This window comes from Paenibacillus polymyxa M1 (assembly GCF_000237325.1).
Lineage (GTDB): Bacteria > Bacillota > Bacilli > Paenibacillales > Paenibacillaceae > Paenibacillus > Paenibacillus polymyxa_C.
Window position 1 is genome coordinate 2,971,543 of the sequence record NC_017542.1, and the last position, 115,343, is coordinate 3,086,885.

The 115,343-nt window shown below is 44.0% G+C and carries 107 protein-coding genes, 1 pseudogene and 2 riboswitches (2 of these 110 only partly in view); of the genes and pseudogenes, 22 read left to right on the forward strand and 86 right to left on the reverse strand.

All coding sequences use genetic code 11. From position 1 onward, the window contains the following. A protein-coding gene (gene glsA / locus PPM_RS13070; protein WP_013371363.1) for a glutaminase A crosses the window boundary here: on the forward strand, nucleotides 1-286 show its final stretch. The gene continues 653 nt to the left of window position 1, outside the view; the window shows 286 of its 939 coding nt (coding positions 654-939); the start codon falls outside the window, past its left edge; the stop codon is at nucleotides 284-286. 69 nt (nucleotides 287-355) lie between these two features. Here glsA and PPM_RS13075 read toward each other — a convergent pair whose 3' ends face one another. Continuing rightward, a complete protein-coding gene (locus PPM_RS13075) occupies nucleotides 356-1,222 on the reverse strand; it encodes a VOC family protein (protein ID WP_013371364.1) in 867 nt (288 codons plus the stop codon). Nucleotides 1,223-1,271: 49 nt separating this feature from the next. Continuing rightward, nucleotides 1,272-1,685 (reverse strand): DoxX family protein, encoded by a 414-nt coding sequence (locus tag PPM_RS13080; protein ID WP_013371365.1) that lies wholly within the window; start codon nucleotides 1,683-1,685, stop codon nucleotides 1,272-1,274. A gap of 268 nt (nucleotides 1,686-1,953) precedes the next feature. On the opposite strand from PPM_RS13080, the gene PPM_RS13085 reads away from it, so the two are divergent. Further along, nucleotides 1,954-2,493 carry a helix-turn-helix domain-containing protein gene (locus PPM_RS13085; RefSeq protein ID WP_013371366.1) on the forward strand — a complete coding sequence of 180 codons (540 nt, stop codon included), beginning with the start codon at nucleotides 1,954-1,956 and terminating at the stop codon, nucleotides 2,491-2,493. A 111-nt stretch (nucleotides 2,494-2,604) separates the two neighbouring features. On the opposite strand, the gene PPM_RS30090 is transcribed toward PPM_RS13085, so the two are convergent. The 10 genes from PPM_RS30090 to PPM_RS13135 all read right to left on the reverse strand — a co-directional run bounded on the left by PPM_RS30090 (nucleotide 2,605) and on the right by PPM_RS13135 (nucleotide 13,107). Continuing rightward, on the reverse strand, nucleotides 2,605-3,018 hold the full coding sequence (locus tag PPM_RS30090; protein WP_013371367.1) for a hypothetical protein: 414 nt from the start codon (nucleotides 3,016-3,018) through the stop codon (nucleotides 2,605-2,607). A 95-nt stretch (nucleotides 3,019-3,113) separates the two neighbouring features. Then, complete coding sequence (locus PPM_RS30095) at nucleotides 3,114-3,608, reverse strand: copper amine oxidase N-terminal domain-containing protein (protein WP_013371368.1); 495 nt, start codon at nucleotides 3,606-3,608, stop codon at nucleotides 3,114-3,116. 41 nt (nucleotides 3,609-3,649) lie between these two features. Further along, complete coding sequence (locus tag PPM_RS13100; protein WP_013371369.1) at nucleotides 3,650-4,771, reverse strand: phosphodiester glycosidase family protein; 1,122 nt, start codon at nucleotides 4,769-4,771, stop codon at nucleotides 3,650-3,652. A 221-nt stretch (nucleotides 4,772-4,992) separates the two neighbouring features. After that, a complete protein-coding gene (locus tag PPM_RS13105; RefSeq protein WP_013371370.1) occupies nucleotides 4,993-6,459 on the reverse strand; it encodes a potassium/proton antiporter in 1,467 nt (488 codons plus the stop codon). Nucleotides 6,460-6,660: 201 nt separating this feature from the next. Continuing rightward, on the reverse strand, nucleotides 6,661-8,049 hold the full coding sequence (fumC, locus tag PPM_RS13110) for a class II fumarate hydratase (protein ID WP_013371371.1): 1,389 nt from the start codon (nucleotides 8,047-8,049) through the stop codon (nucleotides 6,661-6,663). Between the two features lie 167 nt (nucleotides 8,050-8,216). Next, nucleotides 8,217-9,761, reverse strand: a complete 1,545-nt coding sequence (locus tag PPM_RS13115) for a 2-isopropylmalate synthase (protein WP_013371372.1) — start codon at nucleotides 9,759-9,761, stop codon at nucleotides 8,217-8,219. Between the two features lie 99 nt (nucleotides 9,762-9,860). Next, nucleotides 9,861-10,571, reverse strand: a complete 711-nt coding sequence (locus PPM_RS13120) for a FadR/GntR family transcriptional regulator (protein ID WP_013371373.1) — start codon at nucleotides 10,569-10,571, stop codon at nucleotides 9,861-9,863. Nucleotides 10,572-10,724: 153 nt separating this feature from the next. Further along, nucleotides 10,725-11,744, reverse strand: coding sequence for an aldose 1-epimerase (locus tag PPM_RS13125; RefSeq protein WP_013371374.1), 1,020 nt, complete (start codon nucleotides 11,742-11,744; stop codon nucleotides 10,725-10,727). Between the two features lie 136 nt (nucleotides 11,745-11,880). Continuing rightward, a complete protein-coding gene (locus PPM_RS13130; protein ID WP_013371375.1) occupies nucleotides 11,881-12,684 on the reverse strand; it encodes an MBL fold metallo-hydrolase in 804 nt (267 codons plus the stop codon). 126 nt (nucleotides 12,685-12,810) lie between these two features. Then, nucleotides 12,811-13,107 (reverse strand): hypothetical protein, encoded by a 297-nt coding sequence (locus PPM_RS13135; RefSeq protein ID WP_013371376.1) that lies wholly within the window; start codon nucleotides 13,105-13,107, stop codon nucleotides 12,811-12,813. A gap of 163 nt (nucleotides 13,108-13,270) precedes the next feature. On the opposite strand from PPM_RS13135, the gene PPM_RS13140 reads away from it, so the two are divergent. Beyond that, nucleotides 13,271-14,503, forward strand: coding sequence for an aminopeptidase (locus PPM_RS13140; protein ID WP_013371377.1), 1,233 nt, complete (start codon nucleotides 13,271-13,273; stop codon nucleotides 14,501-14,503). Nucleotides 14,504-14,578: 75 nt separating this feature from the next. Here PPM_RS13140 and PPM_RS13145 read toward each other — a convergent pair whose 3' ends face one another. The 11 genes from PPM_RS13145 to PPM_RS13195 form a co-directional block, all read right to left on the reverse strand. Then, nucleotides 14,579-15,070, reverse strand: coding sequence for a hypothetical protein (locus PPM_RS13145; RefSeq protein WP_013371378.1), 492 nt, complete (start codon nucleotides 15,068-15,070; stop codon nucleotides 14,579-14,581). A 158-nt stretch (nucleotides 15,071-15,228) separates the two neighbouring features. Then, the gene (locus PPM_RS13150; protein ID WP_043885975.1) at nucleotides 15,229-16,341 is read right to left on the reverse strand and encodes a glycerol dehydrogenase; all 1,113 of its coding nucleotides are present in this window, start codon (nucleotides 16,339-16,341) and stop codon (nucleotides 15,229-15,231) included. Nucleotides 16,342-16,377: 36 nt separating this feature from the next. Continuing rightward, nucleotides 16,378-17,385: a biotin synthase BioB gene (gene bioB, locus PPM_RS13155; RefSeq protein ID WP_013371380.1), complete on the reverse strand. Its 1,008-nt coding sequence runs from the start codon at nucleotides 17,383-17,385 to the stop codon at nucleotides 16,378-16,380. 200 nt (nucleotides 17,386-17,585) lie between these two features. Continuing rightward, nucleotides 17,586-18,887, reverse strand: coding sequence for a hemolysin family protein (locus tag PPM_RS13160; protein WP_013371381.1), 1,302 nt, complete (start codon nucleotides 18,885-18,887; stop codon nucleotides 17,586-17,588). Between the two features lie 389 nt (nucleotides 18,888-19,276). After that, the gene (gene gerQ / locus PPM_RS13165; RefSeq protein WP_013371383.1) at nucleotides 19,277-19,759 is read right to left on the reverse strand and encodes a spore coat protein GerQ; all 483 of its coding nucleotides are present in this window, start codon (nucleotides 19,757-19,759) and stop codon (nucleotides 19,277-19,279) included. A gap of 62 nt (nucleotides 19,760-19,821) precedes the next feature. Beyond that, the gene (locus PPM_RS13170; RefSeq protein WP_013371384.1) at nucleotides 19,822-20,244 is read right to left on the reverse strand and encodes a cell wall hydrolase; all 423 of its coding nucleotides are present in this window, start codon (nucleotides 20,242-20,244) and stop codon (nucleotides 19,822-19,824) included. A gap of 119 nt (nucleotides 20,245-20,363) precedes the next feature. Beyond that, nucleotides 20,364-21,113 (reverse strand): SDR family NAD(P)-dependent oxidoreductase, encoded by a 750-nt coding sequence (locus PPM_RS13175; RefSeq protein WP_013371385.1) that lies wholly within the window; start codon nucleotides 21,111-21,113, stop codon nucleotides 20,364-20,366. Nucleotides 21,114-21,247: 134 nt separating this feature from the next. Continuing rightward, nucleotides 21,248-21,643: a DUF2500 domain-containing protein gene (locus PPM_RS13180; RefSeq protein WP_013371386.1), complete on the reverse strand. Its 396-nt coding sequence runs from the start codon at nucleotides 21,641-21,643 to the stop codon at nucleotides 21,248-21,250. 188 nt (nucleotides 21,644-21,831) lie between these two features. Further along, entirely contained in the window at nucleotides 21,832-22,014 is a 183-nt protein-coding gene (locus PPM_RS13185) for a hypothetical protein (RefSeq protein ID WP_013371387.1), read from the reverse strand. A 152-nt stretch (nucleotides 22,015-22,166) separates the two neighbouring features. Then, entirely contained in the window at nucleotides 22,167-23,417 is a 1,251-nt protein-coding gene (locus PPM_RS13190; RefSeq protein WP_013371388.1) for a WD40/YVTN/BNR-like repeat-containing protein, read from the reverse strand. Nucleotides 23,418-23,581: 164 nt separating this feature from the next. Further along, nucleotides 23,582-24,973, reverse strand: a complete 1,392-nt coding sequence (locus PPM_RS13195; protein ID WP_013371389.1) for an amino acid permease — start codon at nucleotides 24,971-24,973, stop codon at nucleotides 23,582-23,584. 232 nt (nucleotides 24,974-25,205) lie between these two features. On the opposite strand from PPM_RS13195, the gene PPM_RS13200 reads away from it, so the two are divergent. Next, entirely contained in the window at nucleotides 25,206-26,135 is a 930-nt protein-coding gene (locus PPM_RS13200) for an L-lactate dehydrogenase (protein ID WP_013371390.1), read from the forward strand. Nucleotides 26,136-26,258: 123 nt separating this feature from the next. On the opposite strand, the gene PPM_RS13205 is transcribed toward PPM_RS13200, so the two are convergent. Then, complete coding sequence (locus PPM_RS13205) at nucleotides 26,259-27,362, reverse strand: DUF3900 domain-containing protein (RefSeq protein ID WP_013371391.1); 1,104 nt, start codon at nucleotides 27,360-27,362, stop codon at nucleotides 26,259-26,261. Nucleotides 27,363-27,756: 394 nt separating this feature from the next. Between PPM_RS13205 and PPM_RS13210 the strand changes: the two genes are divergently transcribed. Together PPM_RS13210 and PPM_RS13215 are read left to right on the forward strand one after the other, a co-directional pair. Then, on the forward strand, nucleotides 27,757-28,971 hold the full coding sequence (locus tag PPM_RS13210) for an MFS transporter (RefSeq protein WP_043885978.1): 1,215 nt from the start codon (nucleotides 27,757-27,759) through the stop codon (nucleotides 28,969-28,971). Between the two features lie 719 nt (nucleotides 28,972-29,690). Further along, the gene (locus PPM_RS13215) at nucleotides 29,691-31,652 is read left to right on the forward strand and encodes an endonuclease MutS2 (protein WP_013371393.1); all 1,962 of its coding nucleotides are present in this window, start codon (nucleotides 29,691-29,693) and stop codon (nucleotides 31,650-31,652) included. A gap of 146 nt (nucleotides 31,653-31,798) precedes the next feature. Here the strand turns inward: PPM_RS13215 and PPM_RS13220 are convergent, their stop codons facing one another. From PPM_RS13220 to PPM_RS13240, 5 genes are all read right to left on the reverse strand, one after another. Further along, complete coding sequence (locus tag PPM_RS13220; protein WP_013371394.1) at nucleotides 31,799-32,704, reverse strand: ROK family protein; 906 nt, start codon at nucleotides 32,702-32,704, stop codon at nucleotides 31,799-31,801. A gap of 68 nt (nucleotides 32,705-32,772) precedes the next feature. After that, nucleotides 32,773-33,579 carry an HAD-IIB family hydrolase gene (locus PPM_RS13225; RefSeq protein ID WP_013371395.1) on the reverse strand — a complete coding sequence of 269 codons (807 nt, stop codon included), beginning with the start codon at nucleotides 33,577-33,579 and terminating at the stop codon, nucleotides 32,773-32,775. 565 nt (nucleotides 33,580-34,144) lie between these two features. After that, nucleotides 34,145-35,365, reverse strand: a complete 1,221-nt coding sequence (locus PPM_RS13230) for an MFS transporter (RefSeq protein WP_013371397.1) — start codon at nucleotides 35,363-35,365, stop codon at nucleotides 34,145-34,147. A gap of 33 nt (nucleotides 35,366-35,398) precedes the next feature. Then, on the reverse strand, nucleotides 35,399-36,400 hold the full coding sequence (locus PPM_RS13235) for an ROK family protein (protein ID WP_013371398.1): 1,002 nt from the start codon (nucleotides 36,398-36,400) through the stop codon (nucleotides 35,399-35,401). Nucleotides 36,401-36,705: 305 nt separating this feature from the next. Next, nucleotides 36,706-37,662: a tyrosine-type recombinase/integrase gene (locus tag PPM_RS13240; protein ID WP_013371399.1), complete on the reverse strand. Its 957-nt coding sequence runs from the start codon at nucleotides 37,660-37,662 to the stop codon at nucleotides 36,706-36,708. Nucleotides 37,663-38,128: 466 nt separating this feature from the next. On the opposite strand from PPM_RS13240, the gene aiiA reads away from it, so the two are divergent. Next, entirely contained in the window at nucleotides 38,129-38,884 is a 756-nt protein-coding gene (aiiA, locus tag PPM_RS13245) for a quorum-quenching N-acyl homoserine lactonase AiiA (protein WP_013371400.1), read from the forward strand. A gap of 435 nt (nucleotides 38,885-39,319) precedes the next feature. After that, a complete protein-coding gene (locus PPM_RS29635) occupies nucleotides 39,320-39,487 on the forward strand; it encodes a hypothetical protein (protein ID WP_007432475.1) in 168 nt (55 codons plus the stop codon). 77 nt (nucleotides 39,488-39,564) lie between these two features. Here the strand turns inward: PPM_RS29635 and PPM_RS13250 are convergent, their stop codons facing one another. From PPM_RS13250 to PPM_RS13300, 11 genes and pseudogenes are all read right to left on the reverse strand, one after another. Beyond that, nucleotides 39,565-40,611 (reverse strand): FecCD family ABC transporter permease, encoded by a 1,047-nt coding sequence (locus PPM_RS13250; protein WP_013371402.1) that lies wholly within the window; start codon nucleotides 40,609-40,611, stop codon nucleotides 39,565-39,567. A 1-nt stretch (nucleotide 40,612) separates the two neighbouring features. Continuing rightward, nucleotides 40,613-41,677 carry a FecCD family ABC transporter permease gene (locus PPM_RS13255; RefSeq protein ID WP_013371403.1) on the reverse strand — a complete coding sequence of 355 codons (1,065 nt, stop codon included), beginning with the start codon at nucleotides 41,675-41,677 and terminating at the stop codon, nucleotides 40,613-40,615. 283 nt (nucleotides 41,678-41,960) lie between these two features. Then, nucleotides 41,961-42,886, reverse strand: a pseudogene (locus PPM_RS30640) (ABC transporter substrate-binding protein). 37 nt (nucleotides 42,887-42,923) lie between these two features. After that, nucleotides 42,924-44,639, reverse strand: a complete 1,716-nt coding sequence (locus PPM_RS13265) for an ABC transporter ATP-binding protein (protein ID WP_013371404.1) — start codon at nucleotides 44,637-44,639, stop codon at nucleotides 42,924-42,926. 32 nt (nucleotides 44,640-44,671) lie between these two features. Then, a complete protein-coding gene (locus tag PPM_RS13270) occupies nucleotides 44,672-45,679 on the reverse strand; it encodes an ABC transporter substrate-binding protein (protein ID WP_013371405.1) in 1,008 nt (335 codons plus the stop codon). 219 nt (nucleotides 45,680-45,898) lie between these two features. Continuing rightward, nucleotides 45,899-46,819: a ribose ABC transporter substrate-binding protein RbsB gene (gene rbsB, locus PPM_RS13275; RefSeq protein WP_013371406.1), complete on the reverse strand. Its 921-nt coding sequence runs from the start codon at nucleotides 46,817-46,819 to the stop codon at nucleotides 45,899-45,901. Between the two features lie 34 nt (nucleotides 46,820-46,853). Beyond that, on the reverse strand, nucleotides 46,854-47,822 hold the full coding sequence (locus tag PPM_RS13280; protein ID WP_013371407.1) for an ABC transporter permease subunit: 969 nt from the start codon (nucleotides 47,820-47,822) through the stop codon (nucleotides 46,854-46,856). 1 nt (nucleotide 47,823) lies between these two features. Continuing rightward, nucleotides 47,824-49,305, reverse strand: a complete 1,482-nt coding sequence (locus tag PPM_RS13285; RefSeq protein WP_013371408.1) for a sugar ABC transporter ATP-binding protein — start codon at nucleotides 49,303-49,305, stop codon at nucleotides 47,824-47,826. 30 nt (nucleotides 49,306-49,335) lie between these two features. Continuing rightward, nucleotides 49,336-49,770, reverse strand: a complete 435-nt coding sequence (gene rbsD, locus PPM_RS13290) for a D-ribose pyranase (RefSeq protein WP_013371409.1) — start codon at nucleotides 49,768-49,770, stop codon at nucleotides 49,336-49,338. Further along, nucleotides 49,770-50,648: a ribokinase gene (rbsK, locus tag PPM_RS13295; protein ID WP_013371410.1), complete on the reverse strand. Its 879-nt coding sequence runs from the start codon at nucleotides 50,646-50,648 to the stop codon at nucleotides 49,770-49,772. Before rbsK ends, rbsD begins: the two co-directional genes overlap by 1 nt. Next, complete coding sequence (locus tag PPM_RS13300; protein WP_013371411.1) at nucleotides 50,641-51,669, reverse strand: LacI family DNA-binding transcriptional regulator; 1,029 nt, start codon at nucleotides 51,667-51,669, stop codon at nucleotides 50,641-50,643. Before PPM_RS13300 ends, rbsK begins: the two co-directional genes overlap by 8 nt. A 213-nt stretch (nucleotides 51,670-51,882) precedes the next feature. Here PPM_RS13300 and PPM_RS13305 point away from each other — a divergent pair, with 213 nt between their 5' ends. Next, nucleotides 51,883-52,611 carry a DsbA family oxidoreductase gene (locus tag PPM_RS13305; RefSeq protein ID WP_013371412.1) on the forward strand — a complete coding sequence of 243 codons (729 nt, stop codon included), beginning with the start codon at nucleotides 51,883-51,885 and terminating at the stop codon, nucleotides 52,609-52,611. Between the two features lie 90 nt (nucleotides 52,612-52,701). Here PPM_RS13305 and PPM_RS13310 read toward each other — a convergent pair whose 3' ends face one another. Together PPM_RS13310 and PPM_RS13315 are read right to left on the reverse strand one after the other, a co-directional pair. Next, nucleotides 52,702-53,490, reverse strand: a complete 789-nt coding sequence (locus tag PPM_RS13310; RefSeq protein ID WP_013371413.1) for an SDR family oxidoreductase — start codon at nucleotides 53,488-53,490, stop codon at nucleotides 52,702-52,704. A gap of 155 nt (nucleotides 53,491-53,645) precedes the next feature. Continuing rightward, entirely contained in the window at nucleotides 53,646-54,557 is a 912-nt protein-coding gene (locus PPM_RS13315; RefSeq protein ID WP_013371414.1) for a copper amine oxidase N-terminal domain-containing protein, read from the reverse strand. A gap of 240 nt (nucleotides 54,558-54,797) precedes the next feature. On the opposite strand from PPM_RS13315, the gene PPM_RS13320 reads away from it, so the two are divergent. After that, nucleotides 54,798-55,715: an AEC family transporter gene (locus PPM_RS13320; RefSeq protein WP_013371415.1), complete on the forward strand. Its 918-nt coding sequence runs from the start codon at nucleotides 54,798-54,800 to the stop codon at nucleotides 55,713-55,715. 341 nt (nucleotides 55,716-56,056) lie between these two features. Here PPM_RS13320 and PPM_RS13325 read toward each other — a convergent pair whose 3' ends face one another. The 3 genes from PPM_RS13325 to PPM_RS13335 form a co-directional block, all read right to left on the reverse strand. Then, on the reverse strand, nucleotides 56,057-59,128 hold the full coding sequence (locus PPM_RS13325; RefSeq protein ID WP_013371416.1) for a X2-like carbohydrate binding domain-containing protein: 3,072 nt from the start codon (nucleotides 59,126-59,128) through the stop codon (nucleotides 56,057-56,059). Between the two features lie 467 nt (nucleotides 59,129-59,595). Further along, entirely contained in the window at nucleotides 59,596-60,768 is a 1,173-nt protein-coding gene (locus PPM_RS13330; RefSeq protein ID WP_013371417.1) for a M20 metallopeptidase family protein, read from the reverse strand. Nucleotides 60,769-60,996: 228 nt separating this feature from the next. Beyond that, entirely contained in the window at nucleotides 60,997-61,506 is a 510-nt protein-coding gene (locus PPM_RS13335) for a GNAT family N-acetyltransferase (RefSeq protein WP_014599807.1), read from the reverse strand. A 109-nt stretch (nucleotides 61,507-61,615) separates the two neighbouring features. Here PPM_RS13335 and xerS point away from each other — a divergent pair, with 109 nt between their 5' ends. Continuing rightward, entirely contained in the window at nucleotides 61,616-62,716 is a 1,101-nt protein-coding gene (xerS, locus tag PPM_RS13340) for a tyrosine recombinase XerS (protein ID WP_013371419.1), read from the forward strand. 8 nt (nucleotides 62,717-62,724) lie between these two features. Here xerS and mobB read toward each other — a convergent pair whose 3' ends face one another. The 3 genes from mobB to PPM_RS13355 form a co-directional block, all read right to left on the reverse strand. After that, nucleotides 62,725-63,276: a molybdopterin-guanine dinucleotide biosynthesis protein B gene (mobB, locus tag PPM_RS13345; RefSeq protein WP_013371420.1), complete on the reverse strand. Its 552-nt coding sequence runs from the start codon at nucleotides 63,274-63,276 to the stop codon at nucleotides 62,725-62,727. After that, the gene (glp, locus tag PPM_RS13350; RefSeq protein WP_013371421.1) at nucleotides 63,273-64,550 is read right to left on the reverse strand and encodes a gephyrin-like molybdotransferase Glp; all 1,278 of its coding nucleotides are present in this window, start codon (nucleotides 64,548-64,550) and stop codon (nucleotides 63,273-63,275) included. Before glp ends, mobB begins: the two co-directional genes overlap by 4 nt. A gap of 203 nt (nucleotides 64,551-64,753) precedes the next feature. Then, nucleotides 64,754-64,993: a helix-turn-helix domain-containing protein gene (locus PPM_RS13355; RefSeq protein ID WP_016820734.1), complete on the reverse strand. Its 240-nt coding sequence runs from the start codon at nucleotides 64,991-64,993 to the stop codon at nucleotides 64,754-64,756. Between the two features lie 88 nt (nucleotides 64,994-65,081). On the opposite strand from PPM_RS13355, the gene PPM_RS13360 reads away from it, so the two are divergent. Then, on the forward strand, nucleotides 65,082-65,297 hold the full coding sequence (locus PPM_RS13360) for a helix-turn-helix transcriptional regulator (protein WP_016820733.1): 216 nt from the start codon (nucleotides 65,082-65,084) through the stop codon (nucleotides 65,295-65,297). Nucleotides 65,298-65,566: 269 nt separating this feature from the next. On the opposite strand, the gene PPM_RS13365 is transcribed toward PPM_RS13360, so the two are convergent. The 4 genes from PPM_RS13365 to PPM_RS13375 are packed head-to-tail and all read right to left on the reverse strand — an operon-like array spanning nucleotide 65,567 to nucleotide 67,623. Continuing rightward, the gene (locus PPM_RS13365) at nucleotides 65,567-66,301 is read right to left on the reverse strand and encodes a hypothetical protein (RefSeq protein WP_013371423.1); all 735 of its coding nucleotides are present in this window, start codon (nucleotides 66,299-66,301) and stop codon (nucleotides 65,567-65,569) included. Nucleotides 66,302-66,306: 5 nt separating this feature from the next. Next, nucleotides 66,307-66,438: a hypothetical protein gene (locus tag PPM_RS30405; RefSeq protein ID WP_013371424.1), complete on the reverse strand. Its 132-nt coding sequence runs from the start codon at nucleotides 66,436-66,438 to the stop codon at nucleotides 66,307-66,309. Next, nucleotides 66,411-66,959, reverse strand: coding sequence for an accessory gene regulator ArgB-like protein (locus PPM_RS13370; protein WP_043885981.1), 549 nt, complete (start codon nucleotides 66,957-66,959; stop codon nucleotides 66,411-66,413). The genes PPM_RS30405 and PPM_RS13370 overlap by 28 nt, the downstream gene beginning before the upstream one ends. Then, nucleotides 66,910-67,623: a hypothetical protein gene (locus PPM_RS13375; RefSeq protein WP_013371425.1), complete on the reverse strand. Its 714-nt coding sequence runs from the start codon at nucleotides 67,621-67,623 to the stop codon at nucleotides 66,910-66,912. The genes PPM_RS13370 and PPM_RS13375 overlap by 50 nt, the downstream gene beginning before the upstream one ends. A gap of 262 nt (nucleotides 67,624-67,885) precedes the next feature. Between PPM_RS13375 and PPM_RS13380 the strand changes: the two genes are divergently transcribed. Then, nucleotides 67,886-68,113: a helix-turn-helix transcriptional regulator gene (locus PPM_RS13380; protein ID WP_013371426.1), complete on the forward strand. Its 228-nt coding sequence runs from the start codon at nucleotides 67,886-67,888 to the stop codon at nucleotides 68,111-68,113. A gap of 138 nt (nucleotides 68,114-68,251) precedes the next feature. Here the strand turns inward: PPM_RS13380 and PPM_RS13385 are convergent, their stop codons facing one another. From PPM_RS13385 to PPM_RS13405, 5 genes are all read right to left on the reverse strand, one after another. Next, a complete protein-coding gene (locus tag PPM_RS13385; protein WP_013371427.1) occupies nucleotides 68,252-69,007 on the reverse strand; it encodes a DUF4247 domain-containing protein in 756 nt (251 codons plus the stop codon). Between the two features lie 13 nt (nucleotides 69,008-69,020). Continuing rightward, nucleotides 69,021-69,527: a DUF4178 domain-containing protein gene (locus PPM_RS13390; RefSeq protein ID WP_043885983.1), complete on the reverse strand. Its 507-nt coding sequence runs from the start codon at nucleotides 69,525-69,527 to the stop codon at nucleotides 69,021-69,023. A 24-nt stretch (nucleotides 69,528-69,551) separates the two neighbouring features. Continuing rightward, nucleotides 69,552-69,959, reverse strand: coding sequence for a DUF350 domain-containing protein (locus PPM_RS13395; RefSeq protein ID WP_013371429.1), 408 nt, complete (start codon nucleotides 69,957-69,959; stop codon nucleotides 69,552-69,554). A gap of 129 nt (nucleotides 69,960-70,088) precedes the next feature. Then, nucleotides 70,089-70,757 (reverse strand): PspA/IM30 family protein, encoded by a 669-nt coding sequence (locus PPM_RS13400; protein ID WP_013371430.1) that lies wholly within the window; start codon nucleotides 70,755-70,757, stop codon nucleotides 70,089-70,091. Nucleotides 70,758-70,843: 86 nt separating this feature from the next. Beyond that, the gene (locus PPM_RS13405) at nucleotides 70,844-71,866 is read right to left on the reverse strand and encodes an NADH:flavin oxidoreductase/NADH oxidase (RefSeq protein ID WP_013371431.1); all 1,023 of its coding nucleotides are present in this window, start codon (nucleotides 71,864-71,866) and stop codon (nucleotides 70,844-70,846) included. Between the two features lie 303 nt (nucleotides 71,867-72,169). Between PPM_RS13405 and PPM_RS13410 the strand changes: the two genes are divergently transcribed. After that, nucleotides 72,170-72,976: a polysaccharide deacetylase family protein gene (locus tag PPM_RS13410; protein ID WP_013371433.1), complete on the forward strand. Its 807-nt coding sequence runs from the start codon at nucleotides 72,170-72,172 to the stop codon at nucleotides 72,974-72,976. Nucleotides 72,977-73,173: 197 nt separating this feature from the next. Here PPM_RS13410 and PPM_RS13415 read toward each other — a convergent pair whose 3' ends face one another. From PPM_RS13415 to PPM_RS13425, 3 genes are all read right to left on the reverse strand, one after another. After that, complete coding sequence (locus PPM_RS13415; protein ID WP_013371434.1) at nucleotides 73,174-73,842, reverse strand: 3D domain-containing protein; 669 nt, start codon at nucleotides 73,840-73,842, stop codon at nucleotides 73,174-73,176. Nucleotides 73,843-73,848: 6 nt separating this feature from the next. Beyond that, nucleotides 73,849-74,016, reverse strand: a riboswitch (cyclic di-AMP (ydaO/yuaA leader). A 243-nt stretch (nucleotides 74,017-74,259) separates the two neighbouring features. After that, a complete protein-coding gene (locus PPM_RS13420; protein ID WP_013371435.1) occupies nucleotides 74,260-74,982 on the reverse strand; it encodes an amino acid ABC transporter ATP-binding protein in 723 nt (240 codons plus the stop codon). Continuing rightward, a complete protein-coding gene (locus PPM_RS13425; RefSeq protein WP_013371436.1) occupies nucleotides 74,969-76,432 on the reverse strand; it encodes an ABC transporter substrate-binding protein/permease in 1,464 nt (487 codons plus the stop codon). The genes PPM_RS13420 and PPM_RS13425 overlap by 14 nt, the downstream gene beginning before the upstream one ends. Before the next feature lie 148 nt (nucleotides 76,433-76,580). Between PPM_RS13425 and PPM_RS13430 the strand changes: the two genes are divergently transcribed. Continuing rightward, a complete protein-coding gene (locus PPM_RS13430) occupies nucleotides 76,581-77,759 on the forward strand; it encodes a M20 family metallopeptidase (protein WP_013371437.1) in 1,179 nt (392 codons plus the stop codon). A gap of 39 nt (nucleotides 77,760-77,798) precedes the next feature. Further along, nucleotides 77,799-78,869, forward strand: coding sequence for a hypothetical protein (locus tag PPM_RS13435; RefSeq protein WP_013371438.1), 1,071 nt, complete (start codon nucleotides 77,799-77,801; stop codon nucleotides 78,867-78,869). An 88-nt stretch (nucleotides 78,870-78,957) separates the two neighbouring features. Here the strand turns inward: PPM_RS13435 and glgA are convergent, their stop codons facing one another. Beyond that, on the reverse strand, nucleotides 78,958-80,400 hold the full coding sequence (glgA, locus tag PPM_RS13440; RefSeq protein WP_013371439.1) for a glycogen synthase GlgA: 1,443 nt from the start codon (nucleotides 80,398-80,400) through the stop codon (nucleotides 78,958-78,960). Between the two features lie 21 nt (nucleotides 80,401-80,421). Continuing rightward, nucleotides 80,422-82,347, reverse strand: coding sequence for a 1,4-alpha-glucan branching protein GlgB (gene glgB / locus PPM_RS13445; protein WP_013371440.1), 1,926 nt, complete (start codon nucleotides 82,345-82,347; stop codon nucleotides 80,422-80,424). Between the two features lie 236 nt (nucleotides 82,348-82,583). Here glgB and PPM_RS13450 point away from each other — a divergent pair, with 236 nt between their 5' ends. Next, complete coding sequence (locus tag PPM_RS13450) at nucleotides 82,584-83,810, forward strand: glucose-1-phosphate adenylyltransferase (RefSeq protein ID WP_013371441.1); 1,227 nt, start codon at nucleotides 82,584-82,586, stop codon at nucleotides 83,808-83,810. An 80-nt stretch (nucleotides 83,811-83,890) separates the two neighbouring features. Here the strand turns inward: PPM_RS13450 and PPM_RS13455 are convergent, their stop codons facing one another. The 5 genes from PPM_RS13455 to PPM_RS13475 all read right to left on the reverse strand — a co-directional run bounded on the left by PPM_RS13455 (nucleotide 83,891) and on the right by PPM_RS13475 (nucleotide 89,313). After that, nucleotides 83,891-85,321 carry a sensor histidine kinase gene (locus PPM_RS13455; RefSeq protein ID WP_013371442.1) on the reverse strand — a complete coding sequence of 477 codons (1,431 nt, stop codon included), beginning with the start codon at nucleotides 85,319-85,321 and terminating at the stop codon, nucleotides 83,891-83,893. Further along, nucleotides 85,318-86,016, reverse strand: coding sequence for a response regulator transcription factor (locus PPM_RS13460; protein WP_007432526.1), 699 nt, complete (start codon nucleotides 86,014-86,016; stop codon nucleotides 85,318-85,320). Before PPM_RS13460 ends, PPM_RS13455 begins: the two co-directional genes overlap by 4 nt. 1 nt (nucleotide 86,017) lies before the next feature. Beyond that, on the reverse strand, nucleotides 86,018-87,352 hold the full coding sequence (locus tag PPM_RS13465; RefSeq protein ID WP_013371444.1) for a hypothetical protein: 1,335 nt from the start codon (nucleotides 87,350-87,352) through the stop codon (nucleotides 86,018-86,020). Beyond that, complete coding sequence (locus PPM_RS13470) at nucleotides 87,349-88,074, reverse strand: phosphonate ABC transporter ATP-binding protein (protein WP_013371445.1); 726 nt, start codon at nucleotides 88,072-88,074, stop codon at nucleotides 87,349-87,351. Before PPM_RS13470 ends, PPM_RS13465 begins: the two co-directional genes overlap by 4 nt. Nucleotides 88,075-88,155: 81 nt before the next feature. Beyond that, on the reverse strand, nucleotides 88,156-89,313 hold the full coding sequence (locus PPM_RS13475; RefSeq protein ID WP_013371446.1) for an MFS transporter: 1,158 nt from the start codon (nucleotides 89,311-89,313) through the stop codon (nucleotides 88,156-88,158). Nucleotides 89,314-89,765: 452 nt separating this feature from the next. Between PPM_RS13475 and PPM_RS13480 the strand changes: the two genes are divergently transcribed. Both PPM_RS13480 and PPM_RS13485 read left to right on the forward strand, forming a co-directional pair. After that, complete coding sequence (locus PPM_RS13480) at nucleotides 89,766-90,683, forward strand: hypothetical protein (protein ID WP_013371448.1); 918 nt, start codon at nucleotides 89,766-89,768, stop codon at nucleotides 90,681-90,683. Between the two features lie 66 nt (nucleotides 90,684-90,749). Continuing rightward, complete coding sequence (locus PPM_RS13485) at nucleotides 90,750-91,514, forward strand: HAD family hydrolase (RefSeq protein WP_013371449.1); 765 nt, start codon at nucleotides 90,750-90,752, stop codon at nucleotides 91,512-91,514. 65 nt (nucleotides 91,515-91,579) lie between these two features. Here the strand turns inward: PPM_RS13485 and PPM_RS13490 are convergent, their stop codons facing one another. The 8 genes from PPM_RS13490 to pdhA all read right to left on the reverse strand — a co-directional run bounded on the left by PPM_RS13490 (nucleotide 91,580) and on the right by pdhA (nucleotide 102,972). Next, complete coding sequence (locus PPM_RS13490; protein ID WP_043886117.1) at nucleotides 91,580-93,931, reverse strand: type IA DNA topoisomerase; 2,352 nt, start codon at nucleotides 93,929-93,931, stop codon at nucleotides 91,580-91,582. Between the two features lie 544 nt (nucleotides 93,932-94,475). Next, nucleotides 94,476-95,963: a glutamate synthase subunit beta gene (locus PPM_RS13495; RefSeq protein WP_013371451.1), complete on the reverse strand. Its 1,488-nt coding sequence runs from the start codon at nucleotides 95,961-95,963 to the stop codon at nucleotides 94,476-94,478. Nucleotides 95,964-96,200: 237 nt separating this feature from the next. After that, entirely contained in the window at nucleotides 96,201-96,689 is a 489-nt protein-coding gene (locus PPM_RS13500; protein ID WP_013371452.1) for a dihydrofolate reductase, read from the reverse strand. 17 nt (nucleotides 96,690-96,706) lie between these two features. Continuing rightward, on the reverse strand, nucleotides 96,707-97,501 hold the full coding sequence (gene thyA, locus PPM_RS13505) for a thymidylate synthase (RefSeq protein WP_013371453.1): 795 nt from the start codon (nucleotides 97,499-97,501) through the stop codon (nucleotides 96,707-96,709). A gap of 249 nt (nucleotides 97,502-97,750) precedes the next feature. Further along, the gene (gene lpdA, locus PPM_RS13510; RefSeq protein WP_013371454.1) at nucleotides 97,751-99,172 is read right to left on the reverse strand and encodes a dihydrolipoyl dehydrogenase; all 1,422 of its coding nucleotides are present in this window, start codon (nucleotides 99,170-99,172) and stop codon (nucleotides 97,751-97,753) included. A 3-nt stretch (nucleotides 99,173-99,175) separates the two neighbouring features. After that, on the reverse strand, nucleotides 99,176-100,789 hold the full coding sequence (locus tag PPM_RS13515; protein WP_014599812.1) for a 2-oxo acid dehydrogenase subunit E2: 1,614 nt from the start codon (nucleotides 100,787-100,789) through the stop codon (nucleotides 99,176-99,178). 34 nt (nucleotides 100,790-100,823) lie between these two features. Next, complete coding sequence (locus PPM_RS13520; RefSeq protein ID WP_013371456.1) at nucleotides 100,824-101,804, reverse strand: alpha-ketoacid dehydrogenase subunit beta; 981 nt, start codon at nucleotides 101,802-101,804, stop codon at nucleotides 100,824-100,826. A gap of 100 nt (nucleotides 101,805-101,904) precedes the next feature. Beyond that, complete coding sequence (pdhA, locus tag PPM_RS13525; RefSeq protein WP_013371457.1) at nucleotides 101,905-102,972, reverse strand: pyruvate dehydrogenase (acetyl-transferring) E1 component subunit alpha; 1,068 nt, start codon at nucleotides 102,970-102,972, stop codon at nucleotides 101,905-101,907. 255 nt (nucleotides 102,973-103,227) lie between these two features. On the opposite strand from pdhA, the gene PPM_RS13530 reads away from it, so the two are divergent. Beyond that, nucleotides 103,228-103,962 carry an alpha/beta hydrolase gene (locus tag PPM_RS13530; protein ID WP_013371458.1) on the forward strand — a complete coding sequence of 245 codons (735 nt, stop codon included), beginning with the start codon at nucleotides 103,228-103,230 and terminating at the stop codon, nucleotides 103,960-103,962. A 145-nt stretch (nucleotides 103,963-104,107) separates the two neighbouring features. On the opposite strand, the gene PPM_RS13535 is transcribed toward PPM_RS13530, so the two are convergent. Continuing rightward, nucleotides 104,108-104,572 (reverse strand): low molecular weight protein-tyrosine-phosphatase, encoded by a 465-nt coding sequence (locus PPM_RS13535; RefSeq protein WP_013371459.1) that lies wholly within the window; start codon nucleotides 104,570-104,572, stop codon nucleotides 104,108-104,110. A 144-nt stretch (nucleotides 104,573-104,716) separates the two neighbouring features. Here PPM_RS13535 and PPM_RS13540 point away from each other — a divergent pair, with 144 nt between their 5' ends. Together PPM_RS13540 and PPM_RS13545 are read left to right on the forward strand one after the other, a co-directional pair. Continuing rightward, complete coding sequence (locus PPM_RS13540; RefSeq protein WP_013371460.1) at nucleotides 104,717-105,358, forward strand: thiamine diphosphokinase; 642 nt, start codon at nucleotides 104,717-104,719, stop codon at nucleotides 105,356-105,358. 281 nt (nucleotides 105,359-105,639) lie between these two features. Continuing rightward, on the forward strand, nucleotides 105,640-106,140 hold the full coding sequence (locus tag PPM_RS13545) for a C40 family peptidase (RefSeq protein WP_013371461.1): 501 nt from the start codon (nucleotides 105,640-105,642) through the stop codon (nucleotides 106,138-106,140). Between the two features lie 66 nt (nucleotides 106,141-106,206). Here PPM_RS13545 and PPM_RS13550 read toward each other — a convergent pair whose 3' ends face one another. From PPM_RS13550 to PPM_RS13595, 10 genes are all read right to left on the reverse strand, one after another. Next, nucleotides 106,207-106,899 (reverse strand): response regulator transcription factor, encoded by a 693-nt coding sequence (locus PPM_RS13550; RefSeq protein ID WP_013371462.1) that lies wholly within the window; start codon nucleotides 106,897-106,899, stop codon nucleotides 106,207-106,209. Nucleotides 106,900-107,039: 140 nt separating this feature from the next. After that, a complete protein-coding gene (locus PPM_RS13555; protein WP_013371463.1) occupies nucleotides 107,040-108,098 on the reverse strand; it encodes a ThiF family adenylyltransferase in 1,059 nt (352 codons plus the stop codon). Next, nucleotides 108,095-108,862, reverse strand: a complete 768-nt coding sequence (locus PPM_RS13560) for a thiazole synthase (RefSeq protein ID WP_013371464.1) — start codon at nucleotides 108,860-108,862, stop codon at nucleotides 108,095-108,097. Before PPM_RS13560 ends, PPM_RS13555 begins: the two co-directional genes overlap by 4 nt. A 2-nt stretch (nucleotides 108,863-108,864) precedes the next feature. Next, nucleotides 108,865-109,068 (reverse strand): sulfur carrier protein ThiS, encoded by a 204-nt coding sequence (thiS, locus tag PPM_RS13565; protein ID WP_013371465.1) that lies wholly within the window; start codon nucleotides 109,066-109,068, stop codon nucleotides 108,865-108,867. After that, nucleotides 109,065-110,213: a glycine oxidase ThiO gene (thiO, locus tag PPM_RS13570; protein WP_013371466.1), complete on the reverse strand. Its 1,149-nt coding sequence runs from the start codon at nucleotides 110,211-110,213 to the stop codon at nucleotides 109,065-109,067. Before thiO ends, thiS begins: the two co-directional genes overlap by 4 nt. A gap of 57 nt (nucleotides 110,214-110,270) precedes the next feature. Then, complete coding sequence (locus PPM_RS13575; protein ID WP_014599813.1) at nucleotides 110,271-110,864, reverse strand: thiamine phosphate synthase; 594 nt, start codon at nucleotides 110,862-110,864, stop codon at nucleotides 110,271-110,273. A gap of 330 nt (nucleotides 110,865-111,194) precedes the next feature. Next, a riboswitch (TPP riboswitch) is annotated at nucleotides 111,195-111,303 on the reverse strand. A gap of 85 nt (nucleotides 111,304-111,388) precedes the next feature. Then, nucleotides 111,389-112,942 carry an ABC-F family ATP-binding cassette domain-containing protein gene (locus tag PPM_RS13580; protein WP_013371468.1) on the reverse strand — a complete coding sequence of 518 codons (1,554 nt, stop codon included), beginning with the start codon at nucleotides 112,940-112,942 and terminating at the stop codon, nucleotides 111,389-111,391. A gap of 437 nt (nucleotides 112,943-113,379) precedes the next feature. Continuing rightward, nucleotides 113,380-113,919, reverse strand: a complete 540-nt coding sequence (locus PPM_RS13585) for a cupin domain-containing protein (RefSeq protein ID WP_013371469.1) — start codon at nucleotides 113,917-113,919, stop codon at nucleotides 113,380-113,382. Between the two features lie 353 nt (nucleotides 113,920-114,272). Next, the gene (locus PPM_RS13590) at nucleotides 114,273-115,262 is read right to left on the reverse strand and encodes a hypothetical protein (RefSeq protein WP_013371470.1); all 990 of its coding nucleotides are present in this window, start codon (nucleotides 115,260-115,262) and stop codon (nucleotides 114,273-114,275) included. Then, nucleotides 115,249-115,343 carry the 3' portion of a hypothetical protein gene (locus tag PPM_RS13595; RefSeq protein ID WP_013371471.1) on the reverse strand. Its footprint extends 460 nt past the window's final position, so 95 of the gene's 555 nt are visible here — the last part of the coding sequence; its start codon lies beyond the right edge, outside the window — the gene reads right to left on this strand; its stop codon occupies nucleotides 115,249-115,251. Before PPM_RS13595 ends, PPM_RS13590 begins: the two co-directional genes overlap by 14 nt.

A 115,343-nucleotide genomic window follows, 5' to 3' on the forward strand; every position in this document is an offset into this window, starting at 1 on the left:
CAACGGCCGTGATCCGGTCACAGGTATACCTCTGATTCCCCGTCGCTATGTACAGATCGCCAAAACATTTATGACAACATGCGGTATGTATGACGCCTCTGGTGAATTCGCCATTCAAGTCGGGCTCCCTGCCAAAAGCGGCGTATCTGGTAGTATAATGACGATGGTACCCGGACGATACGGCATCGGGCTAGTGGGTCCTTCATTGAATCGTATGGGCAACAGTACAGCGGGGGTACACTTGCTGGAGACAATGTCACGGGATTTGGATTGGAGCTTGTTTTAGTATAAAAAAAGGGTATTCCCAGCCAGTACGGCTTGTAGGAATACCCTTTTTTGTTACGTTCCTGCTATGTTAAATGGTTTGACCTTGAACCAATTTAATTTGAATGCGGAACGGGTCAGCCACATACAGGGCCCCATCACGTTTTTGTAATCCATAACCTGCCGCAGTCAAACGAGCAGTAATGGCATCCAATTCTTGTTGGTCTGGAACAATCAGTTCAAAATAATCCAATCCAGCAGCCTGCTCGGGAGCTGGTGGTGCTCCTTCACCTGCCCATATATTCAAGCCCATATGGTGGTGGTAGCCACCCGCGGAAACGAACAGGGCTGAAGATCCGTATCGGCACGTAATGTCAAAGCCAAGCACATCGCAATAAAATTGCTGTGCTGTGCGCAGATTAGATACATGGAAGTGAACGTGCCCAATTACTGTTCCCTGTGGCAGCCCCTGCCAAGGTAAATTTTCAGAAATGGCAATCAGGTCTTCTGCATCCACGGGACCTGTTCCCATCATGTAAAATCCATGTGCATCTCTTTTCCATTGATCACGAGGACGATCCGCATAGATTTCAATCCCGTTATTATCGGGATCATGGATGTATAGTGCTTCACTTACATCATGATCTCCCTGTCCGATTTCAATCTCATGAGCTAGCAGATTACGCAAAGACAGGCCAAGAGCTACACGGTTCGGTAGAAGAATAGCAAAGTGATATAATCCGGCTACGGACTGGCGCGGCAGAATAACTGCATTTTCAATATAATTAAGGATCAGTAGCGCATGCTTTCCGTCGACAGTCAATTCAGCCGTATCCGCCGTTTGACGCAGAAGCTGTAAACCAACGACCTCAGTGTAAAATTGAATAGAACGCTCCAAGTTACTAACTTTTAATGAAACCTGCCCGATTTTAGTGTTGTCATGAATATGTGCTGTCATCAGATTTCCCTCTTTCTACATGGATTGGAGGACTAAGGATGAAACGAAATTATTGTTCTGTTGACCCACGACGACTGAACAAAGAATCCAGAGAGAAACGAGTTGTCGGTGCAAATACGAGATGAAGAGCTACCAGAATAAAAGCAATATCCAGCTCATAGCCAGCTCCTTGACCATTCCCCATCAACCCACCGGACAATTTGGCCGTGAAAATGGCACCGATCAATACAATAACTAAAAGTCCGGATACATAGCGAGTAAGCAATCCAAGAATTAATGCAATCCCGCCGACCAACTCAATCACCGCAACGACATAACCTAAAAATCCTGGGACGCCAATGCTGGAAAACCAGCCTGCTACATTACCCAACCCCATTTGGAATTTAGCAATTCCGTGTACCAAAAACAAAATTCCGAGCGCCACCCGCATAATTGTAGAAACGTTTCTGCTTGCCGAACTCATGTTATCTCTCCATTCTGTTTGTTTTATTACACTCATACAAGCGTATATGAATAATTAATTTATATTACTAATAATTTAGTTAAAAAAATAATAACGTTCGAATCTATACGGCAACATATATGTGTGAATCAAACTCAATTATTAGTAATAGTAATAATTATTTTGTAATGTGAATTTAGCATAAGAAACTATAGTCTGTCAACAAATTATTTGGTATGATAAATAATAAATTAGTATACATTATATTTCCCAGAAGGAGGAACGCTCAATGGGTATAGGATGCAACATTCGTGCCGCTCGTAAACGTAAAAATTTATCCATCCAGCAAATATGCGAACGAACCGGACTATCTCAAGGGTTTATGAGTCAAGTAGAAAATAATAAAACCTCCCCTTCCATCGCTACATTGGACAGCATCGCTAATGCGCTTAATGTACCTCTCGCTTTTCTGCTTCTTAAAGAAGAGGAACGAATGCAAGTGATTCGCAAGGACGAGCGCCGTAAAACGTTGTATGGTAAAAACAAGCTCCAGGTTGATCATTTGGGAGGGCAGGGTAACGTCAAAATGATGCTCGTTGAAATGCCGCCAGGCTCATCTACAGAAGAAGAGCATGCTCATGCAGGAGATGAGATTCATTTTATTTTGGAGGGCACAGTATACGTGGAGCAGGGCGAGGATTCAGCTACGCTGGAAGCAGGAGATTCCTTTAGCTGGAGAGCGGCCATCCCCCACTATGCCAAAAATGTAGGAGAAAACAACGCTCGTATTCTGATCTCCGTATTCCTCGAAGCAGAAAATGATGCCTAATCAAGATTTGAGCACATCACAATATCAATTCCCCATATCATTGCAAAAAGCGTGTACCTGGAAGTTAAATTAACTTCAACGATACACGCTTTTTTGTAGTAGCTGTTTAACTTATTCCATCGCTTGCTGAGTATCTGTACGCGATTCCCACGGAAGCTTGAAGGTTTTCATGATCTTTTTGGCATTGGCTGAGAGTACGGTTACCGGATCACCAGTCATTCCCAGCAGTTCTTCTTTTTTATCTATAGTAACACGCCCATAAAAAGTAGTGCTGCTGTCTCCCCATCCTGTAGTATACTCATAGATCAGCGGTTTATTAAATTTCGGATAGGTTCCCCACTGATTTTTGGCCTTGTTTTCCAAGAAAAGGTCCAGCGGATCGTATTCCATCGTAAATGTTTTATCAAAGGGAGCTCCCACATACCCTTGATAGGTGACCATCGGAAAATCGTCCTTCACTTCAACCAGACTCAGCACATCCCCGTCCACTGTAAAATACCGTAATGCTTCACCTTGAGGAAACATGTAGACACTAGACAAAAGCTCAGTGTTGGGACGGTGAACTTCTATATAAGGATGAACAGAACGTGTTTCTAAGTGGATTAACGCTTCGCGTGCTGCTACGAGATCCCCTCATACAATTGTTCTTTTAGTTTACCGTGAATCGGTGGCTCGATCTGAATCTGTGTGTTTGTCTTCTCCAACGTATAACCTAATTCAAGCGACACATCTCTAAGAGGTACATATACATCTTTACCTACAACCTTAAAGGTCAGCTGCTGCTGGTTCTTACGTAATTGCTCTTTAAGAATTAAGGGTTCTGCCCACTTTTGCAGCGTAATCTGCTTTTGTTTAGCGTCCCAATGGTAGCTTGCACCCACAGCTTCAGCGTATGGTTTGAGAGGTACCATCAGCTTACCGTCGATCAATAGCGGTTTGATTTTGTTGTTTAAGGGCTGACCGGCTATAACAATATCGGTTAGCTGTGTTGCTTGAGGTGCTGTGCTTTCCTGTTTAGCCGCTTCAGCGTCTCCTTGGTGTATTGTTGTCAAGAGTAATGGTAGCATCAGCAAGGCGACAAACAATCGCTGAAATCCTGTTCGATCTAGCTTCATTATTAGTCTCCGTTCACTGAATAGACTTGTTCATTCCCGCTCTATCTCTTTTTGGCTGCATCAATGTCTCCAGGTCTCATCCCTGCCCATATGTTCGGGATACTGACGGTCTCTGGATGCTCAAATACGAGAAACGCAGTCGGCAAATACCGTTCACCGTATTCAGAGGAAGGCTTGTTGACAATGGTGTTGTCCTTGACGAGCACGGTTGACGAACCTCCATCCAGATTAGCACCGATAACCGCTCCATGTTTAAGTAAAATATTTTGCATATCATACAAGTTGGCACCGATGCTGTACCCAGGCTGGCGACCGTCGACGGTTACAAAAATAATTGCCCCGTCTGCTCTCTGCCCCATTGCAGTTCGGGGAGCAATTCCCCATCCCTCGCTTGCATTGCGAATCAGACCTTTTCCATTCACGATTAGGCGTGGCTGAAAGGTAACCGCTTCTTGCACATTCATTTTGGACAACTCGGACAACGAATAGTGGCCGGCTATCATTTTTCCCTGTTTATCAATACCTACGATTTGAACAGAGGCATTTTTACCCATATCGTTGTAGTATATCTGACCCTGAGAAATGACAACACCAATCGGTTTAAAGCCATTCCCGTTCCAGTTGGGATCAGCGAATCCACCGCCATTCACCCCAGCAACAGCCCCCAAACGCTCGACCATGCTAGATACATGTTCTCCCCGGCCGACTTTAGCAGGAACCCCGAGCCTAATTTTAGTGGGGTCATGCACCGTCATAACATAGCCATGATAGTTACGACCTGACACCTCTTCCACTTCAACCAATGGCGTTTGTTGTACTTTAGTAGGTATCAGATCAGGCAAGTTGATTGTATGTCTATCCTTCTCTTCACCCATCTCTTCGAACCGGGCCGAATATTCAGCCACTCGTTGCTTCGCCTCTGCTTCGCCGATAAAATATTTCGCCCAGTGACGATGCTGAGTCGTAATCAGCGTGTCTGCAGCCAAATAGCGCATGTCCTTGCCAGAAGGGGTTAAAAACAACCATGCACCACCTCCAATTCCCGCTAACAGGAATACAATAAAAAGTCGCAGCATAAAGCGACCAAATTTTCCTTTCCGTTTCTTTTTCTTATTTTTCTGCCTGCGAGCTGCTGCACGCTGTGGCAAGACTTCCGGTTTCATTCATCATCTCTCCTGTTTGGTGACTTCTATCGTATTTCATCACTATTGCCCATCAAATGATCAGTAACGATAGGCTGCGACATCTAACGACAATATCATAAACTAATTTTGTAGAATGATAGTGTCAATTTTTTAACAGATTCATCCACTCTGAAAAAGAATACAGCAAAAAGCCCTTCACATAAATGTGAAGGGTTGTAACTATAGGGGGGATATCCGATTTACGGAGCAGCCTCCGGTTCGAGCAGCATGAACAGCTCTTTCATCTGCTGTCGCTTGAGTTTGGGACTAAGCACATACAAAGTATCGCCCGGTTCAATCACGGTCGTGCCTCTCGGGGCAATAATTTGCTCGTCCCGAATAATGGCTGTAAATAAGATATCTTCAGGCAGCTGTATATCCTGAATCGCCTTGCCCGCTATCGACATCCCCTTTTGTACCTGAATGTGGTTGATTTCCGAAGTGGTTTTTCCCAGAGAAACTAATTCCAGCAGTGAAGGAGACGATGTCTCGTTAGGGTCCATCAAGCCAAGCTTCACCGCTAGCCACGAGATTGTAGTACCTTGGATAATCGCAGAAGTGAGCACGACGAAAAATACAACATTAAAAAATAAAGGTCCTACATCCATTTCATCCAGTAATGGATAAGTTGCTAGTACAATGGGTACCGCCCCCCGCAATCCTGCCCAGGATAACAGTGTCTTCTCGCGTACAGAGTACCTGGAAAAAAGCAAGCTTAGGAACACGCCTATTGGACGAGCCACGAGCATGAGGATGAAGGAAAGCGCCAAGCTTTGCCACGCGATACCCAGCAATTGATCGGGAAAGACCAACAAGCCGAGCAGGACAAACATCATAATCTGCACCATCCAGGCGAAGCCATTGTTAAAATGAATAATGGATCGCTTGTAGGTTAAGTCGGAATTTCCCAATACAATGGCCATGACATAAACCGCCAGCAATCCGCTCGCCTCCAGTAACGATGCCGCCGCATACGTCAATACCGCAAATGCCAATGCCATCACAGGATACAAACCGGATGAATCAAAATTCATTTTATTAATCGCATATACACCTAAGCGTCCGAGTACAAAACCAACGGCTAAACCAAAACCCATTTCCCATAAAAACAACAAGATATGTATCCAAATGGATTGTTCAGGGTGATGTATCAGCTCAATCAATGTTACTGTGAGAAATACAGCCATCGGGTCATTGCTGCCGGATTCCGCTTCAAGCGTCGAGGTAATTCGCTTTTTGATGTTTTTACCTCCTAAAACGGAAAACACTGCTGCCGCATCCGTCGAACCAACAATAGCGCCAAACAGCATGGATTCCATCCAGCTCACGCCTAAAATAAACTTGGCGCAGACGCCAATGACTACAGTCGTAATGATGACTCCTAACGTTGATAATGACAACGCAGGTCGAATTACTGGCTTAACATCTGCAAACTTTGTCTGCATCCCGCCTTCAAACAAGATTACAATGAGCGCAAGAATGCCCACCAGCTGTGTGATAAAGGCATTATCAAAATAAATAAACTGACTGAGCACCATGCCTACGGCAATAAACAAAACAAGCGCAGGCATACCGAAACGGCTGGAAAATTTGGTAGTCAGCACACCGACCAGCAGCAAGCCGGACAGCAAAAGCACAATCAAATTAATCACGGTTGTCTGTTCCATACGGCTTCTCCTATCTTGAAAATAAATGTTCATTTTTTCGCCTTCTAACTATATACCCTCAAATCACATAGAATACTAATCTTAAGTAAAAAAAATTATAGGAGAAAATTAAAAAATCCAGCTCATGGTCTGTGCTAAATCGGCACTCCATAAGCTGGTCTGTAATTTTTATAGGTGTTAAGCTGCGACAAATGTTGTGCTTTAGGCTTTAGGATGAATCATATGCGCTGGTACAACATATTGGTCAAACTGCTCTTCAGTCAGCAGTCCGCTACGGAGTGCCGCTTCCTTTAGAGACAGTCCTTCCGCATGTGCAAGTTTGGCGATTTTAGCGGCATTTTCATAGCCGATATGTGGATTCAATGCTGTCACCAACATCAGTGAATTATTCAAATTGTGCTCAATCTTAGCGAGATCAGGCTCGATGCCGACGGCACAGTTGTCATTAAAAGCAATGATGGAATCAGCCAGCAGATGAACTGATTGCAAAAAATTGTATATGATTACTGGCTTAAACACATTCAGTTCGAAATTTCCTTGACTTGCTGCAAAGCCGATGGCTGCATCATTACCCATGACTTGCGTAACGACCATCGTTAGTGCTTCACTCTGGGTCGGATTTACCTTACCAGGCATAATGGAGCTACCTGGCTCGTTAGCAGGAATCGTGATTTCGCCCAAGCCGCTCCGTGGACCACTAGCCAACCAGCGAACATCATTGGCGATTTTCATCAAATCTGCAGCTAACGCTTTGATTGCTCCATGTACAGCCACCACTTCATCGTGACTGGTCAGTGCATGAAATTTATTAGGTGCAGAAGTGAACGTTTTACCAGTGAAGCCGGATATTTCCGCAGAGGTTCGGGAACCAAACTCTGGATGAGCATTAATTCCTGTACCCACTGCTGTTCCGCCAATCGCCAGCTCCTTCATATATTGAACCGTATCGACGATCATTCGTTTGCTTTTATCCAGCATGGCATACCAGCCGCTGATTTCCTGACCCAGTGTTAGTGGTGTCGCATCCTGTAAATGGGTTCGGCCAATTTTGATGATATCCTTGAATTGTTCTGACTTCTGTTGAAAAGTCTCTTTCAGCTTATCAATGGCAGGCAACAAACGGTCCTCGACGGCAATAACACCTGCTACATGAAGGGCTGTAGGAAACGTATCATTTGAGCTTTGTGACATATTCACATCGTCATTCGGATGCAGCTTCGCATCTTTTCCCTGTTCTTGAAGCCATTGGCTTCCCAGATGAGCAATCACTTCATTGACATTCATATTGGACTGCGTTCCGCTCCCTGTCTGCCATACAACCAACGGGAAATGGTCATCGACTCGTCCAGCTAAAATTTCGTCCGCTGCATAAATAATGGCGTCCTGCTTTTCCTGAGATAGCTTACCCAACTTATAATTGCTGATCGCCGCACTCTTTTTGAGCACCGCGAACGCCTGAATGACCTCTAATGGCATTTTCTCCGAACCAATCGGGAAATTTTCCTTACTGCGCTGTGTTTGCGCTCCCCACAAACGGTCTGCCGGTACTTTGATTTCGCCCAACGTATCCTTTTCAATGCGGTATTTCAACTCATTTCCTCCTCTTGGCCTATGTAATTCAGACAAAATATGGTGATCTTCTTTGCCTATTATACATTAAATTTCAGATGTTATCATATATTTTGCAAGCGCTTTTTTTACAATAGGGTCAGAGGAGAGACAGAAGAAAAATTCAGCTATGAGCTTGATTACCAGCCTCAGCTAATCGTGATGTTGCTTTTGGCATGAACTTCTTTTCTGCCCAGTAGCTTGTTTAACGCGTCAATATAAGCTTTAGCGCTAGCTTCCAAAATATCTGTACTTGTACCTCTTCCCAGTGCTGTGTATTCACCTTGCCTCAAAATAGCGTGGACTTCCCCCAACGCATCTTTGCCGTACGTTACAGACTGGATGGAGTAATCCTCCAATTCCACCACTTCCCCACTGGCCTTGTCTATCGCATTGAAAATCGCATCTACAGAACCATTACCCATCGCTACTTCATCAATCGATGTACCATCTTGCTTATTCAGCCGTATGGAGGCGACTGGGACCGACTGATTACCATAGGAAACCTGAATGGAACTTAGCGTGTAAATTTGAGGCGAGGCATTGCGGCTTTCATCCATCAAGACGAGTAAATCTTCATCCAGCACCTGTTTTTTCTTATCCGCCAAGGCTTTGAATTTGCGGAACGCATCCTGAAGCTGTTCCTCTGTCAAAACATCAAAGCCCATGTCCGCCAGCTTTTCCTTAAACGCATGACGTCCCGAATGCTTGCCTAATACAAGTTTACTCGTCTTCAGACCAATGCGCTCAGGGGACACGATCTCATACGTTGTACGCTCCTTCAGCATTCCGTCCTGGTGGATACCGGACTCATGTGCAAATGCATTGGCCCCCACAATAGCCTTGTTTCCTGGTACCGACATCCCCGTACGTTTGCTTACCAGTCGACTGGTGGCATACAGCTCCTTCAAAATCAGACTCGTTTGTGCACCATAGAGATCGGTTCTCGTATCAAGGGCCAGTGCGACCTCCTCGATAGGTGTATTTCCGGCTCGCTCACCGATGCCATTAATGGTACCTTCAAATTGATCTACACCGTTACGGATAGCTGCCAGCGTATTGGCTGTTGCCATGCCAAGATCATCATGACAGTGTGTGCTAAGCTGTATTTTTTCGATACCTGGTACTTGTTGTTTTACGATTCTAAACATTTCTCCAAATTGATCTGGCGAGGCATATCCCACCGTATCCGGCAAATTGACGACGGTCGCCCCAGCGCGAATTGCCATATCTACAACTTCACAAATAAAGTCCAACTCGGTACGACTGGCATCCTCTGCCGAAAATTCTATCTTGCTAAAATACTTGCGTCCATAACGAATGGCAGCGGCAGCGGTCTCTAATACCTTCGCTTTATCCATTCGCAGCTTATGCTGGCGATGAATAGGTGAGGTAGCTAGGAACAAGTGAAGACAAGCGTCCTCCGCGCCCCGTAGAGCTTCTCTGACCGCATCTATATCCTGCTCTTTCGAGCGTGCAAAACCAACCAGTGTTGCTTGGGTGACCTGTTTGGCAATTTTCTGCATGCTGACGATCTCACCAGGTGAGGTTGCCGGAAAGCCAGTCTCAATCCGATCTACGCCTAATTTTTGAAGCTGAAGAGCTATTTCCACCTTTTCTGTGCTGGTTAAGCTAACTCCTGGTGATTGTTCTCCATCTCTTAACGTTGTGTCCAACACCCATATTTTTCGCATACAGATACCACCTTTGGTTTGATTTTAGGAGATGCTCAAAGTAGAAGGTTTAAACATCATTTTATTCATCTGATCATCTGATGTTTAAGATTAAAAAAATTAAGAACTTCCCATATGCTTTTGCAGCTCCAGCTTGGTGCCGTCCAAATGCTGAATACTATACAGTTCTGCAGCTTTGCCATCCTGCTCCAAGATCGCTTCATAAATTTTTTCATGTTGAAGTGTAAAATGATTTTGCATTGCTGGATCGGTAATCAGATTGCTCAGCGCCTTGCGAATAGCCTCTACAAAGCTGCGGTAGACGTCCGTAAGCACCTTATTGCCTGTAGCTGCTGCAACAGCCAAGTGAAAAGTGATATCCGCATCCAAGTACCCATTCATATCTCCAGCGGCCAATGTCGCAGCTCGACGGTCCAGCGCCTCCCGCATCAAGCGTAAATCTTGGTCATTACGACGTAACGCAGCTAATCTGGCAATCTCCAGTTCCAGCACGCTCCGCACTTCATAAACTTCAATAATTTCAGCGCGACTTAGTCGGTAATCCAATGGTTCTTGAGAAGTCGTTGGTTGGCAGACAAAGGTTCCGTGTCCTTGCTTTTTCTCTAATAGACCGGCATGCACCAGTACGCTAACCGCCTCACGAACTGTAGATCGCCCGACTCCAAATAGCTTCATAAGCTCGGGTTCCGTTGGAATCCTAGTGCCCACATTCCATTCACCAGCAGCAATTTTTCGTTGTAGCTGCTCAGCCACTTCATCGGCAATTTGCTTGCGTTTGACGGCTTGAAAAGGCACCATTTCATAATTCATCTGATCATCTCCTGTTTCGTATCATACTATGACACATTGCTTTTCTGCAACCTATTTCACCTTCCTTCCCCATTATCTTTTATATAAGACCTTACCAACCGAAAAAGCTTGCACCGTTCATCACGATGCAAGCTTATGAGGATAGAGAACATATTAAGATTTCGTTTTATTCGGAGTAACACAATACAGACGGCTGGTTGTTTCAAAAATATGCCCCGGAGCCAGTGCAATTAACCCGATGTCTTCCGCAGGCAAGTCTGGTCGATTCGGCGCATTGATCATGTTCATTTGCGGTTCAGGACAGATAAATTCCTTGTTCGCTTTGTTGTTCCAGATCATCCAATGCTTATAAGCAGTGCCTACATCGTATACAAGGGTAGCACCTGTCTTACTGTGTGTGAGTTCCATGTAGTTACGTCCATTTTGCGGAGCCGCCGTATAATGATTATCCATAGAGGCAAAATAAGGGCTAACTCCTGTTGTCTTCATCAATTCCTCTTCCGGGGATAACGGTTGGAACTGCCCAGTGGCCAACAATCGATCTGTCAGCTCACGCCGCTCACCGATCGTAACCTTAATCTTGTAATCCTCAGGCGAGCTATCAGGTACAAACGGTACCCGAATGGCTGTGTGAAAGGCAAACAAGTTGGGAATCGGCTGATCCCCCTCGTTATGAATCACATAACGCTGATGCAGGCCAAATTCGTCCAGGCTGTACGTCAGCTTCATTGTAAAGGTGAAGGGTAAATAACGGAACATAGGATGCCCTTCCCTTACATGCTGATTCATTACTACATAACTACCTTGCTCCCCGGAACCGTAGTCCTCAACCTCCCACCGAACGGTGTGTAAAAAGCCGTGCAAATGGTTATGGGTAGCCTCTTCATTAATTGGCAGCTCATATGTAACACCATTCCACAGGAATTTTCCATCCTCATACCGATTCGGAGGGAACAAAAAAGGAATTCCGTAAACGGATGGGCTTTGCTTAAAAGCCTCTATGCTCTCAGCATCCGGCTCACGTAGAAAAGAATATCCCGTCTCATTGTCACGAAAAGTAATCAGATTTGCGCCGTTTCCTGGCAGGGCAACCGCTTCATATCGTCCAAATTTAAGACGAATCGCCGGTATTCCATAATAAAGATCACCAATTGCAGTATGCTGTTGTGTCATCAAAAATCCTCCTTGATGAAATGACGATGTTTAATGAAAGCGTTTAGCTTTTGGCTTGACTATACCATGTCCAGCAAAAAAATTCCACGTCAACACAAAAAAACGATGCCCCGCAAGGCATCGTCCTTCACACATATTACACATAGCGTCCCTGTTTGGGTACTGCCATGTGTTCAAAATTCCCAGCCAGCCGTTCCAACTGATCGGTCAGCTCGGTACCTTGCATGAAATGTCCATGCCCTGTAACTGCAATTGCGGGCTTTAAACCAGCTAACATTTTCACTGACCGCTGTGCAGCTTGCCAATCTGTTGTAAAATATGCAGGCGGTCCGTGGATTTCTTTTTCCTGTAAAAGCACAGCCAATGCCGATTCCTGCTTTACCGTGATAAAAGCGTCACCAGCCACCATTAAGCGTCTCTGCTCATGAAAAAGCGATACATGACCAGGTGTATGTCCTGGTGTATGCAGCCACTTCCAACCAGGGGCGCCGGGGATACTGCCATCTTTGGGCAAGGAGGTGATGCGATCATCGAGATCTATAGCATCATTGGGGTACAAAAAGGAAATTCCCGACATCAAACCTCCCCCCACACTAGGGTCAGGTTTTTGATAATCTTTCATTCCCGTCAAATAAGGTAGTTCCAAAGGGTGTGCATAGACAGGCGTACCCCAATGCTGTACCAACTCAATAACCGAACCTACGTGGTCAAAATGACCGTGAGTAAGCACAATAGCAACCGGAGGACCCGTAAACCGTTCCTCAGCCAGGCGTATAATCGAGTCTGTGAATCCTGTCATCCCCGTATCCACCAGCACCCAGGATCGGCTTCCCGGCTCTCCGATAAAACACACATTTACAAACAGCGTCCGTAAGCTCAGGAGATCGGGAGCAGCCTCTTCATTTGCCGTCATTCCTTCGGTGAACAGATGATTTGCCAAAGCTTCACCCTCCTATTCACATGGAATTTCTTGTTATACTCGACCTATAGGCTTCCCCCATGTCAGCAGATTATGCGGACACTGCTAAATATAATCCGCTTGTCACGAAAATAGACCATGTTTACATTACTCGGGTAATTTACTCCATGCCGCATCCAGCAAATAGTCGAAAAGATCATCATTCTCTTCAATCCAGCTATCCATCTGTAGCATTTCTTCCTCCAAGCGCGGCTCTCCAGCAAAATGGAGACTATAATCCCACTCCTTTCCCTTTTTACTGTGGAAGGTAATTTCATATATAGAACTCTGTCCGTCTACTCCAAATACCACTTGACCTAAATATGCCCCGTTCTCATCTCTTGTCATTTGTGCCTGTTGAATATGTACTTCTTTCAATTCCTGAGAAGAATTTTGCTCTGTCATTTATTTAACCGCCCTTTCATTTTCACTAAAAAGTACCAAAACTGATTTGTGAACCTTTTCGTTACATTGTACAATATATAAGCTATGTGTGGAATTTGCAAAAAAACTGTGCGAATTACCCTATTCCTATTTGAGGCTTTTTCGTGAAATGGAGGAAAGTTACATGTCAGATTTTCAACAAAAATTGCAGAAATATGCGGAATTAGCCGTTCGAGTGGGCGCGAATGTCCAACCTGGGCAGACACTTATCGTTCATGCGCCAATCTTGTCCGCCGAACTCGTACGACTTATCGTTAAATCAGCGTATACTGTCGGAGCCAAGCTGGTAAAAGTAAAATGGAGTGATGAGACGGTTACCCGATTACAGTATGAACTAGCTCCTGATGAAACTTTTAATATTGCTCCCAAATGGTACGCAGCCGAAATGACTGAAGAAGTCGAAAATGGCGCTGCAGTACTCCATGTCATTGCCGAGAATCCTGATTTGCTTCAAGGAATTCCGTCCAGCAGAATTACCGCTGCCCAGCGTGTGCGATCACATGAATTACGGCAATACCGTGAATACCAAATGGCTGACAAGTTCAGCTGGTCTCTGATTGCTTATCCTTCAGCAGAATGGGCAGCCAAAGTGTTCCCTGATCTGCCAGCTTCCGAGCAAATGGATAAACTGTGGGAAGCCATTTTCAGCACTGTACGTGTGGATCTGGACAACCCTGTGGAGGCGTGGAATGAGCATTTGAAAACTCTTTCCAGCAAAGCTGATATTTTAAACTCCAAACGCTATAAAAAGCTGCATTATCTGGCTCCAGGTACAGACCTCACCATCGAACTTGCAAAAGACCATCTGTGGGTAGCAGCCGAAAGCATCAACCAACAGGGACATAGTTTTGTAGCCAACATGCCTACTGAAGAGGTATTTACTGCTCCACTTAAAACGGGAGTAAACGGTAAAGTCAGCAGCACCAAGCCACTCAGCTACAGTGGCAACATTATCGACAACTTCTCACTGACCTTTGAAAATGGACGTATTGTCGATGTACAGGCCGAAACCGGCTTGGAGACTCTCCAGCATCTCGTAGAAATGGACGAAGGTTCACACTACCTGGGCGAGGTTGCGCTCGTGCCTCACAAGTCACCGATCTCTGACAAAAATATTTTATTCTACAATACATTGTTTGATGAAAATGCCTCGAACCATCTGGCTATCGGTAATGCCTATGCATTCAACCTTAAAGGTGGTAAAGATATGACTCAAGAGCAGTTGGCTGCCAACGGTCTGAACTCCAGTCTGACTCACGTCGACTTTATGATTGGTTCAGGTGAAATGGACATTAACGGCGTTACCGAAGACGGTACTGAGGAACCGATCTTCCGTAAAGGAAATTGGGCGATCTAACACGGCAAAAAAGGCTCTCACCGCTTTATGCGGGAGAGCCTTCTTGCTTCGTCCGTTAGGATATGTTACCTATATTCACAGTGTATTAATCCAATAGTTCGCTGCAAGTCCAAAAACGATTTGTACTATGCTGATGATGAAAAAGACAATAAAGCAGCTTACGACTCTTCGATTAATGGTTTGATGTAAGGATAAAGATGATTTCACATAGAACATACTACCTAATATCCCTAAACATAGACCAAAGACGCCTGCAAATAACCACCCTATAACCAAGCTGACCACGACAAAAGCCCAACTCCAGCCAGGAGCCTTACTTACTGGAACATAAGGTTGATTGGACCCAAGATATATACCGTTCACAGCTAAATCTGCTTTGTTGCCAATGACTACAACATTCAGAGCTTTCTCCTTTAATCTTATTGGAAAATCAATCAAGTTTAAAAATGCGTTCTGGCTTTTCACCTTCTGCTCGCTACCATTCACAATGACTTTTCCACCGTTAAAGCCACGCTTATACTCAATAGTATATTGAGTATCTTGATCTTCTACATTCCACTTTGCCATCGCTAAACTCCTTTCAAAATTTAGGGGAGCCGTAAATATACTCCCGGGATTTCCTAATTATGTACCATGAAAATCATACCATAAGCTGCAAGTTAAATAATGGAAAAAGGTCGCTTATTAGCGACCTCTGAACCTACTTTATTAGTATGGGATTAGTTTCAATGTCCAATTTTAGCCTTGTAGGCAACTGAATACTGGTCAGCTGCTAAGATTGCATCAAGCACATCATCCGCTGTAACAGCAAATGGTAAATTGTGAGCTGTTTCGCCTTCTTTGGTAGCAGCCTGAGCTACCCGGTACAAATCCTCTCGTGAGGCTTCTTGCAGCTTAATGTCTTTCAGCGTAACCGGCAAATCCAGTTTTAGGTAAAAATCAATATACCGCTCCACCTCAGTTAAAGGTCTTTTTTCCAAGGCAAGCTGTACTAAGGTGCCAAAGGCTACTTTTTGACCATGCGTCAGGTGATGAATGTCTCCTTCGAGTACGGTAAAACCGTTGTGAATGGCATGTGCGCCTGCCAAGCCACCGCTTTCAAAACCCAAACCACTTAGCAACGTATTGGCTTCCACCACCGCTTCAAGCGCCGGTGTAACAACTTTGCGTTTCACAGATTCATAAGCTTGCAGTCCGTAATCGAAAAGAACTTCCTCGCACTTGGACGCAATGGCTTCTGCCGCCAACGTTGGCAAACCACCAGCCATAGTGGTAGCACGAGCTTCAATGACTGCGCGGGTTTCAATCCACGTTGCCATAGCATCCGCAATGCCTGAGGAGAGGAACAAAGGCGGTGCTTGAGATATGACTTTCGTGTCAACCAGGATTAAGCTTGGATTTTTACTGAAAAAGGAATACGTATCAAATGCACCCTCATCGGTGTACAAAACAGATAGTGCACTGGTGGGTGCGTCTGTAGAGGCGGTCGTTGGAACAATCACAACTGAGGAATCGAGTAGCTCATTAACGGCTTTGGCGGTATCCAACGTTTTACCGCCACCTACACCAATGACAATATCGACCTGGCCGCTTCGTCCCTCATCAGCAATACGGTTTACTTCATTTTTGGATGCTTCTCCTTGAAACTCAACCTTTACCACCGTAATCTCGGCCTGTTCTAGACTTTTGACCACCCGATCGGCTGCAATCTCCCAAACCAGCTTGTCCGCAATAACCAAGGCCGTATGACCTAAAGGCTTAACATATTCACCTGTTTTATCAATCACATTTTTCCCTTGCACATATTTACCTGGACTAATAAATACTTTTTCGCTCATCATTCAACTCTCCCTTCCATGTTTGTACAATCTCTATTATACGGCTGAAAGAGCACACATCTCAATTTCAAAGCCAAGATCTTCTATCATTTGATGATCAGCGGTAACTTCTTGGCCTTCTGTCGTTAAATAATCTCCTACAAAAATCGAATTTGCTGCATAAAGGGATAGCGGTTGTAATGAACGCAGATTTAACTCCCTTCCGCCTGCAACGCGTATTTCCTTGGATGGACAGATGAACCGGAACAGTGCCAATACCTTCAAAGCTTGGATCGGCGAGATCCGCTGTGCTTCTCCTAAAGGGGTTCCGGGGACTGGGTTCAGGAAATTAATCGGAATAGAGTCGGCATCCAACTCTCGTAAGGCATAAGCCATTTGAACGATTTCCTCATTCGTCTCCCCCATACCGATAATAACGCCAGAGCATGGAGACATTCCGTGTGATTGAGCCATTTTCACAGTTTCGACGCGTTGATCATATGTATGTGTGGTTGTAATCGAGGGATAGTTGGCCTTGCTTGTATTTAAATTATGATTGTAACGGTGTACCCCCGCATCTGCCAATCGCCGTGCTTGATCTCCCTTGAGAATCCCCAAGCAAGCGCAAATCTTGAGCGGCATGGTACGAGTAATTTCCTGTACAGCATCAATTACCTGATCCAGCTCCCGATCTGTCGGACCTTTGCCGGAAGCTACAATGCAATATGTCCCTGCTTTTCGTGCTACGGCTTCCCTTGCCCCAGCCAACAGTGATTCCTTGTCCAGCATACTATACTTGCTGACAGGTGCCGTGGAAACGATGGATTGTGAGCAATAACTACAATCCTCCGGGCACAGACCACTTTTGGCGTTCATGATCATATTGAGCTTTACTTTTTTTCCGTAAAAATGATGCCGCACCTGAAATGCAGCTTGCATAATCGGTAATATTTCTGCATCGTCCGCTTCCAGTACCCCCGTACCTTCTTCCAGCGTCAGATTGCTGAAATGGATCGCTTTTTCAGCTAATCGGCCCCAATCTACATCCTTATTGAATAAATTCATATTTCTTCCTCCCTCATTTAAATGAACATGTAACCAGATGAGATTTTTAGCGTAAGGAAATTCGCTCTATTGTCAACCTATTGATATGCAATTAGGTTGACAATAACACGAATATCATATCAATTCATATCCTTTATGTAAAGAAGGCAAATTAAAAAGCGACCCCACATCATTGAAGGTCGCTTTCCATATTTATTCCATTATGAGACTCCTGCTTCCTCCACGACGATAGGCTGTTTAATTAGCCGAATACGTGAAATCCGCTTGTTTTCAACTTCTTCCACAATGAACATACATCCTTCAAACACTACAGACTGGCCTGGCTGTGGAGGAATAACCTCTACATGTGAGTACAGCCAGCCTCCTACTGTATCATAATCCTCATGATCAAGATCCAGTCCAAAACGATCGTTCACTTCATCAATTAATAACATACCGTCAATGGAAAATTCCTCGTCATTAATCTGCTCACAACTCGGACGTTCTTGGTCGAACTCATCCTGAATTTCACCGACGATTTCTTCCATAATATCTTCCAGCGTTACCATACCCGATGTGCCACCGTATTCATCAATCAAAATTGCAATTTGCGTCTTGCTACGCTGCATGCGTTTGAGCAGATCACTAATTTGCGTTGATTCAGGAACAGCAAGAATCGGCCGAATCATCGTACGGGTATCCAGCGTGTTCGCACGTAGAAGATCTTTAATATGGATAAAGCCGATAATATGGTCCTTATCTTCGGCGCAGATTGGATAACGGGTTCTCATGCTTTCCGTCGCAATCGCGAGATTTTCTTCTGTAGACTCATTACTGTATAAACAGATCATCTCCGTGCGTGGAATCATGATTTCCCTGGCGGTTGTGTCGGCAAAATCAAATATATTATCAACAAGCGCCAATTCCGTATTATCAATTAGTCCGCTCTTATTGCTTTCTTTCATCAGAATGCGTATTTCATCCCCCGTATGCGCGGAATCATCGTATTCGGATACCGGCTCCAGACGAAATAAACGCAGCAGGCTGTTCGCCATTCCATTCAACGCCCATATAAATGGATACATCAACTTGTAAAACCAAGTCATCAGCATGGCCGAATACAGCGTAATAGTCTCAGATTTACGAATAGCTATCGTTTTGGGTGCCAATTCACCCAATACAATATGCAGAATCGTAATGACAATAAATGCAATGACCACGGCAGTACCGTGCACGTATACCGCCCCCAAGCCAGCGGCAGTAAATATAGGTTCAATCAAATGTGCGATGGCCGGCTCTCCGATCCATCCCAGTCCCAACGATGCTAGGGTAATACCCAATTGGCAAGCAGACAAATAAGCGTCCAAATTGTGTATCATATTGGCGGCGTATACGGCCTTTTTATTGCCCGCCTCCACCAAGGTTTCTATACGGCTGCCCCTAACCTTCACCATGGCAAATTCCGCAGATACAAAAAATCCATTCAATAATACTAATGCAAAAACAATAAATAAGTTAAACATACTCGGTAAAGGGTCACTCAATATGCTCCCCATCAGCCGTCATTACGGCAGACAGGCGCACCTCCTTCGGATAGTTTCATCATAGACAGAACGATAACACATCATAAGCAGCGTCAACTTCCCAACACATTCACCCCTTCCGGCTTCCCTAAGCCATATTCCGCAAAAATGATTAAATCATTTATCAGCTTATATTTAATTATATAACTATACTCTATACAGTCAAACCACAAGCAATGTCAGAAAAATCAATCCCTCTATCATTTAGGTCGGAAAGCTCTCATTTTCGCCTCTTACCACCAAGAAAGCAACTATATTTGAGAAAGAATATAAACAAAATACATCCCCTGCCGTCTGGCAGAGGATGTAAACTCATATATATGAAGGCATCAGCGAACCGGAGATCCGCCCGGGTTCCCGATGACGCCGGGATATTGGTACAACAATGGCTCATCAAAAGTTGCATAATCCAGGTTTAACATCAGCAGAATGGTCCGTTTGCCTGTCGCCGGATCACTAATAATAATGTGGTCCCGACCTGCTGCTTCTAGAATGCCTTTGAATATTTTAGCATTCCATTCCCGGTTATTTTCATAGGTCATATAAAAGGTTCCCGTTTTGCCCAAGTTCAAGCGTAAAATATTCTCGATGTATGATTGCTCGTATTGCGGAGTCTGAACCTGCACCACTGTACCCGTTGGTGTCATAGGGCTGCCACTACTTACTTGAGGTGGAAAGCCAGTCATAGGTTGCATAGGTTGCATAGGTTGCATAGGTTGCATGGTTCCGGTTGGAGCCATCCCTCTTGGCCATTCGGGATATCCATTACCGGAAGCATAAGATACGGGACGGTAAGCTTGCTGTGAAATCATGTAAATTCCTCCTAAGATGGTTTTAATTTAACTTTAATTCTTCAAGCCATTCTGAAAGGTGTCTAATATACATTAGGACAGTCCTGTGCAGTCGGGCTAAAAAAGCAGTGGGCTTTAAAGCGTCCGGTATTGGTCTGGTTATACCAGGTACCCGGGCATTCACCAGCCGGTCTGAAAAACCATAATGCATTGGATGCCGGACGTATTTTTTCTCCATTAATTACACGCTGGGCAAGTCGAATGTCCCGATCACGGGCTTTCTGATAAAAATACCCCTTCTGAGTAGCTTCAAAACCACCGGGGCTTTGAAACACCATGTCATTCATGAGGCGTATCCCTTGGAAATCCAGGCAATTGGATAAAATTCGGTTCACACCGACATTACCAACCATGAGCATTCCCATCTCACCTTCACCTTCGGCCTCAGCCCGCATCAGCCGGGCGAGGGTCCTCACATCCCCTGAGTTGGTCTTGATTACAGCCATCGCGTCCCCTCCTTGCTTCTCAATCACATACCCTATCCTATGGTACAAATGCCCAATAAGTGACAGTCCAGAAAATAAAAAAATAGCCCCAAGAATGGGACTACTTATTTAGGCTTTTATCATGGCTCGTAAACCATCTTACGCGTCATACCACCATCGACCACCAAATTCGTGCCTGTTACAAAATCATTGCCCGGTTGTGTCAAATACAGACAGGCTCGTGCGATATCTTTAGGGGTCCCTACTCGTCCAGCCGGGTGCTGTTGATGGTCTTCAGCACGCAATTGCTCGTAATCCCCGGTTTCAATCCATCCTGGACTAATACAATTGACCTGAATCCTATCCTTTCCTAGCGATATGGCCATCGCGTGTGTAAGGGCGGCTATGGCTCCTTTGGATGCCGCGTAGGCTTCTGTATCCGGCTCTGACATGAAAGCTCGTGTAGAGGTCATATTAACCACTGATCCCCCTTCTGCGTTCCGCTTCATTACCTTAGCTGCTTCTCTTGTTGCAATAAAACAGCTGCGTACGTTTGTGTTCAAAATGTCATCCCATTCTGCTACGGTTAACTCATATGGAGATTTCCATCTGGACACGCCTGCATTGTTAATCAATGTATGAATTGTACCGTATTCTTCTTCCGTGGCACGGATCAGCGCTACAATATCTTCTTCCTTACGCACATCACAAGGGATAAAAATAGCCTGATGACCCTCGTTCCGGACTGCTGCAGCAGCTGCGGCGCCCTCTTCCTCATTGCAGTCAGCAAACACGACTCTGGCACCCTGAGCAGCGTAGGCAAAAGCGACCTCTTTCCCGATACCATGCGCTGCTCCTGTTACAATAACAACTTGTCCTTCAAATGACACGACTTATTCCTCCTCTGAACTACTCTGTTTTAGTATATATGTACCAAAATGTGCCGTACAAGAAACATTCACAGCCCCCTACCCTGGCTCCTAGCAGAAGGCTGTAAATGAGCATGAATATTTTTGACTGAATCTTACATTTTAACCTGCTCCAAACTATAGCGATTAAGACGCTGAAATCCAATATACCTTGTACCTTGAAAAGTAAGCCGTCCCTCATCCCCTTCAGCACATTGACCATATTCTTCCCCAGATACTTTGAACTCCATCCGGTCGCCACTCTCCACCTCAAAGGTTACATAATAGAAGGTATAGGTACGAGTGCCTTGTTCCTCCTGGCGCCTCTGTTGGAGATGTGTCCTTCTGGCCGTAATGCGGGAACCCACCGTCAACACAGGCTGCCGCTTGTTCCGGCTCCATTCCATGACTTCCCTGCCCGCAGACAACACGACAATACCCAACACAACTACGAAAAATACGGGCAATACCGTACCCAGCCAATCGAACATCCATAATGACTCAAATCCCATGCACCGCACTCCTCTCCGCCAGGCATTCCACAGGGAAACCACCGGGCATCCTGACCTGCCTCAAGCCTTCTATAACAGTATATGTATGTTGCTGCCCAAATTTGATAGTAACCCTCAAGAACGCCAAGAGCCTCCACGGATTAATCCGGGAGGCTCAAGATATGGCGATATCAGAATAGCTCATCGATTTACACATGTACAAGCTGGAGATAACGTTGTGTTTCATCCAGAACTTCATGATCTTCTTCCTCGGCGTAACGCTCTGCGCATTGCTTGCAGTCCTCTTCAGTCGTGCAACCGTAGGCATCCTGACAAGTGTAGCAAAATTGAAGGTAGTATTGGGTTAACATATGATCCTGATTCGCTCTCATGATTATCACTCCTATCGTTGTTTACAGGTTTAGTATAACAGTGGCTTATTTGTTAGTTTGTGATTTTTTTCACATGTTGTCGTATAAAATTTAAATTTTTTAAAAATAAAACGCCCTGGGAAGACATCCCAGGGCAATCACCTTTATCGTGATTATAAAATCCTCCAGTTTGCACCACCGTCCGTTGTTTTTAACAGCAGTGATTTCTTGTCGTCTAGTCGTTCCAAAAGCAGCCAACCTACCGATGAAGAAGCAAAACGTAGCTTGACTGATCGTGGATAGTCTTTTAGCTTCGAAGGCAGCACCTTGTTGCCTCTGAGACTTGTCCACGTCTTTCCTCCATCCATTGTACGGCTCATTCCGTTTACGGTTATAACCCACCCTTCTTTATCGCTTAGAAAGGTACGCCCAGGAGTTATAGAAGTATTATTGCTACTCAGACCCAATGGCACATCATTCCATTGTGTTCCTGTATTATTCGTAAATAGCCCGTTATATTTTGTACCGTTATCCCCGTAGCAGAGAACCGGAATCCAATATGAAGAACTGTTACCTTCAAGAGACTGCTGAGCTTCTGCCTTAGCCTGAGGGCAACCCTGCATGCTGTTAGCGACCGGAGTCCACGTTTTCCCTAGATTCGAAGTTTTATACAACTTCACCCTGCTGTCCACATTAATCGCCACAAAACCCTGATTGTTGGAAGAAAAGCTCATTCCCGCCACACTGCCCTGATCGGGTAAACCTGAGCCTGACTTGTTGGATGTCGTACCAGAACTTTGGGCGACTTTATTCCACGTGGCTCCTCCGTCGGTGGTGTGATACAACATTTTTTGTTGATCCTGCTCATTCAGTTTTATATAAGCCATGATCCAGCCTGTAGTTGGATTTACATATTGAATCGAGCTTACATGGTCTCCGCTTGGTAGCGCTGATACATCCCAGCTCTGTCCTCCATCTGACGTTCTTAGAATGACCGTTGCTGTTTGGTCCAGATTTTGACGGACAACCCAACCGTGACGGGAATCTGTGAAACTGATATCCTTGCCATATTCAAGCTTGTCTTGAAATTGAACATTTTCGGAGGGAGAAATATTATTCCATGTTTTCCCACCATCATGGGTATCATAAAGGCGCAGCTCATTATGGGTAACTCCCCAAACCAACCCTTTATTGTTATCGATTAAATGAAAATCCGCGATTCGTGTTTGTACAACATATTTGGCGTTTGGATCACCCGCCTTCGGGGTCACCGGCGGATTAATAGTTATCGTCTGTCCCTGGTCATCTGGTTCCTCAATCGAAGGTTTAGTTACAGTTTTTGGGGTTTCAGCAGAACAGGCAGTTAGCAAAATACCCGTTAACAGCATTACTCCTCCCAAGAGCGCACGCCAGCGCAGTTTCATATCAAAATCCTCCCTCGATGGCATGCGGTAATCACGTGCCAAAAGCTTATCTGAAACAGAATTATACCATAAACACCCCTATGTGACACTTTTCGCGTAATGACAAAAATAACCGGCTCCTTCACAAAAGTGAAGGATACCGGCTTTTTTTATACTAATATTGTTCAGGATTTATGGTTCAACAAACTTTTGTGATATCCATAGAAGAAATAAATCAGTAATCCAAGGAGTAGCCACACGATAAATCCGATCCAGGTGCTGATATGAAGCTGAAGCATCAGACCGATGCAAACCAAAGCACTCAGTAGCGGAAGCAACGGAACCCATGGTACGGTAAACCCTCTTTTCAAATCCGGGCGTGTCTTGCGCAGAACGATGACCCCGACCGAGACTACAGCAAAAGCGAACAGAGTTCCAATACTCGTCAGATTGGTCAGTGCATGCAACGGGAACAAGCCGCTAGCCAATGCGATAATGCTACCCACCAGCCATGTACTTCGAATTGGTGTTTGGGTTTTGGTATTTATTTTAGATAAAAAAACGGGTAAAAGGCCATCACGTGACATGGAAAAGATTAATCGTGTCTGGCCATACAACAGAACCAGTAAAACGGTCGTCATCCCTGCAATCGCACCGACTGAAATTAATCCAGCTACGAAATCCTGATGAATAAAGCGGAGAGCAAACGCAACCGGATCACTAACGCCCAACTGCGTATAAGGTACCATTCCTGTTAGCACAACTGAAACGGCAATATACAGTATCGTACAGATGGCTAGAGAGGAGATAATGCCAATAGGCATGTTCCGCTGCGGATTGCGCACTTCTTCGGCTGCGGTTGAGATAGCATCGAAACCCAGATAAGCGAAAAATACGATTGCCGCAGCACTCAATACACCAGAAAATCCATAAGGCAAAAATGGTGTCCAGTTGGCAGGCTTAACATAAAAGATTCCAATCGCAATGAATAACAGTACAACCCCAACTTTGACACAAACCATAATGAAATTGAATCGGACCGTTTCCTTGGCTCCGAGACTTAGCAACAGTGTGATGAGCATGATGATGCACACCGCTGGCAGATCAATAATGGTCCCCTTGGTCGAATCAAAGGCTGCGGTTATAGCTAACGGTAGATGTATATCAAATCCGGCCAGCAAGCCTTGAAAGTAAGCAGACCAGCCACTACTCACAGAGGCGGCCGCTACTCCATATTCCAGAATCAAGTCCCAACCCAGTACCCAGGCCAGAACTTCTCCAAAAACAATATAACTATATGCATAAGCGCTCCCAGCCGCGGGAACTGTAGATGAAAGCTCTGCATAGCACAAGGCTGCCAATACGCAGGCAATCCCTGCAATAACAAAAGAAAGCATCAAGCCGGGACCTGCATTTTCTGCTGCTGCCTTGCCAGTAATAACAAAAATCCCTGTCCCGATGATGCATCCTACTCCTAGCATGGTGAGATCAAAAGGCCCCATTGTTCTCTTTAAGTGACCTGTAGATCCGCTTTCCTCGTGCGAGAGCAGTCCTGTTTTTTTTCGAAATAAGTCCATATTCTTAATCCTCTTTCCATAATTTCATGCGTCAATATCGGTGCTGCAACGCTTTAGTGCGTGTTCTTATCATTCGATTAATTATTAGCGAGCTCGTCTTTGAAGTCAAGGAAAAATGTCATATTTCTTTGCGGTGGGTTAGTATATAGGGTACACTAAATTGGAAAGATAAATTTTTAAGTAATATCCCAAAATGAAAAGGTATACAACCCGAGAAGGAGATGAGGATTTTATGAGCTTAAAACCTTACAAACGAAGTAGAGTGGCTATTGTCGGCATGGGAGCGGTTGGCACAACAACCGGCTACACCCTGCTGCTGCGCCAACGCATGCAAGAACTTGTCTTTATTGATGTCAACGTCAAAAAGGCGAAGGGGGAAATGCTCGATATGAATCATGGGCTTCCTTTTCTCGGCGGTGTCAAAGTATGGGCGGGTGATTATGAAGACTGCCGTAATGCAGATATCATCATTGTTGCAGCGGGAGCTTCACAAAAGCCGGGAGAAACACGTATTGATCTTCTCAAGCGTAATGCCGAAATTTTTGAAAGTATTATTGATAATATCGTCAAGGTCAATACCCATGGCATTTTGCTGATCGCAACCAATCCAGTGGACATTCTCTCCTACATCTCTTGGAAACGCAGTGGTTGGCCTTCAAGCAGAGTCATTGGATCAGGAACGTTGCTGGACAGCGCACGCTTCCGCTATCTGATCGGGAAGCAAAAGGGCATCGATCCACGAAGCATCCACGCCCATATTATTGGAGAACATGGTGACTCTGAGTTACCTGTATGGAGCACAGCCAACGTGGCTGGAACTCCACTGGAGTTGGACGAAGGAACGAAAAATGAAATTTTTGAGAATACGAAGAATGCTGCCTATGAAATTATAGATGCCAAAGGCGCTACATCCTACGCCATCGGGCTGGCTCTTGACCGTATCGTAGCCGCTATTCTCGGAGACGAGGGGTCGGTACTTAATGTGTCCACCCTGCTGGAAGATTATAACGGTGTATCTGACGTTTATTTAGGTGTTCCAAGTATCGTGGATCACAATGGAGTACGTGAAATTTTGGATCTTCCGCTCAATGACGAGGAACGTGCAAGGTTCGTTCAATCTGCGGACAAGCTGAAAGATCAAATTAGTAAAGTGCATATGTAATTCAGTAAGTCAAGAATATAAATGCTAAACAAAAACGGACCTCCACAGCGGATACATCCGTTGTGAGGTCCGTTTTTTTATAATATAATTTCGTTCGTTTGTCGCCCTGCTATGCGTTCCAAATTACCAAGGTGGTGTATCGCCATCCACACCCTCATTTTCATGCTGCCTTTTCTCTTTCAGCCGCTCAGCCACTGTTTCAAAGGATTCTGGTTGCAGCAGTTCAATCGGTGAAAATCCCTTTTCAAACGTAAATGCATCACCTTCAATAATAAGTGCATATCTATCATGAAGTTTTGTGATATGCAGCTTGGCACCAAAGTCGGATAGCAACCCACGTACAGCCGTATCATCCAGTTTGAAGCGAACTTCAATTTCCGGTTTTAGCTCGACAATATGCTGCGCAGCCTCTACGACCTGAAGGGGTTCCCACTTCCCTTGCAAATCCCGTTTTTCGCTGGCTGCCCATAGTTCCAGATCGCGCTCTTCCTGCTGTCTTTCCTCATTTGATGCATCCGGCCATTTGGTTTCTACATAGTTCTGAACAAAGCCCATGACATGCTCATTAACGATTTCCGGCATGGATTGCTCATAAGTGACGAATTTCAAAAAGTCTTCAAAATACCGTGCATGCGAAGACTGATGTATTTTAAGCTCCCATTCATCGTTCATACCCTCCTCCAGCATGTAAGGATACATGATGGATTTCATATTACGGGCTGAAATCGCCATTTCGACCTCACTTACCAGACTACTCTCAGTAATCCGTGCAATTTTAGGTTCAAAATCACATTTGAGTACAAAAATAAACGGGTCGTCAGAGTGGGTATTTAATGTAGCCTGTACAATGATCAGTGCTCCACCTCGTACCGCGCTTGTATCCAAATACATCCGCACCAGATCATCACATGCATTTTTAAAATCTTCCTTATCCTCTGCTGCACGTAGTCGGGCGAACATATTGAAATTCGGATTACTGCTCAGTTCATGTTCCGGTTCGACGATAAAGCGGCCGATTTTGGTCGGTGCCTGCTCTGTGCTGGGATTTTTTTCAACCTTTCGCTTGCTAATACGAGCAAATTCCCCGTCCAGAAATTTTTTGACATCACTCTCGTCGTAATCATAGTCGTCCATTGTAGCATAATGCTTGTAGGACTTACCGCCTTGTCCTTCTTTCCCGTCTACCTGAATCACAAAAAAAGATAAAAAGTCCACTTGAAAGTTCATTTACGTTCTATACGCTCCTTTTCAGGCATGTACGCGTAATTATATCACTATGATTTTAAAAGGTACATCGGATTCAGATTCTGATAGATAAACATACGCTTATTAGTTAACATAATATTAATTATGTTTATCTATTTTGTTTGAGTATAATTTACAATTTATAAATATGTAGTGACTCATTCCCTTCTATTCTAATCCGTATTCTTTAGCATGATTGATCACTTCCTTTTTCCTGCTCTACTTCATTCATAATCACAAAAAAACATTTGACTAAATAGTAGTATATTTATTATATTATCTATTTTTATATAGACAAATATTAATTTTGTTTATAAAAACAAAAAATAGACTCTAAGGGTTTTACCCCCTGAAAACTGGAAAGGAGAGTTTGTTGTTGTTTAAAAATCCATATATAAGGACTATTATCGCCTCCAATGCGTTGCTAAATTTGGGCATCTGGGTGCGGAACTTTGCCATACTGTTGTATGTAACAGATCTGACCCATAATGATCCCGTATACGTATCGCTCATTTCGGTTGCTGAATTTGCGCCTATCTTTCTGTTTGCCATCATTGGAGGTACGTTTGCGGATCGTTGGCGGCCTAAACGGACAATGGTTAGTTGCGATCTGCTGTCGGCTGCATCCATTTTTATCGTGTTGCTCGCATTGTGGTACGGGTCATGGCAAGTGCTCTTGCTATCCACTTTCTTCTCGGCCATTCTATCTCAATTTTCTCAGCCATCTGCGATGAAGATATTAAAGCAGCATGTAGCACCAGAACAGCTTCAGGGAGTGATGGCTCTTTTTCAGTCTCTCATGGCATTATTTATGGTTATCGGTCCTGTCGTCGGTACATTTATTTATCAACACTTTGGAATTTTCTCTTCATTGTCTATAACAGGAATGTTGTTTCTCATCTCTGCGCTTGTTCTGACTCGTATCCCACAAGATGAACAAGCAATTGAGATAGATCGATCAACTCATTTTATTGAAGAGCTTAAAGAAGGAATACGTTATGTATGGAATAACCGTACACTTCGCACGCTTGGAGGAACATTTACCATAATTGGGCTGGCAGTCGGACTTATTCAACCATTAATGGTTTTTGTCGCTATCGAGAACCTCGGACAAGATAAGGAATTTTTACAATGGCCGTTAATGGCGAACGGAGCGGCTATGCTGTTGGGCGGCGGTCTGATTATGGGGATTGCTAAAAAAGTTCAGCCGCAATTGCTGCTGGCGACTGGACTTCTGGTCAGCACACTGACAACCTTTGGAGTCGGATGGTCGCACAATATTATGCTGACAATGGCATTACAAGTACTTAGCGGTCTATTTTATCCTTGCATTCATATCGGTATCAACACGATGATGATGAAAAATGCCGAAGCTGCTTTTATCGGCCGAGTCGGTGGTGCCCTCTCTCCCCTGTTCTCGGGGATGATGGTCGTCGGTATGAGCATCGGCGGTACACTCAAACGCGAATCCTCCCTGTACACCGTATATATCGTGAGCGCCGGCTTATTTTTAGTCGGATCGATGTTGTTGTTACCGCTGCTTCGTGACAGACAGCCTGTACAAGCTGTCACATCCGTTGATTCTAAATAAGAGCACAAGAAACCGCCCTGGGAGATATGATATGCCAGCTACTAGGGTGGTTTCTTAATGTTAGTACTCTGTTTCATATGGATGCTGTATTCCTGCTGGAGTGGGATCATTTTCATAAATCGTTTAATCAAAATTAGTTAACATAATATATATTGTGTTAACTCCTTGTTCTCATGATCACTTTTTCATCAAATTGATGAAGTCAGCCTTGACTTCAACACCTGTCTGATTGTATATTATGGATATATCTTCAATTAAGGGAGAGATTTTAATGTCGGTGAACGTTCTTAACTAAGCAATTGCATATTCAGGGAAAACCATCAGGCGCTTGTACCCTTCAGGGACAAGTTTGTTTGTTGCTGATCTTTTACCCTGGTATTAGTTAAGAACATGCGGATATCATAAATCGCCTTAGGGATTATTTTCATTTAGGCCTTATTCCGTGCTGTGTTCAGCACGGTTTTTTTGTTCCAGCTTTGTGAACTCTTTTTACACGTTTTTCTATTCATAAGCCAATTAACTGATATGTTGGTTGGCCTGTGGTTTAAAACGCAGAATTGGTGAGTTCACATGCTGGATTATAGGCTTATTTGATGATACATTTCCTCTTCCTTAAAGGGCGGAGAATGAACGTTTTGTTCATTCTCCGCCCTTTTTTTGTTTTCCAGAAAAGTTTTGAAAAAATCCTGTCAATACACATCTAAAGGAGAGATTTATTCATGAACGAAACTACAATGCTGCGTTTGGAATATGATCAGATTAAAACAAGAGTATCTGAATGTGCTTTTTCATACCTGGGTAAGCATCATGCCGCTTCCATGCAACCAATTACAGATATCCGTACAATCAAAATTCGTCTTAACGAAACGAGCGAAGCTTTACAGCTCATTCGCCACGGAGCTAGCGTACCCGTTCCTTCATTGGAAGGAATGGAGCACATTCTGCACCTCTTGGGAACCGGCTATATGTTCAGCGAGCGTGATTTTTCTCATTTGGCCCAATTCATCAGAAGCTGCATGCAGCTGATGAAATATATGCATGCCAAGGCGGATGCAGCTCCAACCGTCAGTGCTTATGCCTCTTCCATGTATGGTATGGAGTCACTCCTATCCGAAATCGAGAGATGCATTTATTCGGGTCGAGTGACGGATAACGCCAGTAAAGAGCTAGCTAAAATTCGCAAAAAAATTGCAGTTACTGAAGAACGTATCAAGAGGAAATTAGACTCTCTCACCAGCCGTCATCGATCCATCATGCAAGAAAATATGATCAGTCAGCGCAATGGCCGTTATGTACTTCCGATCAAAAAGGAATTCCGCAAACAGGTGAAAGGCAATGTACTGGATGAATCGGGAAGCGGTCAAACGGTCTATGTTGAACCTGCAGAGATCGTAAATCTACAATTCGAACAAAGCGCAAACATGGCAGAGGAATCAAAAGAGGAAATGAAAGTGCTGGGAGATCTGACCGCAATGGCTGAGTCATACAACCGGGAACTAAGCATTAATACAGAGACGGTAGGCATACTGGATTTTTTATTGGCTAAAGCTAAATACGCCATGACCCTGGATGCTGTTTCTGTCGAGCTTAACGATGAGGGGATTATAGATATCCATGGTGCACGTCACCCATTGATGGCGAATACTATGGTGCCGCTTGATTTCTCAATTGGTGAGGGTTATTCCTCGCTTATTATTACCGGACCGAATACAGGCGGAAAAACGATGGCTCTCAAAAGCGTCGGTCTGTTAACACTCATGGTGCAATCCGGCCTGCTGGTACCTGTTTTGCAAGGCAGCCGCATGGCTGTATTCGAGGACATTGTGGTAGACATCGGGGATGGCCAAAGTATTGAACATGCTTTGAGCACCTTTTCTGCACATATTCGCAACATGATTGGCATTTTGGAAACGGCAGGCAGCTCTACTCTGATCCTGATCGATGAAATGGCTTCTGGTACTGATCCGGGAGAAGGCGTAGGCCTATCTATCGCACTGCTGGAAGAATTTCATCGTCGACGGACGACAGTAGTGGCTACCACCCACTTTAGCGAAATCAAGCATTTTGCTGAAAACACACCGGGATTTCAAAATGCTCGTATGGAGTTTGATACCGAAACGTTGCAACCCTTGTACCGACTTCGCATCGGTGAGGCTGGGGAAAGCTATGCATATGCAATTGCTTTGAAGCTAGGCATGTGGACTCGCATTATCGAACGTTCGGAGGCCATTTCTGCTGGAAGAACGTCTCAGAATACACAGAAGTCTTTGGTTATTCCCCCTTCTTTTGACGATAAAAGGCCTGATGATGTATGTAAACCTGCCTCTAAAAAAGCATCTACAGACCATACAGTCGCAAAACAGGAAAAACAAGAGAACCCACTCATAACCAGGTCGTTTGCTCTTGGAGATAGTGTTTATGTCGGCTACCTAGATCGAACTGGTATTGTTTGCAAAACGGAGGATGAACGAGGCAATGTTGGAGTTTTGATTCAAGGACAAAAGCTGATCATAAACAAAAAGAGGCTCGTTCTTCACATCGCAGCAACAGAATTGTACCCAGACGATTATGATTTGGATATTGTTTTAGAAACAAAGGAAAATCGAAAAAAACGAAAGCTTCTAGCGCGCAAGCATGTTCAGGGGCTAATCATTGAATCTCCTCCGGAAAATGAAAAGTAAGCGTACGTGCATATTCTTCATTGAAAAATAAGTTGCTTCGGAATGTTATACGCAACAAATAAACATAATATTTATTATGTAAACTAGATGAATACAAAAGAGCATGTCTTAAGCTTAAAGACACGCTCTTTTGCTTTTATTTTATCTCATACTTCAAGATGGTGTGATTGCATGTAGTTGTATATAGCACCTATCAAATTCGCTTCATTGCCTAATTTACTTTGCTCAATATCTGCACGCACAAAATTTAAGATTGAATGCAAATAAAGCTTCTCTAGCTCTTCCTTAATAGTAACAACCAGCAAAGGATTGGCAGATATGCCTCCCCCAATCACAAACTTTTCAGGGTCAAGAATTGCTTGTAGGTTAATAATTTGTGTTGCGATGTTCCTACAGTATTCTCGAAAAATCTTTTGTACCGTGTGATCACCTTCTTCAATGAGCTTGAATACTTTTTCACCTGTAATAGAATCTGCTGGAAGTCCTTTAGCCTTGGCAACCGTTTTAGCTAAAACAGAACTACTACCCTGCATACCAAGCAGATAATCCACATTGTCTGCATGCTCGTTGTTAGTTCTGATGAAGGAGAATTCCCCAGCCGATAAATGATGGCCTTTCAGCAATTTACCTTGAGAGATGATTCCACCGCCCATCCCTGTTCCAACAACCAAAACAACACCATCAGCGATCCCCTGTAGTGAGCCGCGCCATACTTCTCCAAGAGCAGCACACTTTCCATCATTTTCAATGGCTACGGGTAAATGGAACGCTTTCTTAAAAACTTCAATCATATTGATATCGTTTATATACCTTAATGAACCCCCATGCACCATATGACCAGTGATCGAGTCCACAATACCTGGCATGCTGACGGCTATACCTTCACATTCATCTATAAACTGACTGTGAATTTGCTTCAAAGCTATAAGCAGATTCTCTAGTGAATCTAACGGTGTAGCAACTTTGCCCTTTGTCATAAATTCACCTTGAGAATATAAACTGAATTTAATAAAAGAGCCGCCAATATCAAAAACCAGTATTTTATTTTTCATGCTGCGTATAGTCCCTTCATTCGGTAGTGTGGAATCTGGAGGTCTATCTTCATAAACGATAATTAATATTAGTGCTTTTGTAAATCCATCATTTTCTTTATCGTTAACAATACACCGTTTTCTTCATTGGATTTGGTAATAAAACTTGCTGCATTTTTAGTATTCTCACAAGCATTTTTTACAGCAAAACTGTATTTGGCAATACTCATAAGCTCCACATCATTTTCACCATCTCCAAAAGACATGGTTTCATCCATAGTAACGCCCAATATCTCTTGAAGTTTTCTTACCGTCTCCCCTTTATGAGTATGAAGGGCTGTAATATCCAGCCAATTTGCTTCAGAATCGACAATATAAATTTGATCTAGCAGCGTTTTTTCAACATGTTTTCTTAATAAGGAACTTCTCCCGGATGGATCGTAAACCGTTATTTTAAGAAAGTTGCTGTTTATTTGATCAAATGAATCAATCTTTAGCACTTCCTTGTAGGAGCCCTTCACAATTTTGTAATATTCTTCTTGAATATGAGAGTGAACATAAGCTCCTTCTGTTGTACATGCTATGATAATAAAATCCTTAGCAAAAGCTTCAATTTGATTGATCGCTTGTAATGCTAAATTACGTTCAATTGTAAACTCTTTTACAACGACTCCATCCTTTTTAATGCGAGTCGCGCTGTCCCCTAAAATCCAGATCCCTTTTCCATGTTCACCAAACAATTCTTCTACTCTTTCACATTGCTTACCTGTACAAGCAACAAAGGAGATATTATTTTCTTGCATTTCTTCATACACTTGATTGAATAATTCAATATCAAACGTGCCACTATTGTTCAGAAAAGTACCATCCAAATCACTTACTACCAGTTTAAACATAAATAAGCCTCCCTTAGTTGTTTGATACACTTATTGTCAGTTCATACTTACGGTTTTTTATGTTCATTCCAGGGATCAACATCAAAGTCTCTATTAAAATTCTCAAACTTACGTGCTGCAAGCTTTTGAACAAAAGAAGAATGAGCCAAACTACTGATTATGAAATACGTAATGCATAAAACGGTAACGCATAAGACTCCTTCAATCCCCACATTGTCGCACTCCCTTCTGTCGTATCTGCAACTTTTATACAACATCTAATCCATTTAAACAGCTCGATACAGTTCCAGTCCACTTCATAAAAGATTTAATTAAAGATGTTAATAAAGAGAGTAAAAAAAGCACCTTTATTAAGTGATTATAAAACTACTCAAAAAAATCATCGATGGAGCGGTAAGGTTTTACATCCATAGGCTGTCTTGATAATGCTAAGCACCAGTAAGTACCACACCATATAACTAAACATAAAAAAATAAGTGAGATCATAGAGTGCTCTCCTTTCTCTTTTAGGGTATACATTTACTTTAGCTGATGAAACGCGTTTCAAGTCAAGTTGTAATTTGTCTTAACCCTTCAAAATTCTCTTTCTCAGTATACGATTCACTTGTTCTGAACTGAGTAGCATAAAAAGAAGGAAAACAAGGACTGCAACCGGAAAAAAATGAATACTTACCTGAGATGCTATCAGCCCAACAATGGGCGGGAGTAATGTTGTGCCTGTATAAGCAACTGCCATCTGATAACCCATGAGTTTGGCGGAGTTTTCCTTACCGAACCGTGTTGGCGTTTCATGAAGAAGTCCAGGATAAATCGGTGCAAGCCCTAATCCAATAAGGATAAAACCGGGCAATAAAAAGGCAACAGGCAACGGAAATAGCAAAATGAGTCCACCTGCAACAGCAGTAAGTTGGCCAATCCGGATTAGGATACGATTATTTATTTTTAAAGTTACAAACCCCGTAATCAGCCTGCCTACCGTGATTCCACCGTAGTACAAAGATACCCAACCAGCAGCAGTTTCAGCTGGGATGTTTCTAGCCCCTACCAAAAAGCTGGCTCCCCATAAACCTACCGTTGCCTCTACACCACAATAAAACAAAAAAGCAACGAGCGTGTTCTTAACTCCTTTCATTCGAATTAGATTTTGTTTGGGTGTGTTCTCAACTTGTGCTATATTGTGATCCATCTGTGAGTAGTCTGATTGAGCTTCAGAAATAATCGAATCTTGTATCGCGTTTACACGTTTCCATAATGGCAGTGTAATAAGCAAAATAATAACAAGTCCCCACTGAATCATGGATACGGCTGTATAGCCACTTCTCCATGAATTGTAGTTCGAAATGTAGAAAGACATAATGATTGGTCCCATCGTAGCTCCAACACCCCAAAAACAATGCAGCCAGCTCATATGATGTGCCTTATAATGAGTAGCCACATATTGATTGAGTGCTGCATCTACAGCTCCCCCGCCGAGGCCAAGAGGAATTGCTAAGAGTACGAGCCAGAACAATGAAGGTGCAAAAGAAAACCCGAGTAAAGCTCCTGCAGTCAAAAAGCAGCTCATTAGAGTAATCTTGCCTGTACCTATTTTTTCAATGATAGTTCCACTGGCTAGACTTGATACAATGGTTCCGCCTGCAACGACCATGGATACTATTCCGGCTGACCCAAAATCAGCCCCGAGTTCCGGCCACATCACAGGCCATGCTGCCCCAAACAGGGAATCCGGGATTCCCAAGCTAATAAACGCTAGATAAATAATAATCAGAAACCAGGTTGCCATCATGTTTCTCCTCCTCTGCTCAAACGATAGATGTCATTATCTAAAAACAATAATAGGACGTTCTAATTCTTTTAGGGTTAACTCTCTCAACCCTGTTTTAAAATCCTCATAAAATAAATCGGAGAGAACAATGTCAGGATACAAAGGCATCTCATGCTTAGCTTTGTAGGTTTCCAAAAAACGAAAGAAAGAGTCTTCTTCTATATTCTCTCTATAGACTACAATTTGATCAGGATCAAATATAGATTGTAATGTTTGAATTATTTCACATATACTATTGAAAAAAACTTCTCTTCCCTTGCTTTCATCCCACACTATAGACGGGAGGAATTTGATTTCACCAGCCAATCCATGTTTGCCCTTTAAAACTCCATTGCGTAAATAAATCCCCATCCCTGGTGGAGAATTTTCAGGAAAATAGATAGCTAGCACACATTGATCTTCATCTAACTGTTCTCTGTAAACGTATCCACACACAGCGGCATTTACATCATTCTCCACCATAACGGGCAAACCAAATTTGCTCTGCACATCCTCTGCTAACCGGATTCCATTCAACCTTTCATGACTGCTGACTGTAATCTCTCCATCAACCGATTGTCCCGGGATTCCAATACCAATAACCTTAATAGAAGGATAAAGTGAAATGATGCCTTGAATCGTGGAATAAAATTGTGCATCATCAAAAATTTGAAAGGGGTGTTCTTCTTTCATGAGAGCGTCCTCGTTTAAATTAACGACCGTGGTTGATACTACATCCGTTCCTTGTTTTTCATTAATATGTATAATCAGTGCCAGACTATACTCATAATTAAAACGATAGGTTAAGGCATGTCTACCACCGTTGGAAGGCACAATCTCATCTTCAAAAATCTCTCCATTATTAAGCAATTCCTGCATAAGCGTATTGATAGTCACCACACTTAAATCAGTCAATGCGGCCAGTTGGGGCTTTGTGGCCTTGCTGATCTGCTTTAATACTTTGCGAACCAGATTCAAATTTATTTCTTTAATTAAATTTGTATTAGCTTTTTCCATATCGGTGCTCCTTCTTTTACAAAATTAGTGGGATCACTTTATAAAGATGCTTTACGAAGTAGTCCCACTAATTTTGTAGCAAAATATTACCTTTGTCAAGACCAGAGTATGCTGGGCATTAAATAAACAAAGCTGTAAAAATCAAGACAAAGCTTATGATAAAGATTACAAGTTCATAATATTAAGAACATAGTATCATGGATTTAATTTACAAGTCAGGTTCAATTATTTTCTATCCGGTTTACGTAATAATAATTATGTAAACTAACTCTAGATAAACTATATAATATAATCGTGGAATATAATTACAATCCCGTTATGGGTATCTGAATATCCAGCTTATCCATCGCTTTTTCCTTTTCCCGATCAGTGACATGTGTATATACAGTGGTGGTCTGGATGGATGAATGCCCCAGCAGCTCCTGTACTGTACGCAGATCTGCTCCCTTGCGCAATAGCATCGTGGCAAATGTATGTCTTAGCTTATGGCTGGAATAAGCCTCCCGACGCTCTAAGCCCTTATCTTGCTGGAATCGTTCGAACGTTTCTGTAGCAATCTGTTGGATAGAGCGCACGGCCAGACGGCGACCTTTTTGGGATATGAACATCGCGTCTTCCTTACCTCTCCACGGCGTCAATCTTTCCTCCAATGCATGCTCTACAAAATCACATACAGCCGCTGGCACTGGCAGGGTGCGCCACTTACGTCCTTTACCGAACACATCTAAGGTGCGTCTTTCTCGGCTGTAATCTGAGACATTCAAAGAATGAATCTCCCCCACCCGTAATCCCATGTAAACCATAAGTAGAAAGATAGCCATATTACGATTTGCATACTTACCTTCCACCGCAAGCAAAAACGGCTGAATATCCTTCTCATCCAGATAGACAGGCATACGATTCTTTTCAGTCTTTGCTTTTTTGATTCCCGCAGCCGGATTCGTGCTGCATAACTCAAATTCTTGTAATGCTCTAAAAAAACTGTTCACCGCTGCATGCTTCCGGTTCCGCGTACTATCTCCGGCGCCTCCTTCCCGCGCTTTAGACAAATACGACATCACATGAATCTTTTTCACCTGGTCAAGTGGTTTATCACGCAATGTACGTAAAAACTGTTTTACATCCCCTGTGTAATTTTTTTGCGTATGTATCGTATACCCCGCATCCTTCATCCAAATCAAAAAAGCTTCCAGCTCTTCAGTATACACTTCATCAATTTCTTCTGTCGTATCTAGCTCCATATGTCGCAAATCTTTTTTCATCCCGCTTGCCTCCATTCAGTTCAAATTCCAAAATATGCTGTAAAACGATCATCTTCGTCTGATTTTTATCGACAATCCAATCGACATCTTATGCAGGAGAGCATATAAAAGTCGTTTTAAATCTAAACTGCGTATAATTTATATTATACGCAGTTTTTTTGAGCACTTTTTAAGTATAAATAAAGCGTGTCCCTCTTGTCCAGCCTATGTACTTACCCTTTTTTGCTCATCCGATTATACATCAGCACGTACTGGCCTTTGTGACGGCAGATTCCTGCTGGACGCCTACATGCCCTATCATTTAAACTATTAGAAATTAATTTTTGAAAGTACGGGATTACAGCGAAAGCATGAGGCTCCATCACCCCATCTTACAATGTAATACAAGCATCACTTTCTGCCAGCTGTAATCCCGTTTATTATTACATAATAATTATTATGTAAACTAAGAGCGGAGGATGAATGTATGATTAACAAATTGTACTGGTTACCGGTCGGTCAGCTTGATATTGATCGCTCCTCACTCAACCATCATGCACAGCCTGGTGAACTGGTGCGCCTGCAAATCTGGTCGTATCTGTTGGAGACAGATCACGGTCCGATTCTCATTGACACCGGTATGCCGGATTCGTTTATCAACAATCCAGATTATTTTAAAAATACACCGTTTGAAGGGCGCTTCATTCCCCATATGTCAGCCGATGATAGTATCGTAGCTGTACTGGATCGGATTGGCTATCAACCAGACGATATCCATGCCATCGTAATCTCTCATATGCATATGGATCATGCCGGAGGCAATCCGCATTTTCCGAAGACACCGATTTATGTGCAGCAGACCGAAGCAGACGCTGCGATCGGTAATCTGGAGTATGCGCCGCCGGAATGCGTGCAGACGAACTTGAATTACCGACTGCTCCAAGGGGACCATGAGCTGGTTCCGGGCTTGCAACTGCTCTATACTCCGGGTCATTCGCCGGGTCATCAGTCCGCGCTGGTCACAACAAAGGAATCGGGTCCGGTCATGCTGACGATTGATGTTGCCTACACGCAGGAGAATTACGCAAACGACGTGCCGTTTGACGGCTTTGACCGTGAACAGGCACGCCAGTCAATCGCCCGCGTTCAGCAGATTGTGCAGGAGGTTAAGCCGAACCTATTGTTCTTCGGTCATAATCCTGAGCAGGTAGCCGTTCAGCCGGTATATCCACAGTACAAATAATGATAAATGTTATAGCCTCTTATTTTTTTCTTTTCATTAGGTAGTTGTAACGACTTCGACATTTAGGGCTGCAAAATTTGGTCACCTGAGATCGCTGATATGGAATAAACAAAGATTGCATTGAATAACCTTTGCTGTTCTCGTTGCTCCTCTCCATAGCTTCCAGCAAACTGATAAGTGATTGCATAAACATGAAGCTAATGTCCCTAATCTCCTGTTATCGCCAGCATAAGGAAGTATATCTAAGAACTCAGGGGGTGAGCAGCTGTCGACGCGGTATGGATGATGAGGATAAGTATTTTGCTATCTCATTCTGTTTTCCCTTGATCATCCAGCACGATATACTTAAAGAAGTCGAAAGGCAACCTTATATTCAGTCTATGCTTATTTCTAAAATGTAGATTTATTCATGACAAAGGGAGTGTTCATTTACTTATGAGTACCGAAATGCTGGAACGTCGAAGTGAGATTTTAAAACGAAACATCCATCAGTTGCTGGTTCAGGAAAATCAACACGGCGTGACACGGCAGGAAAATTACACGTTGCATAAAATGATCAGAGAGCTGCATCAAACCTCTCATGCCTTGAATACTTCCCGTTGAGATGAAAGGCTGCTACATCAAACAAAAAATAACCTTCAGCTCCACTTCTTTAGTGGTGTTGAAGGTTATTTTTTATGTTATCCTTTTGAGCGACTCAAAAGATATAAGAAGTATGGCGCACCTATGATGGCAACAATTAATCCTGTCGGAATTTCTTTCTGTAAAGGTAAGGCTCGTGTGATCGTATCCGCTACAAGTACCAGGAGTGCTCCGACTAAAGCACAGGTTACCAGCAGCATTTTATGCTTCGGACCCACTAGCTTTCTTGCCAAATGTGGAGCTACCAAACCGACAAAACCGATCCCGCCACTAACCGACACACTTGAACTGGCTAGTCCAACTGCAGCCGCGAGGAGAAGAATGCGTTCCTTTTCGATAGGTGTACCTAACCCGGATGCCGTCTGATCCCCCAAATTAAGCACATTCATTACGTTTGCTTTATAGTATGCGAAGGGAAGCAATACAATTATCCAAGGCAGCAGAGCCATTACGAATTTCCAGTTTGAACCCCATATGCTTCCTGCTAACCAATTAGCTACAAACGTGTAGCTTTCAGGTGTCAACTTAAGAGTCATAATGATCATGGCAGCACTGATGCCCGCCGCTACCCCAATTCCGCTCAGCAATAGCCTTGTCGGAGAAATGCCTTCGCCTTTTTTGTAAGAAAGAGCATAGATCAGAATAGCAGTCGCTCCCGATCCAATTAGTGCAAGAGCGGGTAGTAAAAATAATGAATTCATAGTTTGCATAGATGGGAAAAGTAGTACAAACAACATCACCATCAGCCCGGCGCCTGCATTAATCCCCAGAATACCAGGGTCTGCTAGACTGTTGCGTGATACCCCCTGCATAATACAACCGGAAACAGCCAAACCTGCACCGATCAGAATGGCAATAATCATTCGCGGTAACCGAAATTCAAAGAGAATTAATTCCTGCTGTGGAGTCCCTTGTCCGAACAAGGTTCTAAAAAGCTCCATTGGCGAAAGTCGGATCGTTCCCGTGTTCGCGCTCACAGTGAATGCAGCAATGAGCAATACAAGCAAAATGATAACAACCATCCAATCATGGATTTTTTTACGGTGACTTGCTTTGGCAATAGCCCCATTCGTAACGTTACTCATCTTACAGTGCCCTCCTTTCTTTACGTGCTAGGTAAAGGAAGAATGGAACACCAATTAAGGCAATAAGTACACCCACTGGTGTTTCCTCAGGTGCATTAATCATACGGGCCGCCAGATCGGCAAACACGATCAGTAAAGCTCCCATAATAGCCGAACAAGGAATAATCCAGCGATAATCGACCCCAACCAGTTTGCGCGTGATATGGGGAATAATCAACCCTACGAACCCTATAGAACCAACCAACGATACCGCAACACCCGCCAGGATTAATACGAGAATCATACCGGCGACCTTTACCATCCCAGTTCGCTGACCAAGGCTCAACGCAATTTCGTCTCCTAGACTAAGTAACGTAATGGAGCGTGATAACATGAGGGCACCGATAAAAGCTGCCACAACCCATGGAACGACAATGCCTAGCTGAACCCACTTGGTCCCACTAAGTCCTCCAGCATACCAAAAGGCCAAATCCTGTCCAACATTAAAGTATAAACTGATCGTATCTCCTAAGGCAGACAGCAATGCCGTGACAGCTGCACCCGCCAATACAAGGCGAACTGGCGTAATACCTGATTTGGATATAGCGCTTGTACCATAGACCAACATAACCGCCAAGGCTGCACCCACAAAAGAATACAACATTAACTGCAAAAAGGAAGTACCCGGAAAAAGAGCAAAGCAAATCGCCATCGTCAAGCTGGCGCCCGAATTCAGCCCAAGCAAGCCAGAGTCCGCAAGCGGATTGCGGGTCATCCCCTGCATAATGGCCCCTGCTACGGCGAAACAAACTCCGATTAACACACCACCCAGAATCCGAGGTAGACGGATTTCCCATATAATTTGATGGTTTTGCAGCTCAGGATTAAAATGAAAGACGGCGTTCCAGACCTCCTCCAGTTTGATTGAGGCTGCACCAAATGATAAAGACAGAGCGATACCGAATGCTAACAGTGCTAATCCGGCTGTCAGGATAAGCGAAGCCGCCCATGGCCGCGAGTGAAATTGAGTCGGCGGCTGATTACGATTGCTTTGAGCAGAGCTATCCGAAGATTCTGATAATTTCATAACTATGGTTCACCCTTACTGTTAAATAGTATGTAGGCTATCACGAAAACCTGTAGTGAAGATAATATTTGATAATGAGAATTATTATCATGCAATCTTTACTATTGTAAATTAATGCGGCAACAGCTTCAATAGCAAAATTTCGACGATTTTCTTATGTTCAGCTGTTTGTGAAAAATAAAGCCCTCTGGCAAAAATACCAAAGGGCTGCCAACATTACCGAAACAACTACTTCTGTGAGACGTTCTCTTTATTCCGCTGGACGATCATATCTGCCAATTCTTCAGCTTGCCCCGCAATAGCGAGGATCGAAGTACCAGTATCGATCCTCCTGAAGCTCAAAAACCTTCCCATTCCGGACCGCACTCAGTGATTTCCATATGCTGTCTCCTTCATAACCGCTCAAATCCTTATTAACCGTCAGGAAAATATAAGAGCCAGCATATTGATTAATAACTTCCTTGGAAATTGACTTCCATTGCGTCTCGCCTAATAGTTCTTTTTGGACTTGTGGTGGAGGTGTCAAATTCAATCCTCTATAAACCGCCTGTCCGCCTCTGCCGAAATTATCACCGTATACATAGTATTCTTTTTCCGTGGCTTCCATTACCGTGAAAGTATCCCCGGCTTGAACAATTCGTTTTAATTTGTCACGTGCAGCTTGCAATCGCTGATCATATTGGGCAAGCCACGTTTTGCTTCCTGCTCTTTTCCCAGTAGCTCACCAAAAGCTGTCAGTTCTTCATGTACATTCTTGTACGTTCCATAAGGAATGACTATAGACGGAGCAATTTTATTATATTTTTCATATTCAGAAGTATCTTTAGAACCAATCAGAATCATATCCGGCTGTAAAGCCAATACTTTTTCAATAGATACACTGCCACGGTCTCCAATGCTTTCAATGCCTTGTACAAGATCCTTCGAAAACGGATTATCCAGATAATACTTAACACTTCCCACAGGTTTAATTCCTAGTGCTAATAAATCATTCTGGTACATATCTACTACAATCCGCTGAGGGTGAACCGGAATCTTAATATCTCCATGAATTGTCTTGACTGTTTTCGTTGCAGCTGACTTTGATTCACCAGAAGCTTGATTCTGCTTTTCGTCTGGCTGATTTCCCCTTCCACCACAGGCGCTAAGAAAAACAATGACTGACAAAAAAAGCATCGTCACCATCCACATTTTCTTTGTCAAAATCATTCATTCCTCTCTCTATTTACGATGTTGCAGTTGACTCTTACGTTCCATATTGAGCTTGGTGCAGGCGGCTATATGCACCTTTTACGGCCATTAATTCTTCATGTTTTCCTTGCTCGGCAATCCCTTGATCTGCAACTACAATAATACGATCAGCATTTTTGATCGTTGCCAGACGATGTGCAATCACGAGTGTCGTGCGACCCTGTGATAGCTCTGTCAAGGCCTGCTGAATTGCAGCTTCTGTCTCTGTATCCAATGCTGATGTAGCTTCATCCAAAATAAGAATTGGCGGATTTTTCAGAAACATCCGGGCAATTGATAAACGTTGCTTTTGACCACCGGACAGCTTTACGCCTCGCTCACCGATCATCGTATCCAGACCCTCTGGGTAGGATCGAACAAGTTCTTCAATCTGAGCTCGACGAGCAGCATCCCAAATTTCATTTTCTGAAGCATCAAGTTTGCCGTAAGCGATATTCTCACGAATCGATCCATCAAAGAGGAATACATCCTGCTGTACGATACCAATCATGGATCGCAGCGAATCCAGCTTCATTTCGCGGATATCCATACCATCAATCGTAATACTGCCTTCCTCGACATCATAGAAGCGAGGCAGCAAGCTGCAAAGTGTCGTTTTGCCTGCACCTGAAGGGCCTACAAGAGCTACGGTTTCTCCCGCATGTATGGATAGGTCCACTCTATGCAAGACCTTGTCTTTATTTTCATAGCCAAACGTTACACCTTCAAATTGAATATCTCCCTTGAGATGCTTAACGGTCTTCGCGCCTGGCAGATCCTCTACGTCGGATTCACTTTCCAACAAGTCCAGGTAACGTCGGAAACCGGCAATTCCTTTGGGATACGTTTCAATGACAGAATTAATTTGTTTGATGGGTGCGAGGAATACATTGGACAGCATTACAAATGCGATAAATTCCCCATATGACATCTGTCCCTCAATAACAAACCATGTTCCGCATACAAGCACAAACAATGAGACCAGTTTCATCAGAATAAAGCTAATTGAAGAATTCCACGCCATAATGCGATAAGCAATCAGCTTTGTTTTACGAAACCGTCCATTATTTTCAGCAAAACGCTCCATTTCATGGGCTTCGTTGGAGAACGCTTGAACAACGCGAATACCGCTAACGTTATTTTCAATCCGGGCGTTGTAATCTGCAATATCAGAAAACATACGATGGAAAGCAGCATTCATTTTGCGACTAAAATACAATGACAGGTAAATCATTAGTGGAACGATAATAAATGTCAGCACAGCCAGCTTCCAGTTAATACTGAGCATAATACCGAAAGCCCCGCCCAGAGTCATCAGCGCGATGAACAAATCCTCAGGTCCATGGTGGGCAATTTCTCCGATATCCATCAGATCGTTGGTCATACGGGAGACCAGATGGCCTGTTTTGTTATTATCAAAAAAGCGAAAGGATTGCTTTTGTACGCGATCAAACAGCTTTTTGCGCATGTCCGATTCAATGTTAATTCCCAGCTTGTGTCCCCAATACGTAACGACGTAATTCAATCCGGCACTTACAACATAAATCGCAAGTAGAGCCAGACAGGCAAATAAAATCCATTTCCAGTTTCCGCTGGGTAGCAAATCATCAACCACCCGATTAACAGCAAGCGGAAAAGCCAACTCCAGCAGTGCAGCTAGTATAGCGCAAGTAAAATCAATGATAAATAACGTCCGATAAGGACGGTAATACTCAAAAAATCGTTTAAGCATATGACTTCTCCCTTCCTATTCAAATGAACTGGTTATGTAGGATCGACGGAAAGCATCTTAATAGCCTCATCCAGTGATTGATCGATAGCCAGTGGTGAGTAGGTAAACCAAGGATCGGCCTTGATGAAATACATTTTGTGGTTTTTGACAGCCGGGAGATTTTTCCACAGTGCACTTTGCTCAATTTGCTTAAGCATTCCGTCCTTGCTCGCTTCATCATAAACCAGCATAATAATTCGGTCTCCTGACAGTTCAGGTAGCTTTTCCATTGAAATAACATCATAAACATAATTAAATCTCGGGTCCTTTGCGAGCTTCTGACGTATGTACTCTGGAGGATTCAATTCCAGTGAACGGTAGATGACATGTCCTACATTTCGCGCCCCGTACACTCTTAGCACGTCCTTACCGTAGGTCATATAAATGGTAATCGTTTCATCCTTTTTGAATTTTCCAGCCAGCTTCTTTCGACCTTCTTCAGCCTTTTTGTCGAAACTAGCGATCCATTGCTCGGCTTCCTTGTCCTTACCCAGCACGGCTGCGACATCTCGAAGTTGCTTAAATACATCCCCATCTCCAAACGAAACGGCTACAGTTGGAGCAATTTTCTCCAGCTGCTCTTTTACTTCTGGCGGGGTATCTTCTGTTGCTATGATCAGGTCAGGTTGTAGCTCCAGTACCTTTTCCACATTCGTCGGGTTTCCGATATCAGCAATCCCGTCAATCTTTCCTTTCAAATAGTCGCCTTCTAACACATGAGAAGCAACCCCTACTGGCTTAACACCTAAAGCCAGCATTGCATCCAAATATTGTGTCGTGACGACTCGCTGTGGATTTGCAGGGATACTGACCTTTTTGCCAGTGGCATCAACATATTCACGCATAGCAACCGATTGGGATTGCCCGTTAAGAGCATCCGTTCCGCTCTTTTCATTGGTCTGGTTGTTACTAGCTGCGTTTCCGCATGCAGCCAATACAACCATCAAAAAAACGCCAAGACCAAGCATGATTCCCCATTTTAAGCTGTACTTTTGTTGCACAATATACGTCCTCCCTAGATATATGTCTTTATAAAATGATAGTGATTCTCATTATCATACAATTGTTATTCTATCTTTTACCATCCTTTCTTACAATACAAAAATTAAAAACTTCCATTTATGTGTATAAATCGTCTGGGTAGAATAGCCAAAAAAAGGACTGATGCGCATTACAGCATCAGCCCGAAAAGCTTAATATGTTGGGTTCAAACGCCCGTTTTATTTCGATTGATCCACTAACTCCAGCTTAGCGGGAATGGATGTTTTCACGGTTTTACCTTGAAGTACATCCTTGGCTGCCTGTACCGCCAATTGACCAATCAGCTCGGGTTGCTGAGCCACGGTGGCGGTCAGCTTCCCTTCCTTAATTGATTTGAGCGCATCCTCGTTACCATCAAAGCCAATGACTGGAATATTCTTACCAGAGCTTTGAATGGCTTCAATGGCTCCCAACGCCATTTCATCATTGTGGGCAAATACAGCCTGAACATCCGGGTTGCCTTGCAGCAGATTTTCCATCACATTCAAACCTTTGGTCCGATCAAAATCGGCCGATTGTTTGGCTATGACTTTCAGATCCTTATCTGCTACTTCATGGAAGCCTTTCCCACGTTCGCGGGTAGCCGATGCGCCTGGGACGCCTTCCAGCTCAATGACCTTGGCACCTTTTCCGACTTGATCAATCACGTATCTGGCAGCCATCCGTCCTCCCTCGACATTGTCCGAAGCGACAAGTGCTTTTACATCTCCTTTGTCAGCAGATCGGTCCAGTGTAATAACCGGGATGTTCAAAGCATTCGCTGACTGCACGACAGTTGAGATAGCTGACGAATCTGTCGGGTTAATGAGTAATGCGTTCACTCCCTGCTGGATCAGATCATCCACGTCATTACTTTGTTTTGCAGAATCATTTTGTGCATCGACCACAATAACCTGCAATCCTTGTTTTTTGGCCTCTGCAACAACTCCGTCTTTAAGAGAAACAAAGAATGGATTATTCAATGTTGAGATCGACAAGCCGATTTTAATATCCTTCAGGTCTGCAGTCGCTTTAGGCTTCGCCCATTCGGGCGGCTCCAGGGAACACCCTGTCATGAGCAGGAGCAGTAAGGCAGTCATGATTAATGTAAGCTTTTTCATATTTGTGTGTCTCCTTCTATGCAGATTAGGTGTATTATGCGGATTTTTTACGGTCAATCAATACAGCAATAGCAATAACGATCCCTTTTACAACCATTTGGTAAAAAGAGTTAACCCCCAGCAAATTCAAGCCGTTGTTTAGAGTACCGATGATAAGTACACCAATTAATGTACCTACGATTCGTCCGCGTCCTCCCGAAAGGCTTGTTCCACCTAATACGACAGCCGCAATGGCATCCAATTCATAAGAAGTACCCGCTGTCGGCTGCGCCGAGTTCAAACGTGAAGTCAAGATAGCTCCCGCCAATGCGGAAAGCATTCCAGCAAGAGAATAAATCCAAATTTTTACACGTGGTACTTTAATACCAGATACAATCGAAGCCTTCTCGTTACCGCCGATGGCATACGTTTTGCGTCCGAATGGTGTTTTATGCAAAATGATCCACAGGACAGCAAAGGTAATGAGCATCGTAATCGCTGGAACCGGAATACCAAACTGATAGCCACGACCGAATAATTGAAATACCAGACTGTCTCCGAGCCCCGTAATAGGGTTACCGTTGGTATAAACTAAGGTTAATCCTCTAAAAATAGTCATGGTTGCGAGTGTCGCGATAAACGGAGCCATTTTACCTTTCGTAATCATCAAGCCGTTGACCATCCCCATCACGCCACCCAATGCACAACCAATAATAATTGCCAAAATCGGATCAAAGCCGACCAGCATCATATTTGCTACAAACGCACTGGAGAGTGCTAATATGGAACCGACGGACAAGTCAATTCCACCTGTGAGAATAACGAAGGTCATACCGAACGCAATCAATGCATTAATAGATACCTGGCGCAACAAATTCAAAATATTAAGCGGTTCCAAAAAGCTGGGATTTAAGGCCGATACAATGATCACCAAAATAATGAGTCCCAACAATGGGCCAAGCTTCTGTGTGATTTGTGATATTTGAATGCCTTTGCTACCTTTTGCTTCATTCTTAGTTGTCATATTACTGTCCTCCTGTAGCTAGCGTCATAATATTTTCTTGTGTGGCTTCTTCCCTGTTCAGCTCTCCGCTGATCTTTCCCTCGTGAACCACGACAATACGATCACTCATGCCAAGTACCTCGGGAAGTTCTGAGGATACCATGATAATTGCGACTCCACGTTCGGTCAGCTCGTTCATCAACTGGTAGATTTCCCGTTTGGCTCCCACATCCACGCCTCTTGTCGGTTCATCAAGAATGAGCACATTGGGACCAATACCCACCCATTTGGCAATGACCACCTTTTGCTGATTGCCGCCTGACAAACTGCCAACCGTTGCTTCGGCTGATTGGGTTTTAATTTGTAAGCGCTTAATTAATGTATTAACAAAATCCATCTCTTTTTTGCCTGAAATAAATCCTTTTGATGTAAAACTGAACAGATTCGTCAGCACCATGTTTTCCCGAATGGAAAAATCCAGCACTAAGCCCTCATCTTTTCGGTCTTCTGTAATGAAGCCAATCCCTAGTTTCACTGCATCATCTGGCTTGCGAATAGACACCTTTTTCCCACGTACGTGTATCTCACCACTATCCAAAGCATCCAGTCCAAATAACGACCGCATGATCTCGGTCCGTCCCGAACCCATCAAGCCCGAAAAACCTACGATTTCCCCAGAGCGCACAGTAAAATTCACATTTTCAAATAGACCTTTATGCGATGCGTTTTTGACCTCTAGCACCACTTCTCCCAAAGCAGGCGTTCTTACCGGGTAGCGTTCAGTCAGCTCTCTGCCAACCATTTTCCGTACAACCTCGTCAAAATTCGTATCAGGGATTGCTTGAGTATCTACGGTTTTCCCATCACGCATAATGGTAATCCGATCACAGATTGCGAATATCTCCTCCATCCGATGGGAAATATACACGATTGAAACACCATCTTTTTTCAAGGAAGTAATAACCTCAAACAGCTTTTGTATTTCCCGTTCGGTTAAGGCTGCTGTCGGCTCATCCATTACGATCACTTTAGCATCCGTCATGAGTGCTTTGGCTATTTCAATCATTTGTTGTTGACCCACTGAACACTCGCCTGCTTCACCGTTCAAAGGAAGATTTACTGAAAGCTTGCTAAATCGCTCATTTGCTAGCGCTTTCATTTTAGAGCTATCTAGTAATCCCCACTTGGAAGTCATCTCCTTGCCGATAAACAGATTTTCCAGTACCGTCATCTCCGGCCACACATTCAGTTCCTGGTGAATAAAAGCAATCCCTTTTTGCTCCGCTTCCTTGGGGTTGGCAAAATAGGTTTCCTGACCGTCAATGATGATCGTTCCCTCATCGCGTCGATGCAGTCCGATTAAAATATTCATCAGCGTTGATTTGCCTGCACCATTTTCACCCATGAGGGCATGTACTTCTCCTTCACGGAGATCAAAGTCAACACCACTTAGGACCTGATTGGTTCCAAAGGCTTTGTGAATTCCTTTCATTTGAATCTGCATGCTGTCCCCCCCTTTTCATTTCACACTGATTTATCCAAAATGAACTCCTGCCTGTAAAATACAATTGGCAAACGGCGTAGCTTCTCCTGTACGAATGACAGCTTTGGCTTGTCGGGTTAATGCCTTAAATTGTTCATGTGAGCAAAACTCAATGACGGTAGTCGGCTCAATAATCTGTGAATGCTCTAGTTGCTCCCCTGCAAAGGTGCGCATAATATACTGCAATGCTTGTTCATTTTCTTGTTTGATTTCTTCGGCTAATGTTACTTTTTCAATCACCATGTCTGCCGCAATGACATCAACAACATCCTGAAAGGAGGGAACCCCCAGTTTCAACGCCAAATCAATTTTGGTAACGCCTTCAGGAACTGGTAAGCCGGCATCAGCCACGACAATAAAGTCCGTGTGGCCAAGATCCGCTAGTATTTTAGATATATGACTGTTCAGAATTCCATGTTTCTTCATTATAATTGCTCCTCCACTTCACAACGGGTTGGCATTCCGCCTTGCGCTCCAAATTTGGTAACGGACAATGACGCAGCCCGATTAGCAAATTTCACACTGTCTGCTAGCGATTTTCCTTCAGCCAGTGCCACCGCAAATGCAGCGTTGAAAGTATCTCCTGCACCTGTTGTATCAACGGCTTCTACCTTGTAAGTAGGAACCACAACTTCCTGTTCTCCGTCGAAAAACCGTACACCATTGCTGCCTTCAGTTACAAACAGCTTATTCGGATATTTGCGCAACGCTTCTTGAAGACTCATGTCCTTAAACATGATGGCAGCTTCATGCTCGTTTGGCGTAATGTAGGTTGCATTGGCAATTACGCTTTCTTCCACCTCACGAGCTGGGGCTGGATTCAGCAATAATGGTACCTGATACTTCGCACAAATTTCGCTTACATAGACAATCGTCTCTGGCGGTATTTCCTGTTGAATTAACACAATATCCGAATTTCGAATGACATCAAGCGCTTCTTCCACGTAAGCGGGTGTAACTTCATTATTTGCTGCTTTTACCACGACGATACTGTTATCACCCTCGGCCAGTACAATGTGCGCTGTACCACTTTCCATATGTGTAACCGGTTTCACATAATCAATATGAACATGATTTTCTTCAAAATTGCGTAAAATCTGTTGTCCAAAATGGTCATCCCCTACACGTCCAATCATCTTAACGTCCGCGCCGAGTCGTGCTGCGGCTACTGCCTGATTGGCTCCTTTACCTCCAGGCACGGTTGTAAAGCTTTCTCCTAATACGGTTTCACCAGCACCGGGACGCTTGGATGAAGTCACTACGAGGTCCATCGAACTGCTTCCGATAACCGAAATTTTAGCCATGATGATCCACCTTTCTCGTCGTTTCCCGTTCGATAAATTTGACGGGTAATTGTATGCTTGAATAGGTAAGTACTTTCGAATGAAGATTAGGTACACTTGATTTCGTTGCTTGCGCCTGCTCGATCAACTGAATGAGCAGACCTGCCGCCTCCCAGCCCATTTCATAAGCAGGCTGTCGGATCGTTGATAATGGCGGAAATAACAAGCTGCTTAATGGTATATCATCAAACCCGATTATTTGAACATCTTCCGGGATTTTCTTTCCTAATCTATGTGCCTCATGCATCACCGCTGTAGCTACAATATCGTTACTAGCAATCACTCCGTCCGTATCCGGATACTTGCTGAACAGCTCTTTGGCCCACGATTCAGCCTCCTTGAACGAAAAAGACGTTGTCTCGACGACATGGTAAGCAATACCGGAATGCTGAAGCTCTTCCACCGCCCCGCGAAAACGATCTTGTGCTGGACGAATATGAGCAGGCCCCTGCATAACTGTAATTTGTCTGCTGCCACGGGCAACCATGGCCTGAGCAGCCAAGCGGCCGCCATGAGCTCCATCCGCATAAACGGAGAGACTATCACTGGAAGTCCGGTCGAGAAAAACGACTGGTATTTTCAGTTTGGCGTAACAGTCGGCAGCAGGGTCATTGGTAGATGAAATAACCCCAACAACATTATTCTGAACAAAAGTATCCATGTAATCTAATTCTTTTTGGCGATCTTCATCACTATTACCAAAAATAATCCGAAAATCATTTTCCTGCATTCGATCCTCCACCCCACGAGCCAACAAGGGAAAGTAAGGGTTCGTAATATCCGGCAGCAGCAGGCCGATTAATCTGGATTTCTTTTTATACAGAGAACGTGCAACTTCATTAGGCTTGTAATTTAGCTGCTTCACTGCAGCTTCAACCTTCCGCCGTGTATCCTCGTGGACATATCCGGTTTCATTAATAACTCTGGATACGGTCGCTACGGAAACACCTGCAAAACTTGCTACCTGCTTTATTGTTGTCATAATGTAGGTTCAACTCCAATTGTGTAACCGGTTACACATATAAAATATCATAGCATTTATTTTTTGACAAGCATTAATTATTTGCACGTCGAAAGCATTAGCCGTATAATTCTTTTTGTAACTGATGAAGTTTCACCTTTTTTACTTACACTAAAGTAGGCAGATTCACTCCCAGTTGCTCAATAAAATATGTATACATGGAGGCATTTCCTGATGAATATCGAAGTTTGGTCTGATTATATGTGTCCGTTCTGTTATATCGGCAAACGCCGTTTGGAGCAAGTTTTACAGCAGTTCCCACACCATGATGAGGTTCAATTGACATTTAAGAGTTTTGAATTGAACCCTAATGCTGTGAAAGATAGTGGTAAAACGATTAATGAAGAACTATCAGCAAAATATGGTGTCAGTCTGCAAGAGGCTCATGCCATGAATGATCGCATGACCGAAAATGCTCGTTCTGCGGGTCTGGACTACAATATTCATGCCATGGTGCCGACAAACTCTCTCGATGCTCACCGCCTAACGCATTGGGCTCACACACAAGGCAAAATGTTGGAATTGAGCGAGCGTTTATTTCAGGCTGTCTTCATGGAAGGCAAGCATACCGGGGAACATGAAGTGCTGGCAGCGTTGGCAGCCGAGGTGGGTTTGGATCATAACGAAGCCGCTGCTATTTTAGCCAGTGACCGCTTTACCAACGAAGTTAGAGCTGATGAAGCTGAAGGCGCTAAGTTAGGCGTTCAGGGTGTGCCATTCTTTGTATTTGATCGAAAATTTGCTGTTTCTGGTGCTCAGCCGGAAGAGGTATTTCACGATGCGCTTCAAAAAGCATGGGATGAACGTTCACCTTTTACTATGATTAGCGGCAGCTCGTCCAAACAGGATGCAGCTGGTGTATGTACCGATGACGGTTGCGAGCTTCCAAGCCGTGAGAGCTGATCAGTCAATAAATTAAACCTCTCTCTAAATAACTTATGAAAAAGCGTGCCAGCACCAATTACACCTGATGCGGCACGCTTCTTTATTTTTTTATAATGATTTAATCATTCCGCCGTCCACAAGAATGGTGCTGCCAGTCAAATAGGATGAAGCCGATGATGCCAGAAAAGCAACGACTTTACCGAACTCTTCTGGCTCTCCGTACCGTCCCAACGGAATGCCCTCTTCTGCTTGTTTGCGAACTTGATCCGTCGTTTGGTGGGATTTTTCGGCTCGATGCTCGTCCAAGCTGCGTACGCGATCGGTTGCAATTCTCCCTGGTGCTACAGTATGTACCAGAATATTGTAAGGGGCTAATTCCATTGACAATGTTTTCGCTAATCCAGCGACCCCAGTACGTAGTGTGTTGGAAATAATCAGGCCCGGAATCGGTTGTTTAACTGATGAGGAGGCGATATTTAAAATTCTACCGCTTTGTTGTTTTTTCATATAGGGTAACACCTCACGGATCAACCGGATATGACTAAGTAAATTTTGCTCAAAGGCCTGCATCCATACTTCATCTGTAAAATCATCAAAGGTGCCCGCAGGAGGGCCACCCGCATTGTTAACCAAAATATCGACGGTGCCAAACCAATCAACTGTACGGCGGATGGCCTGGGAGATATGTTCAGGTTTGGTTACATCACAAACTACATATTCAACGCGACCACTCGCTGTTTCCCGTAATTCGGCTTGCGTCCGCTGAAGCTCTGCTTCATTTCGTCCCGAAATAACTACATTTGCACCTTCACGTGCCAATTCGCGTGCACTTGCTTTGCCAAGTCCTTTACTGGAACCTGCAACAAAGGCTGCTTTTCCCGTTACTCCTAAATCCATTTATGATGACACTCCCTTTTCTGAGACTTCTCTATTTAATTGTACACATGACCAGAACATAATGCGAATAGCTCGGTACAAAATAGCAAAACAAAAAGGGACCTGACATTCAGCCAGGCGCCCTTTCTGTATACACCATTTTTGTTGACAGCACGTTATAATGCTTCAGATGTTGTTGCCTGCTCATATACAACAACAGACTGGCTCTCAGGCTCCCATTTAACATTTGCTCCCAAAGCCTCTCCGATTACCCTTACAGGTACAATTGTTGTTCCATCCACTATGGATGCTGGCTGCTCGATAGAATATGGCTGGCCGTTAATGTAGGCTTTGGCGCTATTCACGAATAATTTGACGGACACACCGTTACGCGTGACAGTAACAGCCTTTTCTTTCGGATCCCAGGAAACCTTGGCATTCAGAGCTTCGGAAGCTGTTCTAAACGGAACAAGTGTGGTGCCATTGCGGTTAATCGGTTCGGCATCGTATTTTTCACCATTCACGAACAGCTTCATACCTGATGACCGTCCAGCCTTCCTCGAGAATAAATCCAGCTTTTTGTAGCTTTCCAGATTGGACACATCAGCCAATACTGCCTCTTCCTGCATGTAAACGGCATCTGTTACATTTCCGTTTTCAGCTAGTAGCTCTGCAGCCTTAGTTAGTGCTGTGTCAGAATTTCGGATCAATTCAAGTTCAGTTACCTGCTCCGGGGTCAAACGTTCCGGGTATTTTGTAAGCAACAGATTCGCAATAACCGCTCCTGCCGGCTTATCTTTTGTATTTTCTACCGCTTGAAGCAGACCATTGTACCCGTTGTGTCCCTTGCGACCTTTTTGGTCTTTGGACTCCCCGTATGTATCATCCGTTACTGCAACAGGGGTATTCTTTTTGATTTCGTCGTGTTTATCTTTTTTGCTGCTCTTTTCATTCCGGTCTTTATCAGACGCCTTTGCTTCCTGTTTGTTCTCCTGACCATTTCCGCGCCCCTGCTTGGCTTCGGCGGTTCCCGCTGCCAGTCCCAAGACCAGTATACACGCTAATAATGCTGTCCATGTGTTTCTCATGATGCGATTCCTCCTTATAGTAAAAGACCAGGTTTAAATGTAACCTACATATATTAACGGCTACTATAAGCTAAATATGAAGCTCTTTTTTTCTAGTGTTGCATTTTTAGGGGCTGATGGCTAATCCAATATAATAAATTTTATTATGCGCGAATCTGTTTCCACAGTATAATGGAAAATGCAAATGCATTTTAAAGATTAACCTTTCCATTCGCATAATAGAAAGAAGAGGAGACAGACATGTTCGGCACCATTCTTTTAGACGTTGTTTTACCTATTTTTGTCCTTATCGGTTTTGGCTGTATCATGCAATATTATTTCCGACTGGATTTGTATACCTTAGCTAAAATTAATTTTTACTATATCACCCCTGCAGTTGTGTTTACCGGTCTTTATAACTCTGAAATTTCTTTAATCCTCATGGGTGAAGTCTCACTTTTTTATGCCTTGTACATAGCTATTTTGTACGTAATCAGCACTACCGTTGCCAGATCTCTGAAATACAGCCCCGGCATGCGTGGAGCTTTTACAAATAGTGTAATGCTTGATAATTCAGGAAATTATGGTCTACCAATTAATCAGTTGGTGTTTAAAGGTGATCCGTTGGCTATTTCCGTCCAAGCTCTGATTATGACTTTTCAAAGCTTTGTTACATTTACATACGGTACTTTTGTTGTACAAAATGGTAAGGCCAATACACGAAAAATTTTAATTAATTTTTTGAAAATGCCTGTGCCCTACGCGCTTGTGCTGGGCTTGCTCCTGAATCTACTGCACAGTCCATTGCCTAATTTGCTGGCTGAGCCTCTAAACTATATTAGCCATTCGATGGTCGCAGTGGCTCTACTTACTTTGGGAGCACAAATTGTGCAGTACCCTTTTCATTTGCGCCGGACAGCCGTGTATATCAGTATGGTATTACGCCTGATTGCAGGTCCAATAGTTGGTTTTATGCTCGTGTTCTTCCTAGGTCTTAAGGGGATTCCCGCTCAAGCATTGCTCATTGCGTCAGGTATGCCTACCGGCGTTAATACAAGTATTTTGGCGGAAGAATATAAAAATGAACCTGATTTTGCAGCACAGACAGTATTACTTTCTACGATTGTGAATGTCATTACGATGACCCTGTTAATTTCAATATCCCGTCATCTTACTTGAGGTGTATGATAAATATAAACTTGATTTATGACGCTTTTTGTCTGAGGACAGGAGCGTTTCTTTTTCAATTAAAAAAAGGAACAAACGTTCGTGTTTTGCCCTTTTTCTGTTTAATGTGGTGTGTTTGTTTGACGGAGATGGTATGCAAGAAGGAATCTTCTTCTATTATGAATTTTTCATATAGTGAAATAGTTATGTGTTTGAATTCAAACCTCTGCTGATTGCTGTTTTTAACTTGAGCTTCTTTTATTTTTAGATAAGAATGAGGAGAACTAATTCCTCAAAAAATAAAGCCAGCTCGCTCATTAGAGTGGCTGACTTTAGAGTATTTTTATGAAGATTTAGGGCTCAATTCCCCATTGCTTGATCCCAGACAGGTAAGCGGTTATTTTAGTAGAATCTTGTAAGCTGTTTGCTGTGGGGTTAAAGGAATAATCATCAGTCTGTGTATAATTGCTCCAATCCGCTTTGGATATCCGGGTTTGTAGCTCAACACTCTGACCAGGCTCTAAAGAACCCGCTGCCGACTTAAAACCAATTTCCGCATAAGAATCTGCACTTGGCTTTGCATTGGTTAACGCTTTGAAGTTAGCAATCACATTCTCTGTACCGCTGCTTGACCAATCTGTAAAGAAGTTCTGCGATTTCTCACCGTTAATGGTGTAATAATAACGCAATGTCACGTCTGCTAGGGAAACGGGTGAGCTTCCTGTATTAGTTATTTTAAACTTGGAGCTGATCGTATTACTTGTTGCAGATATATTCCCATTGAAAGATTGCACCTTCAGAGCGCCCTCGCCTGTTCCCGGCTCACTTGGCGTATCCCCTTTTACCGTAATCGTGAACAACGCATCATTGCCTGTACTAAAATGGAAGTTAAGCGTTGTCTCTCCTTTGGGAAGTTTAGATAAATACTTGTTGGTAAGAATGACTGTTTCTCCACTAACCGTATAATCTTCACCTTTGCTCAGTGTCACGCTTCCTTGCTTGATCGCATCTAGTGTATTACCGTTAAGTGTAAGCTTTACAGTAATATCGCTATTGCCGTTAGCCACTCCATAGGTTGCAGCTGTCGGTGTAATACTTGCTTGCCCGGTCGAAGGCTGATCCCCCCCTACACGATCTGCCACCAGAATGCCGCGACCATTCGTTCCCAGATAAGCACGTCCGTAAACCCGAGGATCCCCAATAATGGTGGTCACACGAGCATATTGATGCTTGTCATCATTAATGCGTACCCAGTTTGCGCCAGTATCATCCGAGCGATAGAATCCACGTGTACCGTCAATTTTACCAACGATAAACACTGCTGCATTGGTGCGATTGGGTGCTGCTTTGCCAAAGCCTACAAAATCCGCCTCCTGTACATGATCAAGCTTGGTGAATGTAACACCTGAATCCTTGGAATGCCATAAGCCGTATGGCCCTCCGTCCTCGGAGCCTCCAGCAAACCACACATCCCCTTCCGCTCCTCGTACAGCACCAATATCTGCATTCCCTACACTTGGCAAACCAGTAACTGTGGATGCTGTGAAGGATGCGCCTCCATCAACACTTACATATATTTTTCCAGCAGCAAACGCGTAGTATTTGTTAGAATTTACTCGGTCAGAGGCGATCTTTGCATTGGTTGGAATTCCCGTGCTTGCTGTCCATGAGTTTCCTCCGGTTTTGGAATAAAATACACCTTTGTCCGATGTACTCCACAGCAATCCATTACCATTTGCCGCTACAGCGATGCTACCTCCTCCTGCTGTACCAGAAGGCTCGCTATTTGCTTTGTACCAGTTCGCTCCGCCATCATTGGAAAATCCAATGGATTTGGCATTTGGATCTTTTTTATAGTCTGCTTTACCCACCCGGGCCATAAAAGAAGGGTTCAGCTCGGCATAATCAATGCTTTCGCTGCTTGTAAAGGTTGGATTATCCAGCATTTTAGCGGGAGCCTTGAACAGATCATCATGTCTGAATCCGGAAACATCACCCACTGCACTCACTAGAGGAGCTCCAGTAGGAGGGCTCACCAGATCCAAAATCGCCGTTTCCTCTATCCCTTTAGCGGCTACCGAGATGTCCAGCTTATCTCCCTTGTCCCAATTGGTCAGATTTTTAGAGCCATATATCGTAGCTCCTGTGCCATACAGCATATGATCTGAGTTAAATGGATCTATCTCAAGATCTCCAATCATCCACCCTAGCTTGGGCGATACTTCTGGCGGAGCAGGGTTGGCATTGAAAGTCAGCCAAGGCGCACCGGATATATCCAGATTGTATTTGAGCTTACGAGACGGGTAACCGTCGAATTCCCAAATAGGGCTCCAGGTTGCTCCACTATCAGTACTGCGGTAAATCGTTTCATCCGGCCACCAGGCATTCAATGTTGCAACCATAAGGGTACCAGGCTTCTGGGCATCCACCGTCAGTCCACCATACCCAAAATGATTGTCTGCGCTGCTGCTGGCAACGGGGCTAATGTTAGTCCACTGTCCGCTGGCTGTATTCAATTTCCATAGTTCACCCTTTGTTCCGTCATATGGCCCAGCTCCATCGCTGTAAGAAATATACAGGTTTCCATCTGGTGATAAAACACCGTGATGTGGCAAATAACCTGTAGGCTGTCCTGCTACAGCAGACCAGGTTGTCCCGCCATCTGTACTGCGGTAGACACTTTGCTTTTTGTCTGCGACACCCACATAGATGGTCTGTGTTGCTTTGCTGGAAGAGCCCGTTTTTTTGTCAAAGGTGATCCAGGCTAAACCGACAATATCACTGGTGTATTCATTTGAAGGGTCCTGTACATACGTCCCCGGATTCGGGAAACCGCTCACCTTACTCCAGGTTGCCCCGAAGTCGGAGCTTTTCCACAGTCCATTACCACTTCGAGCTCCGAAGAATAATATATTGTTCTTATTCGGATCAATTGTCAGACGTTCACCCATCGAGCGTCCCGGCATATTGCCTCCTACCTTAAAGGGAAGCTTCGTAGTCTGCCATGTATTACCTTTGTCAGTGGAGCGCATAATTTGCCCGTTATGTTTATCCCAGGAATTAGTATACGTACCTGTAGCTATATATACACGATTCGGATCCACAGGATCGGTGGCTAGTGCGTCGACACCATTTTTGTTCCAATCTTCCCAGCCCACAGAATCCGTCAGCGGAATCCAGCTTTCACTCGCAGGATTCCAGCGGTAAGCTCCTCCAATATCTGTACGGGCATAGATCAGATCTTTTTCCGTTTCATTAAAAATAATACCAGGTACAAAACCACCTCCACCGCCTGTAACGACACTTTTCCAAGTATAATCGTCACTTGGAGCAGCATGGGTGGGTGCTATCATACCTGTCCAGGAAGCACCCGCTACTATAAGCGCCAAACATACAATTCTCAACCTGCTTTTTGCCTTAGTCAATGAATTCAACCTCCTTCTCCGTAATCATTTAAAAATGCAAGTCATTTCGAGCTAAAAGTAAGCAGTCAATTGCGGATTCGTTCCTATCGTTATTATTCCATTCATCAATCAAACAAGCGTTCTCTCAAGCTCACCTCCAGTAATCCAATAGATTTGCAACCTCTTCTTTGTTAGCGCTTACATTAGTGTCTGCTCAAAAGATTCGTCATCTTTTTCTCTTTTCCTTGTGTGAAAAATCAAGATAATGTAATAGTATCTTTTGCTTGATAACTTGTAATAAAAGAGTTGGCTTCCACTTACAGTTGATACCTCTTATAAATTACTAATATGAATTTTTCATATAATGAATTATTTTCTTTAAATTTCATTCGAACGAGGTACCAAAATACTTTGATTTACAGCAAAAAACCGCGCTATGCGCGGTTCGGGCTTCCGTAATGCTATGGCTATTCATTAATAGGTTGAAATTACTGCAAATATTCAAGCGCCAGCGCTAAAAAAATATGTCCTGAGATGAGTAACGCACGCTCATCAAAATCAAAGCGAGGATGGTGGTGAGCAAAATGGGTTCGTTCATCCTCATTACGAGCGCCCACAATAATAAAAGCTCCAGGTCGTTGTTCTAGATAATAGGCAAAATCCTCTGCTCCCATGGCCGGTTTTAAGTCCATAAAAGCATCTGCTCCATACAGCCTACTGACTAGCTCACGTACCCGTTCTGTTTCGGCCTCGGCATTCACCAGAGCAGGATAACCATTCAAATAATCAATTTCGTATCCCGCATGATAAGCATCCGTTAGACCTTTTACGATACTACGAATTTCGTTTTCGACTTCCTTGCGTATATCCTTATTAAACGTACGTACGGTCCCTTCAATTTTGGCTTTATCTGCAATTACATTAAAGGCAGTTCCTGCTTGAAATACCCCAATCGTTAACACTGCTGATTCCGTAGGGTCCACTCTGCGACTCACGACCTGTTGTAGTCCGTTCACAATTTGACTGCCGATGACAATGGAATCCACTGTCTGATGCGGTCTGGCGCCATGTCCGCCCTTGCCGTTGATTTCAATTGAAAAGGCATCGGCAGCAGCCATTGCCGGCCCACTCTTTAAGCCGATTTTGCCCAGTGGAATTTCCGAGGAAAGGTGAATACCATATACTGCTTCCACCCCATCCAGACAACCATCCTCAATCATGAATTTGGCTCCGCCAGGCGGTTTTTCTTCGGCATGTTGAAAAATAAACACAAGCTTTCCCTTCAGTGTCTCACGGTGATGGCTTAACACTCGTGCCACTCCTAGCAACGCAGCTGTATGACCATCATGTCCACAAGCATGCATAACACCGGGAACGGTCGATTTATAAGGCGCATCCTTTTCATCCTGAATAGGAAGTGCATCAAAATCAGCACGAAATGCAATCGTTCTACCTGGCTGCCCGCCTTCTAAAAAACCGAGCACACCGTTTCCACCGACATTCGTTCTTACTTCAATACCAAAAGAGCGTAATTGGTCTGCGATAAATGCAGATGTATTCGTTTCCTCAAAAGAAAGCTCTGGATGCTGATGCAAATATCTTCTCCACGCAATCAGTTCTTGTTCACCATCTTTTAGTTCCTGAACCCATTTCTCCAGCATATTACCCTCTTTTCCTATTGAATTTATATACTTCTATCCTTATCTTAGCATAAATGATTCCAATAAGTTATATATGAATTACCAAATAACTGTATACCTGCGTTTTTACCAATGTCAATGCAAGTTCTAATTGGAACGATCCATGAACAGAAGGCTTGAAATGACAACAAAAAAGCCGACAAAATATTCTCCTCGGCTTTTTTCTGGTGGTTTTCTATTATGAATTTTTCATGTATTGAAAAACTGACTTATATTCCCTCGTACTGGATGTGTTTGCTCCCTATACTCACCATTCGTATAGCTTCCAATGACCTTGCGCCAAAAGGATTGGGCTGGTCTATTCGTGCTCATCTGAGTCACCTTCCATCGCCCATTAAAACGTCCAAACAGCTCATGAGCCGCCCAAGTGCCCACGCCATTGTGTCGATAAGGACGAAGTACAAAGAACTCAGCCATGTAATAGTCAGCTTCTCGATTGCTAGACATTCGGTCAACGAGTGCAAAGCCCACAGGAATATCCTGTCTCCAGATCAAAAAAGGCAGCTTTTGTTCGTCGCTCGTCCAGTATTGATACAAGTCTGGATAAGCCGGGAATGTCCCCTTCTCAGTGACATCAATTCGCAGATAGGCTGTAAAATCGTATAAGTAAAATTGCATGAGCTGGACAATAATGTCCTTCTGCGACTCTGGTACACTCTTTATGGACAGCTTCAATTCTGATTTGATATTATATCCCATACTTTCACCTCTCTTGGCGGTCAGCTTGTTCTTTACTTTGATTACTCCCATCCAGTGCTGTTCAAAATATGCTAAAATACATGTATTATGACCGGACGAGGTGAACCCTATGAACATACAAAAGATCATCGACCGGCGCAAACTGGATGAAAAGTTGCCGGATTTGCCATGGTACGTACAGCAATTTATGGATTACAAGCTTCCCGACCTATCCCCCTCTACTTTGCTGGAATATGTGCGGGATTACGAAGCTTTTTTTTCATGGCTTCGCTCGGAAGGCTTGTCTGCCGGAGAAACGAATGCCCAAGTTACACTGGAAGAATTAGAGACACTCCATATGGATAGCATTACAGGTTTTCGTTTGTTCCTGTCTACCAAACGCGAAGGCTCCAATTCCCGTATCACCATTTCACGTAAACTATCGTCCTTGCGTTCACTCTTTCATTATTTGAGCCAAATCGCTGAGGATGAAAATTTTTATCCGTTGCTCAAGCGCAATATTATGGCCAAAGTCGAAATTAAGCGCGTACATAAACCCAAGGATACAGCCGCCAAGCTCAAAGGAAAAATACTGGAAGAGGAAGAGCTGCTTGAATTTATCGGCTATATTTATGAAGGCTACGGACAAGATTTGGCTGATAACAAGCAAGCCCTATACTCCTATGAATTAAACAAGGAGCGGGATGCCTGTATCGCAAGTCTTATTCTGAACTCGGGGCTACGTGTATCCGAAATCGTCAACTTGAATATGGATGATCTCGATATAAACAATAAATTACTGTATGTGTACCGCAAAGGAAATAACGATGAAACTTTTAAAACGCCAGTATATTTCCGCGAGCAGTCCAAAGATGATCTCGCACTTTATTTGTCCTTAAGACATACCCGTTATCGCGCTCCAAAAAAAGAAAAAGCTCTTTTTGTCGCACGTCCCAACGGCAGTACGGAGGGCAAACGGATGACTAAAAGAGCGATTCAAGCTATGATCATCAAATACGCCAAACGGTTCGGCAAACCCTATTTGACCGTTCACAAGCTCCGTCATTCCTTTGCTACTGACTATTATTTACAAAATGATATCTACAAAACCAAGGAACAGCTGGGTCACGCTTCGACTGAAACAACGGAAGTCTATGCCCACCTGACTGACAAAACGATGTCTCAGGCGATCGAACGACGGATAGAGACTCAGACTGACCCAGCCGATTAATGGCCCTCTCAGCCCTGCTCTGTCTGGAATCCTGCTCTGTGCCTCTGAATTTGTTCGAGTAACCAGCGGCCTGCCGGATCGCTGGCATCGGCAGGATATATCTGCACCGTTTGTTCATCTGAGTAGTAATCCTGAGCCCAATCCATATGGCACTCCCAAACTACTACTCCCTGTACATTTGTCAGCTCCTGAACAAGTCGGGCATCCGATTGTTCTCGCACCATGACCAGCTTCGGATATTTTTCCTGCTTGAAGCCTTCCAGCAACACACAGTCATACGCCTGAAAATGCCGGATGAGTCCGGTCACAGGCCGACTATGTTCCTCTAAAATCGCTGTTCTTCCTGCCGAAACAATCGCTACGCCTTCGGCGCCTGCCTGTCGGTGCTTGTACGTATCTGTTCCCTCATGATCCATCTCAAATTCATGGCCATCATGCTTGATCACTGCTACACGTAGTCCTGACTGCTGCACATAACGAATTAAACCTCCGAGGAAGGTGGTTTTTCCTGTATTTTTGAATCCGACGATTTGACATACAAATGGATGTTTTGTTTTCACGTCACCTGTCCGCCTTGAAGCACCAGTACATGCACCTCTTCACCTTCGCGCAAGCCTTCTGTTGTGGGAGGGACTACGATCAGACAATCGCTGTCCTTAATCGTGACCATGGCACTGGATTCATCTACTCGCGCAGGAATCGCATATACTTGTCCACCACGTATCTCCAGAGAACTGCGTACAAAGCGGGTATAGTTGTTTACCTTCGTATAATCTGCTCCTAGCTTCGCTGTCCAGGTTTGCAAATACGGATGTACCGAAGATAACATCATTTGAATAGTTGGACGTACAAACAGCTCACAGCCTACAAAGCATGCGCCGGGATTGCCTGAGAGCGCAAATAACAGCTTGCCGTCTATCACTGCGGCTGTGGTTACACTACCTGGACGCATCGTAACCTTGTTGAACAGCATATTCACATCTTCCTGTCGCACGAGGTCACCCATAATATCAAAATCACCCACCGACACTCCACCACTCGTAACCACGATATCATAGGTAGCTATTGCTTCTCTGACAGAAGCCCGAGCAAGGTTCAAATCATCATGAATGGCTTGCAGAATGAACGGCTCTCCTCCTGCCTCTCTAATTTGAGAAGCCAGCATATATGTATTACTGTTTCGAATTTTCCCCGGTTGTAACGGCTCATCCACTGCGAGCAATTCTGACCCTGTGGAAAAGACGGCCACCCTTGGCTTCCTGTAAACGGGCACCCGATGTACACCAAAAGTAGCCAGTACCGAGATGTGCCCTGCTCCCACACAAGTTCCCTTACTGAGCAAAAGCTGACCTTCCTTAATCTCATGACCAATTTGTGTCACATTTTTGCCAACTTCCATACGCTTCTTCAAGCCAACATATGTCTGTCCATTTTCCTCACGCAGCTGTGTCGCCTCCAGCATAACCACCGTGTCCGCTCCTTCAGGTAATTGTGCTCCTGTCATGATGCGGGCTGCCATTCCCGTCTCCACCCGCTTGTCCGATACGGTGCCACAAGGAATTTCATCAATCACATGTAGCCAGATTTCCTGACCAGTCGAACAGACTTCAGTGTCCGAGGCAAGGATCGCATAGCCGTCCATACCAGAGCGACGAAAGCGGGGATACGGATGTGGCGCAGTCAAATCCATCGCCAGATAGCGACCATGTGCTTGCTCAAGCCCTACGTCCTCCCTTTCGCTCTGTTGAACATAACTAGCTATCCTGCTTTGTGCCTCTTCCACCTTAACTGCTTTACGTTGGAATTTTTCTGTATTTAATGGCGTCTGATTCATGTTCTCACTCCGTTCTTCTAAAATACCCTCTTTCTGTTATAACGCTAAAACCGTTATCTGGCAAATCTGAACGGTATTTATTGGATTGCTGCAAGTCTCTATCCGCCAAAAAACAGCCTGAATATCATATCGCGGCTGTTTTTGGTAGACTTTAGTCTTTGGTTTTTGGTTTTGCATGTCATCACGTCAGTTTTCTACGTATATTAGGTTATATTATTTTTACCGAAATAGATTGAATCTATTGAAACCTCATACAACGAGGACATTTGCTGCGCTCGAGCTATTGTTAAATCAGATGAATCTTCCTCTATATGTTTTAATTCATTCATTGACATACCAAGTATATTGCAAGCTATTAACTCACTATATCCTGAAGCGAGTCGTGCCATCTTTATTGTATAAAAGCTAGTGCAAGTTACATTTTCATTTTTATCTGCAACCATCCAATCAACTCCACAATATAATTGATAAAAAAGTAATTTACCTGTATACTCTGAACGAAACACTTTTCCCCTGTTAGGAGCAAGTAAGGTGCAAAAACTTACTCGGGGGAAATGCCTTTTGAAAGAGGAGCTCAAATCTCATGGACGCACTCAATCATGGCTCGCCCGACGAACTGGATATTCGCGGCAACAAATATCCAACTGGATCGCGGGACGTGACAAAATGTCATTCGAGGCGGCAGTCCTCATTTCTAGGATATTGGAGTGTAAAGCTGAGGACTTATATGAGTGGGAACTTGCCTGACAAACAGGCATTTCCTTCGGGGCATTTGTACATGCCGGCATTTACAATATATATCCCGCTTTCACCCTCCTTTTCTTATATGTAGATTGTTTTCACCTTAATTTAAAAGATTGTTATTTTTTTCATAATCAATTTTATCACATGGAGAATGATTAAAAACGGGAAATATGTCGAATTAAATCGAAACCGTCCGGCTTATCCTAGTCTAACTGATTATTGACTTATTCATTTAAATCTGGTAACAAAAATGACCCCTGAATTTTCATGGGTCATTTCCACAGTTTTTTAAGCGCTTTAAGTTTATTATGAGACATCGAGCAAGTGAAGTCAGATCCTTCGAATCGTACCAGCCCTCCAAATGCGTTAGACTCAATTTCACAAACCAAGTCGAGATTTATCAGGGTATCTTTATAAGCTGGATATAGATACGGAAAAGCTTCCCTGCAAGCCTGTGCGGTTAGCCCGATTGTATAAGAGCGATCTCCAGAGTGGAAACGCGGGACATAGTAATTTTTTTTAGGTTCCCACATATCCACACTAAGCATATTCCCTACCTTAAAAAAACCGCTCACTGTTGCCTTACCCACTACCTTGATTTCCGATCCGAAAATATAACGAATTTCTCTATCGGCATTCATTGCATCCGCATATATTTGTTTCCATCGAGATAAATTGGCTGAATTTATACTTTCTTTGATGTCTTGATTTTTAAAAACAACCTGCCCCCCTCCATAATCTCCCGTAACGATCTTGTCCACTTGTGTGATGTTAACCAAATTAGATCCGTCCAAATTGCAAAAAGTGGGTAAGCCTACGGAACATTCATGGAGGGTGGTGGGAACTGTAAATCTTCCATGAGAAGTATGAAAAAGCGGGATGTGATAATTGCTTTTAGGCTTCCACAATTCAATCGCAACTAGGTGATTTTCGCAAAAGAAAGAGCAATCTCCAAGTGAATTGTCATCAAGCAATGGAGTGGCTAGGATTCGCTTTCCCTCTTCCATTAAATTCAGTTCTTTTCTGTTTTCTTCAGCTCAGCTGGTACCGGTTTAGCGCCAAATATTGTTTTTTCTTTTTTGGTAGACTCGTTAGCGTATTTCCCAAGGCTTATACTTAAAACTCTCGCCAATTTCTTATCCATTTTCGCTCACCTCCTTTCCATAAAGGAAGAATACTGAATGCTTGTATAACTATAGATAAACATATTATGTGAGATTGTACAAAAAAATTTAATATGCAAACCAAAATACATATCGTTTTATAATACTTGTGATATTTGGTCTTATTAATATAGATAAAATGATTGGGAGCATATACTACAAACACTAATAATGAACAAGCGTTAATTATCAAAATTGTTGATAAACCTAAAGAAACAAAAGGTATAGTTACACATATGGCCGTTGTAAAACAGACACAAAGGGTAAGGTTGCTGAAGTGTACCCCACCTGAAAATCTCCTTACAAACATGATCGTAGCCAGAGCTAGTAATGCCCCCCAAAAATGTCCTGTTATCCAGGCTATAACTGCAACCATTAGTACTGCCGAAATTTCGGTTATTTTTATACCAATCGCATACTCCATCACTTCTACACTTGTAGGTCCATCAGGATCAGCTTTCTTTATTTCTGATGCGATGTGCCTCGATAGCGTTTCTAGCATCCTCGTAATCTCCTTTCTCTGAAAAGAAGTACGAAATTCCAAAAGTTAGCAATGAGATGGAAAGTAGTCCTATCGTATTGGAGTTATAGAGCATATACAAAGTAACAAGAATAGTGACAAATGATATTAGGGAGCCTATGATGAACATTTTATTAAGGGGTGATAGGTAATTTTCACCTTTCAAAAAATCATGTGGGGGCTGAATGATAAATGAGAAACCAAAGTTGTATTTCCCCATGACAAAAGAAATAAAGTACGCAGTAAAAATAGAAGCTAACTGTATAACGTAAATGGAAGAACCAGAAGTATTATTAATAATATCAGGTTGTGCTACTCCGAAAAAATTTGCAAATATATATACAAATAGCTGTAGGTTAATGTAAGCTGTTAGACCAGAACCAGCAGAAAAAGCTGCAAGATATGTTTTGATCCCTAAACCAAGTCTTAAAAAGAGAACCATTAACAAATACTGAAGCGGAAAATCTAATTTAGGCATGCCTATAACCTCTCTCATGAGATAGGAAAACAAAGCTATGCCAATTGCATAGATAAGTATTTTTCTTCGATTTTCCCACACAGGAAGCATATAAAGCTTCAAGACCAAAGTAACTGCCGCTAAAGCATCGAAAAAACCAAGTGAAATATATAAAAAAGCAGATAACACAGTTACATCATCCTCCTATTTCGCCTGATGTAATTGTATATTTTACTAATAGAAGTGGCAATGAAATAATCTAGTAAACTGGTAATTTTTGTGCAATTTGAGGTAAATATTTTTCCATTTGACTTTTTTCTTCAAATTCTATATCCATTTGTGCTAATAAAAAAGCCCCCAAGTGGGCGACGTTGTTTTTGCCAATGTATTATGTTGGTTTTTTTTCGATATCAAGGTTATAATCTACTTAATTTGGGGTGGAGGGATTATAGTGGCTTTAAGTGACAATTTTAAAAAATTACGTATAAAATATCATTTGACTCAACAAGAGCTTGCTGAGATCGCTGGGGTTACCAATAAAGCAATTTCAGCTTGGGAGAGCGGACTTTCTGAACCACGAATGGGTGCTATAGAAAAGATAGCTCGTCATCTCCATATCAAAAAAAGCAATATCATTGAAGACGATGGCATTGAGCACATAAGTTCTGATCAAGTGTAGGTCAAAGTAGACGGTAATAAAATCGAAGTGAGAGCATCCGTTCAATTCACTGTAGGTTATATCAAACAACAAAAAAAGGAACTGTGCATCAGCTCCACAGTTCCGCAAACAACTTTAGAAGAATATAAAGTATTACCATTATCGTCGACTACGCCGGCTAATTTTACCTGAGCCGCTGCGTGTTTTAGGCTTACTATACGATTTGCGCGGCGAATCAAATATGCTGGAACCGCCGCTGCTGCCTCGGTCACGTGAAATCGAGCCTCTGCTCGGTGAACTGCTGGAGCCTCTATCGAATAAACTCCCGCTTGATCCAACGCTGGAATCCGAATTTTTCCCTCTACGGGTAACTGAGCCTTTTCGCTCCACCGTTATCGGCGGGATCGTTTTTTTCTCCTGTGCTGTTGGAGCACGATATTGCCCTTGTGAAGGTCGGTATACATCTCTGCTCGAATAACCTCGATAGGAGCCAGACCCCCGCAACGAATCGAACAGAGCATCCAGCACAGTTGCAGTTAAGTATCCTTTTAGAAAGCTGGAACTGTAATTTTGCTCGACATACTTTTTACTGTCAATTTCAATGAGTGTGTCTTCCTTCTTAGCTGGATCCTGCTGCAAATGGTACCACTCATCACTATATACCAGAAACATTCGCTCATTGCTCTGAGGTGACATTTGTTCCGGTGTACGCTGTTCTTTCAATTCCTCCGCTACTTCGGGAACCGTTTTGCCTGCTGCGCGATACACGTACGAGGTCGAGTTTCCGCTACCACTAACGGATTCCAGCGGATACGTATCTTTCACATTTGGCGCGCCGCAGCCGCTTAACACGGATACGAACAAGCTCAGCGCCACAATGACCTTTAATGCATATTGCCAGGTGCGTTTGCTCATGTGTAACCCTCTCCTAGCTTGCCCGAATAACCTTGACGTCTCCGGTAATCACTTCTTCTCCTTCATAAAGCATAAAGCGACCGTCCTGCCATTCTACCCGCAATAGATGGTAATCATCAGACTGGTACTGCCAAACATGTTGCTCTCCACCCTGCCGGAAAGGAGCACGGCCCATAACGGTAACATGCCCAAAATACTGTTCTTCCAAATGATACGTTATATCATCCAGTTCTAAAATGGTCGGTACTTCCTCCGGGTTGTCTAGTCTGCCATCGATGGCCTGATAAAGCCCGAATTGCAGTGTTTCCCGTTCCTCAATATGAAGATAACTCACTTGATTACCATCCTGAAGCGTCAAAACAACGGCATTCCGAGCACGATTATGTACACGACCTACCACTTCATAGGTGACAAGCGACACCTCACAAATATCCCCTGGATTTAAGTGAAGCATGCTTTTTTCCGCTTTCGGCGGTTCAGGTTTGGCAAATAGATTTGAAATTCGTTTCCATACACTCATGGTCATATTCCCTCCTTACTTTGCCTAGAAGCATGCTGTAATGATTAAGGCACCAACCAAATGCAGCGCTCCCGAAAACAGACCGAAACCAATTTTACCTTCCTGGGTACCTTTATCCAGATCAAACTGTGCCCAATACCGCAACAGCAGGCGCACAATCACTTCTAAAACAAGCAGGATAATAAAGGCAATCACAGAATACACAAGCGCTTCGAGCAAATTATTAGCGGTAGCAATTGAACCTGATAAAATATATCCTTGTGCAATCAGCTTCATAATCATCCGTACCGTTACGGCCATATTTCCGGCTTTTACTTCGGCAAAATCCTTATACTTTGTAAATAAAGAATCGACATACATTAATACGAACAGCAAAATAGCACCCGCGCCCGTCCATACCAGCATCGCTTTCATCGTTTCTAAAAAATGCATTTGCTACCATCCTCCACATCTTCTTGAATACATATATTAATTTACGCCCCCAGGCAGGGAAAAGCGAAGGAGAAAACGTTTCTCCTTCGCTTACTGAGCCATCACACTAGCGGCAATACTTAAAAGTTCTTATTTGTTTTCGTATTGTTTCAGCAAAGCAGCAAGTTCATCGTCCACAGCACTTTTCTTATCCAGCTCTTTGAACTCTTCATCCAGCGATTTTTCCTTGGAAGCCATTTCGTTGCTCGCTTCAGCACGTGCTTCTGCTTGCAGCATTTTTTCCTCCATACGCTTCAATCCAGCAGTTGCCGTATCCGAGCTAAAACCGTTCATAGCTTTGTTAATTTCAGTTTGCGCTTTAGCTGCGTTATAACGGGCAACCAGTGTCTCGCGCTTGTTTTTCATTTCAGTCAGCTGTCTACGCATTTCATCCAGCTTACCACGCAGGTTGTCAGCTGCAGCTTTGTTTTGCTCATAACCAGCTTGGAACTCGTTCATTTTTTGTTCGGCAGATTTCTTTTCTTCCAGCGCACGACGAGCAAGATCCACATTTTGTGCTTTTGCAGCCGTATGAGCCTGTTCTTCGCGTTTTTTCACCAAAGCTGCCTGTTCTTCGTATTGCTGTTTGAATCTCTTTTCAATAGCAATTTGAGCGGCTACCGCTTTCTCTGCGTCTTCCAGATCCTCTTGCATATCACGAATGTATTGATCCGTCATTTTAACTGGATCTTCTGCCTTGTCGATAATGGCGTTAATGTTAGACATCGTAAGATCTCTTAATCGTTTGAAAATAGACATGTGAAGTTCCTCCTAGAATTGAATGCTTAAATTTTAAGCTCTGTACACATGTTTACGCAAGCTTTGCAAAGAGGTTTCAAAAATATCTAAAAACCGCGTAGATAAGGCTCTGGGATATCTGCCTGTACTTTTAGCGCCCGTGAAGCATGCAGCGCCCAATAGGGATCACGCAGCATGGCACGCCCTATGGCTACCAGATCAGCTTCATTTTGCTGAACGACTCGGCGGGCATCCTCATAATCATCCAATAAGCCGACAGCAATGACAGGCACATTCAATTTTTCACGGATGGTATGAGCCAAATCGACCTGATAACCAGCACGCGCAGACGGGCCTCCGCTGGAGCCTATCGGACCCTCACCACCAGAAGAAATATGGAAAATGTCTACACCTGCATCACGATATCGTTCCCCTATGGCTGCTATGTATTCAACATCATATCCGTCTTGGACATATTCTTTGGCAGATATCCGCATTAGCACAGGCATATCAGCAGGAAGTACCTCTTTAACAGCACGGATCACCTCAACACCAAACAGTGACAAATCCTGCCCATATTCATCTTCTCTGGTATTGGTTAAAGGGGAATGAAATTGATGGATCAGATAGCCGTGAGCACCATGAATCTCTACCGTGTCAAAACCAGCTTCTACCGCCCGGCGAGCCCCCTCTTTGTAGGCCTGAACCAGTTCCTTGACTTCTGCTCTCGTCAAAGTGTGGGGATCTTTAAAGCGTTCACTAAAGGGGATCGAGGACGGGCCTACAGGTGTCTCAGCATCCTCGGCCTTGCGTCCGGCATGGCCTAATTGAATGGCAATTTTGGCACCATACTTGTGGACTTCCTCTACAATTTTGCGATATGCAGGATTATGTTCGTCACTCCAAATGCCCAAATCACGATCCGTAATGCGTCCATCCGGATGAACCGCTGTCATTTCCACAATTATGAGCCCAGTCCCTCCTACCGCGCGACTCACATAATGGACATAATGCCAATCCGTCGGTTTGCCGTCCTTGGCCTCCACGCTGTATTGGCACATTGGGGGCATGACAATCCGATTTTTTAATGAAAGCCCCTTTAATTGATAAGGAGTAAACAAGTCGGTCACTTTTATCCATCCTTCCCTCAATTCCAAGTATGTATCATTATGAATAGCATCCCCATTATACACCAGCTGTCACGGTATACCGAATCCTTTGTAAGGCTAAAACTTGCGAAAATGCTTCAGTTTTCGGTCATGTTTAAGAGAAAATGTACGTTTACTTCGTCATCTTCACGGATACCCGCTTCATGATGTACTTCTCTTCAGCCGTGTAGGGCTTCACTCAATCACCAGCATAATTTTAATAGGACAGGTACATAATAGCTGAGAGCACCACTAGGTACCACTGCACGGAAAGGGGGAATACAAATGCGGTACAGGGGAGTGTTGCCATGTTTAGCACTGTTACTAGCATTTTCAAGTTTTCCCGTTCACGCGGACACGCCTCCTAACATCGGAACGCCCCATCCCAAGGAAGCTGCTGCCGCTACTTCGGTATATCAAAGTAAAGATCGAGCTACTCCAACATTAGCGATGCTACGAAAAAAGCATGCGGACATTTTTAAAATGTGCGGCCCGCACACCCGCCAAATTGCCTTAACCTTTGATGATGTGCCCGATTCAAGGTATACGCCGCAGGTTTTGGACGTATTACACGCAAACGGTATCAAAGCTACCTTTTTTATCGTCGGCCACCGTGCGGAAAAGCATCCGGGGATCATACGCCGCATCATCCGCGAAGGTCATGCTATAGGAAACCATTCCTATACTCATCCGGATTTCAGGAAGGCCACACCAGAACGTTTTCGCCACCAGATTACAAAAACAGAACGCATTTTAGAAGCCAGCATAGGTTTTCGACCCAGATTGATACGACCACCCTATGGTGAAATCACGGAGCCTCAAATCCAGTGGGCACGTCGTCATGGGTACATGATCGTCAATTGGAATGTGGACTCTCTAGACTGGAAGGGATTAAGCAAAACACAAATTCAGCGCAACGTGATCCCGGCTACCAGACCTGGCTCCATTATTTTAATGCATGCAGGTGGAGGTCAAAGTTCCAACTTGCAAGGCACTGTCCAAGCTTTGCCGGGTCTAATCCACTCTCTAAAAGCTAAGGGCTACAAATTTGTCACTGTCCCCCGGCTACTTCACACATCGGAACGAAAATAACAGTATGTCTAAGCTTCAAATATACCAACAACGTAAAAAGGCTGCCTTAACGAGCAGAATGCTTCTGCTTGTAAGACAGCCTTTTTTAGCGATAAACGACCGGGCCTAATAAAAAGTCGTCCCAGTTATATGTTGTATGATAGATCAAGTTTACATAACTTATATTATGTTTAATCAAATCATACATAAGCACAATGCTATTTATCAATGACGTACAGTTTCACATTCTGGAAGCCGAAGTCGTTCACGAATGATTTATTGCCAGGGATAAAGATATCAATCCGCTTTCCGGTAATAGCACTGCCCTGATCACGGGCAACGGCCACAAAAGAATGATCTGGCAATCCGGGATGGGAATAACCTGTAACTAGCACCTTTGTTCCCATAGGAATGACTTTCGGGTCTACCGCAATTGTACCTAGCTTAAGCGGATTGCCGTAATAATCGACCGCACCCCATTTGCCATTTTCATCAGCTGCGGCAGAATATGCTGTAGCTTTAACATCAACTACTTTACTGTAATTGAATGTTTTGCCCCATGCTTCAATTGTTGGCTTCTCATTCGCTGGTGCTTTCTCTGTAAGAAGCTGTGGCTTCGAATCCGAAGCCGCCTTTACACTTTTTTCGTCTGGCACTTTAATTTGCAGACCTGCATATATGTTGTTGGACGCAATATCCGGGTTAGCCTTCGTCAACTCATCTACTGATACCCCATAACGTTGAGCAAGCAAAAAGAAGGTATCGCCTTCTTTGGCAGTATGAAGCGAAGCAGCATCTGCTACTCCAGCTGTCTGTGCCAGCCCTGCAATAGCTGCAGCAAGCACCGCAAATTTCATAGTTTGTCCAATATGTTTTAAATGTTTCAAAGATATGTACCTCCTCTGTTATGCCTGCGAAGTTAGCTGTCGGATTCGGACTCAGGAGAAGCCCTATGCTTGTGCAATTCACCCCTAGGCATATCCACAACATCTTATGATGCATTGGAATCATTGCCGTTGTTACGTCCCCCGCACTTCCCATGGTTTGAGCCCAGCACCTGAGTATTTATTATCATTACTGCTGCCCCGGTAAGTTTTGGCTCACTGCATAATATCACAATTTTGTAACCTTATCTGCATGAAAATGTTGGTAACCTTGAATATCATACTATACTCATTACAATTTTGTCATCAAGAATCCGTTTTCTGTTACGAAAATATGGAGATATGGTGACAAAAAGAGAAAAGCCCTCCGTGAAACATCATCACGAGAGGGCTTTGTTAATATTTCATAAAAGCATTTTCTTACAGCACTTTAGCAAGAAAATCACGGGTACGGTCATGGCTTGGAGTACCGAATACTTGCTCAGGCGTACCTTGTTCTATAATTTGACCGTTGTCCATAAAGATGATTCGATCCCCTACCTCACGGGCAAAGCCCATTTCATGCGTCACGATCACCATCGTCATGCCGCCCTCAGCGAGCTTCTTCATCACGTCCAGAACCTCTCCAACCATTTCAGGGTCAAGAGCAGAAGTAGGCTCATCGAACAGCATTACGTGCGGCTGCATGGCCAAAGCACGTGCTATCGCAATACGTTGTTTTTGACCGCCAGATAACTGGTTCGGGTAGGTATTCTTCTTATCCTCAAGACCCACGGTCCGCAGGAGCTCCAGCGCAATTTTCTCCGCTTCTTTCCCCGACTGCTTTTTCACCTGCGTTGGTGCAAGCGTCAGATTCTGCAGTATTGTTTTATGCGGAAACAGATTAAAATGCTGGAAAACCATCCCCATCTTCTCCCGAGTCGCATTAATATTATGACCACGGGCCGTAATCGGCTCACCCTCAAACAAAATTTCCCCTTCTGTTGGCTGTTCCAACAGATTCATACAACGCAAAAACGTACTTTTTCCTGAACCACTCGGACCGATAATGACGACTACTTCACCTTTGGCGATATCTATATCAATGCCTTTTAAAATTTCATTCTTACCGAATGATTTACGCAGTTGTTTAACGGTGATCACTGGCTCTCAACTTCCTTTCCCATAAACCCAACAGCTTAGATAAGCTGAATGTCATTACAAAATAAATGGCGGCTGCGATTACGAACGGACTCAAGCCTTCGTAGGTAATATTCTTAATGACCTGGGCTTGATACATAATATCCACCATCCCAATGGTCGAAATAATTGATGATTCTTTAATGATCGTAATGAACTCATTACCAATAGCAGGCAATATAGATTTAAATGCTTGCGGTAAAATGACATGACGCATTGCTTTGCCTCGTCCCATCCCGAGCGAGCGGGCAGCTTCCATCTGTCCACGGTCTACTGCCTGAATACCAGCACGGAAAATTTCAGCCAAATATGCCGAACTATTCAGAGACAACGTAATTATACCGGACTGAAGTGGCGTAAAATTAACCCCCAACGTCAAAGCAACTCCGTAATGAATGATCATGAGCTGCACCAGCATAGGTGTGCCGCGCAGTATCTCTACATATGCGGTACCTAACCACTCGATAATACGAATCCCACTCATCCGCAGCAAGGATATGATCAGACCAATAATGAATCCGAACAGTACTCCAAGCGCAGACAGCAATAGGGTGTAGCCGATACCCGTAGCGTAGAAACTGCGATATTTCAAAAATATATCTACAATGCTATTCGAAGAAACTTGTCGGTCTGCAGACAGTGCACTTGCTTCTGTAGAAAACTTCTCAATCGAACCGTCTGCTTTCAGGCGAGCCAACGTTTTATTTACTGAAGCAAGCAATTCCGCATTTCCTTTACGAATGCCTACAGCAGTTTCTGCTCCTTCATCCTCAGGTACTGCCTTGGCAAGTGTTACGGTACCGTCTAGTGTGTATCCTTTAGCAACGGTATCCTCGATTACAACCGCGTTGATACGGTTGGTCCGAAGCTGGAGTACCAGATCGGATATTTTATCCAATGAGGTCACAGAAGCATTAGGCACTTTTTGCGCAATTTCTTCCTGGATACTCCCCTTCTGCGCACCGAGCTTCTCTCCTTTTAGAGCAGCCATCGTTGAATATTTGTCTTTATCCTCTGGACGTACCATAATGACTTGCTTGGAACGATAGTATACATCCGAAAAATCAATGCTCTTTCTGCGTTCATCCGTCGGTGTCATACCGGACAGTACCAAGTCTACGCGACCACTTTGCAGAGCAGGCAGCAAAGAGTCAAAACTCATGTCCTCTGGGACCATCTCCGCATTCAGATCCTTGGCGATTTCCTTGGCAATTTCAACATCAAACCCAACAATGGTATCCTGACCGTTAATAACTTTATGAAACTCATACGGCGGAAAGTCAGCACTCATGCCCACTACAAGTTTTTTCTGTGGCTTTTCTTCCGATCCGTATGCAGTGAGCATGGGAAGACCAGCCAACAGTAAGATAACCGCCGACAAAACCAGGGCGGTAAAACGATATGCCTTTTTCAATCTTTTTTTCTCTCCTTAAATTCTTTATAATAAATAAGATTGTGTCATTATAAATGAATATGCATGATTATGCAATGAATGTTATAGTACAATTTTAGTATATCTATCGCAGTACCTACATTACAGCATATATAAAGGAGTTTTTAGCATGAATTTCAAACAGACCATTCAACACACCATTGAACAGCATGCCCAGCGGTTTAAGGACATTTCGTTATATATTGGCGCAAACCCTGAACTTGGAAACGAGGAATTCTTGGCCTCTGCCCGTTTAAAAGATGAACTTGCTTTTCACGGATTTGAAGTTCAGGCACCCGTATTGGGTATAGAAACAGCCTTTATTGCTACTTACAAAGCAACCAAGCCTGGACCAATCATTGCTTTTCTGGCAGAATACGACGCTCTGAAAGGGCTAGGACACGCCTGTGGGCACCATTTGATATGTATGATGAGTACAGGCGCTGCCGTAGGTCTCAAATCGATTATCGACGAGACTGGTGGAGAAGTACGTGTATACGGCACACCTGCCGAAGAAACACGCGGTGCAAAGGTTCCGATGGCGGCGGCCGGGTTGTTTGATGATTGCGATATAGCTATGATGACACATCCCTTTGACCGCTACGAAAAATCAGGCAAATCGCTAGCGATTGATGCTGTGCAGTTCGAATTTTTTGGTCAATCCGCTCACGCTGCGGCCAGTCCGCACGAAGGGATTAATGCTTTGGACGCTGTGATTCAAACGTTTAACGGGATTAACGCATTTCGGCAACAGGTGAAAAGTACGGTACGTATCCATGGCATCATTAATCAGGGTGGGCAGGCTGCCAATATTATTCCTGATTACGCCTCAGCCCAATTTTACGTGAGGGCCGCTACACGCCAAGAGCTGAACCCGCTTACCCGCCGTGTTGTTCAAATTGCTGAAGGAGCTGCTTTACAAGCCGGGTGTCGTTTGGAAACTTCCAATTATGAGACTTCTTACGATGAAATGGTGACTAATCGTGTACTCTCCGACACCTTTACCGCAAATTTGGTGCAGGCTGGCATTGCGCAAGAAGATATTACGGAGGGTGAAGATCATGGCTCTATGGATATCGGAAATGTATCACTTCATTGCCCTGCGATCCACCCGTACATTCAAGTTATTGACGAGAAGCATGCCTTGCATACACCAGAATTCCGCGATTTAGCAATGCAGGACCGCGCAATGGAAGGAATGCTCTTGGCCGCGAGAACCTTGGCATGGACGGCTTGCGATGTAATCACAAATTCTGAGCTGCTGGCACAGATTAAAAAAGAATTCGCTCTACTGAATAGCAAAAGCTAAAATCGGAAATGCCGTCTTCTTTTAGAAAGGAGTGCCATTATGAATAGTATGACTAGCTTTTGGACGTTGTTTATTGTGGTTGCTCTCATCATTTTTTGGTTCATATTTCGTGCTATACGCAGGAATCGTGGAAACAGAAGCACGCGGCGCCGGAATGCATTTTTCCTTAGCTCTCCGTCTCCTTCGTCACTCACGCAAGAGCGTCATCGAGAGATTACGGAGCTGAAGGAGCTGCTGGAGCGATCCATTCCAGCCTCCTATGCTCATAACGTAAAGCAACGTGTCATGGACGCCCATCCTAGTCTGACGGAGCAAGAATATAATTGGCGCTGGCATGAGCTAAAACGATACTTCATGCTATGCGCGATTATGAATCGGGTGCCTATGTTCAGTAATGATGTGGATGAACTATGGCACGAAATGTTAATGTTTACGCGCGAATACCAGCAATTCTCCGAAGCATTTTTTGGTCGTATGCTTCACCATGCACCCCATTCGGGCGGCTCTCAGCCGATGCCAGAGGAGCGGGCGTGGTTTGACTGGTTGTATGTGGAATGCTTTGGTTGGAATCGTTATAGTGCCAGTTTGTGGGGAACTTTTTTTAATCATCCGCTACCGAACGATGAGCTTTCACACTATTACAAACTGACAGCTTCGACGCAGCCAATAGGTGACCGATGGAATTCCCATGAAAATGTAGACATTTCACAGCAAGCACAACAAGCGGTTTATAAGATAATCCAACACCTCCGTGAGCGGGTAAATAAAGCTGTAAATGATCCAGAGGGCAAGCAGCTACCCAAGGTCAACTATTTGCAGGTTGACTATCTGCTATTGGCTGTTGTGTGGTATTCATGGTATCAACCTGAACAATTTGCCATACACATGCACCCAGATTCTACAAACAGTGCCGTACTAGCCAGCTCATCCGGCTGTAGCTCCGCAAGCGGCTGCTCGAACTGGGATACACACCACTCGCACCATCATTCCTCCCATGACAGTTCTCATGGTGGAGGCTCTTCTCACCACGATTCAGGCGATTCCGGGAGCCATTCCTCGTGTAGCAGCGGGTCTTCGTGTGGAAGCAGCTGTGGTGGCGGGGGCGACTGACCAGCAACAAAAAAGGGAATTCCTCAGCCAAACCATGGCTAAAGGAGTTCCCTTTTTCATTAGCATAAATATGGTATTTATGTGCTGTTTAATCGGTCTTTGCTAGCGAACGGTAAATATCCATATACGCCTCGGCCGATACATCCCAACTGTACTCTCCTGCAAAGGCCGTCTGTGTAAGCTTGTTCCAATGCTCAGGTTGACGATAGTAATGAACAGCACGACGAATGGTATGCAGCATGTCATGTGCATTGTAGTTCGTGAAACTAAAACCGTTACCTTCACCTGTGGATTCATTGTAAGCCTGCACAGTATCGTTCAGCCCTCCAGTTTCTCGCACGATGGGGATACTTCCATAACGAAGCGCCAGCAGTTGACTAATCCCACAAGGCTCAAACCTCGATGGCATAAGATACATGTCACTTGCCGCATATATTTTTCGTGACAGTGGTTCGCTAAAAGTAAGCTGCGCTGACATTTTCAGAGGATATCGTCCCGCTGCTTCCCGGAACCAGTGCTCAAAAGCCGGGTCCCCTGTTCCCAGCACGACAAACTGAATATCATCATAATACAAAATTTCGTCAAGCACTCTCGTTACCAGATCTAGCCCCTTCATATCCACAAGCCGGGTTACCATGGCAATCATAGGTACGTCCGGACGCACCGGCAAACCCAGCTCCTTTTGTAGAGCAATTTTATTTTCCTTTTTCTTTGCCAGACTTGTGCGGTATTTCGTATAAATACGATTGTCTGTGGCAGGATTGTAGCTTTGGGTGTCAATTCCATTCACAATCCCCGTTAAGCGTCCCTGCTGTCCTAATTTACGAAGTAGACCCTCCAGTCCGTATCCGTAAAATTCAGTTTGAATTTCCTCTGCATAGGTTGGACTCACGGTCGTGACATGATCCGAGTAAGTAAGCCCACCTTTCATAAAGTTCAGTCTGCCATAATACTCCACACCCTCGGGGGTAAAATAGCTTCCATCCAAGTTAAGCAGCTCCGTTAAGACCTCATATGGAAAATCACCCTGATACAACAGATTATGTATCGTAAACACCGTGCGAATATCGTTGTAAAAGGGCAAATGTCGATAATCGGCATTCAGAAGTAGCGGAACCATCGCCGTATGCCAGTCATGACAATGCACAATATCTGGCCGAAAATTCAGTTCAGGCAGCACTTCCAAAATCGCCCGGTTGAAGAAGGAGAAGCGTTCGCCATCATCCATATAACCGTAAATACCGTCACGACCGAAGTAATATTCATTATCTATAAAATAAACCCTGATCCCGTCCAACGTCAGCTCCTCTACTCCACAATATTGATCACGCCAGCCTACAGCTACATGCTTGACCGTTACCGGACGCAGAGACTTCTTATAGGTATCGGGAATACCCGCATATTTAGGTAAGATGATTCGGACGTCACACCCTGCCTGATGAAGTGCCTTTGGCAGTGCGCCAATAACATCAGCCAACCCGCCTGTTTTAATAAATGGATGTGCTTCTGCTGCCGCAAACAAAATGTTCATATGTGCTTCCTCCTTATGTGGTCAATCTGCTTTTTTAGATCTACGTGGTGGTGTCTTCTTGAGTATAACGATGCTTAGGGGTGGAATAGTCACCTCCAAGCTGTGAAGCTGTCCGTGGTAAGGGATTTTGGAAGTACGTATCGCTCCGGAGTTTACCTGACCACTTCCCCCAAAGTCCTTATGATCGCTGTTCAGCAATTCCATATAGCTTCCTGCCTTTTGCAACCCAATTCGATAATTTTCTCTTTGCACAGGCTGAAAATTAATAAGGACAACCAGTGTATCCCCCGTTTTTTTGCCTTTACGTAAATACGTAATCACACTCTGCCCTCGGTCTTCAGCTTCAATCCATTGATAGCCGTCCCACGAATGGTCCAATTCCCATAATGCTTTCTCCTGAAGATATAAATGATTCAGTGCTTTCGAATATGTGTGCAAAGACCGATGACTGTCATAGTCCAGCAAAAACCAGTCAAGCTGATCCTCATCCTTCCATTCAATAAACTGGCCAAATTCCCCTCCCATGAATAAGAGCTTTTTACCTGGTGAGGTCATTTGGTAGCCAAGGAGTGCCCGTAGTCCGGCAAATTTTTGTTCATAGGTGCCCGGCATTTTATCAAGCAGCGACTTCTTACCATGAACAACCTCATCATGCGACAATGGCAGTGTAAAATTTTCGCTGTATGCATAGGCTATGGGAAATGTCAGCAAATTATGGCGTTCGGGTCGTTGATCAAACTCCGATTCCATATAATCAAGTGTATCGTTCATCCAACCCATATTCCATTTGTAATTAAAACCGAGCCCTCCATCGCTTACTGGGGAGGTCACCATCGGCCAAGCGCTGGACTCCTCTGCCATCATGAGTGCATATGGATAATAGCGGAATACCGTCTCATTCAGCTGTTGAAGGAAGGCGATAGCCTCCTCATTTTCAATCCCTCCCTTGGAATTGAGACAATATTGTCCTTCCTGCTTTTCAAAATCCAGCCGTAACATGCTCGTCACCGCATCCACACGCAGACCATCAATATGGTACACATCCATCCAGAACAATGCGTTGGAGATCAGAAAAGAACGTACTTCCGGCTTGCTATAATCGAACGTTAGGGTTCCCCAACCGGGCTTTTCAGCAATTAGCGGGTCCGCGTATTCGAACAGTGGCGATCCGTCAAACCGTCTCAATCCATGAGCATCCTTGGCAAAATGAGCCGGAACCCAATCCATAATCACTCCAATTCCCGCCTGATGGCAACGATCCACTAAATACATAAAATCATGTGGTTCACCATAACGGCTTGTGAGTGCAAAATATCCTGTTAATTGGTAGCCCCAGGAAAGATCATACGGATGCTCACTCAGCGGCATCAGCTCAATATGTGTATATCCCATATCAGTTACATAAGGCACAAGAAGCTCAGCCATTTCCCTGTATGTATAAAACGTACCATCTGCTTTTTGCTTCCAAGTGCCTAGATGAAGCTCGTATATATGTAGAGGTTTACCATAAGGTGCTCTACGTTTACGGCGCCAAGCTGCATCGTTCCAAACATAACCATCCAATGAAGATACCACTGAAGCCGTAGCCGGTCTCACTTCAGCACGTACGGCGTAAGGATCTGCTTTCAGAAATCGTTCACCATTTGGACCTGTAATGTCGTATTTGTAAAATGTTCCTTGGGATATCCTCGGAAAAAAACGACTCCAAAAACCGGATTTGGGAACCCTATATAAGGAATCCTGTTCCCCATTCCAGTTGTTGCGATCTGTAGCAAGCCCGACATGGAGAGCATGAGGAGCCCAGACCGTAAAACGAACGCCCTGTTCTCCGTTCTCCACAGTAAGGTGGGAACCCAAAGATCGGTAGCTGTGATAAAGCGTTCCTTCATGAAACAAATAAATATCTTCCGATGAGATAGTCTGTTGCGGAAGAGTTTGGTCTGTCATCACGTCACCACCCTTTTATGTTTGTAAGTAAAAATGTATGAATCGGTAATGCATTCGCTTTTGGGTCAAAGCTGACCTGAGTTATTACCCCATTCTAGCCACAATGAACAGAAAAATGACTAGGAAAAAAATAAACCTTAGTTTTTGGGGAATCTTATATACCTGATGGTTTCAAGAGTACCCCATACCGTTTATGTATGTACTACAACAGACAACTAAACCGGGAGGGAAACGAAATGTTTAATAAAGAATGCATTGCCATGCTGCTGGCAGGCGGAGAGGGACGCCGTCTTGCTCCCCTTACTTCAACGATTGCAAAACCCGCCGTACCTTTTGGCGGTCATTACCGGATCATCGATTTTCCTCTCAGTAATTGCGTAAATTCAAACATTGATACTGTAGGTGTACTGACGCAATATGAGGCAGAATCCTTGCACGAACATATTGGGGATGGAACTCCATGGGGCCTTACAAAAACGGATGACAAAGGAATTACCCTGCTTCCATCTTATAATACAGGTAACGCTGAATACTTAGGAACGGCAGATGCTATTCATAAGAATATCGAATATATTGACAGCCAAAATCCAGAGCATGTGCTTATTTTATCTGGTGACCATATTTACTATATGAATTATGGCGAGATGCTGAACTACCATAAGGAAAAAGGAGCTGCGGCAACCATTTCTGTCATGGAGGTTCCTTGGGATGAAGCACACCGTTTTGGTGTTATGAGCGCCGATGAAGATCTGCGCGTCACTGAATTCGCAGAGAAGCCGGAGAAACCGGAAAGTAATTTGGCCTCTATGGGGATTTACCTTTTCAAATGGGATTACTTAAGAAATTATCTACTGGAAGACGCACAGGATCCTCAATCCAGTCATGATTTTGGCAAAGATATCATACCTAAAATGCTGGCAGACCAAGAATCACTATACGTTTATGAATTCCAGGGTTACTGGAAAGACGTAGGTACAGTTAAAAGCCTATGGGACTCCCACATGGACTTGCTGCAAGAAAATTGCGCGATTGACCTTCAGCGTCAAGACTGGCCAATGTATACACGTGAACGCCGCACAAGGCTGAGCGCGCAAAAGGTATCTGGTCGTAAAATGCATTCATTGGACAGCCTCCTGCATGATTCCTGCCAAGTCGAAGGCCAAATTGAGCGCTCCGTAGTGTTTAGCGGCGTCGAGGTGGGAAAAGGCTCTTCCATCAAGGAAAGTATCGTTATGCCTGACACACGTATTGGGCGCAACGTGCATATTGAGCACGCAATTATCGGTGAAGGTGCTGTGATTCGTGACGGTGCTGTTATTAAAGGTAATCCGAGCGAAATTGTGGTTATCGGACCCAATGAAACAGTATTTGGCAAAATGGCAGTACGGCCACAAACTACACGTATGCTAAAAGAAGCCTATGAGCGTAACACACGCTTGCGTGCAGAAGGCTTTACTTCATAACTCTCCCCTAAATTTCAAACAGCCAGCCCTCCATTATGGTGAGGACTGGCTGTTTTTATGGTTACATCTTACATTTAACTTTAAATCTGCCCTTCCGAGAGTTGTGGTGGTTCCACCGATGGCTCTGCTTGCAGAGCAGGCAATGAAACCGTAATGGTGGTTCCAGCTCCCAATTCACTTCTAATGAGCATCTGCCCGTGATGACGCTCAACAAACTGTTGCGAGATTGCCAATCCCAGTCCAGTCCCCCCATTTTGGTGGTCTACCTGGAAAAAGCGATCTCTTACTCTGGCAAGATTTTCTTCACTAATCCCAATCCCTGTATCCTGTACCGATATCTCGATATTGCCCTTAACACGTTGAAGAGACAGATAAATAATCGAGCTCTCATGCGAAAATTTGATGGCATTATCTACAATGTTCAAAAACACCTGTTTCAGACGGTTACCGTCTCCATGAACAAGGTATGCCGTTTCCTCGGAATCCAGTTGGAGCTTAATCTGCTTCATTTCTGCCTTGGCCCATACGTTCAGCATAATTTCCTGCAAAAGCTCTCGAAGATCAACTGTTCCCATCACAAGCTTCATGGCATTTTGTTCTAGTTTGGAAAAATCGAGAATTTCCTCCACCAAGCCAATCAGCCGGTCCGTTTCCTTAGAAATAATCTGCATTCCGATCTTGGTCTCTTCCGGGTCATATCCGCCAGAATTTAACGTTTCACTCCAGCCCTTAATGGAAGTAAGCGGAGTACGCAGCTCATGAGAAATGGAAGAAATAAAATCATCCTTGATTTGATTGGTTCTGACAATTTCCTGTGCCATGTAGTTCAACGTCGATGCCAGTTCACCCAGTTCATAGCGATAATCGCCTTTGATACGTGCATCAAATCGACCCTGCGCCATCTGAGCAGATACATCGCGAATATTGTTAATCGGTCTGACAATGGAATTGGCAAGCCCTGTACTCACTACAAATACAATAATCAATACAGCTGCCATGATTCCCACCGAAAATAATGTAATGATGAATAACTTGTCATTTACTAATTCCAACGAAGTCGTATACCGGATTATATACACCTGATCCCCGACAATATTGTCCAGTTTTTGAGATACCGCCATTACCTGTTGCCCCGTACTCGGTTGTTTACCGATCCATTTGCCTGTATCTCCAGCTAAAGCTTGTGTCACATCACTGGTTTGCACACTTAGATCCGCAGCAAAATTTGTCGAGTTATCAATTACATTTCCCTGTTCATCTAGCAATTGCAATTCAGTGTTGGGCAGTGAAAATGTATCCAACAAATACGATTGTAATGATTGTTCCGGCTCCTTGAATTTGGATGCAAATTCACTTACCGATTGGATACGGTTCTCGATCTTTTTATAAATAGTGTCATAATAATATGACCGGAGTGCAAACATAAAAATGACTTCTACTAACAGAAGCGCCAAAAACACTACGAAAAAATAGTGAAGCACAATCTGTCGGCGAATTCCCTTTTTGATCATTGAGACTGACCTTTCCATTTGTATCCATGTCCCCATACGGTTTGTAAGAAAGCCGGCTCGGATGGATTGTTTTCAATTTTCTGCCGCAGACGTCGGATGTTCACATCTACAATTTTCGGATCGCCCATATATTCCTTGCCCCATACGTGGTCAAGCAGAACATCCCGGCTGAGCGGCGTATTTTCCTTTTCGAGAAAAAACTGAATCAGGGAAAACTCTGTCGGTGTCAGCTCGATCAGCTGCCCGTTTTTCTTAAATTGCTTAGCTATCAAATCCAGCGTGAACGGACCGGACTGGAAGGACACCTTGGCTGCTGTTTCACGATGTACATTCACCCGACGCAATAACGATTGAATACGTGCAATCAGCTCTGTCGGGCTGAAAGGCTTGCTCACATGGTCATCAGCCCCTACAGACAAGGCATACACCTTATCCTGTTCCTGTACCTTGGCTGTCAGAAAGATAATGCCAATACGCTCATTCGTTTCCCGAATTCTCCGACAAACCTCAAAACCATCCATGCCCGGCACCATCACGTCAAGTAACGCAATATCGATATCCCGCACCGTATTCAAAATATTCAAAGCCTCGTGTCCTTCTGACGCCTCCAACACCTCAAAGCCGTTACGTTTCAAGTTAATGACGATAAAGCTACGGATAGATTCCTCGTCTTCCATGATTAAAACTTTACTCACTCTACTCTACCTGCCTTTCCCCCAGCTTGTTTTTAATGGCTTTACGTGGCTCCAGCTCGCTGGATCGTTTTATACCAACTACCTGTGCATTCGTTCGCCACAGTTGGCTATAGCCTTCGTTATTTCGCTCCCATTGTGATAACGAGAAAAATTTAATTTCCGCTATCGTTTTGTCTGTATCATCCAAAATAAACCGCAAATAGCTGTCCTTCCTTGAAACCTTCGGATCAATAGTCACCTTGCCATGCAGCTCTTTTGGCAGCCTGAAGTAGACCTGTTCATTAGAATCACGATACTGTTGCTGCTTGAAAATCGTCCCTTTGGCCCCATCCCACTGATAGAACGATACAAAATAAGGAACTTCATCCAGCGGCCTGTTGCTCCAGCCTTTAGGCTTCTCCAAATTTCCAAATTCGAGAATACCGTCACCGTCCACATCACCACTGGCGATGGTAGCATCCTTGAAGGTAACATCCATAAGATTGAGCTTTCTAAGTTTGCCGTGATCCATCACGATAACATTGGATACCGTAGTCGTCTGAGCAATCTTTGTATCTATAATGATTCCCTGCCTACCCTGGGCTACCTTACCAGCGACCACATTATAGACACCTAAAGCCTGACTGTCCAAATCCAACGATCCGATCTCCTTAAAGGTTCCTCCGCTGAACTGGAACGTTTTTACAGTAAAAAATTCATTGCGACGGAGCAAGATAATCGTCAAGTCATTCAGATTGTCCCCGTTCAAATCCATCTTCTTATGGTTAAAATCGTCTACAACGAAGTCCGTATAGCCCGTTGCATATATTTTTTCTAACGTTCCTCCAGTATAAGAGTAAACGATAAGACCCTTCTGCTCCCCGTTCTCGCCACTGTCTCCGCTCGAAAAGCCTGCTACAATATCAAGCGTACCGTCATTTGTTAGATCCACTAGTTTAAATGATTCCAACACTGTGCCTTCCCCATCAAATGTAAGCTTCTTTACCCACGTCCCGCCCTGATCTTCAAACAAGGCACCATGTATCTTTACGCTCTCATCTGGTGTTTCATAAAAGAGCACTGCTTCGTCTATACCATCATTATTCAAATCTCCCGTCCGAATTGGCGTAGGATCATCTGGATCATTCGGCCTTAAAGGCTGTACCGCCCCTAATTGCGTATTCACTGCTCCATTCAGCTGTTGTTTCTCGTCAGACATCGTTGGTGTCTGCATCAGCGAAATTGGATCGCTAATCACATTACAGCCGCTTAAAAATCCAGCAAGAAGCAGCAAGGAACAGCAGCAAGCCACCATTTTCAACAGCATTTTTTTCACTTCTCTTGCCGTCCCCTTCACAATTTGTTCTTTTCTGCCTGTGTCAATCGTCTTCCCTGGATATCAAACACCAGTTTACCCTCATTCAGACCCCAGATTCGGGAAGCAAAACGTTCAGCCATTTCCAGCGGCAGTACAGTAATGATTGTTACTCGCTCGTCAGAGCACAGCTTGCGAAAGGTTTCCAGTACATGCGCTGCTGAGGCAGGATCAAGTCCATTTACAGGCTCATCAGCTAAAATAACCTTAGCTCCGTGAACGAGAGCACGCGCTGTGGCTACCCGCTGCCGTTCGCCGCCGCTGAGCTTGTCGCATTTATCATGCGCCTTATCCAGCAGACCCAGCTCCTCTAGAACGTCCATCGCTCCCATATAATCGTCGGAACGCACCATGCCAGTCACCATTCTCCACCAGGGTGTTTGACCCGATCTGCCAATGAGCACATTTTTAAGAGCGGTCCGATTCATATTAAGATGCGGATTTTGCTCCAGGTATGCCCACTCTCGCTTTATTTTCATCTTGCCCGTCCACCCGGATCTCAGTACATCATTGCCACCAACAATCAGACTGCCTTCTTCCCAAGGCTCTTGTAAAGCAAGACAGCGAAGAAGTGTCGTTTTACCACTTCCGCTTGGCCCCACTATAGCAATGAATTCACCCTGATGAATTTCAGCATCAATCCCTCGAAGCAACGGGGTACGTTCAGGCCCCACTTGCTTGGTCAGCTTCCGAATTTTAATCATCTATGATTCCCCTTTGTCCGCCATCAATACATGTTTATATTTTATAGTAATTGTGAAACAAATACCATGCAAACCGCAGTTTTATACCGCGGGTGCTCTTTTTCGGGAAAACAGACCTAACAATCCGAAAACAATATAACTACCTCCAAGGACTAGAAACATACTGCCTTGAGTTCCAATGTCCAACAACCCTCCACTAATATTAGGTCCAATCACACTTCCCAGATTAAAATGAAAGGATGCCAGCACATTTGCAGCCGCCAAAAATGATTTGGGCAACAGGTCAGCTGCATAGGCCAAACCAAGTGAGAAAAAGGAGCCTACCAATCCACCTGCGATGGTCAGCAATACCAATGTGAACATAAAATGATTGCCACTCCATGGTAGTAACATAAAGGTCAACCCTCCTGCTATACCTACGCTCATTAGCACCTTTTTACGTCCCCAACGGTCACTTAATATACCTAAAGGCAGTTGCAGCACTAAGCCTCCCAAACTGACGAAAGGCAGCAAGGCAGCAATTTCATCGGTATGGAAGCCTATACGCAGGCCATAGACTGGAAAATTACTATTCAGGCTCGCTTCCATATAACCGTATAGAAATGCAGGCAACAGAGCGTACCATGCCCAGCTATAGCTGCGCCGGAATCTTTGTGCGGGACGCGCCTCAGTCTCCTGCTTCTCGGGTCTTGAGTCAGGCAGCTTGATTAACACTAACAGCAACACAAGCAAGCACAACAAAGCCAACGCAGCAAATGGAACCAGCATTCCATAATCAAGCAGCCACAATCCCAATGGGCCTAATGCAAAACCGAGACCATAAGACATACCATAAAAGGAAATGTTGCGGCCTCGATTCTCTGCTGGAGTTACCAGCAATATCCACAACTGAGCAGAATAATGCAACGCACTGTCACCAATACCTACTAGCAGGCGCAGTACGAACCAAACCCGAATATCAGGGATTAGCGGGAACAGCAGCAGCGTGATCAGCACAAGCACAAGACCACCAGCCATCAGCTTTTTAAATCCCAGCCACCCCAAAGTCCGTTCAGCCACCAGTGTCATTGCGAATGAACCAATATACAGTGCAGCCGCGTTCATTCCGTTTAGCGAAGACGAAACCCCCATTTGTTCCAAAGAGATCGACAGAATGGGCAATAGTAAACCCTGACATAATCCAGCAACAATAATAACTGCAATTAAGATAAAATAATGAACACGTAACGACGACGACATCCCAGCTCCTCCTGCTCGAACAAATAAATTATTAACATCATAAAATGAATGTTTAGAAATGATTTGCATTTGATACCATAATCAATAATAAATCTTATCACGATGTGTACCATGACTTTCTAAAAATCGATATATTACATATTAAGGTGTTTTTAGCATGTTAATTTTAGTGTATTAAAGAGAGAAATAAAAAAATCGCCATCTGAGATGACGATTTTACGGATAGAGCTAGTCTGGTATGTATCCGACTCCTCGGTTAAGAGCCTCGTATGTTCAATCCGACCAAGTTCACGTCACAACGCACTATTTCATATTATAGTGGACAATGCCTGGCAGAACAAGCCATAATAAATGAGTGGGCAATTTCAAAATGCTCATGTTTTGCTTATGGACGGGCTTTATTTACGTTCACCGCTCTGGGCTAGAAGACAGAATAGGAGGCATTTGGTTCCATGAGTTATCAAATTAAAATAGACACTTCCCCAATTTATGAATTGCTCGGCAGCTTTATGGCCTATGTAACTAAAAAGTGGGTCCAAGATATGGACTTGGGCCATGAATGGATCGACAAAGTGGATGCACGATTACAACAGGAAGTTCGTACTGAGCTAGCTACAGCTCAGGATTGCCCTTTTAGCGATTATGACGCACTCTATGCCTGGGCGTTGCTTCGACCAGAAACAGATGAAATATCCGACTATATTTCTTACTTGGATCACGGACCGGATAAGGATATGTTTGAGTTGCTTGTTCCGCATATTCCTTTTTTAACCTTTGAAGAATCTTTACGCATTCGTAAGGTATATGCACCGCTCCTCAGATTGTGGGATCGTGATTATTTTCGGGCCTTGGAAGGCGAACTGCGTGTATTGGCAGAAGAAGATGCTGCGGAAAAGCGCATGCTGTTAAGTAAAATGGAACCGGAAGCACTTGTTGAATATGCAACAGCTGGACTAGTCGTGCCACATATGGAAGACCTCGATACAGTAGTGCTGTTTCCGGTCGTTCATAATCGCCCAATTAATTCATACTGCTTTTACACCCGTACACTGCTGATCCAGTATCCGGTAGATATTCCCGAAGAGAGTGAGGAAGAACCGCCCACGCTTCTACTACGACTCACTCGTGCAGTCAATGATCCACAACGGCTGCGCATTTTGCGTTATGTAGCTCAAGGTCCTAAGTCTCTTGAAGACATGCGTCATGATTTGAGCCGATTGGAAGATACACTAATGTCTGATATGATGATTTTGCGTGTGGCTGGTTTGCTCCGCATACACATTGGACGCTATCACAAGGAAAAATTCAGCATCCGTCCCGACGGTGCGGCTGATTTGCAGGTATTTTTGGAATCCTATATTGGATTGTAATTTGAATCGCAACTTTAGTTATAAACTGAACACCGTTAAAGCTTTGGCTTGGAAGGAGTATGCATCATGTCGTATCCGAAACAGCACATTTTATTTGATCTTGATGACACTTTGGTCCACTGCAACAAGTATTTCGACCTTATTCTCAACCACTTTTTCGATTTGCTTCAGGAATGGTTTGCAGCTCATAACCTAACGAGAAATACAATTCGTGAAAAACAAATTGAAATTGATGTGGCTGGGGTTCATCAGGTGGGTTTTGCCAGCGAGCATTTTCCACAATCCCTAATAGATACGTACCAGTTTTTCTCTGAACAATTCGGACGCCGTACGGATTCTCGGGAAGAGCAGGAGCTTCGCTCGCTTGGCCGAAGTGTGTACGAGCAGGAAATTGAACCGTATCCAGGTATGGCCGAAACGTTAAATTCACTCCAAAAAGCAGGGCATTCCCTTCACCTTTACACGGGCGGTGAGCAGGTCATTCAAGAAAGAAAGATTGAACAAATGAAGCTGGCTACTTACTTTGATGACCGTATCTATATTCGCCAGCATAAAAATGTCGAAGCACTGGAAGAAATCATTCAAATAAATCGGCTGGACCGAGGCATCACCTGGATGATTGGGAATTCTTTACGCACCGACGTATCTCCAGCCCTTGCGGCAGGTATTCACGCTGTGTATCTTAAGCAGCCTAAAGAATGGATTTACAATATGGTTGAATTGCAAAAAAACGTGAACTCTGTAATGTATACAATACAAAAGCTAACAGAAGTGCCACGGGTGATCCACGAAAGCATACAATTGCATCAACAAAAAAGGACCCTCGGATAGGGTCCTTTTTTCGTGTTTAAAAAGTCATTCAACCTTCACATTCTACTATGATAGACGGCTTTATTTCAGGATTCCTCACGAACGCTAAGTTGTCCTGTTCCTGGTACATCCAGAACTATCCGCGCCTTGACGGTCGATCCGTCCTTCCGTTTAAAAGACAACAATTGCGTCTGCCCCTTCGCGAGCAGGGACTTGAGCATCGTTTCGGTAATCTGCTTGCCAGCATATTCCTTCCAAATGACAAAGCCACAGCCTTGCTTAAAATGGCTACATCCATACCCTTTACGACCTTCTATAATGCTTCCACCGCAATTGGAGCACGGGCAGCTGCCTAACGCCTGCCTTTGGCTCACTGAAGCATCTGACTGTCCATCAGATGAGCTCCGCACTGCTTTTGTAGCTGAACTGCGTCTTGTTGGTGGTGCTGCTTGCTTTAGCGCAGCACTTCCTGCACTGCTACCGCCTCCTGATGGTGTGCGATCCATTCCTTTGGCGGTGGCACGTCCACTCGCGCCTACACTGCGGGCGTTCCCCTTGCCTCCCGAGCGATTACTCCTTGCCTCCTCGCCAAAGGCATGTGCGGGAGCAGGTGGCTGCTGCCTTACCTTATCAATGATGGACAACGTGAATCTTTTAACGTTATCCATAAACTTCTCCTGAGCTGCCTCACCCTTGGAAATTTGATGAAGACGGCGTTCCCATTGACCTGTCATTTCCGGTGAGGCTAATAGATCTACCCCGGCATGACGGATCAGGTCAATAGCCATCTTTCCCTTATCTGTAATAAGAATCTTTTTGCCCTTCATTTCAATGTAGCCGACCTTCTTCAATCGTTCAATTGTGGCAGCTCGTGTCGCAGGCGTACCTAAGCCAGCGTCCTTCATAACCTCGCGTAATTCCTCATTCTCCATCTGCTTGCCGGCGCTTTCCATCGCTTTAAGCAATGTGCCCTCCGTGTAGCTTTTAGGGGGCTGAGTCGCCTTTTCTTTCATCTCGGCGCGAACACAATCCACCGGACGACCTGCATCAATTTCAAACTTCTTGTCTGTCCACTCGTCCGTTTCCTCTTCATCTTCCTTTTTGGATGTTTTGCTCTTTTTACCTTTATCCTGGTCAGCCTTGCTCAAAACCACTTTCCATCCCAAGGACAGAAGCTCCTTAATATTGGTTTTAAACAAATGCTTGTCCACCTGCGTCATTACGGTATGCATTTTATATTCAGCCGGCGGGAAAAAATGCGACAGAAACCTACGAATAACCAGGTCGTATACATTTTGTTCCTCCTTGCTTAGCGTCCCCGGTCTTTTTAACGTCGGCAAGATAGCATGGTGATCCTCAACACGAGACGGATTGCAGACCGATTTATTCTGTTTATGGACCAAATTAGGGTTTGCTTGTTGAACCAGATCAGCATAAGGGCCTGTCCCGAGCATCCGTAATGCCTTATGCATGCCGTCTATATTCTGCTCTGTCACATAGTTAGAGTTCGTACGCGGATAGGAAATGACCTTGTGACGCTCATAAAGCGCTTGTGCCACATCCAGCGTTTTTTTGGCCGAATAACCGTACTTGGCATTCGCCTCTCGTTGAAGCAACGTCAAATCGTACAATTTAAAAGGATACTCCTTTGTCTGCTTCGTATCATATTTGGTAATCTTCCCCTCTTTTCCGCGTACCGCCGCAGCAATCCCCTCAGCTTCTTCCGGTTTCGTCAGCCGATCTCCCTGCCATGCCCCTTTGTACTTAATCTGATCTTGCTTAAACTCAGCCCACACGTCATAGAAGGTTTGAGACTGAAATGCTTCAATTTCCTTTTCTCTATCATGAATTAGTGCCAGCACGGGAGTCTGTACCCGTCCTACCGACAGCAGGGTGTTATGACGTGTTGTGAACGCTCTGGAAGCGTTCATGCCAATCAGCCAGTCCGCTTCACTTCGTGCCCGCGCAGCTTGAGTCAGGAATTCAAACTCCGAGGCATCTCGTAATCGTTCAAAGCCTGTCGCAATACTCTCTGCCGTCAAGTCCGAGATCCACAATCGCTTAACCGGCTGTCGTAGCTTTAGCTGCTGCTGAATTAATGCAAAAATATATTGCCCCTCTCGTCCAGCGTCACAAGCATTCACGATGGCATTGCAGCGTTTGGCCAGCTCACCAATCATTTTTAGCTGATCTTTTGTTTTCGGATTAGGTACGATTTTGAACTGTTCAGGGATAATCGGAAGATCTTGAATATTCCATCGTTTATACTTAGCATCGTAAGCATCTGGCTCAGCCAGCCCTAACAAATGACCGATCGCCCAGGTTACAATGTATTTCTCCCCTTCCAAATAGGTACGGTTATTTTTAGCACGAGGCTCCATAACAGCGGCAATCGTCCGCCCCATATCTGGTTTCTCAGCAATAATCAACGTCTTCATACATTCCATTCCTTCCTGACGGCCTTCTGTTTCTCCTCCATGAATCATAGATATACATGGAACGCAAATGAAAACACAGCTATCCCGGCCTCATGCAAAAGGAGCTTTCTCCCAGCGAAAGCTCCTTTGTAAATTCATTTAGTCTAGCGCTTCAACAATATACGTCTATTATACCATAGATCTCATGGTTCTCTCAGGTCATGATTTTACTCTATGTTGAAACTACACCATTAATAAACGCGGGTCACATTTATGTTAATTTATATTACATATATTTAAATTTTCAGTTAATTGTTTTGTAAAATGAATGTATTTTTCTTTAAAAAGGCTACACACACCCTCCTTATTTATGTTATGATCACTATAAATAACAGTTGCATGATTAAAGACTCAATTCAAAGTCATTTTATATAACATTAAATTCACACCCTTTTGTACACCTCCCTAGAAAATTGGATTCAACAACTAGCGACAATGCTTGAAACACAAATAAAGCCCCATCCTAAGATGGAGCCTTTACTTGATTCGTAAATTAAATTTATAATTACACCAAAACAGTAGTACCCATGAGGTATTTATCAACTTCACGTGCTGCTTCTCGACCTTCATTAATAGCCCACACAACCAGACTTTGTCCGCGGCGCATGTCACCCGCAGCAAACACCTTATCCACATTCGTCACATATTTCCCATAACGTGCCTTAACGTTGGAGCGACGGTCCGTTTCCAAACCGATTTCCTTCACAATCGTTTGCTCAGGCCCATCAAACCCAATTGCAATCAGCGCAATTTGTGCTGGGAATACACGTTCCGTACCTGGAATCGGTTGATAGATTTTACGTCCAGTTTTATCAACAATACGTTGGATTTGAATGGTGTGCAGTTCTTTCAGATTGCCATTCTCATCACCTACAAATTTGGTTGTCATGATGGAGAACTCACGCGGGTCTTCCCCGAACAACGCTTTCGCTTCTTCCTGTGCATAATCGAGAGAGTACACATTCGGAAACTGCGGCCAAGGATTGGCAATCGGATCACGTTCCAGTGGAGCTTTGGTGTGTGTGCCAAATTGAGTGACACTCCGGCAACCATGCCGCAAAGAAGTAGCTACACAGTCCGAACCTGTATCACCACCACCGATAACAATAACGTCCTTACCTTTGGAAGACAAATAGTTGCCATCTTCAAGGTTAGAATCCAGATAACTTTTGATGGTGCCATTCAAATAATCCATAGCATAATGGACGCCATTCAAATCACTGCCTTCAATATCGAATTCTCTCGGCTTTGTAGATCCACCGCATAGCACAACCGCATCATAGTCGGCAACCAACTGTTCAGTAGGGATATCCTTGCCAATTTCCGTATTCGTGATGAATTGAATACCTTCAGCCTCCAGCAAGTCTACACGACGCTGTACAACCTTCTTATCCAGCTTCATGGATGGGATTCCGTACATCAGCAACCCACCTACACGATCTGCACGCTCATATACAGTCACGCTGTGCCCTGCTTTGTTAAGCTGTGCTGCCGCAGCCAATCCCGCAGGACCCGAGCCAACAATCGCCACTCGTTTGCCTGTACGTTTTTCCGGCGGGTTAGGAACAACCCAGCCTTCCTCAAAACCTTTTTCGATAATCGCTTCCTCAATTGTCTTAATGGTAACAGACTGCCCGATAAGGCCAACAGTACATGAGCCTTCACATGGCGCAGGACAAACACGGCCCGTAAATTCGGGGAAGTTATTCGTTTTGTGCAGCCGGTCTAACGCTTCCTTCCACAAACCACGATATACGAGATTGTTCCATTCCGGAATAAGATTATGAACCGGGCAGCCTAAAGTTGCTCCCATGAGATCCATCCCCGTATGACAATAAGGAGTTCCGCAGTCCATACAACGCGCCCCTTGGGTACGCAGCTCTTCTTCAGACATATGCTCATGGAATTCTTCCCAATCCTTTATACGCTCTGCCGGGTCCCGGTCTGTAGGAAGTTGTCGTGTGTATTCCATAAATCCAGTTGGTGTAGACATGTTACGTTCCCCCATCTCTTCGCTTATGAACCCCGATCATCCATTCAGAATTCTAATCAAATTCGAACTTGTCTGTTTGTGTTATGAAAGGGTCTGTTCTCGTTGAATTTGATTTATTGTATCACAATACAGCGTAAAAGTAATGAAAACTTATGCAACTTTCTGCATCTACAGCCAAAAGGATTTTTTATATGGTTTATTAATTTTTCAAATGAGCTAGGTCGAGTTCATCTATTGTTATCCTGTTCTCTCGTAAACAACAAAACGGTAGTCATACAGGTTTTTGTCGTCCTTGATACCTGGCGTCTCACTGACTATAGTCCAGCCGCTCCAATCCAGCTCAGGAAACGTCGTATCACCTTCAAAGGTCTCCTCAATTCGAGTCACAATCAGCCGATCAGCATGTGGCCAAAACAGTGAATAAATCTCCGCTCCGCCAATGACCATTAGCTCTTCTTTCTGGGCAAGTTGGAGCCCTTCTTCCAGCGTATGGATTACTTCCGCACCTTCCGCCTGATAGCGCTCATCTCGAGTCAAAACGACGTTGCGGCGGTTTGGTAGGCTTTTCCCGCCAAAGGATTCCCACGTTTTGCGTCCCATGAGTACCGTTTTATTAATCGTCTGCTCTTTGAAGAAGGCCATGTCTCTGGGAAGGCGCCAAGGAAGACTGTTATCCCGGCCAATCACACCATTTTGTGCCATAGCCCATATCATCGAAATGCTCATCTTTCCACCTCCTCTAATCAGATGGCGACAGGCGCCTTGATCCCTGGGTGATGCTCGTAATTCTCAAAAACAAAATCCTCGTAAGTGTAATCAAAAATGGATTCCGGCTTGCGCAGGATTTTTAACTGTGGCAAGGGATAAGGATCACGCTCCAACTGCGTATGCACTTGTTGTATATGATTTGAATAAATATGCACATCGCCGCCTGACCAAATAAACTCTCCAGGCTCCAAACCGCACTGCTGTGCAACCATATGCGTCAGCAATGCATAACTAGCGATGTTGAACGGCAGTCCAAGGAATGTATCCACTGAACGCATCGTCAACATACAGGATAGCTTTCCCCCAGCTACGTAGAACTGGAATACAAAATGACATGGCGGCAACTTCATCGATTCAATTTCAGCCACATTCCAAGCACTGACGATATGTCGACGTGAATCCGGATTGTTTTTGATAGCCTCAATGACATTCGCAATTTGATCAATATGTTGTCCGTCCGGTGTTTCCCATGCGCGCCATTGCGATCCATACACAGGTCCCAGATTCCCCTGCTCGTCTGCCCATTCATCCCAAATGCTAACTCCGTTCTCCTTGAGATAAGCAATATTGGTATCCCCTCGCAAAAACCATAACAGCTCATGTATAACGGATTTCAAATGTACTCTTTTAGTGGTCACCAACGGGAAGCCCTTGGCCAGATCAAAACGAAGTTGCCTTCCGAACACAGATAATGTTCCCGTCCCTGTCCGATCCTCTTTTTTCACTCCGTTCTCTAAAATATCCTCCAACAATTCCAAGTAGTTGCGCACGTTGTTTCTCTCCTTTGAGTATGAATAAAAAACCGCATCGTCAATTTTTAATTTTTAAAATTCTCAATCTACCCCATTAATCTATATTTAGTTTATCATGTAGAGTACTTTTTTGACCATGTGCTGTGTGAATTTTCATGATAGTCCAATAATCTTAAAGTTTGAAAAAAAGAGACAAAGAGCGCAGTTATAGCGCTCCTTGCCTCTTTTTTCATGTATGAAAACCAAAAACAAGATAATGAAATGGAATTAGCGACGTGGCGCCAATGCGTGGATCGGATGACCCATTACGACTTCTGCAGCTTCCATCACAAGTTCGCCCAGTGTAGGGTGAGCATGGATAGTCAAGGAGATATCTTCGAGTGTAGCACCCATTTCAATCGCCAGACCCAGCTCAGCAATCAGGTTGGAAGCTTCCAGACCTACGATTTGCGTACCCAGTACCAGACCTGTATCTGCGTCAGCTACGATTTTTACAAAGCCTTCAGCAGCGTTCAGGGAAACGGCACGACCGTTTGCTCCATAAGAGAACTTGCCAACTTTGACATTATAGCCTTTTTCTTTAGCTTGTGTCTCTGTGTAGCCTACGCTAGAGCATTCTGGATCTGTGAACACAACAGCCGGAATACATTTATAGTCTACAACAGATGGTTGGCCAGCAATTACTTCAGCAGCTACTTTACCTTCGTAAGAAGCTTTGTGAGCCAGAGCAAGACCAGGAACAATATCGCCGATTGCGAAGATGTGAGGGATGCTTGTGCGTCCTTGGTGGTCAACTTTCACCATTCCGCGTTCATCCAGTTCTACACCGATCAAATCCAGACCCAGTTCACCGTCTGTATTTGGACGACGTCCAACAGTTACAAGCAGGTACTCAGCAGTTACTTCTTTGCTTTCACCGTTAACAGAGAATTTCACTGTTACATCTTTATCAGTTTGTTCCGCACTTTCCGCTTTAGCGCCAGTGAAGATTTCGATACCTGTTTTCTTCATGCTTTTCGAAACGATGGAAGTCATATCTTTATCGAAGCCAGGAAGAACAGTATCCATACCTTCAATGATCGTTACTTTGGAACCGAATTTGGAATACATTTGTCCAAGCTCTGCACCAATATATCCACCACCGATAACGATCAGGCTTTTCGGAATTTCAGGCAGGTTCAATGCTTCAGTAGAAGACAGAATGCGTCCGCCAAACGGGAATGGCTTCAATTCGATAGGACGGGAGCCTGTTGCGATAATTGCATTTTTAAAACGGTAACGTGGTGATTCATGTTCGTTGAATACACGCGCTTCGTTTTCGTTGATGAACATGCACTCACCGTTGAAAACTTCGACTTTGTTGCCTTTGAGCAAGCCGCTTACGCCGCCAGTCATTTTCTTAACAACACCGTTTTTGAATTCTTGTGTTTTTGCAAAATCTACTTTTACATTTTCAGCCGTAATACCGAAAGTTTCGCCATGTTTAGCTGCTTCGTATTGATGAGCTGCAGAGATCAAAGCTTTGGATGGAATACATCCACGATTCAAGCAGACACCGCCCAGCTCAGATTTGTCAACGATCAATACGCTTTGTCCCAATTGTGCGGCACGGATGGCAGCTACATAGCCGCCAGGACCCGCACCGATAACCAATGTGTCAATATCCAGAGAAGCGTCTCCTACTACCATTGATTACACCTCCATTACAAGCAGCTCAGGGTTAGCGAGCAGCTGTTTAATATAGTTCATGAAGTTTTGAGCAGTTGCACCGTCAATAATACGGTGGTCAAAGCTCAGGGAAAGAGCCATTACTGGAGCGGCAACAATTTCACCGTTTTTCACGACTGCTTTTTCACTGATGCGGCCAGTACCCAAAATTGCAACCTCAGGGAAGTTGATGATTGGAGTAAAGAACATACCGCCTGCGGAACCAATGTTCGTGATGGAAATCGTGCTTCCTCTCATTTCATTGGCAGCCAATTTACCATCACGACCGCGTACAGCCAGGTCACGAATGGAATCAGCAATCATCCAGATACTCTTACGATCAGCATCTTTGATAACAGGAACGATCAAGCCGTTGTCTGTATCTGTAGCGATACCAATGTTGTAGTATTTTTTGTAGACAATTTCGTTAGCTTCTTCGTCGATCGAGGCATTCAGAGCCGGGAATTGACGGGAAGCGGCAACCAAAGCTTTTACGATGAATGGCAGGTAAGTTACTTTTGTGCCTTTCTTCTCTGCAATTGGTTTGATACGAGTACGGAAAGCAACCAGCTCAGTTACATCCACTTCGTCCATAATTGTAACGTGTGGAGCCGTGTAAGCCGACTTAACCATAGCATTGGAAATTGCTTTACGGATACCTTTAAATGGTACGCGTTCTTCCTCAGCACGCGGATCTGCAGCTGGTGCGGATGGTGCTGCTGCTTTCGCTTCTTTTTTAGCTGGCTCTTGCGCTTTTGCAGCTTCTTTCGCTGCTGGTGCAGCCGCTTGGCCTCCACCATTTTTGAAAGCTTCTACATCTTCTTTAGTGATTTTACCGTTTTTGCCGGAGCCACTCACTTGAGCGATGTTAACACCTTGCTCACGTGCAAATTTGCGAACGCTAGGTGTAGCCAGTACGTCTTTGTTCGAAGCAGCAGGTGTTGCACCTGGTTGCGTGTTCGCTCCACCTTTGGCAGCATCCTCTTCTTGTTTAACAGCAGCTGGTGCTTCTTCTTGCTCAGGAAGTTCACCTTCAGCAGCGATGACAGCCACAACTTGACCTACGTTAAAGATGTCTCCGTCTTTGGCAAATACTTCTTGAACCGTACCATTAACCGGACATGGAACTTCAACTACAGCCTTGTCGTTTTGTACTTCCATGATGATATCATCATCAGTTACTTTGTCGCCGGGCTTGATGTGCATCTTGATGATTTCGCCTTCGTGAAGACCTTCACCCAGCTCTGGGAATTTATATTCAAATCTAGCTGCACCTGCAGCTCCGCCTTGTGCAGCAGCACTTGGCTCAGGGCTAGCAGCTGGCGCTTCTGGTGCATCTTCTTGTTCAGGAAGTTCACCTTCTGCGTCGATGACAGCCACAACTTGACCTACGTTGAAGACGTCTCCGTCTTTGGCAAATACTTCTTGAACCGTACCATTAACCGGACATGGAACTTCAACTACAGCCTTGTCGTTTTGTACTTCCATGATGATATCATCATCAGTTACTTTGTCGCCGGGCTTGATGTGCATCTTGATGATTTCGCCTTCGTGAAGACCTTCACCCAGCTCCGGGAATTTATATTCAAATTTTGCCACGTTTAAAACCTCCCAAATTTACGGTGTGCTTTAATTAAAATTCCAATACTTTATTAACCGCATCAATGATACGTGTTGGCGTTGGCAACCAAGTATCTTCAATTTGAGCAAATGGATAAACGGTATCCGGACCTGCTACGCGCAGAACTGGTGCTTCCAGATGCAGGATTGCTTTTTCGTTAATTTGTGCAATAACTTCAGCAGCAACACCGGCACTCTTTTGCGCTTCTTGAACAACGATAGCACGATTGGTTTTTTGAACAGAGGCAACAATGGTATCAATGTCAATCGGGCTGATTGTACGCAAATCAATGATTTCCACTTTAATACCCTTTGTTTTTTCCAGCTCTTCAGCAGCCTTAACCGAAGTGTGTACCATCATACCGTAAGTAATGATCGTCACATCGGAACCTTCACGAACTACATTTGCCTTGCCCAGTTCAACTGTGTAATCATTCTCAGGAACTTCAGCACGGAATGCATGGTACAGGTTTAAATGCTCCATGAAAAATACTGGATCGTTATCGCGAATAGACGCGATCATAAGACCTTTTGCATCGTAAGGGTTGGAAGGAACAACAACCTTAATACCTGGTGTTTGAGTCAAAAGACCTTCCAAGGAATCTGTATGCAGCTCGGCTGCCTTAACACCGCCACCAAAAGGTGTACGGAATACGATTGGAGAATTGTAACGTCCGCCGGAACGGTAACGCATACGGGATGCTTGAATTGCCATTTGATCGAGTGCTTCAAAGATAAAGCCTACGAACTGGATTTCAGCTACAGGGCGGAAACCTTGGATACCCAGACCGACAGCAAGACCCCCGATTGCGGATTCCGCCAGCGGAGTATCGAATACACGTTCTTCGCCAAATTCTTTTTGCAGACCTTCTGTAGCGCGGAATACGCCACCTACATGACCTACGTCTTCACCGAAAAGCAGGACGTTAGGGTCGCGTTTCAACTCTACGCGCAGTGCGTCACGAATCGCTTCTTTCATGTTCATTTGTGCCATTTGCTTCATTTCCTCCTTAAACATTGACAGATCAGTTTCAGTTCAGGTCAATCGAAAAGCAGACCGGATCGGGTAGCCGCCCGGTCTCTTTCAAGTTCAATTATTTAAAATCAGCTTTTTGTTCTTCCAAGTGCTTAGGCGTAGTTTCGAACATGCTATCGATCAGGCCAGGAATTGTCATTTTTTCTGTTTTCTCAGCCTTTTTGATCTCTTCGTTCACTTTTGCCTTAGCTTCTTCTTTTACGCGAGCTGTATCTTCTTCAGTCCAAAGACCTTTTTTCTCAAGGTATTTCGCAAAGCGGGCAATTGGATCTTTTGCATTCCATTCGCCTTCTTCTTCTTTAGAACGATATTTCGTCGCATCATCAGAAAGGGAATGCGGACGGAAACGGTAAGTAACGGCTTCAATCAATGTTGCACCTTCGCCATTACGTCCACGCTCTGCAGCTTCTTGAACAGCTTTAATAACTGCAAGCACGTCCATACCGTCAATTTTCACGCCTTTAATACCAGCAGCTACTGCTTTATGAGCGATCGAAAGGGCAGCGGTTTGTTTCGAGAATGGAGTTGTGATCGCGTAACCATTGTTTTGCACAAAGAAAATAACTGGCAATTTGTACACACCAGCATAGTTCAGACCTTCGTAGAAGTCACCTTCGGAAGAACCACCGTCACCTGTATATGTAATGACGACTTGTTTTTGTTTTTTTAGTTTGTAGCCCATTGCAATTCCCATAGCGTGCAGAATTTGCGCGCCAATGATGATTTGCGGCATCAATACGTTAACGCCGTCCGGAATTTGACCACCGTGTTGATGACCACGGGAATACAAGAAAGCTTGATATAATGGCAGGCCATGCCAAACGAGTTGCGGAATATCTCGGTAGCCTGGTGCAATAAAGTCTTCTTTTTGGAGCGCAAATTCACTACCAACCATTGTTGCTTCTTGTCCGGATACCGGAGCGTAGAAGCCGAGACGTCCTTGACGGCCCAAGTTAACAGCACGGTCATCCCAAGTACGTGTAAATACCATACGATACATAATTTCTTTCAATTGATCATCTGTAAGTTTAGGCAATTTATCTTTATTGATAATTTCACCATCCGGAGAAAGCACGGACAGAGCCTCAACTTCCTCTGTGTAAACTTCATAAGGAACCTTGCTCATTTTCTTCACCTCAACAAAAAAATTTGAATATCAAGTTCCGCTGTTATAGGATTATTATACACCTGTTATATCGCTCGCGTCAAAGATTTAGTTATTTTTTTTGAGTTTACCACATTTTTGTGTATGTAACAGGGTGTGTTTTTTACTATAACAGCTTAGTACATGATTGAAATTTTAAACATCTATTGCAATCAGGGTAATCTTAACTTATTGTGATCCTTAATGCAAAATAATACCCAAGAAAGGTGACGAAAAATGACGGATTCTCGGTATTTAAAACGAACCATCCTTAAAGACGAAGTAGACAGCCGCTTACTTGGCGAAACCCGAACTCTTCGGATTTATTTGCCGCCCGGCTATAATGAAATATTGAGCTACCCGGTCGTCTACTGTCAGGATGGAGAGGAATTCTTCAACTTTGGACGAATTGCAACACACGCCAACCGTCTCATACTGGATGAGGGCGTGGAACCCTTCATTATTGTAGGCGTGGAAGTGAACACCAAAATCAGAACTCAGGAGTACGCTCCCTTCGGCAATCGTTTTGAGGCATACACTGCCTGTTTTGCAGAAGAGATTATTCCCTATGTGGAACAAAAGTATCCTATAAGAAAAGATGCAGCTTCCCGCATTCTTGCTGGGGATTCACTGGGAGGCAGTGTGTCTTTGCATTTGGCGCTATTGTATCCTGAGCTGTTTAATCGCATTATTAGCCTCTCAGGTGCCTACTATGAAGCTTCGCAAGAAATTATTGCCCGTGAGAAAGAACTGTCGCATCTAAATGTATGGATGACAGTTGGCCTTCAGGAAGATGCTTTTGAGAGTGATACCGGCATTTACAACTTTGTAGAGCTGAACCGTCAATGCGCAGATTTACTGCGCGAGCGGAACGCCGAAGTTTCTTACCGTGAAAAGGATGGCAAACATTTATGGGGCTTTTGGCAAAACGAGTTGCCTGACGCGCTAATGTATTTTTTGGATCGTGCCTGAGTAAAAAAACATCCCAGACAATGATGAGGAATGGAGCATTGACCTAGGAGGACATAAGGCTCCTTCCTCTTTTTTTATATTTTGATTACGCTTTCAAAAATATATAACGAAAAACGGCAATGATTGCCGTCATCTGTCGTTCACATTATAGCTTTTCTTCTATGATCTTGTCCAGCAAGGCCTCGCATCCTGCGTCCAATAATCGATAGGTCTCTTCAAAATTCCCGGTAAAATATGGGTCGGGTACTTCTCTTAACTTTTCTTGAGGAAGCAAATCCATGAATTTTAGAATATCAGCATCTGCTCCACCTGCAAGTTTACGCATGTTTCGTTCATTAGAGTCATCCATGCACACAATATAATCAAATGCGTCAAAATCACGATCCGTTATTTGCCGTGCCTGTATGCCTTGTTCGCTGATTCCGTGCAGTTTAAGCTGCTTTAGCGTTCCCTCATGCGGAGGATTTCCAATATGCCAGTCACCTGTTCCAGCCGAGTCCACCCGAATTTCTGCGTCTAATCCCCGTTCCTTTGCTTTATGTCTCAGTATTGCCTCCCCCATGGGAGAGCGGCAAATATTGCCCAAACACACAAACAAAACGTTAATCATTTCGTTCCCCTTCCTATTCACGTCGCACTTTTTTTCTGTTCCATTGTAGCCAGGACCTCCAAAATTGTGCAAGCCATATTTAACGCGGTATACTTAAAATGATCGTATATCTGGAACCGTATGCAGAAAGAAAGGATGTTGGTTATGATGAAAAAGCGAGCCATTGTATTTTCAGGCGGTCGTCTTAATGAAGAAGATTTACAACAAATACAACCCGATGATTTTATTATAGGCGCAGATAAAGGTGCCCTTTTCCTAATAGAACACGGTATTACACCACATGTCTCTGTAGGAGATTTTGATTCGATTACTTCAGAGGAACAAGAACAGGTAAAATCAGCAAGCCAACGTATGATTGCGTGCGATCCAGTACATAAGGACCTAACTGATACAGAGCTTGCTTTAGAAATTGCTATGGAAGAACAAGTAGATCATGTACTCTTTCTCGGTGTTACTGGCACTCGAATGGACCACACCTTAGCCAATGTTCAAATATTAGTACGGGCCATGCAGCATCACATTAGTTGCGCTATCATGGACGCACATAATTATATTGAGCTGACCGAATCAACGCTCGAGATCCAGCCCATGGGCTATACATATACATCCCTGATTCCTATGACCGCCGAAGTAACAGGTATACAACTGGAAGGATTTATGTATCCCCTTCATAATGCCACCCTCAAAATGGGACAATCACGGGGTGTCAGCAATAAGCTAACGGCTGCAAAAGGTACTATTTCTATCAAAAGCGGTCTACTACTCGTTATTCAAAGCAAGGATTAATTATGACATTGTTGTAACTATTTAAAAAGTTGTTCACACACTCAAAACCCTTGACTAACAAGGGTTTTTCGGTTTTTTAAAGGTACTAGAATTAATTTATTTTTTACAAATTGTAATTTTTAATCGTTTTTTAATAATCGCGACGTAAGCCTTGCTCCACAAGCATTTGAGAGTAGTTTTCCAACTATTAGGCGGCTTCAAAACTGTTATACTCAACGCTGTCAGTTAGTTAGCAACTCAGCAAAATATTGAACAAATCAATTTTTGGAGGTACTTACAACATGAATATGCATAAAATCATAAAAAAGGTAATTATCGCAGGAGTCGCTGCCACTATCGGCTTTGGTACTTTTGCCATTGAGGGAACAAATACAGCACAAGCTGCTACTGCTACTACTACTGTAGGTCAAAAAGTAATTAACTACGGCAAAAAATATATGGGTACTCCTTATAAGTTTGGAGCTTCCACAAGCACTACACGCAATTTTGACTGTTCTTCTTTCATGAAGCACATATTCAAGAAATACGGAGTCGATTTGCCGCGTACTTCTGTTCAACAGTCTAAAGTCGGACATGCCGTATCCAAGGCTAATTTGAAAAAAGGTGACTTAGTGTTCTTTTCAAGCGGTAGCCGTGCCACAGGACGCAATATTACTCACGTAGCAGTATATATGGGCGGGGGTAAAATCCTACACACTTACGGTGGACCTGGGGTGACCATCTCTGATTTGAACTCCGGCAACTGGAAAAGAACGTACATTAAAGCACGTCGCGTGCTGTAATGTAGAACTCATTTAAATTGGTAAGCCGGGACGAAAGGTCTCGGCTTTTTTTATTTATACTTTATGCTATTTTGCTTCAGTTGGCGTTCTGAGTGAATAGCCAATGCCTCGTTCCGTTCGAATCATTTTAAACTTTTGCCCTCTATCTACTTTAACCCTTAAATGCCTGATGTACACATCTACTACGTTCGTATCAGCGATATAATCATGTTTCCAAACATCCTTTAAAATTTGCTGCCTGCTACAAACTTGGTTAAGATGTATCGCCAGATGTAGCAAAAGATCGAATTCTTTCGGAGTTAATTCCAGCTTTCGCTCCCCTCTGCTCACCATTCTGCTTGCAGTGTCTATATGTAAATCTCCTGCCTCGATTGCTCTTTTCACATCACGTTCAACACCAAAAATTCGTAATAAATTAGCTACTCTAGCCTGAAGAACTCTAGGATAAAAGGGCACTACCATTACATCATGTGCTCCTTGTTCAAAGCAGTAAACCATAAGTGCTTCCTCATCTGATGAAATCATTACAAGCAGTGGAACATGAGGATAGTTCTGCTGCAAAATGCGAATCAAGCCTTGAGTGTCCGCCTGTTCATCTTTAATGTTCAGGAGTAGCAAACTCACAGGATTTTGAGCTATATAAGGGCTTACATCCGATGTATTACGAACATGAACCACCTGATAACCTGCCTGCTCCAATGGATGAACGAATACAGCGGGCGCTTCATTTTCATCCACAAGTACAATTAACGGGCTCATCTTTTCACCCACCTGGTTTGGACATCGCATTACATATTGGATACGAACAAGTTTGTTATAAGCCATTTAAACATATTTGTGTTAGTGTAACAAAAAAGCAGAAAATCATTCTCAAAGAATGGTTTTCTGCTTTATGGTTTTCAGCCCAAATAGCGATGATATAGACTTCTTGCTTTTGCCAAGTCCTTTGTCCCATGGATCAGCGCTCTGCCATCTGCAAAAACAACCAAGCGATGCTCGCCCACACTAAAGGAAACCAGATACGAATTCCACTCTACGTTCCCCTCACCCAATGCTGTAAATCTATTTGCTACCTCTGCGAGATTCAGATGTGTCCGGTTGGCAGGTCTTATTTGAACGGTATCCCTACCGCACAAAACATCTGTTTTCTGCCGATAAGAGGCTGATAAATAGGGATACGTCGGTTGGCTACCGCAAGAAGGACAATTCGCTTTTTTTAGACGATCCACTGCTATTGCTACATACTCATTTTTCCACAAATCAAACGAAAGCAACTTTCCTCTCAAGTTCTCAGGATATCCACCAAGAAGCTTGAAAGCTTCCGTAGTCTGGTTAGCGGTGACCATTTGTACTGCCTGCGGAATAATCCCGGCCGTATCACAGGTCTCCCCTCCAAGCGGTACAGTTCCCATCAGACAGTGTAGACAAGGTGTCTGACCCGGTAAAATAGTGTAAGTTACACCATAGCTACCCACACATCCTCCATAAATCCAAGGAATGCGATGCTTGAGTGCCATGTCGTTCATAAGAAGCCGGGTATCGAAATTATCGGTTGCATCCATCATGAGATCTACCCCCTGGATCAACTCTTCCAGCTCTTCTATCCCAACATCCAAGACATGTGCATGTACAATTGTTTCCGAATTAATATCCTTTAATCTTCGCTGGGCAGCTACTGCTTTGGGACACCTTTGCACAGCATCACTTTCCTGAAAAAGCTGCTGGCGCTGCAAATTGCTCCATTCCACATAATCCCGGTCTACCAGGCTTACCGTACCTACGCCTCCACGAACTAACGTTTCTGCAATACCTGTGCCCAGCGCTCCAACACCTATGATTAGTACGTGAGAGGAAGCAAGCCGGCGTTGGCCTGCAGGCCCAAAGGGTGCAAACCTTTCCTGTCTGGAATAACGGTCACTTTGTGGTGGTTCAGCAGCAGATTTTTTAGTAATCCTCATCCCTGAACCATGCCTTCTATCGGACTGCTTGCTGAAGCATAACGTTTTACAGGAATCATCCCCGCCTCAAATCCATATCTACCTGCACGTACAGCCAACTTCATGGCCTCAGCCATTTTCACAGGATCCTTCGCTCCTGAGACAGCTGTATTCAGCAGAACACCATCTGCTCCCAACTGCATTGCCATTGCTGCGTCACCAGGTGAGCGAATACCAGCATCGACAATGACCGGAACTTCCGCTTGCTCGATAATCAACTCTAACGAAAACGGATTGAGCAAACCATGTCCTGTACCAATCGGCGACGCTCCAGGCATTACGGCATGTACTCCAAGCTCTTGCAACCTCTTCGCTAGTATCACATCATCCGATATGTAGGGTAGCACGACAAAGCCTTCCTCTAGCAACTTTTCACTAGCTTTCAATGTTTCAAAAGGATCAGGCAACAGCGTCTTGCTATCCCCAATGACTTCTACCTTAATCATATCGCACAAGCCGGAGGCTTTTGCCAACTTGGCAATACGGATTGCCTCCTCTGCTGTTGTTGCCCCCGCTGTGTTGGGAAGAAGTGTATACCGGTTCAAATCCAGTGTATCGAGAAAATGCTGCTTATCCCGTTCCTCCAAATTCAGTCTGCGCACAGCGAACGTTAATATTTCCGTCTCAGCAGCCTCTACGGCTTGGGATTGGATATCCAGATCCGGAAATTTCCCTGTTCCTAGCAACAGCCTTGAGGTAAAAGATGCTTTTCCAATGGTTAACATGATCAACCGCCTCCTACAAAATGTACGATTTCTAGGCAATCTCCATCCTTAAGTACCGTTTCATGATGATCTTCACGGGTCAATATATGCCGATTCAGCTCTACCACTACGGTTTTCACCTTTAAATCAAGTTCATGCAGCAATTGATCCACACGAGTGATTCGATTGGAAATGGTCATACTCTGTCCGTTAATGGTCAGCTTCATAAGCTTTCCTCCTTGAGAAGTTCAGAAGAAAATTTACTTATTCCAAGTCCAGCTGCACCTGCCCCTTTAAGCATAGCTGCCATCGCTCGCCCAGTCGCATCACTAAGCAGGACACCGTTGCGATAATGCCCGACTGCAGCATAGACGCCCTCTACTCCAGGAACAGGTCCAATGAAAGGACGCTCCGCAGCTGCCTGCGGACGCAAGCCTGCCCATGCACGTACAAAAGAAGCTTCCTGTACACGCGGTAACCAGGCAGATGCACGTGCTAACAACCCCTTTAAGCCACCTACGGTCACCTCTTTGTCATATTGATGCGGAAGACTCGTGGCACCAATCCAAAGCTCGTTATTCTGTTTAGGCACGAGGTAAATATCGTCAGCATAAATGGTATAATCCAACGGATGATCCTTCAAGGAGACCGCTACCGCTTCGCCCTTGACCGGGTATAGTGGATAATCAAACCCAATTTGTTCTAGCAATTTCAAGCTGTCCAAGCCTGCGGCAATCACGACCTGATCGCAGGAAAAAAATCCACTATCCGTTCGCACACCACAAACTCGACCATCCTGTATGACCAGTTCCTCAGCTTGAGTTCCAGACCATATTGTTGCTCCCAGCACCGCAGCTGCCCCTGCATAAGCACGGCAAAGCTGGACAGGAGACACTTGTGTCTCCTTTGATCGGTAGATAGCCCCAATTACTTGATCTGCCAAGCCCGGAATCCGTCGGGCCAACTCCTTGGCATCCCACCAAATGGGACGATCATCCTCTCGCATATTCGCAGCATTCCAGCGTTTTTGGCCCTCTGCTTCCGAACGAAATGGGGTCACAAATCCTCCTGTACGAAAGTCCACTGAAATACCCGATAAACGTTCCAAATCACAGACAAGGTCAGGGAATGCATCTCGACTTGTACGGGCAAATCGTGCCAGCTCAAGGTCTGCAAACTCTTCACTTTCCGCTGCCAGCATTCCCACCGCTGCTCCTGATGCTCCCTCACCAGGGATCCATCGTTCCAGCATGATCGTACTACGTCCCTCCTTAGCCACATGATAAGCAATGGAACTGCCGATCACACCTCCGCCTATGACCAAGCATTCAGCGTGTCCTATCGCTTTTTTCTCTGTATGTGTCTTTGACATATGTTCCGTGTCTCCTCTCCAGTAAGCATTCTGCTTTCCCTTCGTCTTGTTTTCTTGCTACAGGTCGTGAACTACAAGATCTACCATTCGCCTATATTCCATCGCTGCTGCAACGGGTGACTTTGCTTCCCATATACCAGACATCACCGCAATTCCGCTTGCTCCAGCATGATAAAGCTCTGGAACATGATGGGGTTGTATGCCTCCCAGCGCTATCACCGGAATGTCCGACAATCTGCAAATGCGTTCAAGCTGTGCTATACCCCGCGGTACAAGACCGGCTTTACAATGGGTCTCATATACATGACCAAATAGTACATAGTCTGCTCCAGCCTGCTCGGCGGTCTGCACCTCCTCCAAGGAATGTACAGACACTCCACAGCGTGTACCCTCTGAAAGTAGACTTTTCGCATCCACCACAGATAACCCATTAGCTGGAAGCTGGACAGCTCCTGCCGAGGTAAGTAAAGCTACGTCCACGCGGTCATTTACTACAATTTGCCGCAAAGGAACTTCCTGCTTGATCATGCTACGAGTCAAAGAAAGCAAAGCAGAGGCACCCTTCTGTTTCGAACGTGCGTGTACATAATGAATATAAGGACAAATAGCGGCAGCCACTTGGGGTACATTCACACAGGAGACACTTTCCATCGTAATTACGTGTAATTCGATCTCATTTTCACCTCACTTGGACTAAAGAATATGAACTTGTGTTATAAAAAAATCGTATTAGCTGAATCTATATTGTTTTAGCTCCATATTGGGTAATATCATACGGAGCCAGCCACATGTACCAGCAATAATGAAAGGAGATTATATGTAAATCCATCTACGGAAACTCGAACAAATGAAGATGAACGAAACGCAAAAAGCCACTTCCCAAAGGAAGTGGCTTGACAAACGTTCAAAATCAAACGGACTATTATATCCGTAAACGTATATCGTTCCCTGCGCAAACAAAAGTAAAGAGCTACTACCTTGTTTGTACAGTACTCACTTCCCTACGCTGGCATAACCCAGATCAGGTACAAAGGGTCCGAAATCCATTTATTTCGTCTCAGCCGCATGGGCGGCTCCCCTAGTGTGACTATTTTATTGTATCAGCTAAAGATAGCTTAGCATATTTTCCTAATTCTGCAAACCCCACCTTGTATGAAATCTGTCAGAACTGGATTTTAGTTAACTTTACTAGACCACTCTTCTACATTCCACGTTTTGGTTACCCAATCCTCGTAAAAGTCCGGTTCGTGGGATACAAGCAATACGGTCCCTTTGTATTCCTTCAAAGCGCGTTTGAGTTCATCCTTTGCTTTGACATCCAAGTGGTTGGTGGGCTCATCAAACAGTACCCAGTTACTCTCACGCATTAACAGTTTACAAAGGCGGACTTTAGCCTGTTCTCCACCACTAAGCGCAGACAGAGGCCGCGTGATATGCTCATTCTTCAAACCACAACGCGCCAAATGCGCTCGTACTTCATGCTGATTCAAATGTGGAAATTCATTCCATACATCGTCAATCGGTGTAATTTTCTCTGCCTTTACTTCCTGCTCAAAATAAGCGGGCTGCAAGAAATCTCCTTGATAGGTTTTTCCGCTGATTGGAGGTATTTTCCCCAGAATGGTTTTGAGTAACGTAGACTTACCAACACCATTGCAGCCTACAATTGCGATCTTTTCGCCACGTTCGATCGTCATGGACATTTTAGGCAAAAGGGCATGAGTATAGCCAATTTCAAAATCAATACCCTCAAAAACTGTTTTCCCGCTTGCACGGGCTTCTTTGAACTGAAAGGTTGGCTTTGCGGCTTCTTCTGGCTTATCAATACGTTCGATTCGATCAAGCTGCTTTTCACGGCTTTTTGCACGACCTGATGTAGATGCGCGCGCTTTATTGCGCTGAATAAAATCTTCCTGTTTCTTAATATATTCCTGCTGCTTCTCATATGCATCAATATGCTGGGCTTTGTTCAGATCCGCCATTTCAAGAAACTTTTCATAGTTAGCTGAATAACGGGTCATCTTAGCAAATTCAAGATGGTAGATTACATTAACGACTTGGTTCATAAATTCAGTATCATGTGAAATTAGGATAAAAGCATAGGGATAATCCTTCAAATATCGCGTAAGCCACTCAATATGCTCCACATCCAAATAGTTGGTAGGCTCATCCAGCAGCAATACATTTGGCTTTTCCAACAGCAACTTCGCAAGCAGCACCTTTGTCCGTTGCCCACCACTAAGGGCTGCTACATCCCGATCCAGTCCGATGGCAGAGAGACCTAATCCATTCGCCATTTCTTCAACCTTCACATCAATGAGGTAAAAATCCCCCATATCCAGTTGCTCTTGAATTTCTCCCATCTGTTCCAGCAGTACTTCCAACTCTTCGGGAGAAGCCTCTCCCATTTTATCCGTAATCTGCATCATTTCCTTTTCCAGTTCCAACAAAGGAAGAAACGCGTCTTTTAATACATCACGTACTGTTTTACCTGGCGTTAGCTTGGTGTGCTGATCCAGATAGCCATAACGTACACGTGGAGTCCATTCCACTTTGCCTTCATCTTTAAGCAATTTTCCAGTCAGAATGTTCATGAGTGTCGATTTACCAACACCGTTTGCTCCTACCAATCCTACACGTTCCCCCGCAAGTAATCGAAAGGAAACATTTTTAAATAACGCACGGTCCCCAAAGTTGTGGGATACATTTTCTACAGTCAATAAACTCATAACCTGTTTTTGGCTCCTTATTGTCTCATCGGCATTGCCGAGTGTTCTTATTTCATATAGCTATTGTTTCTTTCAAAGCTTTATTGTAGCACATCCGGCACCCTTATCGGAATATTGAAAACAGCGAATTTTAAGGTTTTCAGATGGATTGGCCTAAAAAAAGAAAAACAGTTAATCGTAGTAGCACTTAAGCTCCTCTTCGGTAGGTACGTAAGGAGTTTCTTGCTGCTTTGGTAATCTAAGCTTCTAGTATACAGAAGCTTACAATTCCCTAGCAACGAATGCCTAAATAATTGATAAGTTCTAATAACAATTAATAAAAAGGAACTCTATGTAGACAGTCCTCATGAGTATCGGAGGAATAATAAAATGAAGAAAATGTAATCATCCCGGTCTGGATTCTGGACCGGGATGAAATAAAATTAATTTATAATTGGCTATCTTTCAGCAGACATGGCAATTTCTTTTGTTTCATGAACTGTACCAAATGGATGCTCAGGCGGTGCATAGATAACGTATATCTTAAGGGGCGTATTTCCTGTATTAATTACATTGTGCCATTTTCCAGCAGGTATCATAATTGCATAGTCATCATAGGCCATCACTTGATAATCTAATTTGTCTTTCCTATCCCCCATTTGAACAAGTGCCTGACCTTCTTCAATACGTATGAATTGATCAGTTGTTGGATGAGCTTCTAAACCGATATCATCGCCAACATTAATACTCATCAGAGTCACTTGAAAATGTTTCCCTGTCCATATAGCAGTACGATAATTTTTGTTTTGATTTGCAGCCTGGTCAATATTCACTACAAATGGACTTTGTCCATAATCTCTTAATATTATCTTTTCATTGAGATTACTGTCGTTGTTGTACCAATTGTAGTATTGAGGATTATAACTCCGATAGTTGTAATTACAGCTGTTATACATAGGAATATGCCATGGGAAGTGATGGCATGATTTAGGGTACATACTCATTCTCCTTTTTTTGATTCAGTGTTTACTTATCATATGCGGTTGCCTATATAAAGGACTAAAAACCTTCAACATTAGGCAAGTGCCTAAATGATGCCAAGACAAAAATATTCACAAGCGGTTTCGTCTTTTACTTCAACAGATATTAGCACTTAAATTTACATATAACGGCATATACTTTGCGAGTGGTGTCAGCTTCGTTGGAACTCCCCCGATATGTCGAGTATCAAATTCCATTTATTTGACTCACTCTTTAAAATAGCAGTGACCATAAAATCGAAAGACTAGGCTGTCACTGCAGGCCAACCTTTTAGTTGACCTAATAATACGAAACCCACCCCGGAGAGTGATTAATTTAAGCTGTTATGATATTTGTATTCGAAATACCCAGCAGCTGCCGCAGATTTTTCATCCGTAAAACGCTCAACCGCTTGAAAAGGAGCTGGATATGAATCTCTATAAAAATATTTCATTCCAGTACCCGGTTCTATGCCTCCAATAATAGATTGCTTTCGGACGACTCTTCCACCACCAAACCCATAGTTATTGTAATATCTGTCTCCAACTGGAATGCCTTGGATAAACGCGATCATACCCACATCATCTATCGTGTTATACCATTCCTCTTGTGGAATGAGTGGAAGAGTGAACGTATAGGAAATGCCATTCCGTGCTGCTTTTTCGTTATGGACGTTAATCATTCGAGCCAGATCTTCCTGAACGGTGCGAACGATGGTAGAACGGCGCATTTGCTCAAAGGTTAATGAATTGTTCAGTAACGAAATGGGGGTCTGACTCTCAAGCTCCTTTTGAAAACCCTCCACCCATCTCTGATTCCGCGCATCATATGCGTGCAGATAATTGTCCAGGGTGAATCCCACACTATTGCCTGCTGCATCAACATAGGCATAAGGCTTTTTTTCGCTCCACTTGTGGCCTATGACCGCTTGTCCATACGCATCTTTATAGGTTGCTGAAGCGAACGTATAATAACCATCATAGTCCAGAATCACAATGACTGGTATGTAATCCAATAACGCACGTTGTGCTGCTGTATCCCCATCAATGCCCATATTAAGGAAGAAAGTGTGCAGGAACGTGGTCAGTGCTTCTTCTTTATCTACACGAAAAAACTTATCTGATCCATATCCGGCCTCGCGTTCCTGACGTTCATTCTGTGAGAGCACAACACCTGCATCCTGAACTGCGGTACGGAGAGCAGACGTATATTTCATTTCTAGCTGCTGTACTTCACGCTGATTCTGCACTCGTAAATCACTAACCACACCAAAGGGCAAAAAGAGTAGGACAAATATAACTGCAAAATCAGTAATCTTCATTCAAAACCATGCCCCCGTAAGAAGCTGAAACTGCCGGCTTATCGTTATCTATTCCACCCAAAATCCAGGATTTGTATAAAT

Coding starts and splice junctions, on each gene's coding strand:
- PPM_RS13075 (WP_013371364.1), bottom strand. CDS start 1,222: ATGACAGCACATATTCATGACAACACTAAAATCGGGCAGGTTTCATTA.
- PPM_RS13080 (WP_013371365.1), bottom strand. CDS start 1,685: ATGAGTTCGGCAAGCAGAAACGTTTCTACAATTATGCGGGTGGCGCTC.
- PPM_RS13085 (WP_013371366.1), top strand. CDS start 1,954: ATGGGTATAGGATGCAACATTCGTGCCGCTCGTAAACGTAAAAATTTA.
- PPM_RS30090 (WP_013371367.1), bottom strand. CDS start 3,018: ATGTTTCCTCAAGGTGAAGCATTACGGTATTTTACAGTGGACGGGGAT.
- PPM_RS30095 (WP_013371368.1), bottom strand. CDS start 3,608: ATGAAGCTAGATCGAACAGGATTTCAGCGATTGTTTGTCGCCTTGCTG.
- PPM_RS13100 (WP_013371369.1), bottom strand. CDS start 4,771: ATGAAACCGGAAGTCTTGCCACAGCGTGCAGCAGCTCGCAGGCAGAAA.
- PPM_RS13105 (WP_013371370.1), bottom strand. CDS start 6,459: ATGGAACAGACAACCGTGATTAATTTGATTGTGCTTTTGCTGTCCGGC.
- PPM_RS13115 (WP_013371372.1), bottom strand. CDS start 9,761: ATGCGAAAAATATGGGTGTTGGACACAACGTTAAGAGATGGAGAACAA.
- PPM_RS13120 (WP_013371373.1), bottom strand. CDS start 10,571: ATGAATTATGAAATGGTGCCTTTTCAAGCCGTCAAACGCAAGCAAATT.
- PPM_RS13125 (WP_013371374.1), bottom strand. CDS start 11,744: ATGACACAACAGCATACTGCAATTGGTGATCTTTATTATGGAATACCG.
- PPM_RS13135 (WP_013371376.1), bottom strand. CDS start 13,107: ATGACAGAGCAAAATTCTTCTCAGGAATTGAAAGAAGTACATATTCAA.
- PPM_RS13140 (WP_013371377.1), top strand. CDS start 13,271: ATGTCAGATTTTCAACAAAAATTGCAGAAATATGCGGAATTAGCCGTT.
- PPM_RS13145 (WP_013371378.1), bottom strand. CDS start 15,070: ATGGCAAAGTGGAATGTAGAAGATCAAGATACTCAATATACTATTGAG.
- PPM_RS13150 (WP_043885975.1), bottom strand. CDS start 16,341: ATGAGCGAAAAAGTATTTATTAGTCCAGGTAAATATGTGCAAGGGAAA.
- bioB (WP_013371380.1), bottom strand. CDS start 17,385: ATGAATTTATTCAATAAGGATGTAGATTGGGGCCGATTAGCTGAAAAA.
- PPM_RS13160 (WP_013371381.1), bottom strand. CDS start 18,887: ATGTTTAACTTATTTATTGTTTTTGCATTAGTATTATTGAATGGATTT.
- gerQ (WP_013371383.1), bottom strand. CDS start 19,759: ATGATTTCACAGCAAGCTTACCGTCCCGTATCTTATGCTTCCGGTAAT.
- PPM_RS13170 (WP_013371384.1), bottom strand. CDS start 20,244: ATGGCTGTAATCAAGACCAACTCAGGGGATGTGAGGACCCTCGCCCGG.
- PPM_RS13180 (WP_013371386.1), bottom strand. CDS start 21,643: ATGGGATTTGAGTCATTATGGATGTTCGATTGGCTGGGTACGGTATTG.
- PPM_RS13185 (WP_013371387.1), bottom strand. CDS start 22,014: ATGAGAGCGAATCAGGATCATATGTTAACCCAATACTACCTTCAATTT.
- PPM_RS13190 (WP_013371388.1), bottom strand. CDS start 23,417: ATGAAACTGCGCTGGCGTGCGCTCTTGGGAGGAGTAATGCTGTTAACG.
- PPM_RS13195 (WP_013371389.1), bottom strand. CDS start 24,973: ATGGACTTATTTCGAAAAAAAACAGGACTGCTCTCGCACGAGGAAAGC.
- PPM_RS13200 (WP_013371390.1), top strand. CDS start 25,206: ATGAGCTTAAAACCTTACAAACGAAGTAGAGTGGCTATTGTCGGCATG.
- PPM_RS13205 (WP_013371391.1), bottom strand. CDS start 27,362: ATGAACTTTCAAGTGGACTTTTTATCTTTTTTTGTGATTCAGGTAGAC.
- PPM_RS13215 (WP_013371393.1), top strand. CDS start 29,691: ATGAACGAAACTACAATGCTGCGTTTGGAATATGATCAGATTAAAACA.
- PPM_RS13220 (WP_013371394.1), bottom strand. CDS start 32,704: ATGAAAAATAAAATACTGGTTTTTGATATTGGCGGCTCTTTTATTAAA.
- PPM_RS13225 (WP_013371395.1), bottom strand. CDS start 33,579: ATGTTTAAACTGGTAGTAAGTGATTTGGATGGTACTTTTCTGAACAAT.
- PPM_RS13230 (WP_013371397.1), bottom strand. CDS start 35,365: ATGATGGCAACCTGGTTTCTGATTATTATTTATCTAGCGTTTATTAGC.
- PPM_RS13235 (WP_013371398.1), bottom strand. CDS start 36,400: ATGGAAAAAGCTAATACAAATTTAATTAAAGAAATAAATTTGAATCTG.
- PPM_RS13240 (WP_013371399.1), bottom strand. CDS start 37,662: ATGAAAAAAGATTTGCGACATATGGAGCTAGATACGACAGAAGAAATT.
- aiiA (WP_013371400.1), top strand. CDS start 38,129: ATGATTAACAAATTGTACTGGTTACCGGTCGGTCAGCTTGATATTGAT.
- PPM_RS29635 (WP_007432475.1), top strand. CDS start 39,320: ATGAGTACCGAAATGCTGGAACGTCGAAGTGAGATTTTAAAACGAAAC.
- PPM_RS13250 (WP_013371402.1), bottom strand. CDS start 40,611: ATGAGTAACGTTACGAATGGGGCTATTGCCAAAGCAAGTCACCGTAAA.
- PPM_RS13255 (WP_013371403.1), bottom strand. CDS start 41,677: ATGAAATTATCAGAATCTTCGGATAGCTCTGCTCAAAGCAATCGTAAT.
- PPM_RS13265 (WP_013371404.1), bottom strand. CDS start 44,639: ATGCTTAAACGATTTTTTGAGTATTACCGTCCTTATCGGACGTTATTT.
- rbsB (WP_013371406.1), bottom strand. CDS start 46,819: ATGAAAAAGCTTACATTAATCATGACTGCCTTACTGCTCCTGCTCATG.
- PPM_RS13280 (WP_013371407.1), bottom strand. CDS start 47,822: ATGACAACTAAGAATGAAGCAAAAGGTAGCAAAGGCATTCAAATATCA.
- PPM_RS13285 (WP_013371408.1), bottom strand. CDS start 49,305: ATGCAGATTCAAATGAAAGGAATTCACAAAGCCTTTGGAACCAATCAG.
- rbsD (WP_013371409.1), bottom strand. CDS start 49,770: ATGAAGAAACATGGAATTCTGAACAGTCATATATCTAAAATACTAGCG.
- rbsK (WP_013371410.1), bottom strand. CDS start 50,648: ATGGCTAAAATTTCGGTTATCGGAAGCAGTTCGATGGACCTCGTAGTG.
- PPM_RS13300 (WP_013371411.1), bottom strand. CDS start 51,669: ATGACAACAATAAAGCAGGTAGCAAGTTTTGCAGGTGTTTCCGTAGCG.
- PPM_RS13305 (WP_013371412.1), top strand. CDS start 51,883: ATGAATATCGAAGTTTGGTCTGATTATATGTGTCCGTTCTGTTATATC.
- PPM_RS13310 (WP_013371413.1), bottom strand. CDS start 53,490: ATGGATTTAGGAGTAACGGGAAAAGCAGCCTTTGTTGCAGGTTCCAGT.
- PPM_RS13315 (WP_013371414.1), bottom strand. CDS start 54,557: ATGAGAAACACATGGACAGCATTATTAGCGTGTATACTGGTCTTGGGA.
- PPM_RS13320 (WP_013371415.1), top strand. CDS start 54,798: ATGTTCGGCACCATTCTTTTAGACGTTGTTTTACCTATTTTTGTCCTT.
- PPM_RS13330 (WP_013371417.1), bottom strand. CDS start 60,768: ATGCTGGAGAAATGGGTTCAGGAACTAAAAGATGGTGAACAAGAACTG.
- PPM_RS13335 (WP_014599807.1), bottom strand. CDS start 61,506: ATGGGATATAATATCAAATCAGAATTGAAGCTGTCCATAAAGAGTGTA.
- xerS (WP_013371419.1), top strand. CDS start 61,616: ATGAACATACAAAAGATCATCGACCGGCGCAAACTGGATGAAAAGTTG.
- glp (WP_013371421.1), bottom strand. CDS start 64,550: ATGAATCAGACGCCATTAAATACAGAAAAATTCCAACGTAAAGCAGTT.
- PPM_RS13355 (WP_016820734.1), bottom strand. CDS start 64,993: ATGGTTGCAGATAAAAATGAAAATGTAACTTGCACTAGCTTTTATACA.
- PPM_RS13365 (WP_013371423.1), bottom strand. CDS start 66,301: ATGGAAGAGGGAAAGCGAATCCTAGCCACTCCATTGCTTGATGACAAT.
- PPM_RS30405 (WP_013371424.1), bottom strand. CDS start 66,438: ATGGATAAGAAATTGGCGAGAGTTTTAAGTATAAGCCTTGGGAAATAC.
- PPM_RS13370 (WP_043885981.1), bottom strand. CDS start 66,959: ATGCTAGAAACGCTATCGAGGCACATCGCATCAGAAATAAAGAAAGCT.
- PPM_RS13385 (WP_013371427.1), bottom strand. CDS start 69,007: ATGAGCAAACGCACCTGGCAATATGCATTAAAGGTCATTGTGGCGCTG.
- PPM_RS13390 (WP_043885983.1), bottom strand. CDS start 69,527: ATGAGTGTATGGAAACGAATTTCAAATCTATTTGCCAAACCTGAACCG.
- PPM_RS13395 (WP_013371429.1), bottom strand. CDS start 69,959: ATGCATTTTTTAGAAACGATGAAAGCGATGCTGGTATGGACGGGCGCG.
- PPM_RS13400 (WP_013371430.1), bottom strand. CDS start 70,757: ATGTCTATTTTCAAACGATTAAGAGATCTTACGATGTCTAACATTAAC.
- PPM_RS13410 (WP_013371433.1), top strand. CDS start 72,170: ATGCGGTACAGGGGAGTGTTGCCATGTTTAGCACTGTTACTAGCATTT.
- PPM_RS13430 (WP_013371437.1), top strand. CDS start 76,581: ATGAATTTCAAACAGACCATTCAACACACCATTGAACAGCATGCCCAG.
- PPM_RS13435 (WP_013371438.1), top strand. CDS start 77,799: ATGAATAGTATGACTAGCTTTTGGACGTTGTTTATTGTGGTTGCTCTC.
- glgA (WP_013371439.1), bottom strand. CDS start 80,400: ATGAACATTTTGTTTGCGGCAGCAGAAGCACATCCATTTATTAAAACA.
- glgB (WP_013371440.1), bottom strand. CDS start 82,347: ATGACAGACCAAACTCTTCCGCAACAGACTATCTCATCGGAAGATATT.
- PPM_RS13450 (WP_013371441.1), top strand. CDS start 82,584: ATGTTTAATAAAGAATGCATTGCCATGCTGCTGGCAGGCGGAGAGGGA.
- PPM_RS13455 (WP_013371442.1), bottom strand. CDS start 85,321: ATGATCAAAAAGGGAATTCGCCGACAGATTGTGCTTCACTATTTTTTC.
- PPM_RS13470 (WP_013371445.1), bottom strand. CDS start 88,074: ATGATTAAAATTCGGAAGCTGACCAAGCAAGTGGGGCCTGAACGTACC.
- PPM_RS13475 (WP_013371446.1), bottom strand. CDS start 89,313: ATGTCGTCGTCGTTACGTGTTCATTATTTTATCTTAATTGCAGTTATT.
- PPM_RS13480 (WP_013371448.1), top strand. CDS start 89,766: ATGAGTTATCAAATTAAAATAGACACTTCCCCAATTTATGAATTGCTC.
- PPM_RS13485 (WP_013371449.1), top strand. CDS start 90,750: ATGTCGTATCCGAAACAGCACATTTTATTTGATCTTGATGACACTTTG.
- PPM_RS13490 (WP_043886117.1), bottom strand. CDS start 93,931: ATGAAGACGTTGATTATTGCTGAGAAACCAGATATGGGGCGGACGATT.
- PPM_RS13495 (WP_013371451.1), bottom strand. CDS start 95,963: ATGTCTACACCAACTGGATTTATGGAATACACACGACAACTTCCTACA.
- PPM_RS13500 (WP_013371452.1), bottom strand. CDS start 96,689: ATGAGCATTTCGATGATATGGGCTATGGCACAAAATGGTGTGATTGGC.
- lpdA (WP_013371454.1), bottom strand. CDS start 99,172: ATGGTAGTAGGAGACGCTTCTCTGGATATTGACACATTGGTTATCGGT.
- PPM_RS13520 (WP_013371456.1), bottom strand. CDS start 101,804: ATGGCACAAATGAACATGAAAGAAGCGATTCGTGACGCACTGCGCGTA.
- pdhA (WP_013371457.1), bottom strand. CDS start 102,972: ATGAGCAAGGTTCCTTATGAAGTTTACACAGAGGAAGTTGAGGCTCTG.
- PPM_RS13530 (WP_013371458.1), top strand. CDS start 103,228: ATGACGGATTCTCGGTATTTAAAACGAACCATCCTTAAAGACGAAGTA.
- PPM_RS13535 (WP_013371459.1), bottom strand. CDS start 104,572: ATGATTAACGTTTTGTTTGTGTGTTTGGGCAATATTTGCCGCTCTCCC.
- PPM_RS13540 (WP_013371460.1), top strand. CDS start 104,717: ATGATGAAAAAGCGAGCCATTGTATTTTCAGGCGGTCGTCTTAATGAA.
- PPM_RS13545 (WP_013371461.1), top strand. CDS start 105,640: ATGAATATGCATAAAATCATAAAAAAGGTAATTATCGCAGGAGTCGCT.
- PPM_RS13550 (WP_013371462.1), bottom strand. CDS start 106,899: ATGAGCCCGTTAATTGTACTTGTGGATGAAAATGAAGCGCCCGCTGTA.
- PPM_RS13555 (WP_013371463.1), bottom strand. CDS start 108,098: ATGAGGATTACTAAAAAATCTGCTGCTGAACCACCACAAAGTGACCGT.
- PPM_RS13560 (WP_013371464.1), bottom strand. CDS start 108,862: ATGTTAACCATTGGAAAAGCATCTTTTACCTCAAGGCTGTTGCTAGGA.
- thiS (WP_013371465.1), bottom strand. CDS start 109,068: ATGAAGCTGACCATTAACGGACAGAGTATGACCATTTCCAATCGAATC.
- thiO (WP_013371466.1), bottom strand. CDS start 110,213: ATGTCAAAGACACATACAGAGAAAAAAGCGATAGGACACGCTGAATGC.
- PPM_RS13575 (WP_014599813.1), bottom strand. CDS start 110,864: ATGGAAAGTGTCTCCTGTGTGAATGTACCCCAAGTGGCTGCCGCTATT.
- PPM_RS13580 (WP_013371468.1), bottom strand. CDS start 112,942: ATGAGTTTATTGACTGTAGAAAATGTATCCCACAACTTTGGGGACCGT.
- PPM_RS13585 (WP_013371469.1), bottom strand. CDS start 113,919: ATGTACCCTAAATCATGCCATCACTTCCCATGGCATATTCCTATGTAT.
- PPM_RS13590 (WP_013371470.1), bottom strand. CDS start 115,262: ATGAAGATTACTGATTTTGCAGTTATATTTGTCCTACTCTTTTTGCCC.